Origin of the sequence: Maribacter polysiphoniae (genome assembly GCF_003148665.1) — a bacterium.
Lineage (GTDB): Bacteria > Bacteroidota > Bacteroidia > Flavobacteriales > Flavobacteriaceae > Maribacter_A > Maribacter_A polysiphoniae.
The window spans coordinates 115,343-230,685 of sequence record NZ_QGGQ01000007.1; the positions used below are offsets into that span (position 1 = coordinate 115,343).

At 38.6% G+C, this 115,343-nt stretch carries 79 protein-coding genes (1 of these 79 cut by a window edge); 68 read left to right on the forward strand and 11 right to left on the reverse strand.

Annotated elements, in window-relative coordinates; genetic code table 11:
• Nucleotides 1–73 precede the first annotated feature (73 nt).
• From LX92_RS14810 to LX92_RS14835, 5 genes are all read left to right on the forward strand, one after another.
• On the forward strand, nt 74–658 hold the full coding sequence (locus LX92_RS14810; protein ID WP_109652176.1) for a collagen-like protein: 585 nt from the start codon (nt 74–76) through the stop codon (nt 656–658).
• A 46-nt stretch (nt 659–704) separates the two neighbouring features.
• Nucleotides 705–1,337: a hypothetical protein gene (locus LX92_RS14815; RefSeq protein WP_109652179.1), complete on the forward strand. Its 633-nt coding sequence runs from the start codon at nt 705–707 to the stop codon at nt 1,335–1,337.
• 11 nt (nt 1,338–1,348) lie between these two features.
• Complete coding sequence (locus LX92_RS14820; protein ID WP_109652183.1) at nt 1,349–2,152, forward strand: hypothetical protein; 804 nt, start codon at nt 1,349–1,351, stop codon at nt 2,150–2,152.
• A gap of 57 nt (nt 2,153–2,209) precedes the next feature.
• Nucleotides 2,210–2,899: a hypothetical protein gene (locus LX92_RS14825; RefSeq protein WP_146197844.1), complete on the forward strand. Its 690-nt coding sequence runs from the start codon at nt 2,210–2,212 to the stop codon at nt 2,897–2,899.
• A 195-nt stretch (nt 2,900–3,094) separates the two neighbouring features.
• A complete protein-coding gene (locus LX92_RS14835; protein ID WP_109652192.1) occupies nt 3,095–4,717 on the forward strand; it encodes a fibronectin type III domain-containing protein in 1,623 nt (540 codons plus the stop codon).
• Nucleotides 4,718–4,824: 107 nt separating this feature from the next.
• Here LX92_RS14835 and LX92_RS14840 read toward each other — a convergent pair whose 3' ends face one another.
• Both LX92_RS14840 and LX92_RS14845 read right to left on the reverse strand, forming a co-directional pair.
• Complete coding sequence (locus LX92_RS14840) at nt 4,825–6,393, reverse strand: sulfatase family protein (RefSeq protein WP_109652194.1); 1,569 nt, start codon at nt 6,391–6,393, stop codon at nt 4,825–4,827.
• 312 nt (nt 6,394–6,705) lie between these two features.
• Nucleotides 6,706–7,263, reverse strand: coding sequence for an RNA polymerase sigma factor (locus LX92_RS14845; protein ID WP_109652196.1), 558 nt, complete (start codon nt 7,261–7,263; stop codon nt 6,706–6,708).
• 161 nt (nt 7,264–7,424) lie between these two features.
• Between LX92_RS14845 and LX92_RS14850 the strand changes: the two genes are divergently transcribed.
• The 36 genes from LX92_RS14850 to LX92_RS15025 all read left to right on the forward strand — a co-directional run bounded on the left by LX92_RS14850 (nt 7,425) and on the right by LX92_RS15025 (nt 64,528).
• Entirely contained in the window at nt 7,425–8,552 is a 1,128-nt protein-coding gene (locus tag LX92_RS14850; protein ID WP_109652199.1) for a FecR family protein, read from the forward strand.
• 163 nt (nt 8,553–8,715) lie between these two features.
• Nucleotides 8,716–12,051: a TonB-dependent receptor gene (locus LX92_RS14855; RefSeq protein WP_211315881.1), complete on the forward strand. Its 3,336-nt coding sequence runs from the start codon at nt 8,716–8,718 to the stop codon at nt 12,049–12,051.
• A gap of 27 nt (nt 12,052–12,078) precedes the next feature.
• A complete protein-coding gene (locus LX92_RS14860) occupies nt 12,079–13,632 on the forward strand; it encodes a RagB/SusD family nutrient uptake outer membrane protein (protein WP_109652202.1) in 1,554 nt (517 codons plus the stop codon).
• A 561-nt stretch (nt 13,633–14,193) separates the two neighbouring features.
• Complete coding sequence (locus LX92_RS14865) at nt 14,194–15,414, forward strand: Nramp family divalent metal transporter (RefSeq protein WP_109652205.1); 1,221 nt, start codon at nt 14,194–14,196, stop codon at nt 15,412–15,414.
• Between the two features lie 41 nt (nt 15,415–15,455).
• Nucleotides 15,456–16,496, forward strand: a complete 1,041-nt coding sequence (locus LX92_RS14870) for an NAD-dependent epimerase/dehydratase family protein (protein WP_109652208.1) — start codon at nt 15,456–15,458, stop codon at nt 16,494–16,496.
• A 91-nt stretch (nt 16,497–16,587) separates the two neighbouring features.
• Complete coding sequence (locus tag LX92_RS14875; protein WP_109652211.1) at nt 16,588–17,655, forward strand: dihydrodipicolinate synthase family protein; 1,068 nt, start codon at nt 16,588–16,590, stop codon at nt 17,653–17,655.
• A 9-nt stretch (nt 17,656–17,664) separates the two neighbouring features.
• Nucleotides 17,665–18,528 carry a GNAT family N-acetyltransferase gene (locus LX92_RS14880; protein ID WP_170117858.1) on the forward strand — a complete coding sequence of 288 codons (864 nt, stop codon included), beginning with the start codon at nt 17,665–17,667 and terminating at the stop codon, nt 18,526–18,528.
• A gap of 350 nt (nt 18,529–18,878) precedes the next feature.
• Nucleotides 18,879–20,510, forward strand: a complete 1,632-nt coding sequence (locus tag LX92_RS14885; protein WP_170117859.1) for a PQQ-dependent sugar dehydrogenase — start codon at nt 18,879–18,881, stop codon at nt 20,508–20,510.
• 42 nt (nt 20,511–20,552) lie between these two features.
• Nucleotides 20,553–21,965, forward strand: a complete 1,413-nt coding sequence (locus LX92_RS14890) for a Gfo/Idh/MocA family protein (RefSeq protein WP_109652220.1) — start codon at nt 20,553–20,555, stop codon at nt 21,963–21,965.
• Nucleotides 21,966–22,074: 109 nt separating this feature from the next.
• A complete protein-coding gene (locus LX92_RS14895; protein WP_109652434.1) occupies nt 22,075–23,817 on the forward strand; it encodes an FAD-dependent oxidoreductase in 1,743 nt (580 codons plus the stop codon).
• A 214-nt stretch (nt 23,818–24,031) separates the two neighbouring features.
• Nucleotides 24,032–25,159 (forward strand): M20 family metallopeptidase, encoded by a 1,128-nt coding sequence (locus LX92_RS14900; protein ID WP_109652223.1) that lies wholly within the window; start codon nt 24,032–24,034, stop codon nt 25,157–25,159.
• 113 nt (nt 25,160–25,272) lie between these two features.
• Nucleotides 25,273–26,940, forward strand: coding sequence for a right-handed parallel beta-helix repeat-containing protein (locus LX92_RS14905; RefSeq protein ID WP_109652227.1), 1,668 nt, complete (start codon nt 25,273–25,275; stop codon nt 26,938–26,940).
• A gap of 59 nt (nt 26,941–26,999) precedes the next feature.
• Nucleotides 27,000–28,034: a carbon-nitrogen hydrolase family protein gene (locus tag LX92_RS14910; RefSeq protein WP_109652230.1), complete on the forward strand. Its 1,035-nt coding sequence runs from the start codon at nt 27,000–27,002 to the stop codon at nt 28,032–28,034.
• 69 nt (nt 28,035–28,103) lie between these two features.
• Nucleotides 28,104–29,171, forward strand: a complete 1,068-nt coding sequence (locus LX92_RS14915; protein ID WP_170117860.1) for an amidohydrolase family protein — start codon at nt 28,104–28,106, stop codon at nt 29,169–29,171.
• A gap of 18 nt (nt 29,172–29,189) precedes the next feature.
• Nucleotides 29,190–30,464, forward strand: a complete 1,275-nt coding sequence (locus tag LX92_RS14920; RefSeq protein ID WP_109652235.1) for a M14 family zinc carboxypeptidase — start codon at nt 29,190–29,192, stop codon at nt 30,462–30,464.
• Nucleotides 30,465–30,547: 83 nt separating this feature from the next.
• Entirely contained in the window at nt 30,548–31,501 is a 954-nt protein-coding gene (locus tag LX92_RS14925; RefSeq protein WP_170117861.1) for a sugar phosphate isomerase/epimerase family protein, read from the forward strand.
• 187 nt (nt 31,502–31,688) lie between these two features.
• Nucleotides 31,689–33,167 (forward strand): DUF4832 domain-containing protein, encoded by a 1,479-nt coding sequence (locus LX92_RS14930; RefSeq protein ID WP_109652241.1) that lies wholly within the window; start codon nt 31,689–31,691, stop codon nt 33,165–33,167.
• Between the two features lie 69 nt (nt 33,168–33,236).
• On the forward strand, nt 33,237–34,688 hold the full coding sequence (locus LX92_RS14935; RefSeq protein WP_109652244.1) for a DUF4832 domain-containing protein: 1,452 nt from the start codon (nt 33,237–33,239) through the stop codon (nt 34,686–34,688).
• A gap of 67 nt (nt 34,689–34,755) precedes the next feature.
• The gene (locus LX92_RS14940) at nt 34,756–36,186 is read left to right on the forward strand and encodes a glycoside hydrolase family 27 protein (RefSeq protein ID WP_109652247.1); all 1,431 of its coding nucleotides are present in this window, start codon (nt 34,756–34,758) and stop codon (nt 36,184–36,186) included.
• Nucleotides 36,187–36,335: 149 nt separating this feature from the next.
• The gene (locus LX92_RS14945) at nt 36,336–37,895 is read left to right on the forward strand and encodes a Gfo/Idh/MocA family protein (RefSeq protein WP_109652250.1); all 1,560 of its coding nucleotides are present in this window, start codon (nt 36,336–36,338) and stop codon (nt 37,893–37,895) included.
• Nucleotides 37,896–37,918: 23 nt separating this feature from the next.
• Nucleotides 37,919–38,407 (forward strand): DoxX family protein, encoded by a 489-nt coding sequence (locus LX92_RS14950; protein ID WP_109652254.1) that lies wholly within the window; start codon nt 37,919–37,921, stop codon nt 38,405–38,407.
• A 126-nt stretch (nt 38,408–38,533) separates the two neighbouring features.
• Complete coding sequence (locus LX92_RS14955) at nt 38,534–39,370, forward strand: tetratricopeptide repeat protein (protein ID WP_170117862.1); 837 nt, start codon at nt 38,534–38,536, stop codon at nt 39,368–39,370.
• Between the two features lie 8 nt (nt 39,371–39,378).
• Nucleotides 39,379–41,022, forward strand: coding sequence for a metallophosphoesterase (locus LX92_RS14960; RefSeq protein WP_109652262.1), 1,644 nt, complete (start codon nt 39,379–39,381; stop codon nt 41,020–41,022).
• A gap of 181 nt (nt 41,023–41,203) precedes the next feature.
• Complete coding sequence (locus LX92_RS14965; RefSeq protein WP_109652265.1) at nt 41,204–42,778, forward strand: hypothetical protein; 1,575 nt, start codon at nt 41,204–41,206, stop codon at nt 42,776–42,778.
• Between the two features lie 130 nt (nt 42,779–42,908).
• Nucleotides 42,909–44,831, forward strand: coding sequence for a sulfatase-like hydrolase/transferase (locus LX92_RS14970; protein WP_109652268.1), 1,923 nt, complete (start codon nt 42,909–42,911; stop codon nt 44,829–44,831).
• Nucleotides 44,832–44,966: 135 nt separating this feature from the next.
• The gene (locus LX92_RS14975; RefSeq protein ID WP_109652271.1) at nt 44,967–46,067 is read left to right on the forward strand and encodes an acyltransferase family protein; all 1,101 of its coding nucleotides are present in this window, start codon (nt 44,967–44,969) and stop codon (nt 46,065–46,067) included.
• Between the two features lie 131 nt (nt 46,068–46,198).
• Nucleotides 46,199–47,614 (forward strand): Gfo/Idh/MocA family oxidoreductase, encoded by a 1,416-nt coding sequence (locus tag LX92_RS14980; protein ID WP_109652274.1) that lies wholly within the window; start codon nt 46,199–46,201, stop codon nt 47,612–47,614.
• A gap of 272 nt (nt 47,615–47,886) precedes the next feature.
• Nucleotides 47,887–49,479, forward strand: a complete 1,593-nt coding sequence (locus LX92_RS14985; RefSeq protein ID WP_109652277.1) for a glycoside hydrolase family 31 protein — start codon at nt 47,887–47,889, stop codon at nt 49,477–49,479.
• A gap of 745 nt (nt 49,480–50,224) precedes the next feature.
• Nucleotides 50,225–50,800 (forward strand): RNA polymerase sigma-70 factor, encoded by a 576-nt coding sequence (locus LX92_RS14990; RefSeq protein ID WP_109652280.1) that lies wholly within the window; start codon nt 50,225–50,227, stop codon nt 50,798–50,800.
• Between the two features lie 237 nt (nt 50,801–51,037).
• Entirely contained in the window at nt 51,038–52,174 is a 1,137-nt protein-coding gene (locus tag LX92_RS14995; RefSeq protein WP_109652283.1) for a FecR family protein, read from the forward strand.
• A 154-nt stretch (nt 52,175–52,328) separates the two neighbouring features.
• Nucleotides 52,329–55,649 carry a SusC/RagA family TonB-linked outer membrane protein gene (locus LX92_RS15000; protein ID WP_170117863.1) on the forward strand — a complete coding sequence of 1,107 codons (3,321 nt, stop codon included), beginning with the start codon at nt 52,329–52,331 and terminating at the stop codon, nt 55,647–55,649.
• A 17-nt stretch (nt 55,650–55,666) separates the two neighbouring features.
• A complete protein-coding gene (locus tag LX92_RS15005) occupies nt 55,667–57,199 on the forward strand; it encodes a RagB/SusD family nutrient uptake outer membrane protein (RefSeq protein ID WP_211315882.1) in 1,533 nt (510 codons plus the stop codon).
• 236 nt (nt 57,200–57,435) lie between these two features.
• Complete coding sequence (locus tag LX92_RS15010) at nt 57,436–59,106, forward strand: metallophosphoesterase (protein WP_109652292.1); 1,671 nt, start codon at nt 57,436–57,438, stop codon at nt 59,104–59,106.
• A 126-nt stretch (nt 59,107–59,232) separates the two neighbouring features.
• The gene (locus LX92_RS15015) at nt 59,233–61,119 is read left to right on the forward strand and encodes a cytochrome-c peroxidase (RefSeq protein WP_109652295.1); all 1,887 of its coding nucleotides are present in this window, start codon (nt 59,233–59,235) and stop codon (nt 61,117–61,119) included.
• A gap of 166 nt (nt 61,120–61,285) precedes the next feature.
• The gene (locus LX92_RS15020) at nt 61,286–63,049 is read left to right on the forward strand and encodes an SGNH/GDSL hydrolase family protein (protein WP_109652298.1); all 1,764 of its coding nucleotides are present in this window, start codon (nt 61,286–61,288) and stop codon (nt 63,047–63,049) included.
• A gap of 108 nt (nt 63,050–63,157) precedes the next feature.
• A complete protein-coding gene (locus tag LX92_RS15025; RefSeq protein WP_109652300.1) occupies nt 63,158–64,528 on the forward strand; it encodes a glycoside hydrolase family 28 protein in 1,371 nt (456 codons plus the stop codon).
• A gap of 248 nt (nt 64,529–64,776) precedes the next feature.
• Here the strand turns inward: LX92_RS15025 and LX92_RS15030 are convergent, their stop codons facing one another.
• Genes LX92_RS15030 through LX92_RS22465 form a run of 3 tightly spaced genes read right to left on the reverse strand, consistent with a single transcriptional unit; the run spans nt 64,777 to nt 68,327 of the window.
• A complete protein-coding gene (locus tag LX92_RS15030) occupies nt 64,777–66,393 on the reverse strand; it encodes a glycoside hydrolase family 31 protein (protein WP_109652302.1) in 1,617 nt (538 codons plus the stop codon).
• A 56-nt stretch (nt 66,394–66,449) separates the two neighbouring features.
• On the reverse strand, nt 66,450–68,048 hold the full coding sequence (locus tag LX92_RS15035) for a sulfatase family protein (protein ID WP_109652305.1): 1,599 nt from the start codon (nt 68,046–68,048) through the stop codon (nt 66,450–66,452).
• Nucleotides 68,049–68,051: 3 nt separating this feature from the next.
• Nucleotides 68,052–68,327 (reverse strand): hypothetical protein, encoded by a 276-nt coding sequence (locus LX92_RS22465; protein WP_109652307.1) that lies wholly within the window; start codon nt 68,325–68,327, stop codon nt 68,052–68,054.
• 623 nt (nt 68,328–68,950) lie between these two features.
• Here LX92_RS22465 and LX92_RS15045 point away from each other — a divergent pair.
• The 6 genes from LX92_RS15045 to LX92_RS15070 all read left to right on the forward strand — a co-directional run bounded on the left by LX92_RS15045 (nt 68,951) and on the right by LX92_RS15070 (nt 75,563).
• Nucleotides 68,951–69,958: a Gfo/Idh/MocA family protein gene (locus LX92_RS15045; RefSeq protein ID WP_109652309.1), complete on the forward strand. Its 1,008-nt coding sequence runs from the start codon at nt 68,951–68,953 to the stop codon at nt 69,956–69,958.
• Between the two features lie 9 nt (nt 69,959–69,967).
• Nucleotides 69,968–70,753: a 3-keto-disaccharide hydrolase gene (locus LX92_RS15050; protein ID WP_109652311.1), complete on the forward strand. Its 786-nt coding sequence runs from the start codon at nt 69,968–69,970 to the stop codon at nt 70,751–70,753.
• Between the two features lie 22 nt (nt 70,754–70,775).
• A complete protein-coding gene (nagA, locus tag LX92_RS15055) occupies nt 70,776–71,993 on the forward strand; it encodes an N-acetylglucosamine-6-phosphate deacetylase (RefSeq protein ID WP_109652314.1) in 1,218 nt (405 codons plus the stop codon).
• Nucleotides 71,994–72,033: 40 nt separating this feature from the next.
• The gene (locus LX92_RS15060; protein WP_109652317.1) at nt 72,034–73,278 is read left to right on the forward strand and encodes an Nramp family divalent metal transporter; all 1,245 of its coding nucleotides are present in this window, start codon (nt 72,034–72,036) and stop codon (nt 73,276–73,278) included.
• A 9-nt stretch (nt 73,279–73,287) separates the two neighbouring features.
• On the forward strand, nt 73,288–74,061 hold the full coding sequence (locus LX92_RS15065; RefSeq protein ID WP_109652320.1) for a glucosamine-6-phosphate deaminase: 774 nt from the start codon (nt 73,288–73,290) through the stop codon (nt 74,059–74,061).
• Nucleotides 74,062–74,216: 155 nt separating this feature from the next.
• Nucleotides 74,217–75,563: a Gfo/Idh/MocA family protein gene (locus tag LX92_RS15070; RefSeq protein WP_109652322.1), complete on the forward strand. Its 1,347-nt coding sequence runs from the start codon at nt 74,217–74,219 to the stop codon at nt 75,561–75,563.
• A 318-nt stretch (nt 75,564–75,881) separates the two neighbouring features.
• On the opposite strand, the gene LX92_RS15075 is transcribed toward LX92_RS15070, so the two are convergent.
• Nucleotides 75,882–76,487 (reverse strand): outer membrane beta-barrel protein, encoded by a 606-nt coding sequence (locus tag LX92_RS15075; RefSeq protein ID WP_109652324.1) that lies wholly within the window; start codon nt 76,485–76,487, stop codon nt 75,882–75,884.
• A gap of 970 nt (nt 76,488–77,457) precedes the next feature.
• Between LX92_RS15075 and LX92_RS15080 the strand changes: the two genes are divergently transcribed.
• The 16 genes from LX92_RS15080 (at nt 77,458) to LX92_RS15155 (ending at nt 104,909) form a co-directional block, all read left to right on the forward strand.
• The gene (locus LX92_RS15080) at nt 77,458–78,348 is read left to right on the forward strand and encodes an AraC family transcriptional regulator (protein ID WP_109652327.1); all 891 of its coding nucleotides are present in this window, start codon (nt 77,458–77,460) and stop codon (nt 78,346–78,348) included.
• Nucleotides 78,349–78,778: 430 nt separating this feature from the next.
• Complete coding sequence (locus LX92_RS15085) at nt 78,779–80,200, forward strand: sulfatase-like hydrolase/transferase (protein WP_109652329.1); 1,422 nt, start codon at nt 78,779–78,781, stop codon at nt 80,198–80,200.
• Nucleotides 80,201–80,740: 540 nt separating this feature from the next.
• Nucleotides 80,741–81,934: a mandelate racemase/muconate lactonizing enzyme family protein gene (locus tag LX92_RS15090; protein ID WP_244915935.1), complete on the forward strand. Its 1,194-nt coding sequence runs from the start codon at nt 80,741–80,743 to the stop codon at nt 81,932–81,934.
• Between the two features lie 3 nt (nt 81,935–81,937).
• The gene (locus tag LX92_RS15095) at nt 81,938–83,383 is read left to right on the forward strand and encodes an NAD-dependent succinate-semialdehyde dehydrogenase (protein WP_109652331.1); all 1,446 of its coding nucleotides are present in this window, start codon (nt 81,938–81,940) and stop codon (nt 83,381–83,383) included.
• Between the two features lie 38 nt (nt 83,384–83,421).
• Nucleotides 83,422–84,102 (forward strand): bifunctional 4-hydroxy-2-oxoglutarate aldolase/2-dehydro-3-deoxy-phosphogluconate aldolase, encoded by a 681-nt coding sequence (locus LX92_RS15100; protein ID WP_211315883.1) that lies wholly within the window; start codon nt 83,422–83,424, stop codon nt 84,100–84,102.
• Nucleotides 84,103–84,149: 47 nt separating this feature from the next.
• A complete protein-coding gene (locus LX92_RS15105) occupies nt 84,150–85,238 on the forward strand; it encodes a sugar kinase (protein WP_109652334.1) in 1,089 nt (362 codons plus the stop codon).
• Nucleotides 85,239–85,757: 519 nt separating this feature from the next.
• Nucleotides 85,758–88,997, forward strand: coding sequence for a SusC/RagA family TonB-linked outer membrane protein (locus LX92_RS15115; protein WP_223308379.1), 3,240 nt, complete (start codon nt 85,758–85,760; stop codon nt 88,995–88,997).
• A 7-nt stretch (nt 88,998–89,004) separates the two neighbouring features.
• On the forward strand, nt 89,005–90,756 hold the full coding sequence (locus LX92_RS15120) for a RagB/SusD family nutrient uptake outer membrane protein (RefSeq protein WP_223308378.1): 1,752 nt from the start codon (nt 89,005–89,007) through the stop codon (nt 90,754–90,756).
• A gap of 291 nt (nt 90,757–91,047) precedes the next feature.
• Complete coding sequence (locus LX92_RS15125) at nt 91,048–92,091, forward strand: SMP-30/gluconolactonase/LRE family protein (RefSeq protein ID WP_223308377.1); 1,044 nt, start codon at nt 91,048–91,050, stop codon at nt 92,089–92,091.
• A 72-nt stretch (nt 92,092–92,163) separates the two neighbouring features.
• Entirely contained in the window at nt 92,164–94,155 is a 1,992-nt protein-coding gene (locus LX92_RS15130) for a glycoside hydrolase family 127 protein (RefSeq protein ID WP_109652339.1), read from the forward strand.
• 653 nt (nt 94,156–94,808) lie between these two features.
• Nucleotides 94,809–94,970: a hypothetical protein gene (locus tag LX92_RS22470; RefSeq protein WP_170117864.1), complete on the forward strand. Its 162-nt coding sequence runs from the start codon at nt 94,809–94,811 to the stop codon at nt 94,968–94,970.
• A gap of 164 nt (nt 94,971–95,134) precedes the next feature.
• Nucleotides 95,135–96,712, forward strand: coding sequence for an MFS transporter (locus tag LX92_RS15135; protein ID WP_109652342.1), 1,578 nt, complete (start codon nt 95,135–95,137; stop codon nt 96,710–96,712).
• Between the two features lie 368 nt (nt 96,713–97,080).
• A complete protein-coding gene (locus tag LX92_RS15140; protein WP_170117865.1) occupies nt 97,081–98,964 on the forward strand; it encodes a CRTAC1 family protein in 1,884 nt (627 codons plus the stop codon).
• A 41-nt stretch (nt 98,965–99,005) separates the two neighbouring features.
• Complete coding sequence (locus tag LX92_RS15145) at nt 99,006–100,700, forward strand: sulfatase (protein ID WP_223308376.1); 1,695 nt, start codon at nt 99,006–99,008, stop codon at nt 100,698–100,700.
• Between the two features lie 12 nt (nt 100,701–100,712).
• Complete coding sequence (locus LX92_RS15150) at nt 100,713–102,197, forward strand: sulfatase-like hydrolase/transferase (RefSeq protein WP_109652349.1); 1,485 nt, start codon at nt 100,713–100,715, stop codon at nt 102,195–102,197.
• Nucleotides 102,198–102,542: 345 nt separating this feature from the next.
• The gene (locus LX92_RS15155; protein WP_190263547.1) at nt 102,543–104,909 is read left to right on the forward strand and encodes an alpha-amylase family protein; all 2,367 of its coding nucleotides are present in this window, start codon (nt 102,543–102,545) and stop codon (nt 104,907–104,909) included.
• A gap of 698 nt (nt 104,910–105,607) precedes the next feature.
• On the opposite strand, the gene LX92_RS15160 is transcribed toward LX92_RS15155, so the two are convergent.
• Genes LX92_RS15160 through LX92_RS15175 form a run of 4 tightly spaced genes read right to left on the reverse strand, consistent with a single transcriptional unit; the run spans nt 105,608 to nt 110,914 of the window.
• Nucleotides 105,608–106,120: a hypothetical protein gene (locus LX92_RS15160; RefSeq protein ID WP_109652352.1), complete on the reverse strand. Its 513-nt coding sequence runs from the start codon at nt 106,118–106,120 to the stop codon at nt 105,608–105,610.
• Entirely contained in the window at nt 106,110–107,312 is a 1,203-nt protein-coding gene (locus LX92_RS15165; protein WP_109652355.1) for a PilN domain-containing protein, read from the reverse strand. The genes LX92_RS15160 and LX92_RS15165 overlap by 11 nt, the downstream gene beginning before the upstream one ends.
• Complete coding sequence (locus LX92_RS15170) at nt 107,312–109,495, reverse strand: type II secretion system protein GspD (protein ID WP_109652357.1); 2,184 nt, start codon at nt 109,493–109,495, stop codon at nt 107,312–107,314. Before LX92_RS15170 ends, LX92_RS15165 begins: the two co-directional genes overlap by 1 nt.
• 6 nt (nt 109,496–109,501) lie before the next feature.
• Nucleotides 109,502–110,914, reverse strand: coding sequence for a GspE/PulE family protein (locus LX92_RS15175; protein WP_109652361.1), 1,413 nt, complete (start codon nt 110,912–110,914; stop codon nt 109,502–109,504).
• 71 nt (nt 110,915–110,985) lie between these two features.
• Between LX92_RS15175 and LX92_RS22920 the strand changes: the two genes are divergently transcribed.
• Nucleotides 110,986–111,120: a hypothetical protein gene (locus LX92_RS22920; protein WP_262509851.1), complete on the forward strand. Its 135-nt coding sequence runs from the start codon at nt 110,986–110,988 to the stop codon at nt 111,118–111,120.
• Between the two features lie 277 nt (nt 111,121–111,397).
• On the opposite strand, the gene LX92_RS15185 is transcribed toward LX92_RS22920, so the two are convergent.
• Nucleotides 111,398–111,811, reverse strand: a complete 414-nt coding sequence (locus tag LX92_RS15185; protein ID WP_109652368.1) for a type IV pilin-like G/H family protein — start codon at nt 111,809–111,811, stop codon at nt 111,398–111,400.
• Between the two features lie 361 nt (nt 111,812–112,172).
• On the opposite strand from LX92_RS15185, the gene LX92_RS15190 reads away from it, so the two are divergent.
• The 4 genes in view from LX92_RS15190 to LX92_RS15205 are tightly spaced (at most 2 nt apart) and all read left to right on the forward strand, a layout consistent with a single transcriptional unit that may run on beyond the window.
• Nucleotides 112,173–113,120: a hypothetical protein gene (locus tag LX92_RS15190; RefSeq protein WP_109652371.1), complete on the forward strand. Its 948-nt coding sequence runs from the start codon at nt 112,173–112,175 to the stop codon at nt 113,118–113,120.
• Nucleotides 113,120–114,052: a hypothetical protein gene (locus LX92_RS15195; RefSeq protein ID WP_146197845.1), complete on the forward strand. Its 933-nt coding sequence runs from the start codon at nt 113,120–113,122 to the stop codon at nt 114,050–114,052. Before LX92_RS15190 ends, LX92_RS15195 begins: the two co-directional genes overlap by 1 nt.
• A gap of 2 nt (nt 114,053–114,054) precedes the next feature.
• Nucleotides 114,055–115,038, forward strand: coding sequence for a tail fiber protein (locus tag LX92_RS15200; RefSeq protein WP_109652377.1), 984 nt, complete (start codon nt 114,055–114,057; stop codon nt 115,036–115,038).
• On the forward strand, nt 115,035–115,343 hold the beginning of the coding sequence (locus tag LX92_RS15205; RefSeq protein ID WP_109652380.1) for a tail fiber protein. Its footprint extends 654 nt past the window's final position; only the first 309 of its 963 coding nucleotides appear in the window; the start codon lies at nt 115,035–115,037; its stop codon lies beyond the right edge, outside the window. Before LX92_RS15200 ends, LX92_RS15205 begins: the two co-directional genes overlap by 4 nt.

Here is a 115,343-nt window from a genome sequence, read left to right on the forward strand (position 1 = left end):
TTAGGACTTTTTAGACGACCTCTTTTGATTTCCTTACTTCCATTGACTCGTATCAATTCTTTTACTATCAGGTATGAAAACAATAAAATACATCATTGGTCTGATTATATGTGGCTTACTGGTATTGGCATGCTCCAAAGACGGGGAAATGGGAATGCCTGGTGAAGACGGGGTAGACGGTCAAAATGGAGAACAGGGTCCCCAAGGTGAACAAGGCGAAACCGGTACCGCCAATGTGATTTATTCTGATTGGTTTTCTTCTCTATTTCCTGATGATATCGCTTCTACTAATTATTCTTTTAGTGTAATTGCTCCTGATTTAACTGATGAAATTGTTGAAAATGGTTTGGTTATCGGGTATGGTCGTTTCACCTCGCCCACATCAGCTGAAATTCGTGTAGTTGAACAATTACCCTTTAGTTTCTTTGAAAGAAATCAATTTTACAGTCTTAGCTTTTCAACTCCTCCGGCTACAAATTCTGAAAGAGCTTTTATTAATCTACGGTCTATGGACGGCAGCCCAATTGGAGAACCTTTTTTTGAAGAGTATAGATATGTCATTATCCCAGGTGGTATTCCAGCCAGTGGAAAACCTTCTATTAATTATAAGATAATGAGTTATAAAGAACTCTGTACCCATTTTGATATACCACAATAACACGATCAATGTTTCCTAATTGTCACTATTAAATCAAAACACCGCTATGAAGACACCAACTATCACAGTACTCCTTTTATGTACCTGTTTATTCGCCTGCTCTCCATTATTTGCCCAGCAACTGCCAAACACGATTAATGTAAGAGCAAGGGTAACCTATATAGATCCCGACCCTACATACAATGCAATCATTTCTTTAAGCAATACCTCAAACTATGATTATGACTCCGTGAGTCTTGCCGAATTAAAGGAACGTTTTAAAAAAAGTGTAACGGAAAGCGGTCTTTTATGGGACAGTATAAAAGAACATCCGGGCACCTTTGGCTTTGAAACCATGAGGTATAACAAAGAAGGTATCCTTTATCTATACGAGACAAAATCAGTGGAAGGGATGAAACGGTTCTTGAACATTAAATTACCCATTCTCCAAAATCTGGAGATGAGTTCAACGGTAGAAATTGATAGTCAAGAAGCAGAAAAAATCACCCAAATGGCATTGGACAAAGCTTTTAAGCAGGCTACGTTACTTGCCAACAAAGCTAAAAAAAAATTGGGGGACATTGTCGCATTGAAAGAGCATGGTGGACTTTTTGACAAGCCCTATCAGGTTAGCCTGTACTACAATAGGCCACCAGGCGAATTTTTCTATGAAATTGAAGTGACCTATGAAATCCACTAAAGGGAAGTCCTATGAAAAAGAAAGCAAAGCATATCCTAATAACGGTACTGGCCGCCATATTCCTCGTCGCATGTTCCAAGGATGAAGATAGTCCGGCCCCTGAGGTGCCGGTCAAAACCCTTACACCCATGCCCAAGATTGTTTCTTTGGTCTACAGTACGGGACGTACCATTAGATACACCATGGATTATAATGATTCCCTTCAATTAACAACAATCGATATGTCATATAAGACGGACGATGGGGAAAATACATTAAAAACGGAAATACGCTATAATGAAACAGGCTCAATCACAACAATAAATGTGGTGGATGTAAAAAACAGTTTAAACTATGTTACCACTTTTGACTACGATCCAAATAATGATATTTCCGATATAACACTCATGATAAATGGAGATGTACAACCTACCATGTACGAATTTGACCCCGACAACCATATTTATAAGCTTGATGGGGATTTAGGAAACTTTCCAATGGGTTGGGGGTTTGACCAAGACAACCAACTAACGGAAATGGTTATCAATGACAATTATTTTAAGTTGACCGCTTCAGGAAACGAAAAAGGCGTTTTCCATAATCTAGACCCACAACCGGCATTGACGATATGGTATGGATTGCTTTTCTATCTGTCTCCCTATGAGCTTTATTTTTTCCACCAAAAAGACCTGGACCGTTTTGAGGCCATCGACTTCTATTACGATTATGGGGAGAAGGTACGTGATGGCGACGGAAACCTGATCGCATTCAAAATGATTCCCGACGACCCTCTTGCCGGTACCATTAGCTACACCATTAGCTACAAGGAATATTGAGCAAGTACCCCTTTTAGAGGGTGAATGGCCAATTACAAACGTTATTACATAATTCAAATGAAAACGATAAAAACCCACCACATACTAAAGGCTTATTTTGTTTTTTTTATCCTCATAGCTTCGCTACAATCTTGTAACAAGGATGATGCCCCTGTTGTTGAAGCGCCCGTACTTAGTATCACACCAAATCTCTCTGCCAGTTATTTCCAACAAGGCGAAAGCCCTTTGCCAGAAGTACAATGGAATGGTGATCGAGGCAAGTTTGGATTGGAAAATACGATCCAAGGACTTTCAATTGATTCAGAAACCGGAGAATTATCGTGGGACCCTTCATTGCCCATTGGTGTACATACCGTTATACTATTTGCATATAACGAGGCTGGTAAAGATTTGGCATCGCTGACCATCAACAACCCATTTCAAGGAACCTTTAAGGGGACCTATCTACCAAGTACTTCTTTTAGCAATATACTTAATAGAACTATGGAAATAAATTTTATTATTGATGGCACCTTAAGTGGCTATACACAAACGGAATTGGACGATGGCACCATATTGGAACCTAATTATTTTAGTGGCAATTATGTGCTTTTGGATACTAAAATGGAGGGCACGTTCGAATACGAGGATGGTGAATCTACCTACCCCTTTGACGCGGACCTAGACCAACAAGGAAAACTCACAGGACAATATTCTGCCGAATTCCTAACTGTTACATTTGAACTTAATGTTCTCATACAACAATAGTTTATTCCTCAGCATCGACCATTTTTCACTATGAAAAATTTTTGACACCTTCCATACCGGAAATCAAGCTCTAAACAACCCCCACCAAGCAAGTCCAGATTCTTTGAAACCCAAACTTTCGGGACACTAAAACGATTCCCCATTTCTATTTTTATAACACCCCGAACAAATACCTGCGGGTAAAAAATATCGACTATGAAAAAGACACTTTTTTTATCCGCTTTAACCCTTATTGGCATTTTCGTTATTGGGTGTAACAATGATGACGACAATAGAACTACAGAACCAAAAAATGACAAGCCCGGGAATTTCACGGTGCAAGTCACTCAAATTACCGCTAATAGCGCAGTACTGACCTGGAATGTAGCCGTAGACCCCGACAAAGACGAAGTAACCTATACCGTATTTCTGGGAGACAACGAAGTGCAGGCAAATCTGGAGACCACCGAATTTCTTTTAGAAAACCTTACCGGCCAAACCGATTACAACGGTACGGTAACAGCTTCCGACGGTAATGGGAATACCACTGAGAATACATTTGATTTTACCACGGAAGAGGATGAGGAAGAGCCTATCGATGGCGTCTCCATAGCCTGGGAAAAATCCTTCGGGGGTTCTAAAATTGACATGGCCAATTCCTTGCAACTAACGGTCGATGGCGGGTATATCATAGCGGGTACTTCCGAATCGGATGATGGTGACGTAGGAGGCAACAACGATGCGGAAAACTATTTGGGAGGGGATTTTTGGATCACCAAACTGAGTAATTCAGGGGATTTGATGTGGGAAACCAACTTAGGGGGGTCTAGTGATGAGGCAGGGAATGACATACAACAAACCGCAGATGGTGGATATATCGTAGTAGGAATGACCGATTCCAATGATCAGGATATTAGTGGAGACACCTCCGCTGCCGATGTTTGGATCGTTAAACTGGATGGATCTGGAAATTTGATTTGGGAAACGAATTACGGTGGAAGTTCCAATGAGGAAGCCACCTCTGTAGCCCAAACCTTGGATGGCGGATATATTGTCGCTGGTTTTTCAGCCTCCTCGGATGGCGATGTAGGCGGTAATAACGGAGGATTGGACTATTGGATACTAAAGCTTGATAACGACGGACTATTGGTGTGGGAAAGCCATCTTGGCGGAGCTGCCTTCGATATTGCAAAATCAGTTGGTCAAACTACCGATGGAGGATATATTGTGGCAGGATATTCCGAATCCATCGATGGAGATGTTGGCGGTAATTATGGGGAGAAAGATTATTGGGTCGTAAAGTTGGATGCCCTAGGCAATTTGGTTTGGGAAAAACATCTAGGAGGTTCACTTGAGGATTACGCTTATGACATTCATCAAACCACGGATCAGGGGTATATCGTAGCGGGGTATTCCGAATCGTCGGATTTTGACGTAAGTGCCAATCACGGAAACAAGGATTACTGGATCGTAAAATTAGATACTTCGGGAGAAATAACATGGGAAGCCAATCTTGGGAGCTCCTCTGTTGATGAAGCCCGTTCTATTCAACAAACGGCCGATCAAGGATACATTATTGCCGGTAGCGCCGGAACAACCGACTTTGATGTGAGCGGCCCCACGAATGGAGGGTTTCTCGATTATTGGATCGTAAAGCTAAATTCGTCCGGTGCATTGTCGTGGGAAATGAGTTTTGGAAGTCCAGAAAACGATTACGCAAATGCCGTTCAACAAACTACCGACGGTTATATAGTAGCAGGTTATGTTTCGGGTCTCGGAGGGGATGTCAGTGGCACAGGCAAAGGCCAGTGGGATTATTGGGTAGTAAAACTAGAGTGATTATGGCCCATCAGGATTGACTACCGTAAGTAAGACCAGACACAAATAAACCAAACGCCTAACAAAGAACAATCCGAACACTTTGGTTCACATATGTAGTGGCGATATTATTCAAATTTCATCGCTTCAACGTTGAGGTTATAATCTTTTCCCTTTAATGTTTCGAACTCATGGATCATTTCAGCAAGTTTCTTTGGATTGGAGGTGGCCAAATTATTTTGTTGCGCCACATCATCTTTTAAATTATACAGGTAGAACTCAGGAAAGCTCCCTACTTCAATACCTACTTCCTCCTCATAATTAACGCCTTTATACGGGGGGATCATTAACCAATCCCCACTTCGCAATGCGGTTCTTGATGTCGCTTCAATGATAAGGTTGTCCCTTCCTGTTTTGCTTTTCCCTAAAAATACATCCATTAAGTCTTGACTGTCAGTGGTATTGTCCTTGGTACCGACCAAGTCCGCCAAAGAGGCCAACAGATCCATTTGACATACGATCGCATTGGATTCTGCCGGTTGTATCTTTCCTTTCCAATACGTGATGAGGGGTATTCTTGTGCCAGCTTCAAACAAGCTGTATTTTCCTCCCCTTAGGCCTCCATTGGGATCATGGTTTCCTAGTTTCTCTACGGCATCATCATAATAACCATCATTGAGTACCGGCCCATTATCACTGGAGAAGATTACCAGTGTATTATCCAGGATCCCTTCTTCCTCCAGTGTTTTCATGAATTCACCTATACACCAATCCGCTTCCAAAATAACATCCCCTCTGGGGCCCATTCCCGATTTTCCGACAAATCTTGGGTTTGGGGTTCGAGGTACATGTGGCTGATTCATGGCATAGTACAGAAAGAAAGGCTTGTCTTTGTGCTCTTTGACATATGTTTGGGCTTTATCCAGGAAGGTATCGGCAATATCGATATCACTCCATTTGGCCGAATCACCACCTTTCATAAAACCAATTCGTGGAATCCCGTTGACAATACTATTGTTATGTCCATGATGCCATTTCATTTTTACCATCTCGGGATTTGTAATTGCCGTGGGTTCACCTTTGAAATTATTCTTATAATCGACCGAAATGGGATCTTTGGGATCCAAACCGACAACATTCCCATTTTCAATATAGACGGTAGGAACCCTATCTTGGGTAGCCGCCAAAATATAGGATTCTTCAAATCCAACTTCATTGGGCCCCGGTGAGACCCTTTCGTTCCAGTTTATAATTCCTGAACCAAGGCCAAGATGCCATTTTCCGACAATGGCGGTTTGATAGCCTTGTTTTTTAAGCATTTTCGGCAAGGTTTGTTGTTCTGTGCTTATTAATAAGGGTGCTGTGCCAGGTAATATCTTGGCATCCTTATTTCGCCATGGATACATACCCGTAAGTAAGGCATATCTACTTGGCGTACATGTTGCTGAAGAGGCATAACCATTGGTGAATTTAATCCCTTCTGTAGCCAAGGCATCAATATTTGGCGTTTGTAACCCAGTTCCTCCATAGGAACTGATATCCCCATAACCTAAATCATCCAAATAAATGACTACGATGTTCGGGTTTTTTGATGGGGCATCAACTTCATTTGTTTTTTCAGTCGGCTTATCCTTGCAACTTAAACCAAGAAGTAAAATAGATGCTAGTAACAATAAGGAATGTTTTGAATTTTTCATATGTTGGATTTGATATGATAAATTATAATGTATAATACAATGTAGAACTTCTGGTTTAACGCTAATCGGATGAATATTTTCCCATCTCAAGAAAGAATGGGGATATATTATTTTAGAAGAAAACCCTCGTTTGATTACTAATGCTATCTGAGATCCAGAATACTTTATTGTTTTAAAAGCAACAAATGTATTTAAAGTTAAAGATCTATTCGTCTTTATTTCTCAAAACTTCCAATTGTTCGGTGTGATTCTGGGAGGCCTTCTGTAAAATTGTTTTTGTAGTAGGGAAGAACAAATAAACAATAACCAATGTTAATTCAACAATAGAAATAAAAGTAGACTATCGTCTTTAAAGGCTTCCCGTATTTTGGTAAATGCAATCCTCATCTGGGATTCAACGGTTTTAATCGATATTTTCAATTCCAAAGCAATCTCTTTGTACTTTATGCCCTGTATCTTATTCATGTGAATGATCTTTCTGCATTCGGGGGGTAGATTTTCAATTACGTACTTTATTTTCTGAATGCGTTTTTCTTGAGCTTCCGAATCTTCCTCAATTCTATCCCGTAAAGCACGTTCCCAAATTTCGGTCATTATTGTATCCTTCTTTTTTGAAGCATTGATAGTGTCGATAAATATATTGTGGGCAATGGCAAAGAGGTAACCTTTGGGTGATTGTGTGTCATCCAATTTTTCTCGATTGATCCAGAGATTTATAAAAGTTTGCTGAACGATATCCTCCGATTGGGTTCTATTATGGCTATATGTTGTTATATACGCTACAAGGCGGTTGTAGTACGCATGGAAAAGATATTTATAGGCAAGTCTATCCCCTTTTTTCAAAGCCTTGACTGCATTTATTTCATCCATTTAGTGGGCTTCGTTAATAGCGATTATAGTGTAATGATGGTAATGATAAAAAATATTTCAATTTTTTTTAAGGGTTTTTTAATGTTTTGTAGTATAGCTTATGTATGTGTTATAAAGAGGTCTCTAAATTATAACATATATCGAAAAATTTAATCAAATTAATGAAAAAATATATTAGTAAGCTACTAATGGATACCATTTCCCAAGATGAGCTTGTCATCTTGAAGAAATGGTTGGAGAATCCCAAAAATCAATCGATTCTTGAGTCATATGTGAAAAATTATCACGATTTGAATATGGCGATGCTAAAGGACAATGTGGATGAAGCCTATGAGAAAGTGATTGGACAAATTGAGCAGAGGGAAAGGCCGGTAAAAAAATTGATTCCAAATTGGATCAGGTATTCAGCCGCGGTAGTTATCGGTATAGGACTTATGGTTCAATATTATTATTATTCTGAAAAATCCGATACGACTTTAGTACCCAAAGAGGATGAGATAACATTGGAGTTGGATAATGGGACGATACAGACAATACATACCGGACAGTCAAAAGTAGTTAAGAATGCCGAAGGGAATGTTGTAGGTAAACAAGAACAGGACCAGATCGATTATTCCGAAGCAAATAATATCAAGGAATTGGTTTATAATACCTTGAGCCTGCCCAAAGGAAAAACGTTTCGGATAATGTTGTCAGATGGTACTGCGGTAAATATGAACGCTGGTAGTTCTTTACGGTACCCCGTAAATTTCCGATCAAATGAATCGCGACGGGTTTTTCTTACCGGTGAGGCTTATTTTGATGTGGCCAAGGATAAGGAAAGGCCTTTCATTGTGAGTTCAGGTAATCTGGAAGTTGAGGTATTGGGTACTGAATTCAACGTTTCTTCCTATAGTGAGGATGCCCATATTGAGGTAGTACTTGTCGAGGGTGCGGTAAACCTTAATACAAAGGGGGAATTAGAGGAAAATCCCATTGAGCTTTCACCTGGGCAACGGGGTTCTTATTCCCGTGATTCCAAAAACATACATATAGATACTGTAAATACGAATATGTACACTTCGTGGATGCAAGGTCATTTAGTGTTCCGTGAATTGACTTTTGACCAAATCCTGACAAAATTGGAACGTCATTATAACATTGAGATTTTGAATACCAATACGGAATTGGGTAAAGTAGTATTCAATGCAAGTTTCAATGAAGTAAAAATTGAGGAGGTGTTAAGCTTTTTCAATGATACCCATGAAATTGAATATGAAATAAAAAATAATACAGTAATTATCAAATAAAGGAAGTAGAACCCTAAAAAACAGAAAACAAATATGAAATAGTGAAATGAATACAACTGTCGACACTTTGTTTTTAATAAAAAAAACCGGAAAATGTTCGAGCATTTCCCGGTCGTAAAAAGTGATCGCATTTTTTGCAAACCACAATAAAACAATCAAAAATATGAAAAAACCACAGAACCTATGGAGGTTGAACAAGCCTTTGTTGAAATTTGACTTAAAAATGAAACTAACTACCTTGTTATTGATTACGGCCTTGTTTGGGTTACATGCCAATAACGGTTATGCTCAAAAGACCAAGGTCACATTGAGCGTTGAGAATTCGAGTGTTCGAAATATTATTGATAATATTGAATCCACTACCGACTTTCGATTTATTTATAAAATCAAGCAAGTTGATTTAAGTCGTAGGGTATCACTGGATTTGCATGAGGTAAATATTGAAAAAGTACTCAAAAGTTTGTTCAGCACTACGAATACGGTATATAAAATCAGGGGTACCCAAATCATTTTAAAACAAGGGGTAAGGACACTCAAGAAGGAGACTGAAAAAGAAGAAGGGGAGGTTCTTAACACACCAGAGCAAGACAACATTGTAACTGGTAATATTGTTGATGAGGAAGGCACCCCTTTACCTGGTGCAAGTATTTTGGAAAAAGGAACCACCAATGGGACACAGTCCGATTTTGATGGTAATTATTCAATTTCCCTAAGTAATCTGAACACAACATTGGTTGTTTCTTATATTGGTTTTGCAACCCAACAGGTGGCGATCAATGGTCGTACCATGATCAATATCAAAATGGAAGTGGATGCTGCCGGTTTGGATGAAGTTGTCGTTGTAGGTTACGGAAGTGTGAAAAAGAGTGATTTGACAGGTTCTGTTTCTTCCGTTAATTCAGAGGATTTAGTTGCTTTTCCTGTTGTTGATGCCACCCAGGCCTTACAGGGTAGGGCAGCCGGGGTTACGGTGCAGTCTACCAATGGTGCACCTGGATCAGAGTACAGTATCCAAATCCGTGGTAATACTTCTATTAATGCCGGAAATGATCCTTTAATTGTTGTTGATGGATTTATTGGAGGAACAATGCCTCCTTCTGAGGATATTAAGTCCATGGAGATTCTTAAGGATGCTTCTTCCACAGCGATTTATGGAGCTAGAGGGGCTAATGGGGTTGTACTCATAACCACAAAGAGGGGTACTGAAGGAAAACCACAATTTAGTTTTTCATCATCATATTCTTCCCAGAAGGAGATAAATACGCTTGACCTACTTGATGCGGATCAATTTACAGGCTATATTCAAGAGCTTTATCCTGATTTTGTTCCGGAATTGACGGGAGCAGGAACAGACTGGCAAGATAAAATATTTAGACCTGGTGGGACACAGAATTACCAGCTTTCAGTTGCTGGTGGGACAGATAAATTGAATTATTATCTATCTGGGGCAATCTATGATCAGAAAGGTGTTATCAAGGATTCGGATTATAAAAGATATTCCCTTACTTCCAATTTGGATTTAAAGGTGTCAGAGTCTGTGAATATTGGAACAAGTTTATTTGCCCGTAGAACCAATCGTAATGGGGTAAGAACCCAAGAAGGCGGAGATGCTTCCCAAACTGGGGTTGTATCAGGAGCTTATAAATTTTCACCTACCCAAGGGGTTAAAGATGAAAATGGCGATAATTCATTAAGTGTTGTTGGTTATCCTATCGATAACCCTTATGCTATGGCAACCGAATACCAAAATGAAGTTGAACAAGATTTATTTCAAGGCAATGTTTATGCGGAAATCGCTCTTGCCGAAGGTTTGAAGTTTAAGTCTACATTAGGTGTTAAGGTAAGTGGTTCCAGAACGGGTCAGTACTACCCAACAACCTTAGAGCGTGGTAGTAGTACAGGGGGAGAGGCTACGCTTACTAAAGTTAAGTATACGAGTTTGATCAATGAGAATTACTTGAATTATTCCAAAATATTTGGTGATATTCATGATGTATCATTGATGGCCGGGTATTCTTACCAAAAAGATAGGACAGAGTATTCAACAACGATTGCTTCCGGCTTTATTTCCGATTCTTTTTCATATTGGAACTTAGGAGCGGGTACAAACACACCTTCTGTTGATTCGGAATTGACAAAATCAGCTTTTGAAGCTTTCTTCGGAAGGGTTAATTATACCTTGAACGACAAGTATTTATTTACGTTTACAGGGCGTTATGAAGGCGCTTCGGTATTTGCGGCAAACAACAAGTACGGATTTTTCCCTTCTGCCGCTTTTGGTTGGAAAATTTCTGATGAGGAGTTTCTGTCCGATTCAAGTACCATCAGTCTACTTAAACTACGTACCAGTTATGGTGAAGTAGGTAATCAGGCGATAAGCCCTTATCAATCATTGGCTTCGTTTACTGATGTTTTTACGACAGTTCAAGGTAGTACGGTTACCGCTTTAAGGCCTTCAACCATTTCCAATAACGATTTATCATGGGAAACGACTACACAGACAAATATCGGTGTGGATTTTGGAATCCTAGGGAACAGATTTGGATTTACGGCTGATTACTATATCATGAGAACTGAGGATCTTTTATTCGATGTTCCTACGCCGACTTTTACAGGGTTTGAGACACAGTTGCAAAATATTGGAACTGTAGAGAATAGAGGGTTTGAATTAGCGTTGAACGCAACTATTATCCAAAATGATGATTTTAAATGGAAATCATTTGCAAATATTTCATTTAATAAAAATGAGATTATCAAACTTGTTGAAAACGATACCGAAGGAAATGATATTTATTATTCTTCAGCACCATTGGCTGGGGCTGGTAATACACAAATATTGAGAGAAGGGTTGTCTGTAGGTCAATTCTGGGGCTTTGTTTATGACGGAGTTGTACAGTCTGCCGATGAGGTACTTGTAGGTGGTGAAGACGTTGGTGGTGAAAAATTCAAGGACTTGAATGGTGATGGTGAACTAACGGATGACGATCGTAGTGTTATGGGGAACCCCCATCCTGATTTTACTTGGGGTTGGAACAATGATTTTAGCTACAAGAACCTAAGTCTTAATATTTTCATTCAAGGATCTCAAGGTGGTGAAATGTTGAATTACTCCCTTATGGAGTTGGGAGCCTTAAACGGAAGAACCAATGTAACTACCGAAGCCCTTGATCGATGGACCCCTACAAATACCGATACCGATATTCCTGAAGCAAGGATCAGTAGAAGTTTCGTGACTTCCGATCGTTGGGTAGATGATGCCAGTTATATTAGGTTGAAGAATATTTCTTTGGGTTATAATTTCCCTGAAACTTTATTGTCTAAAATCAAATTATCATCAGCCCGAATTTATATCAGTGGTCAAAACTTATTGACATTGACGGATTATAAAGGTGTAGATCCTGAGGTAGCATATGGTAGTTCCAGTAGTAACCTTGGACTTGACTATGGTAGTTATCCAAATGTGAAATCTTATACTTTAGGACTTAACATCGGATTTTAGTAATCAACAATAAATAAAAATATAATTATGAAGAATATAATAAAATTTTCTGCACTAGCTATTTTGACTTTTGTTGTTGGCTGCGCAGACTTAGATGAAGAACCGGTAGGGACATTAAGTCCAGAAGGCTTCTTTAATACTATAGATGATGTAAACGCCATGACAGATGGCACATACGGTTTAATGGCATCGTCGAATTTTTATGGAAGTGGGCTTACCACACCTTTACTACTGTCAAGTGATATGGTTGCTAATGGATTGGAATTTAGTGACTATACCGAGTTTAGCCCTTTTTTGGTTACCCCTACAAATTCTTTTGTAAGTGGTTTTTGGGCTACAGCATATCAAGCTATAGCTACCGCGAATACGGCTATACAAGGTGTAGGTCTTTTAGGTGATGACATTGATGAGGAAGATAAAAACATAGCAGAAGCTGAAGCAAGATTTGTTAGAGGTTTCTTGTATTACCATTTAATTAGACTGTATGGTAATATTCCTTATATCGATAGTCCTGATATCGTTGATGCCTTAAGTATTGAATTATCATCAACGGATGAAGTTTATGTGAAAATCATTGAAGATATGACATTCGCCTTTGAGAATCTAGAGATGGATTCACGTGGTAGTGTTAGATCTAGGCCTTCAAAGGGAACAGCGGCTTCTTATTTAGCCTCTATTTATATGACTAGGGAAGATTGGCAAAATTCCTATGATATGGCTAAATGGGTGATAGATCATTCAGGTGAATTAAACTATGCATTGGTAGATGATTTTCAGGATGTGTTTAGGGAAAGTGAACAATGGTCTTCCCCTGAGTATATTTTCACAATTGATTTTACCGGTAATCAAACCGGGGAAAACCCAAATCCAGCCACTTATGAAAATGATAATAAGATTGGTCCGTTTACTGGTGTTGAAGGTGGTGTAAAACCAATCAGGGGTTGGAGTATGCTTGTGCCCCATATTAACGTGTACAATGAATGGGATTCCAATGATTATCGACTAAAAGTAAGTATGGCGGATTCGTTGATATTGGCTGATGATACCGATATCGTTAGGCCTTTTACTGATTTTGAGGTGGCCAGACCCCATATTGCAAAACACAATAGATTTGTTGGTGAAGGAAGGACCACTGCAGGATGGAGATCTGATTTTGACCACGCAGCTTTTAGGTATGCCGAGGTATTGCTTATAGCTGCGGAAGCTGGCAATGAATTAGGTCTTACCCCAGAAGCTATAGGTTATGTCGATCAAATAAGAGGTCGCGCTAGAAAAGGTGGAACCATTGATTTTTATGGAAGTGGATATGATAGCTATGCTCCCTCTGATTATCCTGAGGATGTTGCATCGGGAACCAGTAAAGATGATCTAAGAGACATTATATTGGAAGAAAGACGTATAGAATTGGCATTCGAATTTAAAAGATGGTATGATATTGTCCGTAGGGATTTAGGAAGTGAAGTATTTGGTCCCAGTGGATTGGAACCACAACCAAATTTCAGTGAGTTTAGATACTTGTGGCCATTACCACAAGCGGAAGTGGACAAGAATCAGAATTTTGTACAGAATCCAGGATATTAAGAATTAGTTGTTTGAGTTAGTTGTTCAAAGGCATTCTTTTTCCTAAGAGGAATGCCTTTATTTTAACAGATCAAGAAGTACTTATACTTTTTGGTTATGGGTAAATAATGGACAAATATTTTGACTATTTTATTTGTGGATTTATCCCTTATAAAATATTTCATAACAACTACATTCTAAACCAATAGTTGGGTTTTTACACTTACAGAAGAACAAAGAGGGAATTTTCCAGGAAACCAACGTAGTTGTATTTCCTCAGGTATCACTTTTTGATGGATTAGGGAAGTCTACGGTTTATGACAATGTAAATATCTGTTAATGAGCGATTTAAATAGTAAACCAAAAAAGATTTCATCAACCGGTGGGTTGGCATATATCCGATTTTTCAGCTAGGGTTTATTCCTAGGAATATGGATTATGGGTCTTTTATGCGATGTCGATTATTTTTTTCAATTCATTATATCGAAATATCAAGAATCACTTTTACCCTGTAAATACAGGGGGTAACCTGTCATTAATGAAATACGGGGGTGCTCCTGGATTTTCTTATAAATTAATTAAATGAATCTTAAAATAAAGAATTTCTTCAAGGCTTTAGGCCCTGGTTTTATTATAGCGGCAGTGGTTTTAGGACCTGGCAGCATTACAGTTTCCTCCAAGATAGGTGCGACACATGGTTATTCTTTGTTATGGGTAATACTTATAGGTGCTATCTCTATGAGTGTCTATACGACAATGAGTGTTCGTTATGGTGTTTTGCACGAGAAATCATTATTAAAGATGATTTCCGAAAAATATGGAAAGTGGTTCTCCATCGCTATAGGTGTATGTTCATTTATGGCAGCCCTAAGTTTTCAATTTGGCAACAACCTTGGCGTCGGTATGGGCATGAAAACATTAACAGGGATTGACGAAACTATTTGGCCATTAATATTTACACCCTTGGCGATTGTATTGGTTTTTTTTACAAAGAACCTCTACAAGGCACTAGAACGATTAATGATGATCATGGTCGTCGTTTTGATTCTTGCATTTATAATAAACCTTGTTTTTATAAGACCAGATCTAGAAGCTGCTGCGTTGGGTTTTATACCAAAGGCGGTTTCAGGAAAGGATTTTAATGAAATAGCGGCCCTAGTGGGTACGACCTTTGTGTTACACAATGCATTTTTCCAATCCTATCTTGTACAGGGCAAAGGATGGAAGTTGGCCGATATGTCGAGAAGTATAAGGGATACCAAAATTGGGATATTCTTACTTGCCTTAATTTCTACATTGGTAGTAATTACGGCCGCCGCGACCCTTAAACCAAAAGGAATATCGGTAAACTCCGCAGCTGATATGGCAATTCAATTGGAAAGGTTGCTGGGAAGTTTTGCCAAATACATCTTTGGGTTTGGGTTTATAGCAGCTGCATTTTCATCCCTACTCGTCAATTCGGTTACTGGCGGTGGTTTGTTGGCCGATAGTATGGGCATGGGCAGTTCAATGAACGAGAAAATGCCCAAGGTCTTTACGGCTGTGATATTGCTCGCCGGAATGGTGATTGCCGTATTTTTCAGGGGGAATGTAATATACGCCTTGATAATGGCCCAGGCATCGTCGATCTTGGGTGTGCCACTTATTGCCATTGGCTTGTTCCTGGTTCTCAATAACAAGTCCATAATGGGCAAGTATAAGAATAGTATCCTACAGAATATTATGGCCTTGGTCGGGTTTATCCTTATTAGCGTTTTGGTCTATTTTATGTATGGAAAACTAATTGGGTATTTAACGGTTTAGATGGTATTGCAACGTAAGCGTATAATTAATAATTAAGAACAATGAAAAAGACATATCCTGAAATATTTAATAATGAAGAGGAGCTGGAAGAGGCCATATCAAGACCAACTCCGGAAGTTGTGAAGCTGATGGAAGGACTCAAAGGAGATATAATCTTTTTAGGTGTTTCCGGGAAAATGGGTATTTCAATGGCCCATATGGCTAAAAGAGCCTGCGATTTGGCAGGGGTAAAGAAAAGGATAATCGGGGTTTCCAGATTTAGCCAAGAGATAAATAAGGACTATTTGGAATCACTGGGTATAGAAACGATAGCTGGCGACCTTGTCGATCAGGATTTTATAAAAAGCCTACCAGACGTTGAAAATGTAATTTACTTAGCGGGTACAAAATTTGGTACGCAAGGCAATGAATCCTACACATGGGTTATGAATTCCTTTATACCAGGCTTGGTTGTTGAGCAGTATAAAAAATCACGTATCGTAGCCCTTTCCACAGGTTGTGTTTATCCGTTGGTCGATATTGATTCAGGAGGTTCCGTAGAAACAGACCCAGCACTTCCTGTTGGTGAATATGCCCAATCATGTTTGGGTAGGGAGCGCTTATTTCAATATGGAAGTTTAGAAAACAAAACACCAATATCATTGATCAGACTTAATTATGCCGTTGAAATGCGGTATGGTGTTTTAGTGGATATAGCCCTAAAAGTTAAAAATAATGAGCCGGTTGATGTTACGATGGGTTATGCCAACGTCATTTGGCAAGGGGATGCCAATGCCTTCATATTACAATCACTATTGATGTGTGAAAGCCCTGCCAAAATATTGAATATTACAGGGTTGGAAACAATTTCAGTAAAAAATGTAGCTATCAAATTCGGAAAACTCATGGGTAAGGAAGTGGTGATAACAGGAAAAGAGGATAGAGAAGCCCTCCTTTCTAATGCCACGCAAATGGAGAAAGAAATGGGTGACCCAGAGGTTTCCGTTGATAGCATGATCAAGTGGGTAGCCGATTGGGTGGATTCAGAACATCGGGTTCATGGGAAACCAACCCATTTTGAAGTAAAAGATGGGAAGTATTGATTCCATAAAGAAGAAGCTTCGCATAACAAAAAATAGTAAGGGTTACTTCGAGTAAGTCCGAAATAGCGGTAATTAACTAGAGCTAATACAAATGAATAATAATATATTAACCACAAAAGAAAAGCAACTACTTCATGAGGGTACGGTGATCCCGGCTCATCCTTTGGCCTTAAATGAACACAGAAAGTTGGATGAGAAAAGGCAAAGGGCTTTATCTAGATATTATCTGGATGCTGGAGTGGGTGGTTTAGCCGTTGGGGTGCACACAACCCAATTCGAGATTAGAAAGCCCGATGTAAATCTTTTTAAGCCTGTATTGGAGCTGGCGAAGGAGGAAATGGATTCTTATACTTCAAAATCGGATAGGACCATTCTTCGAATTGCAGGTGTCATCGGTAATACGAACCAAGCCCTAAAAGAAGCACAAATGGCGGCCGACCTTGGATATCAGGCTGTTTTACTAAGTCTAGCCGCATTGCCGGAAGCCTCTAATAAAGAATTATTGGACCACTGTAGGGAGGTGTCCAAGGTAATGCCAATAATAGGCTTTTATATGCAGACCGCTGTAGGTGGTCGATATTTGGATTTTGATTTCTGGTTGGAGTTTGCCCAGATCGAGAATGTGGTAGCCATAAAAATGGCACCTTTTAACAGGTATCAAACCTTCGATGTAGTCCGGGCCGTTGTTGAATCTGGCCGTGCCGATCAAATAGCCCTTTATACGGGTAATGATGATAATATATTGGTTGATTTGATGACTGAATTCCAGATTCAGTCAAATGGTCAACTCATAAAAAAGAGAATCGTGGGAGGGTTATTAGGTCATTGGTCTGTATGGGCAAAGGCGGCAGTAACGCTCTTAGAGGATATTAAAAGTGGGACATATGCCAATGATTCAGCGAAACTTCTGACCATGGCCGCTAAGATTACCGATAGTAATGCTGCTTTCTTCGATGCCGCCAATAATTTTTCAGGTTGTATCGTGGGGCTTCATGAAGTTTTAAGAAGACAAGGTCTTTTAAAGGGGACATGGACCTTGAATGAAAAGGATTGTTTAACCCCAGGACAAAAGGCAGAAATCGATAGGGTTTATAAAGCATACCCTGAATTGAATGATGATCATTTTATAGCGGAAAATGTAGAGGGCTGGCTCAAATAGTGGATGAATATGAATAGTAAGCTGAAAAATATTGTTTTCAGACCGATGGTTGAGGCTGATATCTCCGGAGCAATGCAATTAGTGCTTGCGGAAAATTGGAATCAAACAGAGGAAGATTGGCGAATGCTTCTAGACCTTAATCCTGAATTATGTCTTGTGGCCACTTACAAAGACACTATTATAGGTACGGTAACCGCCATGAATTATAAGGATCAAGTGGCTTGGATAGGAATGATGTTGGTTTCCAAGGACTTTCGGGGCTTGGGGATCAGTAAGAATCTATTGCATACCATTATTGAAAAATTAGAAGGTTGTACATCCATAAAATTGGATGCTACAGCAGCGGGAATTCCGGTCTATCGCAAATTGGGTTTCCTAGAGGAATTGAAAATCGATCGAATGGTGGTACCTGCGTTCAATGGAAAGTTGGACAATACAAACAAAGATACTGTCAAGCCCTTATCGCAGGCGGATAAGGAAGAGTTGTCAAGGCTTGACCTGAAGATTTTTGGAGCTAATAGAATGGAATTGATCAATGCCCTTAAGAAAAGAAATAAGGCTTGGTATATTGTAAGGGATGAGCATATGGTAGGGTACGTTCTTGGACGCCCTGGACTTAATTTCTTTCAGATAGGTCCGCTTATGGCCGAAACGACTGATGATGCCATAAACCTTATTGAAATTGTTCTTAAAGAACAGGTAGGTAAGTCCGTGGTAATCGATGTTCTTAACGATCAGATACCATTCAAACAGCGATTAACCGCTCTTGGTTTTACCTGTCAACGGTCATTTGTAAGGATGTATTTAAAAGATAATTCATTCGCGGGATCGGTAAGTAAGCAATTTTTAATTGCAGGTCCGGAATTGGGGTAGTTTGTTTAAAATGAGAAATAGGATGAATTTAAATCATAAAATAATAAGGAGGTTTCCATGAATGAAATTAAAGGTGGACAAACTATCGATGAAGCGTCAATAGGTTTTTGTTTAGAGTAGATTATCAGGATAAGTCCAAATATTAATAATCAGCAACGTATATGCGATTTATCTAAAGAATCTTCTGTCAATTTGGGAATAAATTCGAATTATAATTGATGCTGTTCATGTAACATTATGAATAATTTAAAAAAAGACTATCTAAACGTGTACCATTTTGTGTTTTTAGGTACTTACGTATAAGGGTTTTCCCGGATGATGGTAGAAGTAGGTCATTTATGAAAATAAGTATGAATTTAAAACATAATATAATTAAAGTAGGACTAGGTACTTATGTCTTATTCCTGATGTTATTGAATGTTTCTTGTTCGGAACGCATAAAAATAGTAGGGGAGGATACATCCTATCAGGAGTATTTATTCAAAAAAACGTTGGAAACCTCGCAATTGGCAGTTTCTGTTGTCGCTTCAAATTTGGATTATCCATGGGACCTTTGTTGGGACAATTTTGAGGAAAATATTTTGTGGTTTACCGAAATAAAAGGAACGGTCAATCAATTGAATACGGATACGGGAAAGATAAAAACACTTTTACGATTGGAGGATGTCTTGGTGAAAAAATCCTATGGTCTACTGGGGTTTGCCATTCATCCGAATATGAAACTCCATCCTTATGTTTTTTTACACTACACCTATTCAAAGAACGATGGGATACGTTCTAAGTTGGTTAAATATAATTATGACAATGGGGGGTTGGTAAGCCCAAAAACAATATTGGAAGACATTCCAGGAACTACCTATCACAACGGGAGTAGGATCGTAATTTCTAAAGAAAACAAGATTTTCATAAGCCTTGGTGATGCGGGAAGGAAAGAATTGGCACAGAATAGTAGTGAAATGACAGGGAAGGTTTTAAGGCTGAATCTTGATGGGACCATTCCAAATGATAATCCAATTAAAGATAGTCCTGTTTGGTCTTGGGGACATAGAAACCCCCAAGGTTTGGTATTGGCCAATGGTATATTGTATAGTTCGGAGCATGGTGAAGCCAATGATGATGAAATGAATGTCATTGAAGCAGGCGGAAACTATGGATGGCCCGATGTAACAGGGTACTGCAACGAGCCTTATGAAAATTCATTTTGTAAAGATTCTATAATTGTTGAGCCTATAAAGGCATGGACGCCAACCATTGCCCCATCGGGTATAGCATATTATGGTTCAAAAACAATTCCTGAATGGACCAATAGTATTTTGGTAGGTTCACTAAAGGGAACAAGTCTAAGGGTTTTAAAACTTTCTGTTGACGGAACGAGTGTAGAAGGTGAGACTATTGCTTTTAATAGACAGTTTGGAAGGATACGGGATGTGATTTCAGCACCTAATGGTGATGTTTATCTGTGTACAAGTAATAAAGACTGGCATCCACGTGCCAATCCAGGATTTTATAGTGATACAAAATTACCAATGAGGAATGATGATAAGATTATTAGGATTCATCAGGCAGGGAAAGATTTGGGAAATAGGCTGGAAGAGATGAAGGAAAAGCAAACACCTCTCGATAAAGATACCATGGTCTATAAGAATGGAACTGTGCATAACGATGGTATGTTCATTTATGAGAATTATTGCGCTTCCTGCCATAAGGCAGATGGTTCTGGTGCAGAAGGTTTTTTTCCACCATTAACCAAAACGGAAGGTGTGGCCGATAAGGATAGATTGATAAGGTCGGTTATTAATGGAGTGTCGGGTCCTTTAGAGGTTAAAGGCATATCATATAATATGGACATGCCCAGCTTTAAATTCTTGACAGATAAAGAATTGGCCGATGTGCTTACGTATGTAAGGGCTTCTTTCGGGAATAATAGTTCAGGTGTTACTGAAGAAGAGGTAGCCAACTATAAGTCGATGCTTCAAAACTAATGATTGCCCGTATAGCGGGGAATAATAAAATAAATACGGATTATGAAGTCGAATAGGAGAAATTTTATCAAAAAAACATCAATTGCAGGAATGGGGTTGGCGATGGCACCTGTATGGTCAAATTCCATAACGGACAATGGTCTAAATAATATTCCGGCATCCAAGCCCGGGGCTATTTATATGGGCGGTTTTTCCGCTCCGAAATTGGATACGGTGAAATGTGCGTTTATAGGGGTTGGTTCACGTGGTTCGGGACATGTGGAACAAATTTCGACTATTGAAGATACAGAGGTGGTGGCGATTAGTGACTTATATGAAGACTTGGCCGAAAAATCCGGGAAAGTATGTAAAGAGAACGGAGGAGGAACCCGCCATAAGGATATCACGCTATACACCAATGGGGAAAACGATTGGAAAAAAATGTTGAAAAAGGAGAAACCGGATGCGGTTTTCATTTGTACCCCTTGGGAATTACATGCACCCATGGCCATCGAAGCTATGAAAAGTGGGGCCCATGTTTTTGTGGAAGTGCCTCTTGCCCTAACCCTTGAGGAAATGTGGGAGATAGTCGATACTTCCGAGAAGACCCAGAAGCATTGTATGATGATGGAAAACTGTAATTATAATAGGGAAGAACTACTCTATTTAAATATGTGTAGACAGGGTGTCATTGGGGAGTTGTTGCATGGTGAAGCAGCCTATATCCATGAGTTAAGGGGACAAATGGATGACATAGAACGTGGTACAGGTTCGTGGCGTACCTACCAATATGCCAAACGTGATGGCAATCTGTATCCAACCCATGGTTTGGGACCCGTCGCTCAATATATGAATTTGGCAAGGGGAGAGGATAACTTTAAATTCATAAACTCCTTTTCTTCCCCGGCAAAAGGCCGAAATCTATATGCCGCTAAGAATTATCCGCCTGATCATAAATGGAATAAGTTGGATTTTAAGGGAGGGGATATAAATACCTCAATCGTTAAAACATATTTGGGTAGAACCATTATGGTGCAATGGGATGAAACGAGTCCTAGACCTTATACCAGACATAATCTGATTCAAGGAACTAAGGGAACCTTGACAGGATTCCCAACCAGGATTGCCTTGGAAGGTGGTGTTGAAGGAGGACCCGATAGCCATCATGAATACGCAGAAGGGGAACAACTACAAAGGATTTTTGAAAAATATGAACATCCGTTATACCTACGCTTAGGCGAATTGGCCAATAAAATGGGAGGTCATGGTGGAATGGACTTTATAATGAGATACCGAATTATTGAGTGTTTAAGAAAAGGCGAGCCCTTAGATCAAAACGTATATGAAGGTTGCTATTGGAGTGCGGTTGGAGCCTTAAGTCAAGTTTCTGTGGCCCAAAACGGTGCTCCACAAGAATTTCCTGATTTTACAAGAGGAAACTGGAAAACAACCAAGCCTTTGGAAATCATAAGCTAATAGAGTATTAATCCGGTTTGATTACCTGAAGGACTCCTTCTGATCAAATATTATGGATAGTTGAATGGGGTGGCAATAAGCTGAAAAATGAATGATAAAACGTAAAAGTATGGGTGATAAAAAATTGAACATAAGGAAATTTTCAAGAGCAAAGAACCTTCCCTACCTGTTTCTTGTATTTCTATTTTGTTTTTCATTACAAGGACAAACAAATAAAACAACGGATGCCGCTGAATTTGATGTTGTTATATACGGTGGGACTTCCGCTGGGGTTGCTGCAGCCCTGCAAAGCAGTAGATTGGGCAAGTCCGTTGTACTCATAGAGCCCACTAACCGAATCGGGGGACTGACCACTGGAGGCTTGGGTCAGACCGATATAGGGAACAAGCAGGCCATTGGTGGTATTTCCAGGGAATTCTATGAAAACATCAAAAAATACTATGATGACCCAAAGAATTGGAAATGGGAGAAGAAGTCCGATTATATGGATAGTGGACAAACCCAAACAAAGGAAGGGGAAGCCTCTATGTGGACATTTGAGCCTTCCGCGGCCCTTTCGGTGTATAAGGCCTTGATGGATAAGGAGAAGATTGAAATGGTCTATAACGAAAGATTGAACAGGGATTCCGGAGTTAAAAAGGTAAATGGCAGAATTGAGTCGATTACCATGGAAAGTGGTAAAACTTTTATAGGGAAGGTTTATCTGGACGCTACTTATGAGGGAGACCTAATGGCTTCAGCCGGAGTTTCATATGCCATTGGTCGTGAGGGTAACGACGAATATGGGGAAACCTTGAATGGGGTACAGGCCAATAGTATAAACAGGACTTTGACCGGAATGGTTTCAATAAATGCATATAACCATAATCTTATTCCTGGGGTTGACCCCTACGTGGAAAAGGGAAATCCGACGAGTGGTTTTTTACCGAATGTAAATGGAAAACCGGGACTAGAAGGGGAAGGGGATAAAAAAATACAGGCCTATTGTTTTAGAATGTGCCTTACAGATCACCCAGAAAATCGTATTCCATTTAAGAAACCTGCTAATTATGATGAACTGGATTATGAACTTTTATTTAGAAATTATGAAGCCCGCAAAGGGTCGGTACGTGACATGTATAATTATGGTGGTTATATACTACCAATAATATATTCCAGTATGCCTAATCGCAAAACGGATTCAAATAATAAATATGGCTTTTCTACAGATTATATTGGCAAGAATTACGACTATCCTGAGGCTACATATGCCGAACGTGAAAAGATCATTGAGGACCACAGGAATTACCAAATGGGTTTGATGTGGACCCTAGCCAATCATCCAAGGATACCTAAGGAGGTTCGCGAGGAAGCTTCAAAATGGGGAACTTCCAAAGATGAATTTGAAAGACAGGACGGTTGGCAGCAACAACTCTATATTCGGGAAGCCAGAAGAATGGTCAGTACTTATGTAATGACCCAGAAAAATTGTGAGGCATTGGTAGTGGCCGAGGATCCTATTGGTTTGGCCGCTTATGGTATGGATTCACATAATGTACAGCGTTATGTGGACGCCAATGGATATGTACAGAACGAGGGCAATGTGGAGGCCCATGGCTTTAAACCCTACCCCATAAGCTATAGGTCTTTGGTTCCTAAAAAAGAGGAATGTACCAATCTTATTGTCCCTGTCTGTGTTAGTGCCACGCACATTGCCTTTGGGTCTATACGCATGGAACCGGTATTTATGGTCTTGGGGCAGTCAGCAGCTACGGCAGCGGCGCTTGCCATAGATGCCAATACGGATGTTCAAGAGGTACCTTACCCTGAATTAAGGGAGGCATTATTGAAAGATGGTCAAAGGTTACGTTAAATAAACATGTTATAGTACAACAATGACAATCACGAAATAAAGGGAAGCAAAAAAGAAAACCAATGATTGAAACCTTTCCTGGTTTTGGCAGGATGGATGAGTGTAACGGAACCTTCTGCAGTAGTCGATGGTTAGCGTTATTTTGAATGTGGAAGATGTAAAATGTTTGATTACGACCTATGTTGAATAGTAATAAGTTAAAAGAAACCCATTTATGATTGATGTAATGAATCTTACAAAAAGACTTATTGCCATGGATACCATAAATCCTCCTGGGAACGAGTATGCTGCCGCCAAATTTATTGGAAATTTACTGGAGGAAAACGGGTTTGATGTTGAATACGTTCCTTTTGAAAGTAATCGGATTCATGTTATTGCGGGCAAAGGGTATTCAGAAAATAACCCCCCAATTGTTTTTACCGGTCATTTTGATACGGTTCCCCTAGGTGTGGGGGAATGGTCAGTTGATCCCTTCGGGGGGGAGGTAAAGAACGGAAAAATCTACGGTCGGGGGTCCACTGATATGAAAGGGGGCGTTGCTGCTATGGTTGTAGCGGCCATAAACGCTTTTTCCCTGGGTTCCATAGACGGAGGGGTGCGGTTGGTACTTACAGCAGGGGAGGAATTGGGATGCCAAGGTGCCAAGGATTTAATAAAAACGTATCCAAGGCTGGGAGAAGCCTGTGGTATTGTGGTTGGTGAACCAACTGCCAATATTCCAGCAATTGGTCATAAAGGAGGACTCTATCTCAATCTGTCATTTTCTGGGGTCACCGCCCATTCCTCCATGCCACATTTAGGGGATAATGCCATCTATAAAGCAGCTCGTGCAATTTCAAAGGTTGAAAAATTTGATTTTGGAGTTGAAGAGGATCCCCTGCTCGGCTTCCCTACAGTGAATGTGGGAAAGGTTTCAGGGGGGCAAAACCTCAATTCGGTGCCCGATCATGCTGAATTTACCATTGACGCCCGCACAACAACGAAAGTGGACCACGATAAGTTATTGGCCAAACTTCAAAAGGAGTTGGGAGAGGAAGTGTCTATTGAAACCTTAACGAATCTGATTGCCGTTTCCACGGAAGAAAAAGACCCGTTTGTACAAAGGGTATATGACGCTTGTGGTATTCCAAAGAACGCTCCCGATTATCCAAGGGCATTGCCCTATCTCACGGACGGATCTGTGCTGCAAGGCGCTTATGGGGGTATTCCAACGGTTATTTTGGGTCCTGGACAACCAGAAATGGCACATCAAACGGATGAGTTTTGTTATGTGGACAAGCTGGAAAAGTCAGTGGAAATTTACACCAATATACTTTTAAAAAAGAAAGACTTTGTTCAATGAAAAACCTGATTGCCTTTTTCGGTTTAACATTTACGAGGTATGTCCTATCAATACTAGGACAAGAGTTTATATAAAATAAGTACTAATTATTTAAATCAATTATCATTCAACCTATGAAGAAGCCATATGTTCTACTACTGTTTTTTTTACTTTTAAATAGCTTTCACTCCAATGCACAGGTGATTTATGTCGACCAACAACTAAAGACTGATTGTACGGGTAATTATTCCATTTCGAACCGCGATTGCAGTGGTTTTGATGGCGATGCCTATAAAACATTGGAATCGGCAGCAAAAGTTGCCACTGCAGGAACCCAAGTATTGATTAGGGGAGGTGTATTCAACAAACAGTTTAGTCCCCAAAACTCAGGCGAGGAAAACAAGTACATTACATTTGAAAATTTCGGTGACGAAGTGGTTCAATTTACAGGAGATTCACTCGCCCCTGCCTTATGGATCGATCAGAAGGACTATATTATTATAAAAGGGTTGAAATTCCTTGATTGTCCACAATTCATGTCCATTAAATCTTCTTCACATATTACCGTTGAAAATTGTTATTTTGAAAATAGTACATTGTTTGAATCCTGTCAGTTGAAAACGATGGGGGACTATTTTGTTTTCAGGAATAATATAGTGAAAAACGGGACCGACCTTCTTTCTATTCAAGGAGGTAGCTTTCATTTGGTTGAAGGTAATACCTTTCATACGGCTTCCCATACCTGTCTGGTTTTTATGGGGGTCCATAACTCGGCCATTCGAAACAATATATTGATCAATCCTATCCAAAAGCTGTTGGAGATATTCGCAACCCGTGATAGGGAATGGTCCGATCCCTACCGAAAGAGTGAACACATCCTTATTGAAAACAACTTATTTGGACCGAATTCTCAAAGGGATGGGCTTTATAAAGGTAAAACAGCCCCAGCAAGCTGGGGTACACAATTTGCTGGTGTAAAGTGTATTATGCGAAATAATATATTTGCCGGATGTGACGGGGGCATGGATTTTTGTGGATATGGCAGAGTTGGAGGTGATGGCGACTCTCCAGAGGCCGTATTCAATTTTTCGAACCGAACGTATAATAATACGGTGTATTCCAACGGGGAAAGAGGCCGCTATGGTAGTGGTCCGGGAGTAGTAATGTCGCACAACCCCTATTCTGAGCAATATGACAATATCTTTATGAACAACATATTCTATGCCAATAGGATATTCAAGGATGCCCATACCCAAAGGGATGTACCAAGTGTTCAAATTGCTTATAGCTCATCTGCAAATCCTTCGGAAACCCGGTTCTACAACAATAATGTCACCCCACAGAGTGATAAGAATGAAGTTGTAGTTTGGATGAAGAAAAAAAATATGGGCTATACCCTGGATGCCTTTGAACAGGCTTATCCAGACTATAACAGGAACAATATTCAGGGAAATCCGCAATTCATAGCCAAGCAACCTAACGTAAAAAAACTTGAACGAAGTGAATATGGGTTAACAAAAGATAGTCCCTGTGTAGATGCGGGAGCATTTCTGACGTATGCAATTGGTGCAGATCAGAATAATGTTTTAAAAGTAGGGGATCCTTATTTCTTTTCAGATGGATTCAATATTGTTGAAGGGGATATGATCCGGGTCGGAACCGAGGAAGCTCAAGTACTAAGTATTGATTATGATACTGGGTATTTGATTCTCAATAAAAAGATACAATGGAAGGATAAAGCTCCCGTAAGTTTGATCTATAAAGGAAATGCACCGGATATAGGGGCCGTAGAAAGTTATTAACCCTCCTGGCATTGGGCAAACGTGCTTTTCTAATTTAAACAACTTCTAAAATAAACAATATGGAACGACGTAATTTTATCAGGAACTCTACACTTGGTTTAGGGGCAGGGATTGCATTAACTCCTTCATCAGTATTTTCAGCCTCCAATGTGAGCGGGGAACCGTTGGCTTCAAAGTTGCCAAGGGAAGTCTGGATCGCTACACTGACATTGACAAAGATTGACGCAGCCAATTATCAGGATATGGTTGAGGAGGTCTTGGGTCATATGGCGGATATTGTAAATTATAAACCCGATGTAATTTGTCTTCCTGAAATTTTCCCATTTTTCCATATTTCGGAAAAGATATCCATAGCGGAAGTTGCTGAGCAACCATTGGGAAAAATCACAAGTAGGTTTGCCGAGTTTGCCAGAAAGCATAAAACGTATATCATATGTCCGCTTTATACAGTTGAAAATGGCAGGTATTACAATGCTGCCGTGGTTATCGATAGGGAAGGGAAGGTATTGGGCGAATACCGGAAAACACATACCACCGAAGGAGAGATGGGAAAAGGGATTACCCCCGGTCCACTTGAACCCCCAGTATTTAAAACAGATTTTGGGATAATTGGAGTTCAAATATGTTTCGACCTGGAGTGGAATGATGGGTGGGAGCAATTGAAGGAAAAGGGTGCTGAGATTGTATTTTTCCCATCCGCATATTCAGGAGGAAAGGCTATTAATACCAGGGCTTGGCAGAACAAATATTGTGTGGTTTCAAGCACACTCAACGGTACGGCTAAAATATGTGATGTAACCGGGGAAGAAATCGCGAAAACCGGATTTTGGGATAAGTATTGGGCAATAGCCCCCTTGAATCTTGAGAAAGCGTTTCTGCATACTTGGCCTTATGTCAGGAAATTCAAGGACATTCATGCAAAATATGGAAGAAAGGTGAAAATCACCAACTTCAGCGAAGAAGAGTGGTCCATTATCGAAAGCCTTTCTCCCGAAGTGAAAATCGCCGACATTCTTGAGGAGTTCGATCTTAAAACACATAAAGACCATATTCAGAGCGCTACCGATATGCAAAGGAAATTAAGAAAGGGATAACAATCATAAAAAGCCTAATAAATAATGTTTTTAGACCAAATAGGTAAATCAAAAATGAATAACATTATTATGATACGAAATTTGAAAATCACACAATTCCTATTGCTTACATGGATGGTTTGTTCTTACTCATGTGGTAAAAAAGCACCTCGTTTTGAGGATTTTCCAAAGATTGATGCACACGTTCATATTGAAACAGCCGATCCAGCAGTAATTGAATTCGCTAAAAAGGAGAATTTTAAATTCATTACCCTATGCACCGGAGCCGATAACCAGGAATTTATTGATGGGCAATTGCACCCTGCCCAAGCCCAAAAAACACATTTTCCCAAGGATTTTGCCTATACCACTACTTTCTCAATGGAAGGATTTGACCAACCAGGTTGGTTGGAAGGGGTAATTAAAAGATTGGGGGAAGATTTTGATCAAGGCGCTATAGGGATAAAAGTATACAAGGACATAGGAATGACTTTTCGCGATAGTCTCGGTAATTTCATCATGATCGATGATCAGCGTTTCGACCCCATATTTGAGTATATCGAAAAGCAAGGTAAAATTGTTGTTGGGCATCTTGGTGAACCTAAGAATTGCTGGCTTCCCATCGATTCGATGACGGTGAAAGGAGATAGAGCATACTATTCAACTAACCCCCAATACCATATGTACAAACACCCTGAATATCCATCGTACGATGAACAAATTGCCGCTAGGGATAGGAGACTTGCGAAAAACCCGAACTTAAAATTTATTGGTGCCCATCTCGGAAGTTTGGAATGGAGTGTGGATGAGTTGGCTAAACGACTTGATAAATACCCCAATTTTGCGGTTGATATGGCAGCACGTGTTTGCCATTTGCAAATTCAGGATTCGAAAAAAGTACGCGATTTTATACTGAAATATCAGGATAGATTAATGTATGCGACCGATTTCACCATTACCAACGACGATAATTATCAGGATGTTATTACAGAAATTAAAGAAGAATGGCATTCAGATTGGGACTATTTCTCTACAGACAATGTAATGGGTAACTCACGTAATGATGACAAATTCAAAGGTTTGGCACTCGATGAAACAGTGCTTGGGAAGATTTATTATAAAAACGTATTCCATTGGTTTCCAGGAATATTTGAATAAAACACAATACTTATAAAGATGATTAAAAAAATTAAAAAGTTCTATTTATCGATTCCAAAGTCAAGAATCCTGACTCTTATTCCTATGGTGATTCTGTTTTTCGCCTTTTCTTGTAAACATTCAAGCAGTGTTGAAAAAGGGATAAAAAAAGAAAAAGAAAAATCAGGGTTAACCTATATCAAAACCACGATCGAGAACGGGTCAAGCCTGAACTGGGAATTGGCCAATGACAGTACCGTAAATATCCATTTGAACTACGACTATGAGCGGAACTCGTTGAACCGGGCCTATGATCATTGGCATTTTTTGCTTGAAGCGAAGAAGGGAACCGATTTAACCCTGGTCTTTCACAATTTCAGTGAAATCTATAATGGGGAGAAAATGCCTTTCAATACTTGGATAATGGATTGCATCACTTCTCCCGATGACAGGAAATGGGAACACGTACCTGTGGAATGGATAGAAGGTGAGCGAATGAAAGTCAAAATACACATGGAATCCGATTCCCTTTATATAGCAAGGGTAGACCCTTACCGGGTGAGCGATCTTCAAAATCTGGTTTCGAACATTGAGGAAAATGAGTTGGTGAAAATCACCCCTATCGGCAATACTGTAGAAGGAAGAAAGCTTCAGATCATCCAGGTCGGTGGGGATAAGGCACCACATCGGATTTTTATAAGGGCCAGGGTTCATGCCTGGGAACCAGGCGGCAACTGGGTCGTTGAAGGAATCATTAAGAAATTGCTTGACAATTCAAGGGAATCGAAAAAGTATTTAGAAAATTATACGGTCTACATATTACCTATGGCAAATATGGATGGTGTGGCCAGGGGGATTTCGCGGTTTAATCTGAACGGTATGGATCTGAACCGGAACCTGACAGCACCCGCCGATTCCATTTTGGCTCCCGAAAATGCCGCAATGGAAAAATGGTTGGAGGCAATGATAGAAAAAGGGATGAAACCTGATCTTGCCATCGATTTCCATAATGACTCCAACGGACCGCTTTTCTTTTCGACTGCAGGGAAAGAAAAGAAAGGGTATGTGGAAAACATGGATGTTTTGGAAGGTTTACTTCGTGAGCATACGTGGTTCAGTGAACATACTTCCTTTTTTGGGACAACATCATTTGAAGAAGGGTTAATGGCAAGGTATGATATAGATGCATTGGTATATGAATTGAATGCCCATTGGATCAAAGGCTTGAATAAAAAACCTTTATCGGATGATTGGATTCTCCTAGGTGGTGAATTATGTAATGTCTTTGATCTTTATTTTAAAGAAACAAAATAAGATCAGGCTTTATTATTTAACAATAGTTGATATAGGGTAGCCTGGATTTAGCCGGACAATCTTGTCAGCCTAAAATGATTAAAATGAGTTTTACGAGAAGAAAATTTATAAAAGTAACTTCAGCTACGGCGGCTGGGGTAGGGATTGTCCCAACATTGGCAGCACAACTTATTCCATCACCCATTGGTAACAATGTAAATGTAAATGTGTTTTCGAAATGCCTTCAATTCCTCAATTACGAAGAGTTAGGGGAAACATTGGCGAAATTGGGATTCAGTGGGGCTGACTTAACAGTGAGAAATAATGGGCATGTATTGCCCGAAAATGTAAAAAGGGATTTACCTAAGGCCGTAAAAGCTTTACAAAAGGCAGGTGTTGATGCCCCCATGATCGTTACGGGAATAAATGATGCGAACGATCGATTAACGGAAGATATTCTTGGAACGGCAGCTGATTCCGGTATCACTTACTATCGTATGGGGTACTATAAATTCGATGATAAGTTATCGGTTTTCCAGAACCTTGACAACTGTAAACGGAGGCTTGAAAAGCTCGAGAAATTAAACCGGAAATATAATATTAAGGTAGGGTATCAAAACCATTCAGGCCCCTGGGGTATGGTAGGTGGTGCTGTTTGGGACCTACATTATATCTTAAAGGATTTTGATCCGGAATATGTTGGAGTGCAATATGATATTGCACATTCAATGGTAGAAGGTGGCTACTCATGGGAAATTGCCTTGAAAATAATAGAACCTTGGATAAATAGTCTGGCCATAAAAGATTTTTTATGGAAGAAAGGGGAAAAAAGATGGGAGCCGGAATGGGTTCCATTAGGGGAAGGAATGGTTGATTTTAAAAAGTATGCCGATGATGCCCAGCGTCTATTGACAACCAAGCCTATTACCATACATTGTGAATATGATTTAGGGGGTGCGGAGTTTGGGCGAACCAACCCAACCATGTCACCAAAAGATATCTATAGAAAATTGACAGATGACCTTCATTATTTCAATAATAAGCTATTAAAAAGCTGATGGGAAGGATATTATCGAAGAAATGAAATAGCACGGAGGGAACCGTTACGTTCGCTTAAATGGGAACTATAATAAAAGGATATCCAAGGCATATTTGATATTTAAAATGGTGTTAACTGAATGATCAATAATTGCATAAACCTTGTTTTAGGGCTGGATGTAAATCCAGTTTTAAAGTATTAAATCTATGAAGAGATTAGTTTCTTTAATATTTATTGCACTCATTTTCTCTTGTTCGCCGAAGGAGGATTTTAGTCCACAAAAAACAGATCTTGGAAGTAAATGGGACACCCTACGCCCACTTGTTACTCCGGATAAAGGGTGGTATCATCACATGCTCGATAATGGAATTGAAAGATACCTTATCCAGGATGAAAAAGATCTAACCAGTTTTGTGGGAATGGATCATCTATATCTTCGCCTGGCATGGGCTTTTCTTGAGCCCGAGGAAGGAAAATACAACTGGTCGTATATTGATGGGATAGTGGAGAAATATGTGCCCATGGGGTATAAAATTTCATTCCGTATCACCTGTAAGGAAACAGGAGGGGCTCCCGGAAGTGTTCCTGCCGAAGTAGATGGTATAAGGTATGCGACACCATACTGGGTGAAACAAGCAGGGGCATCCGGTATTGATCGTCCTGAGTATGGATCAGCCTCCTGGACACCCGACTGGGACGATCCTGTATTTATTGAGAAACTTAATAATTTTCATGAGGCCTTTGCCCAAAAATATGATGGAAAACCCTGGGTCCGATACATCGATGTAGGAAGTATTGGTGAGTGGGGTGAAGGTCATACCTATTTTTCCACGCGGATTCCCGCTACCAACGAAGAGATTAAAACACACTTGAATTTATATTTGAAACATTACAAAAACGCTTTATTGGTTGTTTCAGACGATTTGCTCAGATCTGGCAAGTCGGAAGAGGAGATGGAAGAATTGCTGAATTTTGCCGAAGAAAAAGGTTTTACTTTTCGTGATGATAGTCCAATGGTGGATGTAGAGGATAACCTGGACACATGGACGGTAAGTCAACCCCATTTTTTCGAAGCGGTTTATAAAACCCGACCAACTATTTTTGAGTTGCAACATTATGCCCAGGTAAAAAAGGATGGACACTGGATGGGTCAAAATGGTTCAACAATTATTCCAGGAGTACAGGTAAGTGGTGCTGAGATATTCAGAAATGCAATGGAATTAATACACCCTACCTACATTGGGTTTCATGGTTATTTGGGTGAATGGTTGGCTGATAATCCGGAATTGACAGTGGAATTACTCAATCGTAGTGGGTATTGGTATTTCCCCCAATCGATGCATACCACAGATTATGTCGATGGTGAATTATCATTTGAAATCACTTGGTTGAACAAAGGTGTTGCTCCTGCATATTCCGGATATCAACTAAAGGGAAAATTAATTCCTGAGGATAATTCAGATGAAACGATCGAATTTGTAATTCAGGATTCAGGAAATAAAGACTGGATGCCGAATCAGCGAACAACCGAAAAATATAAGGTTACCCTACCCAAAGAACCTAAGGGAAATTACCAGGTAGCCATTCAGCTTTTTGATGAAGATTCAGGGAATCCGGTTGAAATTGGATTAACAACCAATATAAAACACAACGATTGTTTTGTGATTCAAAATCTTTCTTTTTGAACCATGCATACAATTGTAAAGAACAAATAACGAAAAGGACGACAAGGTTAAAACTGAAAATAGTATTAAATGACAAAATTTAAAAATCACGCATTTGCATTTTGTGCCGTCTTATTGTTTGTTGCCGAATTGTCCGCGCAACAATTAATTAGGACCCGGCCAATAGAGGTTGATGATGTTTTGACCAATCCTGGCAAGGGATTTATGACCTTTCAACGTTTTAATGGCGACAGTCTAAATGCAGGTAATGGTTGGACCGAAGGACTTCCCATAGAGTATCAGGAATTTGATGGGGATTTAACCAATGAAGGCTACCCCGACACTACAATTGCCTATTTCCGTATTTATTGGAAGTATCTCGAAAGTGCAGATGGTACGTATAATTGGGATTTGCTTGACCGGGCGTTGTATACCGCAAAGAGCAGAGGACAGACCTTAATGATAAGAGTTGCCCCATACGGTAACGATGGCGAACAGGACGTTCCCAAATGGTACCGGAAAATGGTAGACCCCAACCAGGAGTGGAAAAGTCCGGTTCCGAAATGGGCTGTAGACCCTGAAGACCCAAGGTATGCCCAATATTTTGGAAGAATGGTACGGGCGCTGGGGGCAAGGTATGATGGTCATCCCGATGTTGAGGGAATCGATCTCGCTATTGTAGGTGCGTGGGGAGAAGGAGAAGGTTCCCATTTACTTTCAAAAAGTACGATGCAACTGTTGGTGGAAGCTTATACCGAATCGTTTAGAAAAACACCCTTAATAGCCTTGTTAATGGATGAAAAAACGAATAAATATGCCAATTCCCTTGCGGATATTGGCTGGAGGGTCGATTGTATTGGTGATCTCGATTTTTGGGCAGCAGAAGAAAATGGCTTTGCACATATGTACGACCTGTATCCACAGCGGATACACAATTGTGGGGTTAGGGAGGCATGGAAAAGTGCACCATTAAGCTTCGAAATATGTGGAACATTCCTTAGGTGGAAAGAGAATCAGGGGTATGACCGGGAAGACGTTGCGTATATCTTGAATGAATCCTTAAAATGGCATATCTCCTCGTTTAATGCGAAATCATCGCCAGTACCGGCAGAATGGAAAGATCTGGTAGATGAGTGGCTTAAGAAGATGGGATACCGGTTTGTATTACGTACTATTTCTTATCCCGAATATACTACTCCCGGGGAATTGGTCCCATATAAATCATGGTGGGAAAATAAAGGTGTGGCTCCCATCTATAAAGATTTTAATCTGGCCATTAGGCTTACCAACGAAAAACGAACGGAAGTCTTTATTACGGATGCCGATATTAAATCATGGTTACCCGGTGATATCATTTATGACAATGCCTTTGCAATTCCTTGGGATATGCCAAACGGAACGTATCAAATGCAGGTGGGTATAGTAGATCCGCAATCCCATGAGCCTAAAGTTAATTTGGCCATTGAGGGAAGGGATAATGAAGGTTGGTATTCGTTTGGGGAAATCAAAGTCAAAAAATCCAAATATGGTGGTAAGAAATAAATAGTTTCAATCCTTTTAAAATTGCTTAAAAATCTAATCGTATAATATATTCAAATCTATTAATTCCATGAAGAAATCGAGATTCACATTCAATGTATTCCTATTAATCTTATTTGTAATGATCTATCCCCCTTTGAGGTCCCAAGAGCTTAATGGAAAAAAAGGGGGGGCAATCTCGGGTTTAGCGCCAACACCTCCTCTTGGATACAACAGTTTTGATAGTTATCTGGTTTTCCTGAACGAAGAGAAGGCAAACGCCATGATTGATATAATGGCAGAAAAGTACAAGCCTTTTGGGTATGAATATTTTGTAATTGATGCCGGATGGTATAATAATGTAGAACTTTATAAGGGAACAAATTACCCTAAGAAAAAATTAGGTCTTGCCATTGATGCTTATGGCTTACCCGAACCTTCCAAGGTGTATTTCCCAAGTGGTATAAAAGCAGTGGCTGACCATGCCCATGAAAAGGGCTTAAAGTTCGGCGTTTGGATTATCCGGGGAATCCCAAAATCGGCTGTTGAACAAAATCTTCCGATAAAGGGTACACCATACAGGGCAAGGGACATTGCAGATACCACAAGTATATGTGTGTGGTCCGATAAGAACTATGGGGTTGATATGGGCAAACCCGGAGCGCAGGAGTATTACAACTCATTGATAGATAAATTGGCATCGTGGGGCGTTGACTATATCAAGGTCGACGATATGGTTCCAAATCCTAAAGAAATTGTGGCTATCGCAAAAGCCATAGAAAATGGTGGACATAGGATGATGTACAGTCTTTCTCCTGGAGGTGTAAATACAAGGGTTGATTTACCTTACTATAAAAAAGCAAACATGTTGCGTATTACATCGGATATATGGGACAATCAATTGAGTATTGATAAAGGGTTCACTGCCTGGGAAAAATTCTCCGGCTTGGAAGGGAATGATTTTTGGCCCGATCTGGATATGATTCCATTCGGAAGGTTATGTATGGAAATCCCTGATTTTGTAGAGGACGTGCCTGAAGAAGGAAGAAATAGACAGAGCCTTTTCACACAGGATCAAATGAAAACATTCCTAACACAAAGGGCACTCGCGGCATCACCTTTATTCATTGGCGGCGACTTGCTTACGATGGATGATTTTTCGTATTCCTTGCTTACAAATAAAGAAATGTTGGCTTGTAACCAAAATGGCGTAATGGGGGTAAATGTTTATCGAGCGGGTAATCTTGAAGTGTGGTTAACATCTGATAAGGATGAGCCGGGAAAAGGTTGGATCGGAATTTTCAATAGAACCACCACAGACCGGAATGTTAAATTATCCAAGTATGATCTTGGATTTACTGAAATCGTGGATAGTTACAACGTGGTTGAGAATAAGAATGCATTTAAAATGAAAGACATCTGGGGTGATTCTGAATTTATAATTGATGGTTATCATCAGTTCTTAGTTCCAGCTAACGGTGTGGTTTTTTTGGAGTTCACGGAAATAACCGCTAATAGATAGCAATTAGTTGTTTCTTTTACGCAAGGGTAAAATGTAGTTTAAAAAATGGGATAAAAAGGATGGGTGTTGTCAATAAAACCAGACCTACCTGAAATAGGGCTTTCAATATCCCGAAAATATAATTTTCAGAAACGAATAAAAGTTAAAAAATGGAAGAAAAAAAATCAAATGGAATGTCCCGTCGGGATACCATTAAAGCGTTGGCAACCTTACCGGTACTCGGATATTTCGGATATGCTTATAATGCCAATCTTCTAAAGATTGAAGAAGCCAAGGCTCAAAATTACCTTGAAAGGTTAAAAATCGATAAGATTGAGGTCTCCGAAGAAAAATTGTCGCCTCCAACCGGAAATAGCGGTAATCGCATAAGGTTTGGTGTGGTAGGAAATGGTTGGCGCGGAGAGCAGTTACTAAAATCCCTTGGCTATGTTCATCCGGATTATGTTGAAGATAGCAGTGAGAACGGGATACCCGATAAGGGGATGCAGAAATTCTTGGATCAGGAAGACCTGAATGTTGAGTTTGCCGCTGTGTGCGATACTTTCGAGGTTCATACCAGACGTGGGGTGGAAATATCGGCAAATGATTTGAGACCCTTTGGTAAAAAACGTGATCCGAAACCGGCGAAGGTGTTTTCAAGTTATAAGGAAATGATTGCATCTGATGATATTGATGCGATCATAATTGCAACGGCCGATCACACACATGCACAGATAGCGATTGAAGCAGCAAAGGCAGGGAAACATATTTATCTGGAAAAGCCTATGACGCATAGCATTGAGGAAGCTGTTGAACTACGGAAAGTTATAAAGGATACGGGTGTGGTTTTTCAATTAGGACATCAAAACCGCCAGCAAATGAGCTTTAAAATCGCCAATGAGTTATATGAGAAGGGTGTTTTTGGTGATGTAAGTATGGTTCAGGTATATACCAACAGGAATACCGTTTTCGGGGCATGGATACGTGATGATGCCTTTGACCACAAGTTGGGGAACAAAGACAATATCAACTGGGAAGAATTCCTAGGGAATGTACCTTTATGTGAGTTTGATCGTAAAAAATATTTTAGCTGGCAGCGTTATAGCGAATTCGGTACAAGTATTACTGGGAATGATTTGTCACATCAATTCGAGTGTATGAACCAAGTATTGAAACTTGGAATTCCTGAAACCGTGGTTGCACTAGGAGGTCAATATTACTACAAGCATCATGGCGATATGCCCGATGTATTCAATGCAGTTTTCAACTACCCGGAAAGGGGTCTGACAATGACCTACGATGGAAATTTAAAAAATGATGCTTATAGACCTTCCCGTATTTTAGGTTCTGCCGGTACGGTTGATGTCGACAGGGCAATTCTAATGTATAAGGACAATCATACTGATCGGTACAAGGATATTATCCTAGATCCTTCCGACCCATTCTATTATTATGCTCCGGATGATGATGTGGATGCGATTTCTTCTGCTACTTCACAAGTTTATATGAAAGGTGGCTATGGACCAACAACCATTGATGGTAAAACCGTTGAGGCAACATTGTTGCACTTGAAAGAATGGGTTGATGCAATTCGTGGACAAGGTAAACCGAGTTGTGATGTTGATGCAGGTTTTGAGGAGGCAGTGACATTCAATCTGGCAAATTTGGCTTATGAACACAAGAAGGTGGTTACCTGGGATAAGGTAAATGAAAAAGCAATAATCGGTTAGTTATTTAAAAAATCAAGATAGAAATGAGAAAGCATAATCAGTATAGCGAATATTCAAATTGGCAGGTATCTGCACTAGTAATCCTTAGGGTGCTTATTGGGTGGCATTTTCTTTATGAGGGAGTCGTAAAAGTTTTAAACCCACATTGGTCGGCAGCAGGTTTTTTGAATGCCTCACAAGGGCCTTTTGCCAATCTGTTTAAAGGCATGGCATCAAATTCTGGGGTCCTAGAGGTAATTAATTTCTGTAACCAATGGGGACTTGTTCTGATCGGGCTAAGCCTAATCGTAGGATTATTGAGTCGATGGGCCAGTATTGGTGGAATGGTATTATTGTTCTTGTATTATGTTAGTAATCCCCCATTTATAGGGATAGAAGCAAGTGCAGTGGCGGAAGGAAGTTACCTCATTGTAAATAAGAACTTGATCGAGCTGTTTTCCCTTTTAGTATTATACCTGTTTCCAACCGGTAGTATTATAGGATTGAATAGATTGTTTGCTTCTAGGAAATAATACAATCATATCAACCGTCAACGAATAGGAAGTTACCGTGTTTGTTTTATGAATTTAGCCATATAGATTGATTTTTTGAATAAAGTATGGTAACCAATAGAATTGATGTTTTATAAAAACGGAAATATGCAGAACGGAATTAAGAAAACACTATTTATAGTAACGTTTTCCTTGTTATCAGCGCAAGTGTTCGGGCATGGGGATTTAACAAAGCGCATAAATGAGAAAACGAGGGAGATATCCGAAAGTCCAAAGGACTTTCGGCTTTACTATGAACGGGGGTTGTTGTATCAACAGCATATTGAATACACAAAGGCCCATGAGGACTACCTTAAATCGAAGTCTTTAGGAAATACGGATAAGGCGCTACAGTATAGGATTGCCGAGGTCAATTATCTGGCGGGGGATTATAACGCTGCTCTAAAAAGTATAACCGCTTATTTGGAAGTGAATGGAAGTAGTGACGTTAAAGCGAAAAAGCTTGAGGCCCAAATATTGTTCGAATTAGGGGCATATAAAAAGTCCTTGTACGCTTACCGTTATGTCATCGATACGATGAAGGACCTTCGCCCTGAGGACATATTGGAATACTGCGACATCATACTTGCCGAGAACGATAAAAACCAGGAAGTGGCCTTGGAAGCGATCGAGTCCGGTCTAAAGCTACTCGGGCCGAACACCTTATCGCTACAGCTCAGGAAATTGGACTACCTGAAAAACTCCGGTCAGATTGAAAAAGCATTGGAACAATACAATTATTTCATTCTTGAATACGATAGGCGGGAGTTCTGGTATTATAAAAAGGCAATGTATCTAGCGGAAATGAAAAGACCAAAAGAAGCGATCATATCCTTGAAACTGGCCACGGCTACCATTGACCGATTGGACATGAAGTTTAAGAATATGAATGCAATATTAAAATTAAAGGAACAAATCAAAAGCTTGGAAGCTCAATTAAAATAATAGAAATCATGATTAAAAAAATCACACTTATTCTGATAATGTTGTTCACGGTGAACTCATTTTCCCAAACCGCCACGGTCGATACCCAAGTCGTCACTTCCGAAAAGAATTCCCCTTCCATAGTTGTTGAACGGGGTCCTTATCTACAGACCGGGACACCGACGAGCGTTATCGTAAAATGGAGAACCGATATTGCTACGGAATCCGTGGTCAATTATGGTCGGGTGTTGGGTGCTTTGACCAAGAAGGAAACCAACAGGGCCTTAACGACCGAACACGAAGTTGCTTTATCCGGTTTGACCCCGAACACGAAATATTATTTCAACATAGGGAACCTAACGGAGGTTCTATCGGAGAGTGTTTCTGGTGATATGTACGTAATAACGGCACCCAACCCCGGAACGGACCAATTTGTCCGCGCATGGATCATAGGGGATCCCGGCACGGCAAATGCGTTCCAAAGGCAGGTACGGGATGCGTATTACAATTATGTGGACACTACGGCAACGAACACCGGTAAAACGGATATGATGTTGTTTTTAGGGGATAATGCCTATAGTACGGGTACCGATGAAGAATACCAAAGTGCCTTTTTTGATATTTATGACGAGATGTTCAAAAAATCCGTAGCATGGTCCTGCTTGGGGAACCATGATGCCTATTCTGCCGATTCGGCCACACAGTCCGGTCCGTATTATGATATATTCACCTTCCCAAAGGAAGCGGAAGCAGGAGGAACGCCATCAGGGACAGAGGCCTATTTTTCCTTTGATTATGCCAATATCCATGTGATCAGTCTAGATTCCCATCATACAAGTCGGGCCATAGGAGATCCGATGTACAATTGGGCGTTAAGCGATATCCAAAACACCAAGCAGGATTGGATCGTGGTTTTGTTCCACCACCCTGCCTACTCCAAAGGGTCACATGATTCTGATATCGAAGATCGATTGATTGAAATGCGGGAAAATTTCATGCCCATGTTGGAGGCCAACGGGGTTGATCTGGTTTTGAACGGTCATAGTCACTCCTACGAACGCTCATATTTTATAAATGGGCACCATGGTTTGGCCAATACATTTAGCCTTGAAGAAATCACCAAGGGAGGAAATACTGTTGGTGCAAATGGAAAAGGAGATGGAAAAGAGGATGGCGATGGTGCATACCAAAAAGCCGATACGGACCCAGAAGGTGCCGTGTATATAACCACCGGATCCGCCGGTCACGTATCGGGCGGGGAATTGAACCACCAGGCCATGTACATCTCCCTCAACAAGTTGGGGTCCTGTGTCATGGAAATAGAGGATGATGGTAAAGGCGGACAAAACATGGTCATAAAGTTCATAAGGGAAACCGGGGAGATCGATGATTATTTTACCATTAATAAAACAGGGGTAACGTCCATAGCAAATACAAATGAACCAAAATCGGAAAGCGGGAAGGTCCATTATGTTGCGGGCAGTGATCTGCTTACCATTACGGTGGATCGTAATGAGCGCCTAAAGAAAGTCAAGATCTATAACAACATTGGAAAATTGGTAAAAAAGAGCCGAAAAAAAACCATCAATGTGGGCAAGATGCCAAAAGGTATGTATGCTATTGAGATCACCACAAAAAACGGGACGTATATCGAATCCGTTACGATAGAATGAATTTACCCATTGATTGTCAATTGGTTTTTTTGGCGTCAGAAAATGAATTTATGAATAGTACTAGAAACAACCCTAATATGTTTTTCCTTTTCTCTTCGTGTTGTGAAAAAGAATAGAATTATGTAGTCTACAAAATTCCAAAAAGGATAAAAACGTATAATTAAATTAAAAGTATTTCCGCATGAAGACCAATAGAAGAACTTTTATTAAAACCAGCGGTTTGAGCGCCGCTTTTCTTGGGGTGACCGGATTTCAAGGGATTAAGGACAAGAAGATCCGTCCGGAGGACTGGAGCGATTATTTTCCCAATCCCCCTAAGGTTTATAACCGGCTTGATCAAGGTATGTTCGAAACCATTGTGCCCGAGAATCGGTTTGGTGAAACTATCATGGTTACTTCCCCAAGCGATGAATATGTATCCAATCCCGGTATGGGGTATCAGGTATATGCATACGAGGAAAAAGGAACACCCGATGTTCCCGGACAGACGGAAGCTGAAGCTATTGAAAAACTGGTTAAGCTGCCTTTTAGTGATGTGGTTTACATGCGAACCGACTGGCGGGTTATTCAACAACGTCCAGGCCGTCTTGACCTGCCTGAAATGTGGGAATACGCTATAAAACTAGCAAAGGAAAATGGCAAACGTATCAGTTTTCGGATACAGTTGGGTAATCCTGGCCCTGTTTGCGCGGTACCACAGTTTGTACTCGATAAAAGTAATGGAGTGGTAAATATAAGCCATGCCCAGTTGTTACTACCCCATTACGAACATCCTGAGTTTAAAAAATATTTCAAGGAATTAAACCGTATGTTGGCTGATCTGTATGATGATGATCCCGCCGTGGAATGCATTGATTTTGCAGGTTACGGGGCCTGGGGTGAGTGGCACGCACAAGGAGCTTCTTCCTTTCCAGACTTACTGACTGCGAGTGAAACCCTTAGCTGGATGATAGAAGAACAATTGGATGCCTGGAATTATACCCCATTGGTAATGGCAGCCCATGGTGGTTCTTCCGTACGGTTAAAAGATGTTATGGCCACAGCGATGAAGGGTGGTTGTTGGTGGAGGAGGGATAACGTTGGTTTATATATTAAGCCAAGTGAAGTTTTCATGCTCAACAATCACCCAGCCTGGCAGGCCAATATTATAGAGGATGGCCGTTTTCGGGATTATAGGTTGGGCGATCCATCCAAGGTGGAGGATATACCCGGTCAGCATATCCGGGATCACCTCATGATGAAAGCCGCTGATTTAAAAGCCAATTACTGGGCTCTTTGGCAAAATGCCGATAATATTTTGAAATACCGCGAGAAATATAAACGGGGATTCGAGGTGCTCGACCGACAGCTTGGGTACCGTGTCAGGCCTTCATGGGTTTGGCTCGATACCAGTAGGGAGACCTATTCCATTTTATTGGGTATCAAAAATGATGGTTGCGCCAATCCCCCTGGCATATTAAGGATTTACCTTAGCGATAAAAAACTCAGTTTTAAGGTGGGGGGAGGCCTAGATCCCGGGATGCCTGGGGCTGGAGAAGTAAGGGTATGCCGCATTCAATTGCCTTATCACTTGAAATGGAAAGCGGGTGAAAACGAGCAAAAAGCGGCTCGGAATTTGGCAAAACTTGATTTACGACTTTCGGCCGAGCTCGAGTTTTACGGGAAGCATTATCCAGTGAAATGGGCCTGTGCAGAACCACTGAACAGCGATGGTTCGTTAAATATTCATCCAACGCTTGGGTTGGAATTAAGATAAATGGCATGTTTTGAAGGGTAACATAAATTGTTCGACAGGCTCTAGGTACAATTAACAGAATATACAGCTTCCATGAACATACATTTTGCAGCATGCCTTTGGACTCGATTTAAAATGAAATAGTAGTTAAATGGATACAATAAGAAAACTATTGCTTTTACCATTATTGATTGGTGCAAATGTATTCGCGCAACAAAAATCTGACGGGCTGGGTAATTCGAGACCCAATATTCTTTGGGTCACCATTGAAGACACTTCCCCCCAGTTTTTAGGGTGCTACGGGAATAAAGATGCAAGTACCCCGGTTATTGATAAATTGGCCGAGGAAGGCGTGCGTTTTACCAATGCCTTTTCAACCGGCACCGTTTGTTCGCCCAGTCGATCGTGTATTATTACCGGTGTAAAAACATATAAATTGGGAACGGGAAACCACCGTAGTAATTATCCGATTCCTGAATTCATTAAAGGATTTCCGTATTACCTTCAAAAGGAAGGTTATTACGTCACAAACAATGCAAAAACCGATTACAATGTTGGAAATGTAGAGCAGTTCACGAAAGAGGCTTGGAATGAATGTTCAGGAAAAGCGGATTGGGAAAACCGAAAACCAGGACAGCCATTTTTTGCGGTTTACAACTTTATGGATTCCCACCAATCACGGACCATGACAGAATCGTATAGTTGGTACCGGAAAAATGTATTGGATGAACTTCAGGAGGAGGAACGTATTGGGGACAATGATTTTGAAATGCCCCCTTTTTACAACAATAGTCCAGAAATGCGAAAGCAGTTTGCCCGCGTTTACAATTCGATTAAACTGACAGACAATAAAATTGGGGCTTTGCTCACTAGGTTGGAAAAAGATCATCTTAAAGACAATACTATCATTTTCTTTTATGCTGATCATGGTGAAGGCGTACCACGAGGTAAAACCAACGGAATAAATCTAGGGTACCGTGTCCCATTTGTAATCTGGTTTCCTGAAAAGTACAAGAATCTCTCGCCTTGGGGAACCAGTGGAATTGTATCCGATGAATTGATTGATTTTGAAGATCTGGCCCCAACCCTCATCAGCCTAGCAGGCGGAACTATTCCCCATCATTTAGAAGGAAGGATTTTGATGGGCAATAAACGGTCAAATACCACCGATCACTTGATTTTGTCTGAAGACCGGTCAGATAACGGAATCGACATGGTGCGGAGTGTGACGGACGGGAAATATATGTATTCGCGCAATTTCATGCCATTCATGCCTCAGGTTCGTTACATCCGATACATGGAAATTGGCGAGATAAAACAGCAAATGCGTATGGATTTGGCTGAAAAAAAACTCGATCCGTTACAGCAAAGTCTGTTTGAAGAGCGACCTGCTGAATTTCTTTACGACATTGAAAATGATATTTGGGAAACCAAGAATCTGGTCTCAGACCCCGCATATAAGACAGTCCTTGATAAAATGAGGGATCAGCTGAAAACAGAAATACTTCAGGCCCGTGATGTGTTGATGCTTCCTGAATATGAAATAGGATTGATTTCTAAGACAACCACTCCTTATGAATTCCGTTTGACTGACAAAAATTATCCCATCACCGAAATTTATGATGCAGCTTCCTTGTCTGGTTTCCGAGGAAAGGACATCGCAGCAAGGCAGGTCAAATTGCTTTCAAATAGCAATAAAATTGTAAGATACTGGGCCATTCTTGGTTTGCGGTCCCAAAATCATGAAATTTTAAAATCTTATTCCAAACAGATTCTTCAGGCCATGAGCGATTCTTATCCGCCAGTTGCAGTTACCGCAGCGGCAATAGCCTACCAGCAATTTGGTAATAAATCTGCAGTAGAAAAACTGAAAAAAATGTGTGCCAGTGATAATATGGACATGGCCCTGATGACCATAAATTATTTGCTTTATGTGGAAAATAAACAACCGTTTATTGAAACCATCGAAAACGTATACAATATGGAAGATAGAATATACAATGTGAAAGCTGCCTGTAGGGATTTTCAGGGTAGCTTGGGACTAGTTGAAAATAATATGAAGTATCAAGATTAATCGGAAAAGTCTTGATTTGATAAAGAAAAATGACATCAATAAACCTAAATATATGAAGGATACAAATAACACCTTATGTTCTGTACCTTATTATAACATTTAAATCCAAACCTATTTTTATTTAATGATTACAATATGGCCGTACAAATAGACACAAAACAATCCAGATTACTATCCCTTGATTTTTTTAGGGGATTTACCATGTTTTTATTGATCGTAGAGTTTACTTTTCTGTTCAATCACCTTACCGCACCACAACTTGAAGGCACACTTATTTATGATATCGGCCATCAGTTTCATCACCACCCTTGGCATGGGCTTAGGTTCTGGGATTTAATACAACCATTTTTTATGTTTATCGTTGGGGTTGCCATGCCGTTATCATTCTCTAAAAGAATAAGTAAAGGAGATAGTTATAAATCCATATTGAAACATATACTAAAACGCTCCTTAATCCTTCTAATATTAGGCTGGGCATTGAATTGTATTCCTGATGGAGTGGTTTTTCGTTTTCAAAATGTATTGGCACAACTTTCTGTTACGATTATCGTTGCCTTTCTTTTAATGCGAAAACCTGTCGTAACCCAGATTGCTGTTTCCATTGGACTGTTGGTCCTGACAGAGATCTTATATCGGACCTTTTCGGTTGAGGGATTTGACCAACCCTTTGGTGTTGACCATAATTTTGGATCGTGGTTTGATATGTTGATATCGGGACGGTTGTCACCCGGACATTGGGTATCCTTTAATGCAATTCCAACTTCAGCCCATACCATTTGGGGGGTATTGGCTGGTAAGCTGCTGATGGGTAAAAAGTCGAACAAACAAAAACTAGGCTATTTGGTCATTGCGGGTGTAATCGGATTGATTATTGGTTATGGCCTCGATCCAATAACACCCATCATAAAACGAATTGCAACAACATCCTTTGTATTTGCCAGTGGGGGATGGGCATTGCTTGCTCTTGCAGCCTCTTTCTGGTTGATTGATATGATGAAAATGCAAAGAGGGGTACGGTTTTTTGCCGTGGTCGGCATGAACCCTTTGTTTATTTATATTTTCGCACATGTGGGTGGTGCCGATCTCCTGAATCGAGTTATAAAACCATTCTCAACCGCATTGTTTGGATGGACAGGGGAAATCAGTACAGATATCATTACCTCACTATTGGTGGCTTTTGGCCTATGGTACATTTGCTACTGGATGTATAAACGGAAACTTTTCATCAAAATATAATATTTAAAATCTGCGAAATAGAATATCCATAGAAGGTATTCCAATCGCCATGTTATAAAAGGGGCAAACGGGTTCTTCCCTTTTTGAAATTATATTGAACCAATTTTGAACCCATCTAAAATAAATCAACCATGCAAAACAGGAGAGATTTTTTATCTGCCCTTGGGGTTATAGCTGCGGGAACTATTCTTAGCAGCCCATTAAAAGCGGCTATTGCTTCCAGTGGCAAAAAATTACAGGTAGTATTGGTAGGCACAGGAGATCGGGGCAACGATTTTTGGGGAAAACGTTTAGTAGCTAATTATAGTGATATTTTGGAATTCACCGCACTTGTTGACATAAATCCTGGAAGGGTAAAATATGCAGCGGGATATATTGGTGTAGGAAAGAAATGTGGACTATACACCTCTTTTGAAGTGATGCTCGAACACCACCAGCCCGATTTGGTCATTGTGGCCACTACCGATGCCACGCACCATGAATACATTATTAAAGCATTGAAAAATGGAATTGATGTAATCACTGAAAAGCCGATTACTACCGATGAAGATAAAATGCAAGCTATCCTGGATGCGGAACAAAGGTACAAAAGAAAGGTAATCGTAGGTTTTAACCTGCGTTGGAGCCCTTATGCTTTAAAAGTAAAAGAGCTATTAAGTCAGAATATCATTGGGGATATTGTTTCAGTGGATTTTTCCTGGATGCTGAATACCTCACATGGGGCCTCCTATTTTCGCCGTTGGCATGGTCAACGAGAACATAGTGGTACTTTACTGGTTCATAAATCAACGCACCATTTTGACCTGTTAAATTGGTGGCTAGAATCGGAACCGGAAGAGGTCTATGCCCGTGGTGACTTGGAGTTCTATGGTCGCAACCCAAAGAAAAAAGGGGTAAACTGCCGCTCCTGTAATGAAAAAGACAGTTGTAAGTTTTACTGGGACATTACCGATGGAGGACGTGATGCGTTTCACCAGAAATTGTATGTCGATAATGAAAAGTATGATGGTTACATAAGGGATAATTGTTTGTTTCGACCAGAGATCAACATTTATGACAAAATGAACTTGAGCATCAAGTATGCGAATAATGTCTATGCCAACTATATGCTAACAACATACTCTCCGTGGGAAGGGTGGCGTATTGCTTTTAATGGCAAAAAAGGGCGGCTGGAAGCATTTGTGAATGTCCCTTACCTGGGTTCCGAAAAACTGTCGCAGGAAGAATTACACGATATTGAGATGAGTCAAGATGGAAAAGGGAAAGAGAAGGTAGAGCCTATTATTATCCATAAGCTCTGGGACAAGGAACAGGAAATAATAAATGTCCATTATGATATTTCCGGACACGGAGGAGGTGATGCAAGATTACAGGACAGGATATTTATACATCCTGAGCGAACAGACCCTTTAAAACAATCGGCAGGGATCCGAGAAGGGGCAATGTCTGCACTGATAGGGATTGCAGCCCGAAATAGTATAGAATCGGGGAGGGCTGTGAGGATCGGTTCCTTGACCGACCTGCAGCCTAGGGCAAAAAGTTTGTAAGCAGGCGATTGAAAAGACATAATTGTATAAAGTAGTTATACCTAATCACAATTAAATGCAGGCTGGGAAGGAAATTAAGGTTATTCGTGAAATGAATAATGGTAAAAAAAGTATTGAACAGGGATACAGCTTAACCGTAATCCGCAAATTGGAAAATTCGGTAAGGGAATTCTAATCGCTATTTTGTAAAAGGGGCAAACGGAGTCTTCCTTTTTTTGCAAATTCAAAAAAAACTAATCATCAGAACCCATTTAAATCTAATTAATAAAAACATGAAGAAATTATTTTATATAACATGCTTGCAGGTATTTCTATTGTCAATTACCTGGAATGGGGTGGCCCAACAAAACAAGCAGCATCAAATTTCGGTACCGGTCGAAAAAAATATGTCATGGTGGACCGGAGTTATTAAACATGGGGAAATGATGCCAATACAGAATGGATATAAGGCAAATTTGAATCAGAATTATGGTAATCAGATACAGCCTATGCTTCTCTCAAACCAAGGGCATGTTATTTGGTCTGAAAAACCATTCGAAATAACATTGGAGAATGGAATGTTGAATGTAATATCCCCAGATTCTTCATTGACGTATATTAAAGCTGGGAAAACGTTGAAAGATGGGTTTAAATTTGCTTCAGAAAATCATTTTCCACCATCGGGGAAATTACCGGACCGGTTGCTGTTTTCAAAACCTCAGTACAATACCTGGATTGAATTGATGTACGATCAAAACCAGGAGGATATTTTGGAATATGCACGTCAGATCATAGCGAACGGTTTTCCACCGGGAGTTTTAATGATAGATGATAACTGGCAAGAGGATTATGGAAAATGGAACTTTCATGAAGGTCGTTTTCCTAATCCGAAAATGATGGTTGATTCCCTTCATACTATGGGGTTTAAGGTTATGTTATGGGTGTGCCCCTTTGTTAGTCCTGATTGTGATGTATTCCGTAAACTCAGGGAAGAGGATTTACTATTGGAGGATAAATCTGGAAATCCAGCACTTATAGAATGGTGGAATGGATATAGTAGCCTTATAGATCTTTCCAAAAAAGAAGGTAACCAATGGTTTGAAAATCAACTCAATACTCTTAAGGAAACCTATGGCATTGATGGATTTAAGCTTGATGCAGGTGATTTTGGGACCTATGAGGGTTGTTATTCCGGGGGAGTAAAGGTAAGTCCTCAGGAACACAGTGAATTATATGCAAAAATAGGACTTGGGAATCCATTGAATGAATACAGGGCAATGTGGAAAATGGCAGGACAACCCATTGTTAACCGATTGTCCGATAAACGTCATAATTGGGAGGATTTGCAAAAATTGGTTCCAGGTATTTTAGTGCAGGGAATTATGGGATATTCTTTTTCCTGTCCAGATATGATCGGAGGAGGTGAATTTGTTTCCTTTTTGAGCGCTGAAACGATAGACCAAGAATTGATTGTTCGATCAGCACAATGTCATGCGTTAATGCCCATGATGCAATTTTCGGTTGCCCCTTGGCGGATTTTGGATAAGGAGCATTTTGAAGCTGTTAAAAAAGCTGTTGAAATAAGAAGCAAGTTCATACCATTAATAATGGAATTTGCCGAACAATCAGCCATTTCGGGGGAACCAATCGTTCGCTCTATGGAATATGTTTTTCCGCATCAAGGCTATGAATTGGTGAAAAATCAGTTCATGCTTGGTGACGATATTCTTGTAGCTCCCATACTCGAAAAAGGGGCCCAACATCGAAATGTGATACTCCCAAAGGGCAAATGGAAGGATGAATTGGGTGTTGTTTATAGAGGGGGTAGATCCGTGGACATCAAAGTTTCGTTGGAGCGTCTGCCTTATTTTAAAAGATTGAAATAGCGGACTTTGGAGTGGTTGGCAGATAGATAATTATTTATGAGGTACTCCTTCCAGAAAACGGAAAGCATGATGTTCCAAAATCTTTCCCTTTTCTGGAAGGAAGACTGCATTTTTTTAAAATTCCCGTCAATTCTTTAGCAACAAATTTTTCACTAAATGTTGAATTGATAATAGATGGCATAATGACCGTACGATCGTGTTTTACATTTCGAGTGATATGGTCAGGTTGGTAATTAACCCCTCTAATAAGTTTTTATAATTCTTTTGATGGGGCTTTATCGGGTTTATGGCTGGCCCTATCAAAAGTTTCTACTAAGGATCCTGCCATTTCCGCAATATCACGAATGGTAAATTATACAAATAGAAATAAATGGCACAAGAATTTTTCAATTTTGTGTACGTACACATTTTTTTGGTTTTTCTTTTTTATTGTTCAATTAAAATGTAGGTTTGTTACAAGCGTGTATTTTATTTTCTGCGTTGTGCTCTTAAGTTTTAAGTGCTTTGATTTTGTTATTTAGGTCTTTTCTTTACCATATTCTCGCGATGGTTCAGTAAAAAAACGTTTCGATTGGGAACGCTTGAAGTAGGGAGAGAGGGCGTCAAGATATTTTTAACCGGTTGACTAAGGTCTCCAAATAATATGTATGGTCTAGGCCCCAATTATTCAGGGCTAATGGAATATTGTAATAATTTGATGGATATGTATATAATAGAAAGTTAAATCAATTAATCAGGAATACTCATGGCAGCTAAGCTTAATGACAGTGATTTATTGGAACTTATGGTGCTCGATGATGTTTCAGCATTTGAAGAGATATATGAGCGCTATTCCAAAAGTATGTTTCTCTTTGCTATGAATATTTTCAAAAAGAAAGAGGTCTGTGAGGATATTGTACAAAATGTATTTATAGATTTTTGGGCAAAACGGAAAAAGGCAAACGTAAAGCAGCTAAAACCATATCTTTTTCAGGCCGTTAAATATCAGGTTTTCAATCATATTAGAAATCGGAAAATTTCAGATGAAGATTTGACAAGACTTATTATTGTAGATATTTCGATGAGTATTTCGCAGAAACTGGAGTTTGACGAATTACAAGCGATAATAAAGATCCAGGTGGATAAACTCCCTACGAAGTGTCAGCAGATTTTTGTTTTGAGTAGATTTCAGGATAAGTCCAATAAGGAGATAGCCCTAGAGTTAGGAATTTCTGTTCAAGCCGTTAAAAATCAAATTTCCAAGGCCCTTGCTTTTTTGAGAAAAAACATGGTTTTGGAAGAAGGGGTTCTTTATCTTTTGTTTTTAACCAGTACCTTATAAATCCATATAGTACGTATTTAGATTCTTACTTAAAATGTTTATTCTAGAATCATCAACCTATACGCGATATATCTAAATAATGTTCTAGTAATTTGGGAATAATTTCGCATTATAATTGATTCCCTTCCCGTAACATTATCAATAATTAAAAAAAAAGACATATTGGACGTGTACCATTTCGTGTTTTTCGGTACTTACTTATAATACCACCTTTTTCTATTACTATAAATTGAATTGATGAACAAAAGACAAGCTAAAGAACTTTTTGATAAATATGTTAAAGATCAATGTTCGGCAAAGGAAATTGAAATGCTTAATAAGTATTTGCAATCATTTCAAGATAAAGACAAATTGTGGTCGGAATTAAGGTATGATGAGGAGATTAAAGGCAAAATATGGATGAATATTAAGTCCAATATCAATACCAAAAGTCAAGAAAGTAAATTTGCCCTCAAACACTATTTTAAATATGCTGCAATCATCGTAGGGCTCATTGGAAGTTTTTTTTGGTATCAAAATAGTTCAAAGGAATTTCTTCCTGAATCAAAACAAGTAGTGGAGTCGGAAATAATACTAAAAACTTCAGATAATACTTTAAAAAAGATAGATTCAAATTCAGAACAGGATTTGTTTGATAGCAGAGGAAAGGTTATTGGTAAACAGAATGGAAATCAAATAAGCTATGTGGGCAATGATGGGATTCAAGAACTTGTTTATAATGAAATCATTGTGCCGAATGGCAAAAAAATTGAAATCAAATTGTCGGACGGATCTTTGGTTCATATGAATTCGGGATCCACACTTAAATATCCTGTCAATTTCATTTCAGGAAAGGATAGACAGGTTTTTTTGAATGGAGAAGCCTACTTTGAGGTTACCAAGGACCCGCTCTCCCATTTTCTTGTATCTACCGATAGCTTGGACGTTGAAGTACTAGGTACCCATTTTAATGTCAGTTCCTATTCTGGAACAGAAACATTTGCACTACTAGCAGAGGGAAGTGTGGCTGTTTATAACAAGAAAGATAAAGACCTGCCAGGGAGTCCCACCATTATTCGTCCAGGAGAGAAGGCAACTTTGTCCCAAAACAGTATAGAGGTCAATGAAGTAAATGTAAATGATTATCTAAGTTGGAGGGAGGGACGTTTGACTTTTAATAATGAGTCATTTATAAACATAGTTCAGAAAATAGAACGGCATTTTGCAGTAGAGATAGAAAACAATTACAAAGATTTAAACCTTGTCAAGTTCAATGGTGAATTTAGGGAAGGGGAAACCATTATTGATATCCTGAATACGATTCAAGAGAGTGCTGGATTCGAATATGAAATTAACAATAAGAAAATTAAAATAAACCGTATGAAAGAAAAATAGCTAGACAAAAAAAGTCGGGAAACGCGGCAACGTTATCCCGACAAATCAAGATTTTAACCGTAAACCAATTTACTAATTAAAACCATTCAAAATTATGCAAAAAAAGCATTGGTTTCCCATATTTCTGGGAAGCGTACTAAACAAAAACCGATCAATGAAGCTTTCATTCCTGTTGTTTGCTTTGGCGTTGTTCAATCTACAGGCCAACTCTTATGGGCAAAGCAAAAAAATCTCTTTGGATATTACGGACAAATCCATTGAAAGCGTTTTAGAGAAAATCGAATCAGAAAGTGAATTCAGTTTTTTTTATAAAACCAATGAAATAGATGTCGAAAGAAAAGTTAGTATTAAGGTATTGGATACACCTATTGAAAAAATATTGAATATACTTTTTCAAGGTCAAAATGTTGCCTATAAGGTTTTGAATAAACAGATAGTACTAAAGAAAAAGACTAAAAAAATTCAGTCATCACGTAATGACCGGGTAGACTTAGGGGATCATGCAATCATCCAATTTTCAGTTTCCGGTACGGTCAACGATGCTAGTGGCTTGCCCCTTCCGGGAGCAAATATCGTTGAAAAAGGTACATTGAATGGGGTCATTGCCGATTTTGATGGTAATTTTTTAATGAATGTTGCCGATGGGAATAGTATACTAGTAGTATCCTATATAGGATATGCTACCCAGGAAGTTCCTCTTAATGGACAGACTAATATTTCTGTCAGTTTAAAGGTCAACGCTGAAAGCTTGGATGAGATGGTAGTTGTCGGATATGCGACAAAAAAGAAATCCGAGCTATCATCTTCGGTGTCTATTGTTTCAGAAGAGGAAATCAGGCAATCAGTAAGTTCAACGAGTTTAGGGGATATATTTCAGGGAAGGATTCCTGGAATGCAAGTATCTGGTAGTAGTGGTGAGCCTGGTCAAAGTGCATCCATGGTCATACAAGGTGCTGGATCAATGGAGGCAGGTAGCTCTCCCTTAATTGTTGTTGATGGGATAATTGGAGGACAATATGATCCGAAAGATATTAAAACGATTACTGTCCTAAGGGATGCAGCAGCCACCGGACTTTATGGATCGCGTGCAGCCAATGGGGTAATTGTAGTTACCACAAAAGAAGGAAAAGCTGGTGAATTTAAGGTTTCTGTAAATAGTACATTTGGTCCAACTTCCAATTGGAATGACAGGATAAAAGTATATGATGCCGAAGGTTTATATGGACAGTGGTCTACAGCGATGGAAAATCTTTATAATTTAAGGGTAGCGGAAGGTAATCCTGATTTTGTCAATACAACTTTCGAGCAATACCGGGATGGTGTTGTACCTCCTAGTGCTTTGGATTACACCACTAATTGGAACGATTTACTTTTAAGATCTGGATTTTTAAATCAAACCCAGGTTGCTATGTCCGGTGGATCGGAAAGGACTACATTTTATGTTAGTGCTTCTTTAAACAGGGAGAAAGGAACAGCCCTTGATTACTATAATAATGAATATAATTTTAGGGGAAACCTAAGCCATAAAATTTCCGATAAACTGAAAACCAATATTAGAATGACTGCCCAATATGGGGAAAAGTCAGAGTTTAATTGGCCAAGCCCCTATACCCAAGCATATCAGAATGTTCCGCTTGATGCTGCTTTTATGCCGGATGGTGTAACACCAACTCCAGCCATGGATCTTGAGCAGGTACCTGTGTGGTACCGTGGTACCGGGGTCAATTATATGATGGAAAGGGAAGAATCAGAAAATAGTAAAAAATTCTGGGGAAGTACTGTAATGATGGAATTGGATTGGAAAATTACAGACTGGGCAAGATTCAATACCTCTAACAGGGTAGCATTGAACGGGTCCGATCATTCGAAGTCGTATTCAAACATGACCTGGGTTGGTTATAACTACGATGGTTATATGGAATGGGATTATAGTTATGGTCTTGGGGTTATATCTTCCAATACCTTACATCTCAATAAAAGTTTCGGTGATCACAACCTGTCCGGTATATTGGGTCAGGAATATAATTATGATCAAACCCGTTTTGTAAATGCTGTAGGAACTGGCATCGTCGGGGATATGACCGCACTTAGTTCTGTGGGTAGTGCGCGTGATGTGAGTGGTGATATGTATGAGTCCGGTTTTTTGTCGTATTTCGGACAATTGGATTATGATTACAAGAATAAGTACTATTTAGTGGGTTCCTTACGACGTGATGCCTCCTCTGTATTTGGAGCGGAAAAACGTTGGGGTACTTTTTATTCCATTGGTGGTAGCTGGATGGTGAGTAAGGAAAATTTCTTGGAAGATTCAAGCTCTTGGCTTGATCTTTTAAAACTTAGATTAAGTTATGGTACAACGGGAAATGCAAATATTGAACCTTATTTGTCGATGGGAACGTATTCATTTACAACAAAATCCAGTTATAATGCCAATGCAGGTGCATGGCCTTCTCGTTTGCCCAATCCCGACTTAACTTGGGAGACTGCACATAAATTTAATTTAGGCCTCGATATTAATGTATTTGGACGGGCTTCATTGGAGGTCAACCTATATCACCGTGTAAATGATGACCTATTGCAATCCGTTCCATTAGAGGCTACTACAGGTTTTACCAGTCAGGTCCGTAATATCGGTTCTATCCGAAACCAGGGCATTGATTTATCATTGACGACAAAGAATATCGAAGGTGAGTTCTCTTGGTCAACGAATTTCAATTTCAATATCAATAAAAATGAGGTATTGGAACTGGACGGCGGAGAGGATATCATTAATGATAGAATGATTATTCGAGAAGGGTATTCACTAAGGAGTTTTTACCTTCCGGAATATCAAGGTATAGATGCACAAACGGGTGCCCCTATTTATACGAGATGGGAAGATGCGGATGGCAATAAGATCAATGGAAACGAAACGGATAATCCGGCATTGATTACAACCACAAATTATCAGTCAGAGGCCAGTTATATGCCAACGTCTTCTTCTTACCCTAAAATGACTGGTGGTTTTTCCAATTATTTCAAGTATAAGGATTTTCATTTAAATATTCTTTCAAATTTTGCTTTTGGACAAACGGTATATAATTATGTTGATTGGAATGCGAGCGATTTTAGCACAAACAGGATTGAAATCACCAAATGGCAAGATCTAAAGCGTTGGGAAACCCCAGGAACGACCGATGCTGATATACCACAATTGGTTTATGGGGATCCATATAATTTTAGCGGGACTTCATCTTTTTATTTGGAGGATGCAAGTTATTTCAAAATTCAGAAAGTAAGTTTAGGGTATACTTTTCCTAAGGATTTCTTGGGTGTATTTAAGCAGTTTACCATAAATGCTTCTGTAGAGAATTTGGCAATAATCACAAATTACTCTTTTGGGGATTCGGATGTTAGTTACGAGAACCCTTTTGCTGAAACAAGTAGATTTAGACCTACAAGAAAATTTTTACTTAACCTGAATTTTAGCTTCTAATCCAAAGAATAAAAATTATGAAATACATTAAAATATTTATAATCAGCATATCGCCGTTGTTTTTGGGTGGATGTACTGAAAATAACATAGATTTTGAACCAATTAGTCAAATCACGACCGATCAAGTAACCAGTTCGTTGGAACTGCTTGAAAATACTATTGTTGGGAACTATGCGTTTTTAAGTTCTGCAGAGGGTAAATATGGTTATGATAGAACGCGTTATGATGTAACCGAATATATGAGTGACGATGTTATTCTTAATCAATGGAGCGGCAACGATTTCTCATATTCCTTAACGTATCAGCCAACTTCGGCATCGGATAGGTCCCTGGATTTTTGGCAGTACTCCTATCGTGCCATCTATTCTATAAATGTAGCGAACGAGGGGCTTGATAATCTCGAAGGGTTGTCATCGGAAGATGAAATAAAAAGAGATCAGTTAAAGGGAGAGAATATATTCCTTAGGTCAATGTTTTATTTCGATCTGGTACGCGTTTATGGGAGACCCTATTCCCACGACGATCCAGCAACAAATTTAGGGGTTCCATTGAGTGACACTTCTACGGACAATGAGGGACTTTCAAGAGCGACCGTTAAGGAAACATACGAGTTTATAGAAAAGGACTTATTAGAGGCAGCAACCCTATTGAATGAAGAAAAGAGTAATATTTATGTTTCCAAGGAAGTAGCTTTGGCAGGTCTCTCCAGATTATATCTTTTTAAGGAAGAGAATGATAAAGCAATAGTATATGCGGATAGTGTAATTAATTCAGGCCGATATCAGTTACTCAGTTCTGAAGCTTTCCCTCGATACAATCGAAATGCACCTGTAGGAAACTCAGAAACCATTTTTGCGGTCCAGAGGTTGGCAACAGATAATGTAGGGAGATATATGATGGGTGGAATGATGCATGGAGATGGTGGTTATGGTCAAATCATGGTATCCTCTTCATTCATGGATTTATTATTCAAGAACCCCAATGATTTGAGAGTTAACTTTATTGATGTTCAATATGAACTGGATGCTGAAGGTAATAAAATCCCTGATCCAGATAATGAATATTATGGGTACAAGGTGATAGAGAAATCTAGTATACCTGAATATTGGACCCAAAAACTAACCTACCAAGATGACGAGCCGATGTTGCATTCCCCCATTTATTTTAGATTGGCGGAAATGTACCTAATAAAAGCAGAGGCTTATGCGAAAAATGGTGAGGAAGAGAAAGCTTTGGAGATGGTGAATATAATAAGGGAACGAGCCGGGTTGTCGGGTGATCAGTTGTTTCGGTTAGACAATCTTCAGGGATACGGATCTGTTTTGGATATAGTTTTGGATGAAGCTCGTTTGGAGTTTGCCCATGAGGGACATCGCACACATGATGTATTTAGAAATAAGAAAACGATGGATAGAAGTTATATGACATGGCAGGGATGGTCAGGTCCAGGTTCCATTCCATATACTTCCAATCGTATTCTTCATCAGATTCCTGAAGCGGAAATGCTCAAAAATGATAATTTGGTACAAAACCCATCATATACCAATTGATAGTATTGAAAAAGGCTTGCTTATAAAACAGGCCTACTTTAACTAAATATAAATTGTCGGAGTTGGAAGCTTTTTAAGGTTTTCAGCTCCGGCAATTACTATAATAAGGGATATCTTTGTTTGTATAAAATCTCATCATATTAATGCTTACAATGCTATAGGGCCATAAGCTAAATGGCAGTATAATTAAAAGAACAAATCAAAGGCTTGGAAAGCTCCATCAATAACCAAAGATCATGATTAAAAAAAGTACCTTTTTGCTAGCCGTCCTATGGTCGGTGTATTCATTTGCCCAAACCTCCGTTGTGGATATTCCCAATATCAGTGCAGCTGTAGTTACCAACAATGTTGACCTGCCCAAGAATTTACCGTCGGTAGTTGTAGAAAGAGGTCCTTATCTACAGACCGGGACACCGACGAGCGTTATCGTAAAATGGAGGACTGATATCGCAACGGAATCCGTGGTCAATTATGGTCGGGTGTTGGGTTCTTTGACCAAAAACGAAACGAGCAAGGCCTTAACGACCGAACATGAAGTTGCCATATCCGGTTTAACACCCAACACGAAATATTATTTCAATATAGGGAACCTAACAGAAGTCCTTTCCGAAAGCGTTACTGGTGATATGTATGTAATAACGGCACCCACAGTGGGGACGGACCAATTTGTCCGCGCCTGGATCATAGGGGATCCCGGTACGGGAAATACCTTCCAAAGATGGGTACGTGATGCGTATTACAATTATGTGGACGCTACGGCAACCAACACTGGTAAAACGGATATGATGTTGTTTTTAGGGGATAACGCCTATAACACGGGAAAGGATAGTGAATATCAAAATGCCTTTTTTGATGTTTATGACGATATGTTCAAAAAGTCCGTAGCATGGTCCTGTCTGGGGAACCATGATGGCGATTCTGCCGATTCGGCCACACAGTCCGGTCCGTATTACGATATATTCACGTTTCCTACCGCTGGGGAAGCAGGAGGAACCCCATCGGGAACAGAGGCCTATTATTCCTTCGATTATGCCAATATTCACTTTATAATACTGGACTCCCATCATACAAGTCGTGAAGTTGGAGGCCCTATGTACACTTGGGCGTTGACCGATATCCAAAACACAGCGCAGGATTGGGTCGTAACCCTGTTTCATCATCCGGCCTACTCCAAAGGGTCACATGACTCCGATGTTGATCATCGACCTGTTGAAATGCGGGAAAATTTCATGCCCATGTTGGAGGCCAACGGGGTTGATCTGGTTTTAAACGGTCATAGCCACTCCTATGAACGCTCATATTTTTTAAATGGGCACCAAGGATTGGCCCACACATTTAACGAGGAAGAAATCACGAAAGGGGGAAATACCGTTGGGGCAAATGGAAAAGGTGATGGAAAAGAGGACGGTGATGGTGCATACCAAAAAGCTGGTACGGACCCAGAAGGTGCTGTTTATATAACTACCGGGTCTGCGGGTCAAATATCGGGAGGGGACCTGAACCACCAGGCCATGTACATCTCCTTGAACAAGTTGGGGTCCTGTGTCATGGAAATTGAGGATGATGGTAATGGGGGACAAAGCATGGACATAAAGTTCATAAGGGAAACCGGTGAGATCGATGATTATTTTACCATCCATAAAACAGGGGTAACGTCCATAGCAAATACAAATGAACCAAAACCGAAAAGCGGGAAGGTCCATTATGTTGTGGGCACTGATCAACTTACCATTACGATGGATCGTAATGAGCGCCTAAAGAAAGTCAAGATCTATAACAACATTGGAAAATTGGTAAAAAAGAGCCGGAAAAAAACCATCAATGTGGGCAAGATGCCAAAAGGTATGTATGCTATTGAGATCACCACAAAAAACGGGACGTATATCGAATCCGTTACGATAGAATGATTTAGCCGATTGATCAACAATGGGTCAATAGGGGTTTGTTCTTTTTTTGGAAGGGATCCCTCAAAGGGGAATAGTGGTTTTAGAGGCTTTAACCAGCCCCTAAGATAGAAAGGTACTAAGTTGTAAATGAAAAATAAAGGCATTTTAATTGGATCTATTTTTATTTGTTTTTTGCTGTTGTCCGGCAAGAAGACAACTATACCCTATCAAACAGATAGCATCCCGGAAAAAGTAGCTGCAGTATATGAGGCCAATTTTAATAAGTTTCAGGGTGAGGTGGATGTATTGGTAAATCAAGTTGATAAAACGACTTCCTTAAACGAATTTGGGAACCTGAAAGAGCAAGTTAAGAAAACCAGATTGGCATATAAGGGCATTGAATTTATTTTTGATTATTACCAAACGTTCTATGCTGGTACTTATATAAATGGAGCACCTTTGCCTAAGGTAAATGAGCATTTTAAGGCCGGAAGTGTTATTGAACCTTGTGGCTTGCAAGCATTGGATGAAGCTGTTTATGATGAAGCGTCCAAAGAAAATTTACAGCATATAAAAGTATTGGCAAATGGACTTAAGGAGCGCGTTGATTTTATTTCAAAAACGCATTTGCCGATTCATTTAAAGTCTAGTCAGATTATTGAGTGTATTCGGTCTGGTATGGTCAGGGTCTTTACATTGGGACTAACGGGTTATGATACGCCAGGTTCTGTTAATGCCTTGCAAGAAAGTTATGTCAGTTGGCAAAGTATGGAAACTGCATTTTCGCATTTTGAAACAGCTATGTACCCAGGCGCCAAATCCGAATTCAAAACCATCAAGCAACTGTTTGAAAAGGGGAGAAGAATATTGAACACCAATACTGATTTTAATGATTTTGACCGATTGGGTTTTTTAAAGGAAGTAGTCAATCCTTTGTATGCGGGATTATTGGAATTCCAACACGTAAACAACATCAAGTTAGAGCCTTTTAAAAAGCATGCCCAAAATTATGAGGCAAAAAACCTGTTTGATGACAATTTTCTCGATACTGATTTTTATTCAGAATTGGTCTATTTGCCTTTGGACAACCCTAAAACAATTCAATTGGGTAAGTTGTTGTTTCAGGATCCCCAGCTTTCCGATGGTAATAAAATGTCCTGCTTAAGTTGTCACAATCCTAACAAAGGTTTTACGGATGGCTTACCCAAAAGTATATCAAATCAAAAAGGTGTTTTTACGGCGCGAAATTCGCCAACCTTAATTAACGCGAACTATTCCACACGTTATTTTTGGGATATGCGTGCGTTTGATATTGAAAAACAAGTCACACATGTTATTGATAACGATTTGGAGTTTAATACTGATTTTGATGCTATTATCGATAAACTGAATAGAAATTCCAATTACTTAAAATTGTTTAAGGAAGCTTATGGTGGTATTGGTAAACAGGATATAAACCAGCGATCGATAAGCAATGCCATTGCAGCTTATGTAAACACTTTGAAATCGTTTAATAGTCCCTTTGATGAATATGTGCGGGACGAAACAAATGAATATCCTGAAAATGCTAAACGGGGTTTTAATTTGTTCATGGGAAAAGGTGCTTGTGGCAGTTGTCATTTTGCACCCATTTTCAATGGTACCATTCCACCATTTTATCTGGAATCTGAATCTGAAGTCTTAGGTATTACCCAGGGTTTTGATTCTATCAATCCAAAGTTGGATACGGATCTGGGTCGCATAGCCAATGGCCTTAATGGGGAGAAACAACCTTATTTTAAAAATTCATTCAAAACGGTTTCTGTAAGAAATATAGCTTTAACAGCACCTTATATGCATAACGGTTTGTTTGATACACTGGAAGAGGTTTTGGAGTTTTATAATCGAGGTGGAGGGGCAGGTATGGGCTTGGAGGTTGAAAACCAAACGTTGTCCGATGCACCATTGAATTTATCGAAGCACGAAATTAAGGATATTATTGCCTTTATGGAATCGCTAACGGATACTTCAGGATTTACGGCTAATAGGAATTAGTTGAAATTCAAGGCTGTGATTGTTATCCAAATATGAAATGAGGTCAAAACGTAATGCCAGTGTATGTGAAAAATCATGAATTCAAGCGTTGTCCTATTTCATGTATTAAGTGGGATTACAAGCTAAGGGAAAAGATTAAATACTTCAAAACATTAGATATACAACTATGAAAAGATCCATACTATTATTGCTTTTTACACTCGTTATAAATATTTCCTTTTCTCAAGAGGAAACCGAAATAAAATGGTGGAATCCGGCGGATAGTGAATTTCCTGTAATTGCAGGTCAAGCTTGGCCAAATGAAGTGAAATCTGTTTATCATCGATTTCCAGAAAGAGCGGAAGCGTCGGTTAGAGAAGCCGTCTGGAATTTATCGAAACAATCAGCAGGTTTGTCTATTCGATTTTGGTCCAATGCTGATAGTATTCTTGTCAACTACCAACTAGAAGGTGCTGTTGCGATGTCGCACATGCCTGCAACAGGTGTTAGCGGTTTGGACCTATACAGTAAAACCAAAGATGGTGAATGGCTTCGCTGTTGGGGTTCTTATTCAATTGAAGCGGAAAGTAAGTATTCCTTTCGAATTGATCGGGGTTCCGAATCGTATAAAAAATATGGAAGGGAGTACCAGCTTTTTTTACCGTTATATAATGAAATTGATTCGGTAAGGATAGGAGTTGACGAAGAATCATTTTTTAAGGTGTTGCCAATTCGAAAAGAGAAGCCCATCGTAGCTTATGGAACTTCTATTTGTCAAGGAGCTTGTGCTTCACGTCCAGGTATGGCTTGGACAAATATATTAGAGCGAAAACTGGAAAGACCTGTTATTAATCTTGGTTTTTCGGGTAATGGCGAATTAGAGCCTGAACTGATCGATTTAATGACAGAAATTGATGCGAAATTGTACATCTTGGACTGCTTGCCAAATTTAGATCCAGCTGAGGATGACACCTATACACTCACGGTGAATGCCGTCAAAAAATTAAGGGAAAAGAAGGCTGGTATTCCCATCGTTTTGTCCGCCCATATTGGTTATGCGGATGAATTGACCAACAAAAAAAACAATGATGAGGTTATTGCCCTCAATAAGGCATTGGAAAAAGCCTTTAATGCCTTGAAGTCGGAAGGATTCGAAAGTATTTTTCTATTGAAAAAATCCGATCTAGCCTTGAATTTTGATATGTACGTTGATAGAATTCATCCAAACGACTATGGAATGATCCAATATGCGACGGTTTATGAGGATTTGATTAGAGATATATTGGAGGAGCCGATTGGAAATTTGACCACCACCATCCCCAAGACCCAAAGTAGGGATATTGCGGTTTATAAGTGGGAAGAAAGGCATCAGGAAATACTTGAATTAAACAAGGTTGAAACACCAAAAATTTGTCTGTTCGGAAACTCTATAGTCAATTTTTGGGGAGGGGAACCAAAATCATCAATTGCTAGTGGACAGGATTCGTGGGAGCGTATAATGAAACCAATGGGAGTACGGAATTTCGGGTTTGGTTGGGACCGAATCGAGAATGTACTTTGGAGGGTATATCATGATGAACTTGATGGTTTCGAAGCCGAACGGATTGTTTTAATGATCGGGACAAATAACCTAGAACATAATAGTGGGACGGAAATAATCAAAGGTTTGGAAACGTTGATACATGCCATTAAAATCCGCCAACCACAAAGCGAAATTCTGATGATAGGAATATTACCTAGAACCGGTAAGGAAGAGGAAATTAGAAGCCTAAATTTAAAGTTGGGGCAATTGGCGGATTCAGAAGCAATCGATTTCAGTACTATAGACGATCAATTAGTGCTAAAGGACGGAAAAATCAATGAATCCTTATTTACGGATGGGTTGCATCCGAATCGTAAAGGCTATAGGATTTTAGCTAAAAAATTACAACGGATAATTGTAGGTGAATAATTGGATCAAAAAGATTTGGACGGGCAGTGCGCTTATCCTCTGTCCTAATGGGCAATACGAATAGAATAGTTGAATAATCGGTTATTATAATCAAAAATTAAAACGATAATGAAAAAAACAGGCATACTTTTAATTCTAATCTGTTTTACAGTTTTTTACTCTTGTAAAACAGAAACACCCTCAGTAAATATCCAAGAAATAAGTATTGAGGCACCTTTTGACATGCCAACTATTAAAATTCCGGATTTCAGTAATTCTAAAAGAATGTCTATAGTCGATTTTGGTGCGACACAGGGTGATAAGGATAAAACATCCAAAGCAATTGCATTGGCAATCAATGAGGCCAATGAAATTGGTGGTGGGGTAGTGGTGATACCGGAAGGGAAGTGGATAACAGGAAAAGTTCATCTGAAGAGTAATGTTAACCTCCATTTAAACAAAGGGGCTATACTCCTTTTCTCGGAGGATCCTGAGGATTATTTACCGGCTGTCAATACAACTTGGGAAGGTATGGAGTGCCTCAATTATTCCCCATTGATATATGCGTACAAATGCAAGAATATCGCCATAACAGGCGCAGGGGAAATAAAGGCCAAAATGGATGTTTGGGAGAAATGGTTTTTACGTCCTCCCGGTCACATGGACAATCTAAAGCGTTTATATAATTTGGCTTCCAAGGATGTCCCTGTGGAAGAAAGACAAATGGTCAATGGGAGTTCACATATGCGACCCCAATTTATCCAATTCAATAGGAGTGAAAATATTCTATTGGAGGGAATTACCATAACCAATAGCCCATTTTGGGTTATTCATCCCTTTTTATCCAAGGATATTGTTATCAGGAATGTGAAGGTTTGGGCACATGGACACAATAATGATGGTGTAGATCCCGAAATGAGCCAGAATATATTGATTGAAGACTGTGTTTTTGACCAAGGTGATGATGCCATTGCTATAAAATCTGGACGTAATCAGGATGCGTGGCGTTTGAATACCCCTACTAAAAACCTAGTGATCCAAAACTGTATTGTAAAAAATGGGCACCAGTTATTGGCCATAGGGAGTGAACTATCCGGTGGTGTAGAGAATGTCTTTATGAATAATTGTAAAGTAGTGGATGGCGCAAAACTAAACCATCTGGTTTATATTAAGACCAATGAACGAAGAGGGGGGTATGTTAAAAATATTTACGTGAACAATATTGTAGCAGGTAAAATCGATGAAGGCATTCTTGGCATTGAGACCGATGTATTATACCAATGGCGTGATTTGGTACCAACATATGAAAAAAGATTGACCCCGATAACGAACATTTATCTGGAAAATATACAATCAAAGGATGTTAAGTTCATTTCAAGGGTTCTAGGTCAGGAAGAATTACCTGTGGAAAATGTCTTTTTGAAGAACGTTTTGGCAGATACTATTAGGAATGAAAAATACATACATGAAAACATTCTGAATTTTAAGGACAATAAGTGAAGGCAATGATTACTGGACATGGAATAAAAAGTGGGATACTGTGCCACTAAACTGTGTAATTTAAAATAACGAGGGTTTGACTTTTTTTAAAAGTCGGACCCTTTTTTATTGTCTGGAAATCCATCGTTGGATAATTGTCTATTCCCCAGAATGTGTAAATATTTAAAACCGAACAAAAAAAAGCGGGGACATGCCCCCGCTTTTTTGTTTACACTTTATAAACTTACCCTGGTCCACTTTTGAAGTTGTTATTTCTTGGTAAAATAAGGTAAACGACTTAAAGGAACTTCAATTTCTATGGTGCGGCCTCCTCTATATGTTTTACCGTTCTCTGCCAACCATTTTCCTTTTGGTAGTATTACTTTTCGTTTTCGTTCTCCTTTTTTGACTACAGGGGCAACCAATATACGGTTTCCAAGCATGAATTGGTCCTTTATGGTTTCATATCCACTATTAGGATACGCTAAGGCCATAGGTTTAACTATAGGTTCCCCGGTTCGTGAGGCTTCTTCCGCCAATTCTAAAAATAGATTTCCCATTTTAGCATGTAATAAGGCAGCTTCTAAACAGAACTGATTATTTTCTTCGGATAGTACCCGCCATGGGGCCACAGAGAATTGCATCATTGGCATCAAGGCATGAACCTGGGCTGAACGTACCACCAACTCCTCATCAATCGTAGTGGTATTCTCAAAAGACTGGTGCTCTCCACCACCAATCATATCAGGACATGTATAGGCATAGCCCATTAAACTTTGGGACATTAAATCGGGGATGAGTTTTTCGAGATCGGTCCAAACATGTAGTTTGTCCCTTAGTCGCTGTGCTAGAGGTAATCCTGCCATTTTCCATGACGCTCTATATTCGTTCAATGGAAATTGCAATCCTAATTTGGCAAAGTAGGTAGTATGGTCATTTGGATTCATTCCAGGAACATAAGAAACAATATCCTCTGTATAAAACCCTGCGTCCCCAGCGTCAAATTTAAAACCATCCACACCGTATTCATCCATTAAGTATTTTAGCCTTCCTTCAAACCATTCTTGGGTATCCGGATTACTTAAATCCAGACAGGCACTGGCACCGTTCCACCATCGAAAGATTGCAGCCTTGTTTTTTGTATCCGCCCACAGTATATCCTGTGTTTTATCGGCATCCAATAATAGCATTTTTTCTTTGGCCAAATGTCTGAAAGTTTCAGTATCAGCACTCACAAAAGGACAAACCCATAGCATAACCTTGAAACCCATGCCATGTAATTTCTTCATCATTCCTTTGGGATCCTTAAATCTGCGAGGTGAGAACTCCCAAGTGCCATAACTTTCCTGCCAGTTGTCGTCTATCATGAGTACTCCTGGTGGATAGCCTTTATCAATTATGGCTTGTGCATATTTTAATATATCATCCTCATTTTGGTTATAGATAAGTTCTATCCATGTATTGTATTGAGGTTTTGTAAATAACAGTTTCTCTGGGATTTTACCGTTAGGTGGGAAAAAATTCGCAACGGCATATTCATAGGAATCACGTAAATTTTGACCTGCGGTACCAAATTCAATTTTACCATCCCTTGAGGTGACCGTTATCTTTCCTTTATCAAAGGAATACTTTATGGGGGATTCGCTCCAAACGTATCTGCCTTTACTAGATAACAACAAGGGTTGCGCTTGATTTCCTTTGTTATCGCCCCAAAGGTCATGACTCTCGATAGTTTCTGAATCATAAGGGGTATTGTGCCCAATAGAACTAAGTCCCCCCCACCAGTATTCACCTTGTTGTATTGCGATCTCAACTTTTTCCTTATTCTGGGAATATGTGTTATAAGTGGTTATCAGTAATAATGAAATCAACAGTATTCTTTTCATAGTTTTTTTTTATTATTTCAATTTTAAATTATGGTTTTCAAGTAAAAACAGGTCAATCAATCAGCTATATCTTCAAAGTCAGAAGGATTGACCCAACTAGTGCCAAGTTCTTCACCGGCTAGATATCTTTCGTAAAAATTGACACCTGTGGAATCGGCATAAATATAGTTGTCGAATATTTGACCATTTCCCAATATCCTGGGGTCTTTTTGTTTTTTCAGCTCCTCTGTCATAAGGGTTTTCAAGGCATCTGATTTTATGGAATATGCAGGATCGTCATAAATATTCACCATACATTCAGGGTCTTGTTTTATGTTGTACAGTTCAAACTCCGGTCTTTTCCCAAAACTTGAATCCCAATAATGGAATGTGTCAGGGTTTTTTCTTAAGGCCAGCAATTCGGTTTTAGTAGGGGAGCCGTCGCAATTTAAATACCCGGTAATGGGATCTCCTGCTGGCCAACGGCTCGTTTCGAAATTCCGTACCAGGAGGTAGTCTCCCTTGACAATTCCACGGATAGGGTAACCCCAATCATGGGGTCGACCTACGTCGTGTCTTTCCTTTCCTATTAATATAAAATCATCTCTTGAACTGTCTATGTTTTCTGATTTGGTAGCATTAAAGATGGGCAGTAGACTTTTGCCTGTAATTGGCTTCATTCCTTGTTTGGAAGGTTCCAAATTAGCCAATTCCAGAAAGGTCGGTGCGAAATCGGCAAAAGAAACCATGTCATTTATAGTACGGCCTGGTGCTTTTATTCCATTTTTCCAGATAATAGCCAATGGCAGGTGATTGGAAAGTTCATATTCTTGGCCTTTCACCCTTGGAAAAGGCATTCCATTATCCGAAGTTACAACGATGACCGTATTGTCCAATTCCCCTCTTTCTTCCAAGGTGTTGAGCATTTTACCCAATTGTTTGTCAAAATATTCAATTTCATAGGCATAATCCAAAAGGTCTGACCTTACGGTCTCGTTATCGGGCCAAAACGAATAGACCTTGTCAATTTCCTCAAGTTTTTTGCCTCCTTGTTTTATACCAATCCCTTTATCATAAGCCCTGTGGGGTTCCCTTGATCCAAACCAGAAGCAGAAGGGGGAACTTTCGGTATTATCCGATAAAAAATCCAAAAAATTGGCAGCATAGTCATTTGTTGAAATAAAATCACCAGGGGGATCTGTTTGTTTTTCATCGTATGGTTTCCCTGTTAAAAAACGTTCACTACCATCGTCAAGCTTTGCGATACCCGGAGCCCAACCTTTATCCGTATAACCAACGTGATACCCATTCTCTCCCAATACTTCGGCATAGGTCTTGAATTTTGTTGGAAAATAGGCCCAATGATTCGCTGCTTCCTCCAATTGCCATGAATTTCTGCCGGTTAATATAATCGACCTCGAGGGAGCACACTTTGCATTTGGTGTATATGCCCTTGAAAACAGAAGACCTTCTTTGGCTATCCTATCGAAATTTGGTGTTTTTATCCAGTCGCATCCGTAAATTCCCATATGTTCATAGGTCGCGTCATCCATAATGGCTATCAGGATATTTGGTCTATTGGTTTCAATTGCTTTATTTTCTTTTTTGCATGAAATCAATAATGTGATTGTCAATATGAAAATTATGGTTCGAGAGGTTTTTTGAGTCTTCTTCATAATCTATCTATTTGGGTCAATTGGGGATTTGAAAGAATACAATCCAAACATCTTTTTATGATTACTTGATTTAGTTGAACCTTCGGTCAAATCAGTACGATTTGAATAGTATCCATTAAAACCCGATGAGACACTATTTGTAGTGCTTTTTTCCGCCACGTTGGTATTAGGTTTTGGTTCTCGGTTTGAAGTCACTAAATTGATAAAGGTTTGTTGGCCATGGCTCACCAGTGTGGAAAATGCAATAAAAAGCATTGTCATAAAATACTGGTTTTTCATGTTAAGCCAAAGATTTATGGTATTTAAGTCAAGTCAAATGGATTGTCGATCATTACTTATCAAATCTAAAAAATATATTTTCTTTCACAAGCTTATTTTTGTGTTTTTATTGTAGAAATGTTGTTTTTTGTTACGAAGTATTTCAATGACAAGTTGTACCCTGTTTTTGGGAAGGAAATTACATTTAGGTTATAGTATGTATATACTCGTTATATAGGCTTTTTATATCCGATTCAATTCGTTTAAATGAAAGAGGGTATTTATAAATATTTCATTTAGGATACATATCTTTAGTAATCTGTAATTTGAATTATAAGCCCATTTTTTAAGGGTTAATGGCGTTTTTGTCATCAAATAAGACTTAAGGGTGTTATTTTATAAAAATAACCTTAAAAAAATTACAAGAAAGGTTATGAAAGTTTTGATGATATACTTATTTTTGATTTCTTCTCATGAAATAACGGGATTTCAAATTTGATGTACTGTTAAAGCGGTTTTTGTGGTTTTGGTTAACGTTCAATAGAAAATAATGATTAGGAAGTTTTTTGATGGTTTGATGATGGGGGAATTGAACGCATGCTATTAATATATCACGACAAAACCCTTAAATAATAATTAATATAATGGGTACGTATTCAAATACGAGGAGATCTTTTATTGGAAAATTGGGCAAAGGTGTTGCATTGTCTACAATAACACTATCGGGGCCGTCTAGTTTCGCAACCAATTTAATTGCCAAAAGAACAGGTACAACAAAACCAATAAGAATTGGGGTCATTGGGGCGGAAAATTCACATACCAAGGGTTTTGGTAAACTCTTTAATATTGATAAAAAATTTCCTGGTGTTGAAATAAAATATGTTTGGGGGGAAACCGAGGAATTTGCAAAGGAAGCTATGAAACATGGGGGGATTCCCAATATGGTAAGAGACCCAAAAGAAATGATGGGTAAAATTGACGGGCTTATTGTAGACCACCGCGACGGAAAATATCATTTGGCAGCAGCTATTTCCTTTGTGAAAGCCGGTGTCCCGACTTTTGTGGACAAACCATTTTCCACTAATCTTCAAGAAGCCAAACAATTTTTGGCCATGGCTCGTGAAGTGGGTACACCTGTTACTTCGTATAGTTCTATTGCACAAAGTTATGAGACCGATAATATCAAAAGTAAAGTGGATAAAATTGGTGAAATAAATCAAATAGTCCGTATTGGGCCCTATGATATCAATTCAATATATGGAGGGGCTTTTTTTTATGGAGCACATATGATACAACCGTTAACGAATATTTTTGGAGAAGATGTAGCAAAGGTAAGGGTGACTAAAAATGGTAAAGGTAAAAACGGAGCTCATTTGGTTTTCGGGAATGGCATGTTGGCTTCTTTGATTTTTTCTACAAAAAAATATGAGTGGCGAACCTTTGTTGAAACGGATCAAGGGCTAACGGAAATGATTCCTGATGTTTTAACCAAGGATGTGTCCAAAGCGGATAAGGATATGGTAGACATGTTCAAAACAGGTAAGGAACCAAGATCACATCAAAGTATTTTGAACGGTATTGCAATACTTGCAGCCCTTCAGAAATCTACCGATAGTAACCAATGGGAAGAGGTTGAAAAAATAACAATTTAGAAAGATAATATGAGAAAGTTTATTGGTTCCATTATGCTGGCCAGCTTATTTATAGTAAGCTGCAAACAAGAAAAAAAACAAAGTACTCCCGAGAAGGAGGAAATAGGTGATCAAAACAACAAGGATAAAGAATCTGATTGGCAACTATTGTTTGATGGAAAGACATTTGATGGTTGGCGTGGATTGGGCATGGATAAGGTGCCTGACAAACATTGGACTATTGAGGATGGTACCATTAGGAAATTGAACAATGGCTTGGTTCCTTCCTTACCGGATGGACAGCCCATAGAAGGTGGGGATTTGATGACCATTGCAACCTTCGATAATTACGAACTTTATTTTGAATGGAAAATATCCAAGGCCGGTAATAGCGGAATAAAGTATAATGTGTCCGAAGCCATGTCCCAAAAGTATGATTCCCCCCATGGTGCCATTGGTTTTGAATATCAATTATTGGATGATAAGGACGAATCATATGAAGGATTGAAGGCTTCACAATTTACGGGTTCACTTTATGATATGATTGTAGCAGAGAATGTCGTATTGAAGCCAGTAGGGCAATTTAATTCAAGCAGGATAATCGTAAATGGCAACCATGTTGAGCATTGGTTGAATGGAAAAAGGGTAGTCGAATATGATTTTGAATCCGCCCAATTGGATTCATTGTACCAAATTAGTAAGTATAAGGACTTTCCGGATTTCATTAAAAAGCGAAAAGGACATATTGTCTTGCAAAACCATGATGACGATGCGTGGTTCAGGAATATAAGGATTAGGGTACTGGAGAGTAATTAAGAATAAAACTAAAATTACCACGATGAAGATTACTTCAATTATATTATTTATCATTTTTGTTTTTACAGGCATTGGTAAAATAGAAACTACCAAATCAATGAAGGTAGAAGGTATTTCATATGTCGACAACAAGCCCGTTACCCTTACGATAGAAGGGGATAGGATTTCAACGATTACGCAATCCTCGAAAAAGAACACTAAAACCAAAATATATATAGCACCTGGTTTGATAGATGTTCAGATCAATGGTTATATGGGTGTTGATTTTTCTGGACCGGGGTTGACCGTAGAGGCTATCAGGAAGGCTACAAAAGCCTTATGGAAAGTCGGGGTCACCAGTTACTTCCCTACGATCATCACAAGTGATATCAATAGGATCAAGGAAAATTTTGCGGTATTGGCAGCAGCAAGAAAAGATCCAGAGATCGGCCCATCCATTCCTGGCTTTCACTTGGAGGGACCCTATATCTCACCTGTAGCGGGATTTAGGGGTGCCCATCTGGAAAAGTATATAAAAAATCCAGATTGGGAAGAATTCCAGGAAATACAAAAAGCAGCTGAAAATGGGATAGTGTTACTTACAATGGCCCCAGAACTGGAAGGGGCTATTCCATTTATAAAAAAATGTACCGAAAGTGGGGTAGTGGTCTCTTTGGGCCATCATAATGGGTCTGCCATTCAAGTTAAGAATGCTGTTGATGCGGGAGCAAAAATGGCGACACACTTAGGGAATGGATGTGCGAACGAGATAAATCGTCACCATAATCCGCTTTGGCCTCAATTGTCGGATGATCGTATTACAACAAGTATTATTACAGATGGTTTTCATTTGACAAGGGAGGAAGTACGAAGTTTTTATAAGGTAAAGGGGCCCAATAAGACAATTTTGGTGTCCGACGCTTTGGATTTGGCAGGATTGCCACCTGGGGAATACATTCGGGGGGAACGTAAATTATTGCTTACACCGAACGTAGTAAAGCTTCCAAAGGAAAATGTGCTCGCCGGAGCGGCATCTCCTATAAGTAAGTGTTTGGGGGTTATGATGGAATATACACAATGTAGTCTTCCGGAAGCCATCCAAATGGCAAGTACGAATCCGGCCGAAATGTTTTCAATGGAAACGTTAGGTAAATTGGAAAAGGGTAAAAGGGCTGATTTGATATTATTTACCATGGATAAAAATGAAATGGTTATTCAAAAAACATACGTATCCGGCAAATTGGTCTATTCCAAGAATTAATTTTTAGGGTCAAAAAGTATTTAATAATAACATAGAGTTCATGGCAAGCAATAAGATAATCAAGAAAATATTTTTGGCGTTAAGTGTTGTTGGCCCGGGTCTATTCCTAATTGGTTACAATATTGGAACTGGGAGTGTTACAACTATGGCCAAAACAGGGGCTGAACATGGTATGGGTTTATTTTGGGCACTCGTACTTTCTTGTATTTTCACCTATATACTCATGGTTGCTTATGGAAAAGTGACCTTAGTCTCGGGTAATACCGCCCTTTTTAATTTTAAAAAAGAATTTCGTTGGGGCTGGTTACTTTCCCTCTATATAATTATCGCCCTTATAATTGGGGAATTACTTGCCCTTATTGGGGTAATGGGAATCGTTGCCGATCTCGTTCAAGAAGGGATTAAGTTAGCCTTTAATGGGTTCGAGTTACAGACTTTTTGGATCATCCTCTTTTTTACCTCGATACTCTATTTATTTCTGTGGTTCGGTAGGTATCAGATGTTTGAAAAAATACTGACGGTTCTTGTGATCCTGATGGGGCTGTCATTTCTCCTTGTATTTATAATGGTCAAACCGAGCATGGGGGCTTTATTGGAAGGTATGATTCCTTCCGTACCCAATACCCCGGGTGCTTATATGTTGATAGCCGCTATAGCGGGGACAACGTGTTCAGCAGCTGTTTTTATTATGAGGAGTACTGTGGTAGCAGAGAAAGGTTGGGGGGTAAAGGATATAAAAAAAGAAAAAAGGGATGCCTTTGTTTCCGCTTCCATGATGCTTTTTCTCAGTGGGGTGATTATGGCTGTTGGAGCAGGAACCCTTCATGTTATGGGCCTGAAACTTGACAATACGGTAGATATGATACAGTTGTTCGAGCCCATTGGAGGAAAATTTTCGGCTTTTCTTTTAATAATAGGGATTACGGGTGCTGGATTATCCACAGTATTCCCCATAGTTCTGATAGCTCCATGGCTGATTGCCGATTACACCGGAAAACCTCGGAATATACATTCCAAGCAATCAAGGGTACTTATCGTAGTAGCATTGCTGTTTACTTTTGGAACTGTTTTTATGGAAGAAAAGCCACCGATTTTAATGGTTTTTTCACAAGCTTTTCAGGCTTTCATTCTTCCAGCCGTAGCGATTCCGATTTATATTTTGATGAATAGGGAATCCGTGATGCATGAGTATAAGGCAGGAGTGAAAATGAATATCGGGATTCTCGCGGTAATACTGTTTTCTTTAATAACATCATGGTTCGCAATGATGGAATTTATTTACTAAAATAGAAATATGAATACATCTTTTAAAGTTCAACAATTGAACATAGACATTTACCAACGACCCGAGGAAATGGGTCAGGCTGCAGCTGATTTTGTTGAAAATAAAATCAATGAAGCTATCATCAAAAAAGGTGTTGCCAGGGTTATTCTGGCAACGGGATCTTCACAGTTCACTTTTCTAAAGGCATTGAGGCAGGCAAAGATTGACTGGAAGAAAGTAGTAGTATTCCATTTGGATGAATATTACGGTATATCCGATACACATCCAGCAAGTTTTCGCAAATACCTAAAGGAGAGGATTTTGGATTTGGTTAAACCCTTAGAGACTTATCTTATAAATGGGGATGCCGAGGATATAGAGGACGAAATGGCCAAGTATGCCGCTAGATTAAGTGAGCATGAAATTGATGTAGCGTGTATTGGAATAGGGGAGAACGGCCATATAGCATTCAATGACCCTCCCGTTGCGGATTTCAACGATACAAAATTAGTGAAGTTGGTTGAATTGGACGCGCAATGTAGAAATCAACAATTAGGGGAAGGATGGTTCCCGACTATCGATGATGTTCCGAAAAAGGCTTTAACATTGACTATACCGGCTATTATGAATAGTAAGGCAATTAGCTGTGTGGTACCCGACGAAAGAAAGGCGGAAGCGGTCTATAACGCCTTAAATGGAGACATAACGACTGATTGCCCCGCTAGTGTGTTACGAAGACATAACGATATAAGAATGTTTTTGGATGTGGAATCGGCCTCTCGATTACAAAAATCAATGGGCTAACCCATTATAGCGAGGCACTGATTGGTTTGTAAGCCTGACATAGGAAATATAATTGTGGAAGCCTTTTGTTACTCACAGGGTATTGATTTGTAAAGGAAACAGGAGGACGAACGACGTGGTAAAATGATATAAAACAAGTATAATACAAACAAAATATGGAAAACAAAAGAAGGGATTTTATAAAAAAGGCGGCTTTAGGAGCATCATCCCTATCTATTGGGGGGGTGTTGCCAGGGTTCAGTGCTAAAAGTTATGGTAATATAATAGGATCTAATGAACGCCTTAAAGTAGCCTGTATGGGTGTGAATAGCAGGGGGTATTCCGTGGGGTCCAATTTTGCCTTACAGTCAAACTGCGACGTTGTCTATTCTTGTGATGTAGATAAGAGGGCCTCTGCAAAGTTCATCACTGGCATCGATAAAATACAAAACAGGAAACCCAAACATGTAATGGATTTTAGGGAGGCCTTGGATGATAAGAATGTTGATATCTTGGTGGTAACTGCTCCAGACCATTGGCATGCACCTGCGGCTATAATGGCATGTAAGGCCGGTAAACATGTTTATTTAGAGAAACCGGCAAGTCATAACCCAAAAGAAGGGGAACTAGCGGTAGCTGCATCCATTAAATATGATCGAGTGGTACAAATGGGTAACCAGCGACGCTCCTGGCCAAATGTTGTAAAGGGTATTAAAGATTTGAAAGAAGGTATTATCGGCCGACCTTATTTTGCCAAAACATGGTATACGAATAATCGTCCTACTATTGGGAAGGGAAAAGTAACAGAGGTACCGGACTGGTTGGATTATGAATTATGGCAAGGCCCTGCACCGCGCGAGGCGTTCAGGGATAATTTAATTCATTACAATTGGCATTGGTTCTGGAATTGGGGAACGGGTGAGGCACTGAATAATGGAACCCACTTTGTGGATTTGGCCAGATGGGGTCTCGGGGTGGAGTTTCCTACTAAGGTAAGTTCCAATGGAGGTCGGTATCGTTATGATGACGATTGGGAAACTCCTGATACACAGATTATAAACCTTGAGTTTGATAACAATAGCCTGATGACATGGGAGGGACGAAGTTGTAACGGTCGTTCGGTCGAAGGAAGTAGTGTGGGTGTTATGTTCTATGGGGAAAATGGTTCTTTGGTTATAGAATCGGGAAATTCTTACAAGGTTTATGATTTAAACAATAAATTAATCAAGGCGGAAGACGGCATTGAAGAAATTAATGCCAATAACCTTTCGGATCCCTCTCAGTTTCTGGATATTTTACATATTCAAAACTTTTTTGATGCCATCCGGAAAGGAACGCCGTTAAATTCCGATATTGATGGAGGGCATAAAAGTACTTTGCTCGTTCAATTGGGTAATATAGCATTGCGCTCTGGACAAAATTTGAAGATTGATTCTAAGAATGGTCATATACTGGACAATAAGGAAGCAATGAAATATTGGAGCAGGGAATATGCGCCAGGATGGGAACAGTTATTATATTAAAATCATTAAGTTTATGTGGGTTGGTGACTTTACTTCATTGATTGTAGCAAAGTTTGGCAATTAAACTTTTGACTGGGGGTATTTAATTTAAGGATGCTTTCATAGTAAGCCATTATGCTAAAGGGTAGCAGTAAATCTTAGTATTTTAATTCCCAGGCCTTACTGATTGTGGATAGTATTTGCTGCGTTGGTTTTTTTGCGAAGTTGTTGACCTTGGATGGCAACTTTGTTTTATTCCGATCAGCCAAAGGAAAGATTAAATCGAATTTAAAATCAGTTCTATAAAACGGCCGTTTTATAGAACTGATTTTTATGATTTTAGAACCTAAAGCCGAAACCAAACTTTAAAAGACCTAAATTTTGATCTTTATTTAATTGGGAATTATCTCGACGAACATTCAATCGGATATAATCATACTGGGCTTGAATGTAAAACCTTTTACCAATATCATAAGAAAGTCCTAAATTCAAATTAATCCCCCCATCTGATTCCGTTACGGACAAGATTGCTTCTTCAGGTGTCTCTGTAAAATTGCCAAGGGTACCATCAAACTTGGATCGCACTATGGTATATCCTAAACCAATACTAGGTCGAAGCTTGTCCATGCCAGGTATATTGAATTCCGCGAATACCTTCGGCTGTATAAAAGTATTTGTTTCATCAAAGTCTGACCCATTTCCGTCATAAGACTGAATGTTGTCATGAAAAATCCCAGCATTAATTCCTGCTCCGAAAGTCACAAAATCGAGATTTACAAATCGATACTTTAACCCTAAATCGATAATACCAGGGGTATCGTTGCCAAGTTCATCACCAATAGAAATAGGGTAATTGGCCTCAGCGCTCCATTTGTAATTCAAGTCTTGTGCTATTGAATTGATTGAAAAGAATAATACGGGGAATAGGAGTAATTTGTACTTCATTTTGACTTTTTTTATGGTTAATTAAAGTTTAAATGTAGGATAAATCCTTATTTTCAACTCATAAGAACTAGTTAAGAATGGTACAAAGTTCCGTTAAAAACCATCAAAAAAAACAAGCAAAACCATTTGCCTTATGAAACGGGAAAGATACAGTGCACTATCCTTTTCAGTAGTCCAATTCATTTCCATTGAAGGGTTTTGCATGATTTCGGTCTTCAAGAAACTGACAACCATGTCCCTTGGAACTAGTGAAAACATTTTAAACACTAATCCCTGTAACACATTGATGGGAAATAATATTTAGATAGATAGACGTCGGTTGGGTGAAGATTTTTGGCAGACACCGAAATGTGACTATTGGCATTGATATCAAATGGATTCATTTGAGCATAAAAAATAAAAAACCTGTAAATCAAAGACTTACAGGTTTCTTTGTAGTGATTATACATCACCTAGCGGAGAAAGAGGAACTATCCAAAAGTTTGTAACTATCAGGAATACAAACACTTATGTTGTTCGGTGAAGGGTTTACGCACCGATTTACGCACCGAATTGATAATTGTTTGATATACAATGTTTTAATAGGTTTGTTTTTTTAATTGGAGAAGGGTTAATCAAACACATTTTAAAAAAAGAGTTTCTCAATTTGCCCTTTGACCTAATAATTTATTCCCAAGCAGTTTTAAGAGGGATGTATTCATTAATCTTATTGTTGTGCACAATATTCAGTCCCTTGTTAAGGGAAATTACTTTAAGTAATTTTTTTCGAAATACATTTTCATTTGTGTTTTATTAAAAACAGCTTAAAGATTGTACCTATAACATTAAGCTAATATTGCGATTAGCAATATATTACCTTTAAAACTAGCGTAATAATCATATATTGTAAATATATTACTATATTAGAGTTATTAATTGTATTATTTGTTAATCCCAAAGTTTTAAAATTGTTGATAATACTTATAATAAAATGAAGTTAACATACAAAAAGACCAATGTAAAGCCTGAAAATTCCTTTTTGGCAAGACAGGACACTATGCCCTGCATTGAGCAAGATTGGCATTTTCACCCTGAACTGGAGTTGATTTACTTTCTCAAAAGTACTGGCACGCGTTATGTTGGAAATTCCATTGGTAATTTTGAGGAAGGGGAACTGTATTTGATTGGTAGCAATGTCCCCCATCTTTTTAGGAACCATAGGGAGTATTATAATGATAATGATGAAGAAGGAGCGGTTGATCTTATCGTGGTTAAATTCAAAAGCGATTTTTTAGGGGAAGCCTTTAAAGAGCTGCCAGAAACGAAAAGAATTCAAATGCTTTTTGAAAATGCCAATAGAGGTCTACAGTTTTCGAAAGCGGCAGCCTATTTGGTACATACCCAAATGATGGGTCTTGTTCGAGCAGAAGGACTCTCAAGAATTGTAGGTCTTTTAAAGATATTGGACATATTATCGGTAAGCGAAAATTATGAATTTTTATGTTCTAACGGTTTCGATAATTCCTATAAAAAGACAGAGAAGGAACGTATGGCACGGATAATCTCCTATCTCAACGAAAATTTTGAAAATAAGATAGAACTCGAATCGGTGGCCTCAATTGCCCACATGGCCCCAAATGCCTTTTGCCGTTATTTTAAAAAAAGAACCCAAAAGTCGTTTGTGCAATATTTGAATGAAATTCGAATAGGACACGCCTGTAAACTGCTAATCGAAGGAAAATTACAGATTACGACCATATGCTACCATTCAGGTTTCAATACATTGACGAACTTCAATAGACAGTTCAAGGCATTAATGAAAATGACCCCTACAGAGTATATGGAGCAGTATAAGGCTAAAATACAACTCGAAGCTGTTTAGTTAAAGCTCAGTGAATGTCATTAGAGTTTTATTTTTCCCAATCTTGCATTTTGTATACCATAGGAATATACCTTGCGATAATTTCAAAAGGTTTGGTAATACGATGACCATAAGGTCTTTTCAGCTTCTTATCTACAGAACCTTATCTCCATATATAATACTCAATTACTTCCAATAAAATGGATAATATAGTGTTTGTGCTAGTTAAATATGGCCTAGTTCCTTAATGAAAATAGCGATTATTTTATGGTGTTGTTAGATAATCCTCGTGGCCTAGTTATTGAACTTGTGCGTTATAGATATAATTTGGTCGCTTGTATAATTTCTTCATGTTGTTTTTTTGTAACAAGACAATTTTTTAATAGTAAAATATGAAGAACATATGACAGGGATTGAGAAACACCAATATTCCAATTAATTCTGATTAAAAATGAAAAAATTATTATTAGTAGTTTTTGTGGTATTCCATATGGCTATTGAAGCGCAAAACAAACCCAATATTGTATTCCTTTTTTCCGATGATGCGGGGTATGCCGATTTTGGTTTTCAAGGAAGTACTATTATGAAGACGCCAAATTTGGATAAACTGGCAAAAAATGGAGTAACATTCACCCAGGGTTATGTGTCAGCCTCCGTTTGTGGTCCTTCAAGAGCAGGTTTAATGACTGGTAAATACCAGCAACGTTTTGGGTATGAAGAAATCAACGTGCCGGGTTATATGAGTGGTAATTCCAAATATTTGGGAGATGATATGGGGTTGCCGTTAGATCAGGTTACAATGGCTGATTATTTAAAGAAATTAGGATACACTAATGCCATGTACGGAAAATGGCATTTAGGGGATGCAGATCGTTTTCATCCTTTAAAAAGAGGTTTTGATGAATTTTACGGGTTTAGAGGTGGTGATAGAAGCTACTTTGCTTATAAAGAGGTGCCAAAAGGACATTTAGATAAAAGGATGGAAAATGGTTTTGGAAATTTTGAAGAGCCAAAAGCATATGCAACTGATGTTTTTGCAGACAAAGCTATATCCTTCATGGAAAGAAATAAAGACAAACCATTTTTTATTTATTTAGCATTTAATGCAGTGCATACACCCATGGAAGCTACTGAAGACGATTTAAAAAAATTCCCCAATTTAACAGGTAAACGTAAGGAGGTTGCGGCAATGACATTGGCTTTGGACCGTGCATGTGGTAAAGTGTTAGATAAGTTAAAAGAACTAGGTTTAGAGAATAACACTATAATTGTGTTTTCTAACGATAATGGTGGTCCAACAGATAAAAATGCATCAATAAACTTGCCATTAAGTGGAACAAAATCAAATCAATTGGAAGGAGGGCTAAGAGTGCCTTTTTTAATGAGTTGGCCAAATCACATAAAAGGTAATATAAAATATACTTATCCAGTAAGTACGTTAGATTTATTACCCACATTTTATGCTGCTGGTGGTGGAAATGTTGCCGATTTGAAAGAAGTGGATGGAGTTGATCTTTTACCTTACATTACAGGTAAAAACGACACTCGACCTCATGAAACATTATATTGGAAAAAAGAAAATCGAGGTGTTTACAGGGAAGGAGATTGGAAGTTTATTCGTTTTCCTGATAGACCTGCTGAACTTTATGACATGAGTAAAGATACTCCAGAATTAGAAGATTTGGCTAATAAGTATCCTGAACGCGTAAAAGAAATGTATAAAAAACTCTTTAAATGGGAGTTAACACTCGAACGTCCAATGTGGATGTTAAAACGGAAATTTGAAAAAAATGATATAGATAGGATGGATAGATATCGAACTCCAGAATTGGTGAAGAAAGAAATGGAAAAAATGAAGAAAACGGCCAATTAATACATGAATTTAGTATTGGTGTATTAAATAAAGACACTATCACGGCTGTAGCCCGGCCTTTAGCGGAATAATTTTTATTGGTTGAAAAGACATCAAAGGAAGGTTTATATTACCAAAAATAGGATTATCATTTGAGTTAGTTTGTTACGTTTAGTTATGGTGGTGGGTAATTTTCCCATCACCTTTTTTTTGCTATCAAAGAATCATAACCAACACGACATACTGTTACTCTTATATGCCTTAAACAAATGCTATTACAGAAAATAAACGAAAATTTCATGTTCATTTTTCTATTTTATGTTCAGAGAAAGCAAAACCTGTTAATATAATGTAAGTGCTGGTTAAAATGCGTTTGTGCACATGCCTCATATTGCTGTTCTTTTGTGATGTAAAATGTATGTGGTACAAAGAATCATTACTCTTTGGCTAGGGTATGGTGGGTAATTGCCTTTAAATCTATTGTTGATCAAATAAAAACAATAACAAACGCTCTAGAAAATAAACCACATAATTGATTGTTTTGAAAAAAAATCACTTAAGGTGCAGAAAAGACAAAACCTTGAGGAAAAGACCAATATCATGAAGATAGCGAAAATTGAACCTTTCATAATTGTCCACAAATTGGACACCCCCTTCTATTTTTCACAATGGCAGTACGATACCAGAAAAATATGTATTGTTAAAATTACCTTGGAGGATGGTACTTATGGCTGGGGGGAAGGTTACGGTCCTGCCGATGTCATTAAGGCCGGAATAGATTTCTTTAGCTCCTTTATATTGGGAAAAGATGCTTTACAACATGAAGTTATTTGGGAAGAAATGTACCGTCGTTCCATGGATTATGCCCGAAGTGGTACGTTACAGGCTGCAATAAGTGCTTTGGATGTTGCGCTTTGGGATATAAAAGGGAAATTGCTTAATCTACCAGTGGCTATATTGTTGGGAGGTATTAAAAACCCTGTCATACAACCATATGCTACTGGACTCTATTTTACGCAGGTGGATAATCTTGAACAAAATCTGATAGAGGAGGCCCTCTTGTACAAATCCCAGGGATTCCATGCCCTAAAAATGAAAGTGGGTTTGGGCATCAAAAAAGATGAGCAATTTGTTCGGGCCATACGAAAGGCCATTGGTCCAGATATGAAATTAATGATCGATGCCAACCATGCCTACAATTATAGTGAAGCCATAGAACTATCAAGAAAAGTAGAACAGTATGATATCTCTTGGTTCGAAGAACCTGTGTCTCCTGAAGATTATGAGGGGTATCGGAGATTACGGGAGAATACCTCGATTCCTATTGCAGGAGGCGAATGTGAATATCTAAAATTCGGTTTTAGACGTTTGTTGGAAAATGAATGTATCGACATTGCACAGCCCGACATCTGTGCAGCAGGTGGACTTACTGAAGTAAAGCGAATCGCATCCTTGACCCAGGCCTTCAACAAGGATCTTGTACCACACACATGGGGTACATGGATAGCTATAAGTGCTGCCATACATTTTGTGGCCAATCTAGATAAGAATCCCGGTAGGCTTTATAATGACTTACCCACAATGGAACTGGATCGTACCGAAAATGCCTTACGTGATGAGGTTACCCACAGTTGTGTCCAAGTAGAAAATGGTCTCATACAAGTGCCTAAAGGTCCAGGTTTGGGCGTTGATGTGAATATGGATGCCTTGAGGAAATATCAGGATACCAAATTAAGTACCTTTATTAAGTTTTAAATTATGAATACAATGGATTTTGGATATCACAAATTATATATAGGAGGAAAATTAGTCGATGCCGCAGACGGTCAACGTAGTGCTGTCATATGTCCCGCTAATGAGGAAAAAGTGGCGGAAATTGCCTGGGCGGGCAAAAAGGATGCCTTAAAGGCCTTGGATGCTGCCCAAAAAGGATTTGAATATTGGTCTAGATTGTCCCTTGCCGAAAGAACGGTATGGATGGATAAATTACGAACTGCGGTATTGGAAAAAGAATCAGACCTGCGTTCTGCCATGGTCTATGAAATGGGTAAAACCTATGCGGGTGCCTGGGAAGATATCGAAGGGGTGATCAATGGACTTGAATGGTATCCCGCGGCAATGAAAAATCTTAGGGACGAACAAATCCCAGATTATGAAAACACCCATACCCATAAAATGGTGCACCAACCAGCTGGGGTTGCGGTAGCCTATTTGGCATGGAATTTCCCCCTGTTGAATGTTGGATTTAAATTAGGCCCTGCACTGGCTTCAGGTTGTTCGATTATTATTAAACCATCAGCCCTTTCACCACTATCAGCGTACATGATAGGTGAAATATTGCATAATATTGATTTCCCTGCTGGGGTGGTGAATATATTGACCGGACCCAGTAGTGAGGTGGCTACCACTATGACAACGAGTAAAATACCCGCAGTACTAACTATGATAGGGTCTACGGCAACTGGTCAAAAAGTAATTGCCGATAGTACTACTTCGATAAAAAAATTGGGTATGGAATTGGGAGGTAACGCTCCTTTCATGGTCTTTAACGATGCAGACTTCGACCAAGCCTTGGATTTGGCCATTGCCCTAAAATTTGGAAATACAGGTCAAGTCTGTGTGGCGGCCAATAGAATATTCGTTCAAGATGGTATCTATGATAAATTTCTTGCTGCATATATCGACAGGGTATCGAAACTTAAATTAGGTTTCGGTATTGATGAGGAGCCCGATATGGGACCTTTGGTCACCCGAAAAGACCGCGATCGTATGTTCGAATTGATCAATGATGCGGTGGACAAAGGGGCGAAACTTGAATATGGGGGCAATATTCCCAAAGGCATGGAAAAAGGCTATTGGTTAGAACCTACAGTCCTAAGTGGTATGACAACGGAAATGCGGGTTTTTAGACAGGAAACCTTTGGGCCTATTGCATCGATTATGCGTTTTACTACTGATGACGAGGTTCTGAAGTTGGCCAATGATACTGAGTTTGGACTCGCGTCATATATTTTCACCAATAACCATAAACGAATAGAACGCTTTAGCAGGGATCTTCAATTTGGAGAGATCCAAGTGAATGGGGTAAAATATTCCATATACCTTCCTCATGGAGGCATAAAGAATAGTGGTATCGGACATGACTGTTCGCATTTGGCCTTGGATGACTACTTGATTAAAAAAAGAATCACGGTAGCCCTCTGACCCCTGAATACGTAAATCGAAAATTATACTAAACACATATGCAACCTATTGAACAACAGGCCATGTCGCCTGGACTAATACAGAAAATAGACAACGCCGGCATTATTGCGGTGTTGATTATTGATGAAGTAAAACATGCCGTACCCGTGGCAAGAGCACTTCTTGCAGGTGGGGTCGATGCAATTGAACTCACATTGAGAACACCGGCTGCAATCGACGCGGCTAAAGCAATCAAAAAAGAGGTTCCGGAGATGACACTGGGTTTTGGTACGGTCTTAACTGTAGATCAGGTAAAGGCTGTAGTTGATGTGGATGCTGATTTTGCAGTTTCCCCCGGATGTAATCCAAGAGTTCTTAAGGAAGCGAAAAAGTTAGGGCTTTCCTTCGCACCCGGAATCATGACCCCAACAGATATTGAAATGGCCTTGGAAGAAGGTTGCCGTATTCTGAAATATTTTCCTGCGGAAACTTCGGGTGGCATGAACCACTTGAAGAATATGGTAGCTCCATATCAATATTTAGGGCTAAAATTCATTCCTCTAGGAGGATGCAACCTAGCCAATGCAAGTACTTACCTACAATCCGATCTAATTACCGCAATTGGAGGTTCATGGGTAGCGAAAAGACCTTTGATCCAAGCGGAGAATTGGGAGGCCATTACAAAAAATGCAAGTGAAATCAGAACATTGATCGATCAAATAAGAACGAATAAAAAATAACTCAATTAACATAATCCTAGGTATTGGGATTTTAGATTTAAGCAAACATGAAAAAAGTTGTAACCTTTGGGGAGATAATGGGGCGTATGGCTTCACCAGCGAATTTAAGATTACGCCAAACACGTGAATTTGAGGTAACCTATGCAGGAGCCGAGGCTAGCGTAGCTGCCTCTGTTTGTAATTTTGGGGGGGTAGCCCGCTATGTTACCGCATTGCCTAAACATGCCTTGGCAGAAGCTACAATGGATGCCGTTCGTGCTGTGGGTATCGATACCCAATACGTACTACGTACCGACAAAGGACGATTGGGGCTCTATTTTTTAGAAACGGGAGCCAATCAACGCCCTAGCAATGTCATTTATGACCGGGCGGACTCAGCTGTTGCCATAACTCCGGCCAGCGCATATAATTGGGATGCTATTTTTAATGGGGCCGGATGGCTGCATTTAAGTGGAATTACCCCCGCGCTTTCAAGAAATGCTGCAGAGGCTACCTTAGTGGCTGCACAAAAGGCAAAAGCTGCCGGTGCATCCGTATCGATCGATCTTAATTTCAGAGGTAAATTATGGAATTGGGATAAGACCAAAACTGCGCGTGAATTAGCGCAAGAAACCATGCGCACCATTTTACCGTTTATAGATGTTGTCATTGGAAATGAAGAGGATTGTCACGACGTTTTGGGTATAAGGGCTGGGGATACCGATGTACATTCAGGTAAATTGGATACTTCCAGATATCCTGATGTAGCCAGACAAGTGGTGAAACAATTTCCAAATGTAAGCAAGGTCGCCATTACTTTGCGAGAGAGTCTTTCTGCTTCCCACAACAATTGGGGCGCTATGCTATATGATGTTAAATTGGATAAACCTTTTTTCGCACCTTTGGATGCCGAGGGGAATTATCAATCCTATCAAATCAAGAACATTGTGGATAGGGTAGGTGGAGGTGACTCCTTTGCGGGTGGATTGATTTTTGCCTTGAACACCCCTGATTTGGCAGATTCCAAAACAGCGGTGAAATATGCCGTTGCCGCCTCATGCCTTAAACATTCGATCAAAGGGGACTTCAATTTTTCAACCCGTGACGAGGTAGAAGCCCTTATGGGTGGCTCTGGATCAGGAAGGGTTGTACGTTAAATGTAAAATAAAACAAGGAATCTGTCTTTTATTCTTAACAGCACTGTCCGATAGTATTATATATACTATTCGGACAGTTTTTTGTTTTATAATCAACGGATCTTAAATTACATTCTCAGGTTTAAAACCGATAGAGAATGTTCAAATACCTTTAATTTTAAATTGTTGATTCTTTTCATTGATGTGTTTGTTATAATAATTTAAGGTTGTTTCCTTTAGTTCGCTCAAGCTTATTTTTGCCAATGCTCGTTTTTGCCAGAAGGGGTGGGTTTCTGCGAAATAGCTAAAACGCAATGTTTCAATGTGTCGAATCCACAAAAAAGTGTCTTTAAAAAACATATATTGATAAAAAGGTTAATATAATGCTAATAGTAGGTAATTTATTGAACTCCGCTACCCTCATCTTACTGTTCTTTTGTATAGAAATTAGTCACTCCGGTGTAATAGATAGGATTAATTCAAAAGGAGTGATTGCGAATTTCAAATAAAACTAAAATCAACTCAATACATGAAAACTTTATGAAAACAAAAAGAAAACCACGAACAAGGATTAACTGTCTTGGGAAAGATGGTTTGGGTTTCAAAAAAGGGATTAGAAACGTATTAGTAGTTTCATTTTGCCTTATTGTTTCCTTAACGGGGATATATGCCTCTGAAAATTATGGCTCAAGAACATCCTTGCATAACGATGTTCTAGTCACCAAGGTTGAACGTTCGATCCTTATGGATAATGAGTATTCAGAACAAACTGTTATCACTGGATCCGTTTTTGACTCCCAAGGCCCTCTTCCCGGCGCGAGTGTTGTCGTAAAAGGAACCACCAATGGTACACAAACCGATTTTGATGGTAATTTCACCTTGTCCATAGATAGTAACGATCCAGTATTGGTCGTTTCTTATGTGGGCTATGCTACTCAGGAAATTGCCGTTGGCAATCAAACTGCTATTGATGTCATTTTGGTAGAAGATACCTCGCAATTGGAAGAGGTTGTTGTTTTAGGGTATACCACTAAGAAAAAAGGAGAGGTTACAGGGTCTGTTAGTACTGTAAGTGCAGATGATATTGCAAAATCTGGTAGTAAAGATTTAGTGAAATCATTGGCAGGGAAAGTTTCAGGTTTAATTATTTCCGATAGAGGTGGTACACCTGGGGCTAATGATGCAACATTATTGATTCGAGGGAAATCTACTTTAGGAAACAATTCACCTCTAATATTAATTGATGGAATTGTAGCGTCAACTTTCGCAAATTTAGCACCTCAAGACATTGAAAGTTTAACAGTTTTAAAAGATGGTGCAGCTGCAATTTATGGGGCAAGGGCTGCCAACGGGGTTATTTTAGTAACAACAAAAAGAGGGAAAAACGGAAAAGCTAAGATAAGTTTATCTACTTCATATACAGTTTCTTCCTTTTCCGCTACACCAAGCTTAATGTCTTCTGAGCAATATGCAATTTATAATAATGAAATAGCAGAAAGATATGGGAATGACCCCATCTATTCTCAAGCGGATATTGCTAAGTATGCGGATGGTTCAGATCCCATTAATTTTCCTAATACAGACTGGGCTGATGAGACTTTCGCTAAGAGCTCTCCGGAGTCAAGGACTTCTTTATCGATTTCAGGAGGAAATGATAATGTAAATTATTTTGTTAGTGGGGATATGATTCGCCAAACAGGAATGTATAAATCAGGGGATTTAAAATTTGATCAAGATCAAATACGATCCAATCTTGATATTAGAATTACCGAAGATGTTAAATTAGGTATTGATCTATCTGGAAGATTTGGAGAAACTTTAGAGCCTGGTATTGGCACTGGTCCCATATACAAACAGATTTATAATAACGCACCAACAGAAGTTGCCGTATATCCAAATGGTTTAATTGCCTGGGGGGGGGAGAATGGTTTAAACCCTGCTATTATGTCTAGTAAAGAATCAGGTTTTGATAAGAAGATTGATAATGATTTAAGAGCGAAATTCACAATTGATTATGACTTACATAAACTTACTGAAGGCCTAAAGTTTAAAGGTTATGCAGGGATGAGACGAATGAGTTATGATCAAAAATCATGGTACACTCCTTGGACGGTTTACACATATCTTGAAAGTACTGATGACTATGTTTCACAAACTGGTTTTTCACAGGATGGTAGTGAGAATATCTTAACTGAAAGTTTTTGGAAATACAATGAGTTAATGTTGAATGCTACATTGTATTATTCGAAATCGATTAATGATAAGCACAATTTTAGTGGATTTGTCGGGTATGAACAAACTACATCAGATCAACGAAATTTTTGGGTAGAAAAGATAGGTTTTCCAGATTCTGAACATTCTGAGTTATTTGCAGGAGATACAGATGGTCAAACCTCCGATGGTACCTCTTATGAATGGGCCCGTGTAAATTATTTTGGATCCCTTTCCTATGATTATATGAAGAAGTACTACTTAGATTTAACATTACGCCATGATGGGTCCAGTAATTTTGGTCCTGGAAATAGGTTTGGTACTTTCCCTGGAATTGCTTTTTCATGGGCTATAAATAGGGAGTCTTTTTTGGAAAATGTTTCCTGGATAAATTCATTGAAACTTAGAACTTCTTGGGCAAAAATGGGGAATGACCGTATTACCGGCTTCCAGTATTTAACACAATATGATTATGCGGGAAATGTTGGGGCAAAGCCTAATTACTACAATTTTGGTGGCGAATATTATAATGGGTATTCCAGCATAGGGGTTGAAGCCGCAAATGAAGCTATTACTTGGGAGTCTGCAGACATGAAAAATATAGGTTTGAATTTCACATTATTTGATAATAAATTAACAGGTGATCTAAATTATTTTTATCAAAAAAGGGAAGACATCTTAGTAACAAGAAACGCATCTGTTCCAGATTATACAGGGCTAACCTTACCTCAGGAAAATATAGGGAAAGTTGATAATTATGGCTGGGAATTGGAATTAGGTTGGAATGATAAAGTTGGTGATTTAGGGTATAATTTTGGTTTTAACTTTACACAAGCTAAAAATGAAATTGTTTATATGGACGAGGCTGAGAATGTCGCAGATGCCATTAAACAAGAAGGACACCCAATGGATTCGTATTTAGTATATCCGACTAATGGAATTTTCCAAAACCAAGCCCAAGTCGATGCTGAACCTGTAAAATTGGCAGGTACAGTAGCTGGTGAACCATACTATATTGATACTGATGGTAATGGGAAAATTGATGCAGGGGATAGAATTCGTTCTTATTCGTCCAATGTGCCTGAAATTCAATATGGCTTTTATGGTGGTTTAAATGTGAAAAATTGGAATTTTAATTTCTTGTTTCAAGGGCAGGCAGAAGCAAAAATGCAGGTATATTTTGAAGGAAATGGGGCATTACCGGATTTCTTATACAATCAAAGATGGACCCCTGAAAATACAGGGGCAAAATTCCCAAGGGCATTTGCAACAGGAGATTCATATAGTTCAAGTTTGAATGGGCCAGATAATTTCCAAGGTGCAGACATATATTTACAGGATGCCTCATACCTTAGGTTGAAAGAAATCGAATTGGGCTATACCATATCCAAGGATGTGTTAAAATTTGGAGAAGCTAAATTATATGTTAGAGGTTATAATATGTTAACCCTGTTTTCTGACATATATGATTTAGGATTAGATCCTGAAGCAGAAGGGTATAATAGTTTCAGAAGTAGTACCTATCCTTCTTTAAAATCATTTACGTTAGGTTTAAATTTTAATTTTTAATTAAAAAATGAATCAGACCTTAATCAATAAGAAATTCAAAAAGATGAAACATATAGAAATAAAATTGGCGGTTGTTCTTCTGACTATTTTTACAATAGTGGGTTGCAATAATGATATTTTAGATACGGAATCGAGCGATTCTTTTACAGAAGATGCAATTTATGGTGATGTAAACCAAGCAGCACTTGTTGTAGTGACGGCATATAATACTACGGATAGTTGGGCCATAAACCGTTCTCAATGGTGGACACAAAGAATCGGTATTGAAGGTGCATCTTGGGAAGCTAAATTTAACTTTAAGGATTTAGATAATCCTTATAAAATGAGAGGTGGATGGTCTCCTAGTAATGCGGGTTTGGCATTTAATAATAGATGGGAAACTTCTTGGGATTATGTGAAGTTGATTAATGAGTTTTTAGAAAAGATCGAAGGTAGCGAAGCAATGGAAGAAAACCCAGAGGAAGTGGCTCAATTAAAAGCGGAAATGCAGTTTTTAAGAGCTTTTACTTATTTTAATCTAATAAAGTATTATGGGGGTGTTCCAATCATGGAAACAACATTTGGATTGGATGATGACTTTAGTTTGTCCAGGGATAGTTTTGAGGATTGTGTAGAGTTTATAGTAAATGATTTAGATGAAGCTGCCGCAGTTTTGCCAATAGAAGCTTCAGAATTCGGTAGAGCAACCAAATTAGCTGCTCTAGCAGTTAAATCACGTACTTTATTGTATGCAGCAAGTCCATTGCATGATCCAAATACTGTACCAAATGGACTGCTTTATGATTATTCTAAAACAACAAAATGGCAAGATGCAGCTGATGCGGCAAAAGCAGTAATAGATCTAGTTGGTGCCCGTGATTTAATTTCCGTTGCAAATGCAACGGAATATCAAAATTTATTTTTACATCCAAATCAGGATATTTTATTTGCTAGGTCATATGGAAGCTTGTATGCAGAAATGGCAAATGACATAAATACGTTGCCCGATCAGGCGCAATCACCAAATGGTTATGGTGGTTGGGGATTAAGTTCCCCTACGTTGAACTTCGCTTTGGAATTCAATATGGCAGATGGTACTTCAACCTCTGTAGGAAGCTATGATGCAAATCAACCAAATGAAAACAGGGAAATGAGATATTATGCTGATTTGAATTTTCAAGGAGCAATGTTTAGAGATCGCCAGGTAGATTATGCTTTAGCAGATAATCCAAGTGATGAAACCCCTGATGGTTTGGATTCTCCAAATGGATTGGGAAACCAATTACATTCATCTAAAACAGGATATAATATAAGGAAATTCCAAGACGAAAGCTTATCCACTTTAACAAGTTTTTCTGCGGACCGTCCATATATCATGTATAGACTGGCTGAAGTTTATTTGAACTATGCAGAGGCTATGTATGAATTGGGAGATGAAACAACCGCACGGGAGTATTTAAATAAAGTCTCTATGAGAGCCCTTCAACCAGAAATTACAGCAGCAGGAAATGAACTTTTGGAAGCAATAAAAAGAGAAAGGCGAGTAGAGCTTTGTTTTGAGGGGCATAACTTTTTTGATGAAAGAAGATGGATGAATCAAGACCATATCGGAGGATATGATATTAAAGGATTAAAATGGACAAAGGCTGTGGATGGAACTTTAAATCATGAAGAGTATACTGTTGTAACAAGACCTTGGTTTGATTATAGGTATTACTTGCCAATTCCACAAACGGAAATTGATAAGGATGCTTCTTTGGAGCAAAATTATGGTTATTGATATTTCCTCGTAGCATATAAAAATACCGAGGCCAAAAACCTCGGTATTTTATCTTAATTTAGAATTTTCAAGTACTTTGAAAAAATTATTCCTACTCTTGGTTCTATCTATTGGGACATTTTCAAATTCCAAAGAAAAGCCCAAAACCAAGCACTTATTTACTCACTTCAATAAATTTGAGGAACGATCAAATTGGGGAACCTGATTCTATATGTGAAATAGCTCATGTTGTAGAACTAATGTTCATTGTTCGTATAACTGGCGATTTAATAAAATATTGAATATTACTACATGACCTATCTAATACACACTAAATCGCTTACCCTTGCCATTTTAATGGTAATAGGGATATACCATGTTGATGCACAACAGAAAAATTTAAAACCGGCAAAACTTTTTGTTGAGTTACCCAGCTTTTGTCCGACACCAGATGCTTTTGATATTGCTCCAGATGGGAGTTTGGTACTCTCATGTCCTAACTTTGCAGATAGAACATTGCCTGGTATTTTAGTAAAAATCGATAAGGATAAAAAAATCACCAAACTTTTGGAAATACCAGGGGTTATAAAGGATAGAAACTCCAACCCCATGGGTATAGCCTATGCACCAGATGGTAGTTTGTTTGTTTGTAACAACCAAGGAAAGAACCAAGGGCAGGTATTATGCATCACTTTTGATGGAAAAGGGAATCATACTATTGAAATTGTTGCCGAAGGTATGGGGCAACCTAATGGTATTCGCTATCATGATGGTGCTGTTTATGTAACGCAACCCGCCATGCCAAAAATAAGAACCGAAAATCATGTGAGCGGTTTATACAGGTTTAAAACTTCAGATAGGAACATTTTTATTAAGAATGATAAATCTGATTCCAATTTAATTTACATTACAGAAACCATCAACCCGGATAGAAAAGTTGGTTTGGACGGTTTGGTATTTAATAAAGCAGGTGAATTATTTGTTGGTGATTTTGGAGATGGGGAGCTTATAAAATTAATTTTGGATGAGGAAGGCAAGGTTACAAAAGAGGAACTGTTTGCAAACGTTCCAAAAGTAACGGGGATAGATGGTATCAATACCGATTCGAATGATAATATTTATGTTGCAGGTTTTTGTCAGAACCAAATTCTAAAGGTTGACCTCAAAGGTAACGTAACTTTAATTGCGGATTATGATGATAATGATGGAGCAAATGGCCAAATAGACCAACCTGCAGATATAATCGTGTATATGAACAATATCATTATTTCTAATTTTGATTTAATGTCTGGAGAAGGAATTATAAATTCTAAGCATAGTAAACCTTATACTTTGTCATATATAAAAATATACTAAAGAACAATATAAAATTAATTTCACCAACATAACGCAATTCACATTGATTCAACCATATAAAGAGAGAAAATTATGAAAAAAGATGCAAACTTTCATAACAAGGCTATAACGAATACGTCGCAGAGCCCGTATGTTAAACTAAAGAGCATCAACTTTGGGGATTGTAATTGGAATTCAGGGTTTTGGGCCGAAAAAGTAAAAACCGCAGAAGAGCAAATGCTACCTTATATGGGGGGTCTTCTTTGTGGTGATGTGGGCCATGCTTTGAACAACTTTAAAATTGCAGCAGGGGAAAAAGAAGGAGAACACAAGGGATTCTATTGGCATGATGGGGATTTCTACAAATTCATGGAAGCCAAAACATACATTTACGGACTTACCAAGGATAAGACTATTTTAAAAGAATTGGATGACTATATCGCTCTTATAGGTAGGGCACAAGAAGAAGATGGGTACATTCATACGTACATTCAAATTACAGAAGGTGCAGACCGATTCGAAAACCGGAAGTATCATGAGATGTACAATTTTGGACATTTGTTTATTGCAGCTTCTATTCATTATCGCATGACGGGTCAACATAATTTTCTGGATATAGCTATAAAACAAGCCAATTTGTTGTTCACCTATTTTATGCCAGATACAAAACACTATCAAAGATTTGGTTTTAATCAAACTCAAATTATGGGATTGGTTGAGCTTTACAGAACGGTTAAGGATAAAAAATATTTGAAATTGGCGGAGAAGTTCATTAACAGACGTGGAACTTTTGAAATCAAACATGATTCTACCACAGAAGGCTATCCTATTGGCGATATGGTTCAGGAGCGCACACCCTTACGCGAGTCTGAAGAAGCTGTTGGCCATGCAGTATTGGCACTGTATTATTATGCCGGGGCTGCCGATGTTTATGCAGAAACAGGCGAAAAAGCACTAATAGATGCCTTGGATAAGTTGTGGGAAAATGTCACAGGAAAAAAAATGTATGTAACAGGGGCTGTTGGACAAGCACATTATGGGGCGTCTACCAATCTGGATATGATAGAAGAAGGCTTTATAGATGCTTACATGATGCCAAACATGACTGCCTATAATGAAACCTGCGCCAACTTATGTAATGCAATGTTCAGTAGTCGGATGATGGGTATTAAGGATGAATCAAGATATGCGGACATAATTGAATTGGTTTTGTATAACAGTGGCTTGTCAGGAATTAGCCTTGAAGGAACAGAATATTTCTATTCCAATCCATTACGTATGGTAAATAATTCCAGAAATTATGATTCTCATGCAGATGTAACGGAAAGTCCAGTAAGACAACCCTATTTAGAGTGTTTCTGTTGTCCACCGAACTTGGTGAGAACAATTTGTAAATCATCCGGTTGGGCTTATAATCTATCGAAAAATGGAGTGGCTGTTGTGTTATTCGGAAGTAATGATCTAGATACGACTATGTTAGATGGTTCTTCATTAAAACTATCACAAGACACAGAGTATCCCTGGAATGGATTGGTCAAAATAACTGTTAATGAATGTAAGGAATCAACTTTCGAGATTAAAATCAGGATTCCAAATTGGGCTGTAGGAAGCACGCTTAAGATTAATGGAGAAGGTGCTCATGTTGATGTGGTTCCTGGAAGATTCGCTGTTGTAAACAGAAAATGGAAAGCAGGAGATACCATTACTTTAGACATGCCAATGAACGTAATGCGTTTAGAAGGCCATAACAGAATTGAAGAAACCAGAAATCAAATCGCCGTAAAAAGAGGGCCGATTGTATATTGTTTAGAGACACCGGATTTACCAGAAAACACGTCTATTTTAAATGCATACATAAAAGGAAATGCAGAATTAAAAGCAGTTCATAAACCAGATTTTCTAAATGGTGTTACCGTTGTTGAAACAGAATTGTTATTGAGGGAAGATAGGAATGATGAAATGTATCAGGCCATTTCAAAACCAGAATTTAAGTCATATAAAACACAACTTGTTCCTTATTTTGCTTGGAGCAATAGGGGGCAAGCTGAAATGACGGTGTTTATACCTGTCGTATGGAATTCCTAATAATATAGGAATCAATTTATTTTAGGAACAATCATGCTCTATTCATATTCCAAAACAATTGGTTATGGGGTTTTAATATTGTTGTTCTTCCAATGATCCCCTATATTTTCAATGCAGCCCTTTTCGCTCAAGATAGACCGGATATTGTGCTTATGATGACAGAAGATTAAGGCTATGGCGATATTGGTGGTCGTGGTAATCATCTATAAGTTTACTATGCACATCTCCATTGCTTAGGCTGTCAGCAGCGGTTACACCGATTATCATAGGATACTTGGCAAAGGCCGGAGATTTTAACCTGAACTTTTCTATATAGCTTTTCTGGCATGGATTGGCTTTTTTTTACTACTTGTTTTTAGGAGGCAAAGTACGAGGTATAGGGGTGTAAAAACAAAAAAGGAATTTACTTAAGGTAAAATATGGTATGCATCAGTTAAGATATACTTATTGAGGGTTAATATTTACCCCTTCCTTTGTAAGGACCAGGTTTATGGTGTTTTTTTAAATAGGGAAAGGATGTTGGCATAATTTAACGTATTAAATCCATATAAATGATAACGAACATACATAGTACAAGGTTAGTTTGAATCGTTTGATTACAGTCAAGATGGATAGGAGTATGTTGTACTGGGTAACCCACTTGAAAATGGCATTTGTTCAAAAATGAAATGACCAAGGCCAAGAACAACAACTATTTAAGTGCCGAGATTGGGGATGCCAAAAAAGGGAAAACCTGGGCCATAGGCGTATCGTTGAAAATTGAAGTTTATGAAACCTATCATATACAGCGGATAGGTCCCTCAGACACATTGTAATCAGTAAGTCATAGAACTTTAGTTTCTTTTTGCCTAAGTAGTTTTAAAGCAGCTGAGGAAAAAGTAAATTGGACCAATGGTGTAACCAAAACTGAATTAGTATAAATTGTAAATATAAATTTTAAGACCGTTAATTGGTCTAAAGTCAAAAATCAATAAGCATTATGAGCTCTTTTAAAAGAAATGCCTTTACTTATTCTACCATAGTGGCTTTGGGAGGTTTTGTTTTTGGTCTGGATGCCGCTTTAATTTCCGGAGCATTTAAGTTCATTACGGCAGAATTCAATCTAAATGAGTGGCAGGTAGGCGCATTAGGATTTGGACCGGGAATTGGAGTGTTGGTCGCTTTACCAATGGCCGCTTGGTCCAGTAATAAATATGGTCGAAGAACAACCTTGAAAACAATAGCAGCATTGTATTTGATATCAGCATTGGGTTCGGCTTTTGCCCCTTCATTTGCAACCTTGTTCGCTGCTCGTTTTTTAGGGGGATTGGCTTTTAGTTCAATTACATTGGCAGCTATGTATATCGGTGAGGTTTCACCGGCCCAATGGAGAGGTAAATTAGTTTCGATGACGCAAATCAATATTGTACTTGGTTTAACGGCCGCTTATTTCATTAATTATTGGTTACTGCAGAGCACCAATTCAAATGCGGAATGGGTATCTGCCTTAGGAATACGTGAATATACTTGGAGGTGGATGTTAGGAATCGAAATAATACCGGCATTGATATGGTTCGGATTACTTTATATTGTTCCACAAAGTCCAGCTTGGTTAATATATAAAGGTGAGTTTGATAAAGCTAGGGAAACCTTGGCCAAAGTATTTCCGAGTGAAGAAATTGAGAATCATGTTCAGGTTATGAAAGCAAGTATTGAAGAAAGTAACCAAGACAGGTCTATTGGAACTCAACTGAAAGAAATTTTTAGCAAGAAAATGAGCGTTGTGGTAATTGTTGCATTGACTATGGCCATTGTGCAACAATCAACCGGGATAAATGCGGTGTTAACGTATGCGCCAACGGTTATGGAACAGTTAGGTTTAGGTCAAAACGCAGCATTTGAACAAGCTATTTGGATTGGATTAACCAGCGTATTGTTTACGATATTATCCTTGGTTCTTATTGACAAAGTAGGAAGACGACCGATGATGATTACGGGATTGGTTTGGGTAATTTTAAGTTTAGGTGTATGTGCTTATGGTTTTGGTACGGCCAAATATGAAATGACGACTGATGCTATTGCCGAAATGAAAGACATTCCTGATGTTGATAAACTATCGGTATTGGTAGGCAAACAATTTTCTACCGATATTGAATTCAAGGAAGCTGTAAAGGAGGTTATGGGTGATATTTCTGCAAGGGATAATTCCAGTGTATTTCTACAAAAGTCGGCAGTACTGAATGCAATGTTGATCCTGATAGGTATTTTAAGTTTCATAGCAGCTTTTCACTTTTCAGTAGGCCCAATTATGTGGGTTTTATTATCTGAGATTTTCCCTATTTCCTTGAGAGGTATTGCTATACCGTTTTTCGCCTTGATTTCTAGTACTATAAGTGCTTTAACACAATTCTTTTTTCCATGGCAACTTGCAAATATGGGAGCGAGCACTATATTTATGTTCTACGGAGGTTTGGTTTTTATTGGTCTCGCCATATTGATCAAATTCTTACCCGAGACCAAGAATTTGACCATTGAGGAAATTCAATCAAAACTTCGGCTTAAAATCAATAAACATTGACTATTGGCAGGTAAGGTTAGAATAGTGCTCTAAAGAGGTATAATTATGAAAAAAAATTGGTCAGATTTCATCTAATTTTAGGTTTGTAAAGCATCGGAATATGAGGGCTGTTCTGTTGGATACCATTTGGGCATTGATTTTTAATAGCTGCATAACCCAGTATATCACTATAGCAATTGAGAGTGATTTTAAAAATTGGAGATGGGTGACTGTAGAAGGAAATTAACAAAAAATGAATTTTCCGGTATTATAGACAAATTTAAGATTGAATTGCGAAAAAATGACCTTCCCAGAACGAAGGCTGTTGAATTCTTTATCGAAGATATTGTCATAAAAAAATTAACTGAAAATAGTAGACCATGAGGGTGATGCAAAAAAATAGTATCAAAACATTTAGCATTACATCACTGTTCCTTATCCTGATTTCAAACCATTGTCAAGGACAGTATGCAGTGACGGATGCAAGTGTTCATTTTAAAGAAACATTTGAAGATTTTGTACAAAAGGATAAAAACCTAAGAAAATGGGATGCACCTTCCGTAGCCGATCTTGACCAAGATGGGTATCCAGACCTTTTATTGAATGATCACGGTTTAGGCATAAGTGTCTGTTGGAATAATCAGGGTCATTTTGCAAAATCGATAGATATCATCATGGGTGATCTTCATGGCGTAGCCGTTGGTGATATTGATTTCGATGGTAAGCTGGAGGTCATCATGTCCCGTGGCGGTGGTTCTGGGAGTAATGCCCGTAACTCCAAAATGTTCCGGGTAAACAAAAAAAGGGAATTCATTCCGTTGGAGGATTTCGATATTCCTTTGGAAATGATGCGTGGTCGTACGGTTAAATTCTTTGATGGAGATAATGATGGTGATCTTGATCTTATCAATTTTGCCTTTCCTACAAAAGAAAAAAAGGGTAAAAGCGAAAACTATGTTTATGAAAATGATGGCAATGGCCAACTCATCCTAAAATCAACATTACCACCATCCATTGCAGATGGGCAAAAAACCCTTTTAACCGATATCAACAGCGATAATATCATTGATCTTATCCTATATGGTCATGAAACGATAAAAGTTTTCCAAGGATTGGGCGATTTAACTTTTAAGGAAGTTACTGGTAAGGTACTACCCAATTCAATATCCGATGTTACTTCAGTGGTAGAAATGGACTATGACAATGATGGTGATTTTGATCTTTACCTAACCCGTGGTAAAGATTTTGAGATTGGGGAAACCTTCTACAATAAACAAACAAAAAATTGGGCGTTTTACACCAAACGTGGCAATTTCAAGTTTGAAGATCTACAAACAGGCGATGTATTGCAAATGCGCAATTTCCAATCACAATGGCCATATAATGATGCATATTATATTGGTGAAACCGGATACTTGTATGATTTTCCTGGGGAAACCCATTCCGGTAAAAATATCCGTTTGGTCAACAGCAATGCCTTGGGATTTCCTGATAAACTCAATGAAAAAGGAGGAATCCATGTAGGTTATGTCGGTAATGACAGATGGCGTATTGCTGGCAATACATGGTCACCAACAACAGGAGTGGTGCATGGTGTTTTGGATTATCCGGAATACAACCACCCTAAAGGGCTTCCGGACATTTTTCTTGAGAACAAAAACGGAAAATTCGTCGATTCAACCGAAAAGGCAAAACTCATTTTGGAGGAGCACACCGTGGCGGCTTCTGTTGCCGATTTCGATAACAATGGTTTTCAAGACCTTTTAGTTATCCGAAGGGGAAATATGGTTTTTCAAAATGAACCGATCGTTTACCTTAATCAAGGTAATTCACAATTCCAGCAAGAAATGGTAAGTGGTATATCCACTTCCGACTGGGGTTCTATGGGCATGGCCGTTGAAGTCTTGGATTATGACCTCGACGGAAAGGTTGATATCGTCATTGGTAATGAGCGTGGTAAATGGCACTTATTCAAGAACCTTAGTAAAGAAGCAAACACGAATTCCTTTATCTCCATAGAGGTCGGTAAATCTTCCTCTGGACAGGCAACTGCCTTGGGTGCCATGGTGAACATCAAAAGCTGTACAGGTGAACAAACACAACATATAGGGAGTACAGGCGCTTCCTATTCCCAAAGTTTTAACAAGCTAGTTCATTTTGGTTTAGGCGAATGTAACAAACCGATAAAGGTGACCGTAACTTGGAGCAATGGGGAAGCAATAACACGTACCATTAATAATACACAACAGAAAATAACAATAGGTAAAAACTGATTTTCAAACATATTAAATCAAAATACAACATGAGTCCTCTAATGAAATTTGGTAAAATTGAATTTAGAAAAGAGGTTATCCTTTTTCTCCTTACGGCCTTATTAATGGTCAGTTGCAAATCACAAAATGATAAACCCGTTGAAGAAACGAGTAAAAAACCGAACATTCTCTTTATCGCTATTGATGACCTACGCCCAGAGTTGGGTGCCTATGGTTCGGAAATGGCAATAACCCCTAATTTGGATGCTATTTCAAACGATGGTTTATTGTTTGAAAACGCCTATTGCCAACAAGCAATCTGTAGTCCTTCAAGGGCTAGTTTAATGACAGGTGCCCGTCCGGAAACAATACATGTCATTGAAAATTACACCTATTTTAGAGACGCTAATCCAGATATTATCACCTTGCCACAGCATTTTAAAAACAATGGTTATGAGGCAACGAATACAGGTAAAATTTATCATAAACCTGGTTTTGCCGATGCTGAGTTGTCATGGAGTAGAAAACCTGCATATGATAAGATGACCATTGAAAAATCGAAAACCCCAGGTGGATTCGCACTTCCTGAAAATCAGGAAATGTTTAGAAAGAACCAAGCCGATATGATAGCCAAATATGGACCTGAAGCTCCAAGAAATGGATTGGGTAAAGGGCCTGCCTATGAATATGCGGATGTGCCGGACACGTTCTATGAAGATGGTTACAATACGGAATTGGCTATCGTGACCATGAAAGATATGATTGAAAAAAATCCTGATAAGCCATTCTTTTTAGGTCTTGGAATGAAAAAGCCCCATTTAGATTGGTTGGCTCCCAAAAAATATTGGGACCTCTATAATCGTGATAGTATTAAATTGACAACTCAAACCCATGCCCCAAAAAATGGAGCCGCGATGGGGTTGCATCCTTCATTCGAGTTGCGTGCCAGATATGGCATTCCCAAAAAAGGAGCAATCGATGATGAACTGGCCAAAACATTAAAGCATGCGTATTTAGCTTCCGTGAGTTATATAGATGCGCAAATAGGAAAAATGATCAATGCTTTGGAAGAAGCAGGTCTAAGGGAAAATACCATAATCATGGTCTGGAGCGATCATGGTTGGCATCTCGGTGAAATGGGAATATGGGGTAAAGCAACCAACTATGAGATTTCAGCTCGCGTTCCTTTAATGATTTGGACACCAGACATGCCCAAGGAAACTAGAGGAAAAAAGACTAAAGCTTTGGTTGAGTTGGTAGATATGTATCCCACGCTTTGTGAATTGGCCGGGTTGGATAAACCGGAACATCTTGAAGGACAAAGTTTTGCGCCATTAGTGGAAGACCCTAATAAAAGTTGGAAGAAAGCCGCATTTACGCAATTTCCAACACCCGCCTTAAGAGAATGGGCGGCAAACCCCTTGTCGAAAGGAATGCGTGAAACCTACTTTGGGCCTTTAATCGAAGAGGTAGAAGGAAAAATCAAAGATCAGCAAAAAGACAATTGGGATAGGGAGTTATTTGAAAACTATCTCATGGGATATGCCATGCGAACAGATCGTTATCGTTTCATCCTATGGAGAGATTACAGAGATCCGAAGGCAGAACCATTATTCTTCGAATTATATGACCATAAAACCGACCCCAATGAAACAGTTAATATTGCCGATGACAACCCTGAATTGGTAGCAGAACTCTTAGCGCAGTTTAATAAAGGTTGGCAAGGTAATCTTGCTGATATGGCAAACACTAAATAAAATTAAAAAACAATGCTTCGAACAATTAAATATCTACCGTTAATAATATGTTTTTTATCCCTTTGTAATTGCAAGGAAAAAACAAAACCGGAAATCGCCAATGCTAAAGTAGCGGTTGAAAGGCCCAACATACTTGTGGTCATGTGTGATGACTTAGGGTACTCAGATGTTGGGTTCAATGGTGCCAAGGATATTACGACTCCCGAAATTGACAAATTGGCTTCCAATGGTACGATCATGACCTCGGGCTATGTATCCCATCCATTCTGTGGTCCAAGTAGGGCAGGATTGATGACCGGTAAATATCCCCATACTTTAGGAGCACAATTCAATCTACCCGCCAATAGCGAGGTTACCGTAGGTAAAGGTGTTTCTTTGAAAGAAACCTTCATTAGTACGGTATTACATGACGCGGGGTATTATACGGGAGCCATTGGTAAATGGCATTTAGGACCAGAGCCTGCCTACCATCCGAATAGAAGGGGTTTTGATTACTATCATGGATTTCTTGGAGGGGGGCACAACTATTTCCCTGAACAATATACAGCTGCTTACAATAGACAAAGGGAACAGGGTAAAAAGGTTATTTTCGATTATTTGAAACCATTGGATCATAATGGGGAAGAAGTGAAAAACCCAACCGAATATTTAACCGATGAACTATCGCATAAAGCGGTCGAATTCGTTGATAATGCTAGCAAGAGAGAGAATCCGTTTTTTCTTTTCTTAGCGTACAATGCACCCCATGTTCCCTTGGAGGCCAAGGCCGAGGATCTGGAAAAATTCAAGGACATTAAAGATGAAAATCGCCGCACCTATGCTGCAATGGTATATGCCGTGGATAGGGGGGTCGGTGAACTTGTTACCGCCCTAAAGGAAAACGGTCAATTTGATAATACCCTTATCGTTTTCTTAAGCGATAACGGAGGTAAGGTCACCAAAGGTGCCACGAACTTTCCTCTAAGGGAAGGAAAAGGAAGTACTTGCGAAGGAGGGTATCGCGTACCTATGTTCTTTCATTGGCCCGGTAAGGTTGCTAGTGGACAGAAGTTTTCCTATCCGGTTTCCGCATTGGACTTTTACCCAACCTTCGCCAATTTGGCACAAGCTGAAATACCCGAAGGTAAAGAATTGAACGGCAAGGATATTTGGCCTGCATTCAGCACAGGTAAAAACCCTCGTAAAGGGGAAATGGTCTTTGTGCTCAGACATCGTGAAGGGTATAGCGATGTCGGGGTAAGACAAGACCAATGGAAAGCGTTAAAGACCAATCAAAATACTTGGAAGCTCTTCAATATCGACGAGGACATGGGCGAAGAGAATGATTTAAGCCACCAATATCCCGAACAACTTGCCCAAATGGTGGCTGGTGCCAAAGAATGGAGTAAGTTCCATGCTGAACCCCAATGGTTCGATCCTGAGGAATTACGGGAAATCTGGAAGGAAAAGGATATGGCCAAGTTCAACGGAACATTTGACCTAGATGAAGGCAAATGATTAGTGAAATCGAATCCATAATAAAGTTTTGCTCAAAATAAGCGGTTCAGGAATGTGGTTATCAATTTGCCGGGTTGGTTGAATTTGCTGAAAAACTAAGGGTGAAACTGTAGGTTATGTATATGGTAAAATGGTTTATTTTTTATTAGACCAATTTGTTTTATGCATGTTTAGTTGCGAAAAAATCAAAACACGGGCATAGTTTATTCTAGAAAGTGATTTTAAATTGTTAGGAGTAAATGCGAATGGGGGTAATATTATCTTATATACGGTTAAATTCAAGTATGTACCCAAAATAGTTTATGTATTTCTTTACAATTGAAATATTCTTAAAAGTTAACACTTATGAAAAGACATAGTTTATTTTTCTGTTTTTTGGTTCTCGTACTTTTAAATGCTTGTGGGGTTAAATCACAATATGAAAAAGAAGCACTTCAAAAAATTGAAACCCTTGAAGGCTTAATGAAAGAAGCCCGTTCAAGATCATTGGATGTTACGAGAGAGGAAACTACACTTTGGTTTGCCAATGAATTCTTGAAATTTGCCAATTGGGACGAAACCAATAAAGATGCTACAGCTAAACTATTTGGTTATGAACGCTATTATGCTCAAAACAAAGATTCTTTAGCAGAAGTACTACCAGATTTTGAACGCACGAAAGTGATCCAAATATTGGAAAAAAGTATAGATGACTTAAATCAAGAGCTTAGTGGTGAGATAAAGCGTAGACCGGTTTCTAAAGTTGATTGGCATAATACAAAGGCAGGGGATAATATGTTTGTAAGCAATGGTAAACCCTCTTTTCCATATGATTATTTTTCAAAAACTGTTGGGCAACCACTCACTAATGAAGCTGTTTACAATGACCATTTGGGTGCGATTTACCATGGTGGTGAAAACTTGTATCCAGTAGATCACGATCGTGCTATAAATTCATTTTTATTAAAGGAAGACGGTACATTTGATGAAGAACTCATGAAGGAGCTTACGGGCATTCCTGATACCAATATCGGTTTCCTGATATATTGGTCAATGGGAATTCCAGAATGGGTAGAAGCAAAAGAACCTGAGATTAGGAAAGGGCGTTCCTTATTTACGGGATTTGATATTGATAATCCAACTGCTCGGGATTTGTGGGGTAAGATTATTCGTCATACCGGAGAGCTCACGAAAGGTAAAAAAGTCACTGAGTTAGGGTATATATTCGCTAACGAACCACACTGGTATTCGGAGAAAGATCATTGGACATTTAATTATAAAGAGATGAACGGTATTTCGTCTTACACGCTAAATAAGTTCAGATCTTGGTTGAAAGATAAGTACAATGGAAATATTAAAAGCCTGAATTCAAACTGGGACACCAAATTTAAAAGTTTTGATTCGGTTGAAATAGAAATACCAATTGATAAGGCATTAACAGGTAAACCAATATGGTATGATTGGAATCGTTATAATATGCATCGAAGTACAGAATGGTTCAAATTTATGCAAGATGAATTGCACGCAGTTAACCCGGAAGCGGATACACATATTAAACTATTCCCACGCACATTTTATGAAGATTCACGTTCTCATGGGATTGATTTTGAAGCCCTCACGGAGCTGACAACAATGATTGGTCATGATGCAAAGGCGTTAGGTAGTCCAAGCATTAGATCCCACATCAATTCAGACTGGAATAAGCAATATGCTTACAAATGGGATGGGATGGCTATTTTACATGACTTCTTAGAGTCCGTTGGTCCAGATAAAATTAATGTAAACTCGGAATCACATTTTCTTTCTTCAGGAATGTGGAGAGATTTGGAAGCGCGAACTAGTTACGTTCGTAATGTATATTGGCTTGCGACATTAATGGGTATGGACGCAAATATGGGATGGTTTTGGGCACGAGATCCAGATGGTTCGCCAGAGGATAGGTTAGAAGGGGAACTTAACTTCTTTGACCCTGGTCTAGGTGGTGCCTATGCAGGTTCTAACAACATGCAACCTCACATTGCCAACGAAGTGACACAGGTGATGTATGATTTAAATAGTTTTTCCGAAGAAATAATTGCCCTTCGTAAACAACCTAGGCCTTTACGTTTCTTTTATTCGGAGACATCCGCTATCAACACCCCCGATTATATGACCCAAACCGGTAAATTATATAAAGCTCTATTTTTTGAAGGATTACCCTTAGGCTTTGTTACCAAAAACATAATCGAAAAACAAGATAATGGTATATGGAATACCGTTGTGGTTTATAAAACCAAATATGTAACCGATGCTGAATTTTCCAGCTTACAGTCTTATTTGGATAATGGTGGAAGCGTAATTATTGATTCTCCAGAGAGCTTATCAATGAATGAGTACGGAAAAAAACGCAGCAAGAAGCTAACCGAAAGTAACGGAAAACTTATTTTTTTAAATGATGCGGATATTTCGGAAATAAAAAAAACTGCATTAGCTCAAGTTGCTAAGCAAATGCCTGATGTAATTATAGAATCAGATAACGGGAAAGATTTTAAAACTGTCATTTCAAGGGTTGTTAAGCAAGTAGACGGTTCTTACTTGGTAAATTTGCTTAATTTAGGTCATGATACAGCTAAGATTAAATTGTTATTGAAATCCGGTGTACCATTAACAATCAAAAATTTGATGACATCAAACCCTGTTGATGTTGAGTTCAACTTAGCATCAGAAGAAGTTTTATTGTTGGAAGTTAAGTAGTTTGTTATTCTTAATAATGTTCACAGGTTAGGAGGGGATTTTGGGATAAACATCAAAGGTGGGTGTTGTTTGATATTGTGTTGTTTAGTATCCCCCATTTTTTAGGATAGTCCATATTCTTTGAATATACAAAACATTCAAAACACAAATAAAATGTAAAGTGTTGAATAACAGTATTTAACATAGAATTCGGTGCGTGTTTTTATTCAAAAATTTACGCACCGAATACCGCACCTTATATTTGATATTATATGGTTCCAAATGGTGTCATATTATATTAAAAAAGCCCGAAAACATAGTGTTTACGGGCTTTTGGCGGAGAAAGAGGAACTATCCAAAAGTTTGTAACTATCAGGAATACAAACACTTATGTTGTTCGGTGAAGGGTTTACGCACCGATTTACGCACCGAATACGTAACTGTAGGATAAACAGTGTTTTAAGGGGGTGTTTCTTTGAAAACAGAATTCTAGTTTCAAATTCTTGATAAAGAAAAATAATGGCTTGTCAACCAATCTGGAAAAATAAAATTTTTCAAACTTTAACATTTAAAAAGTAAAACCTATTAAGGTTCGAATGTCTTTCAAAGGTTTCAAAACTAATTAGCAAAGATTCAGTATTAATTATTCCCTAATAGAAATAATTGCAATTATGAGATTTACCCATGGCGGAATTAAAATAGATTGTTATGATATAGATTTACCGTAACTGTTGCACAAATATAGTAGCTTCCAAGGTGAGCTTTTTTGTTCTATAATCTTTCTTCTTTTGAAAGTCCGCATGAATGATTTCTCCGAAATTTCCTTTCTGTTCTATAGGATGTATCACTTTTAAAATATCTGTATAATTACCATTAAGGCTAAAACTGTAGGTATAGTATTGATTTTGTCCTTGAATGTCCACATGTGGCTTATTAAAGGCCATTACTTTGACGTTTTTATCTTCAGCTTCCCGATTGATTATTCGTAACAAGTTGTTTTGAACAGAGGTGTTCCCCATGTCCATTTGACTCAATATGGAATCATAATGTTTTTCTTTCTGAATCAGTACTGATAATCTTTTCGGCAAATCATTCACTTTTTGGTATTCTGATTTTAATTGTAAATATTCCCGACGTGTGTCAATGGTTTTTTTAATCGAGAATTGATAGCTTATGAACATCATTATCATAATACCAGCCAATAGCATCTTATTCTTTGTACTAATTCCCATTGATTTTAATTTTGATTAAAAAGCTGGATGTTTTACTGTCTACATATTCATAATCCATGGTCTCCACATTTGATATCCAATTCATTTTTTCAAGATTTTCCAACCAGTTTGAATAGAGCGTATCATCAATGGAAATACCTGATACCATGACTGTTTTCTCATCCAATTCAATAGGTTTGGAATCTTGTACCGGTTTAGCCAAAGGTTGGTATATTGTAGAACTCAACAATATCCCATTAGGTATGCTTTGGGCCAATTCATCTAAATACAAAGTGGATTGGGAATTAACTGAATTATATACGGTTTCCACACGTTCCTTCTTCACTTTTAATGAATTTTCTTTGGATAGTAATCTATCTTTTTGAGAACTATTAGCGGCGAGGGATTCCCTTAAAGAATTGACTTTTTCATGATAACTATTGAACAAGAAAAAATTAATGGATAAGATTCCAATAAAAAAAATTAGTGCAGATTTCAATAGTGTACTGAAAATTCTTTGATCGGAATAATTTAAGCGGAACTGCTGAATCTTTTCCGAAAAATTCGAAATGGTTTTATTTTTTGAAATATGATTAAGGATTACGGAAAAGCTTAGTATATAAGTGTTCGGTAATGAAATACCATTGATATCATATGTAATATTTAGGTTGTCTGTACGTGTTATATTCCCAACGATGAGGCCATCATCAATTACTAATTTTTGCGAAGTAGTTGTAATTGAATCATAACTAGAGTAAGGTAAGATAGCTTGTATAGGACTAATTCCTAATGAATAACCAACAACCGAAATTTTAAAGGAACTTAATTTGTCGAGAATATCCTCTAAGTAAATTCGCTTACATATGGTGATTATGGCTTTACTGTCTATTTGTAAAATTTCATAATAGAAATTCTTCAAGTCCAGATTGGGAAATGAATTGTTGACCAGCACCTCTGGTTTTTTAGTGTCATGATCTTTAGAAAATTTTAGAAGAACGTTAGATGTATTTAAAGAAATAAACAAAGGAGTATCTTTATTTATTTTTTTATTTAAGTTTTCTAAATCGGAAAGTTCGGATTTAGATTCCAATAAGAGTTCACCACGAACTTTTTTGACGACCACCAAGTAATATTGTAAATCGGCTTCCGATCCGCAAATTTCCAACCCTGCGAATGTGTTGCCCTCTTTGATATATGTCCACCAGTTTAGCATTAATAAATGACTGTTGGTTTAATTAGAATTGTAAGTTTTTGTTTACTGTCTTCCCTCTTACGCTGGCTGAATAGCCATTTAATAACAGGTATCCGCGCAAGGAAAGGCACACCATTGCCAGAATCATTCTTGATTTTTTCCTCAAGTCCGCCCAAAATAGCCAAATCTTGATTTTGCATTCGAATGATCGAGCTGAATTCCCTTGAGGTCAATCCTGGAGGGGCATCGTTTTCTATACGTTCCCCACTAAAGTCGGATTGTACCACATTAATGTCCAGAGTTACCTGTCCGTTCCCTGATACCAAAGGTTTTATACTTATAGCTAATTCAGCATCAATGGGTTGATAATTACGAACTTCAGAAGTAGTAGGTATCTGTGAGCCGAAATAATTTTGGTTGGTAACAACATAATAGGTGGTCTCACCAATGGAAAGTTTTGCTCTATGCCCGTTTAAGGTCGATAGTTTCGGGGTTGAACGTATTTTTAAATTACCATTTTCTTCCATAGCTTTAATACTGGCAAAAAAATCAGGAACTACCTGGCCAATATTAAAGGAGCCAAATCCATCAAAACCACCGATAATCTTATTTATAGTTTTAGCTCCAAGTGTAATGTCTGTTTCAGGGAATATTTTACCTTGAGTGGTTACAGTGGCGTCACCAATTCCCCAACTTATTCCGGTTTCCACTGTAGCTGATTTTTTTACCTCAATAATCATTACCTCGATAAGAACAACTGGTACGGGTTTGTCTATTTCATTTATGAATTTTTTAAATCCATTTATTTTAGTAGATGGACCACTTACAAAAAAACTGTTGAGCTCATAATCAACCTTTATTTCTAATCCAGATTTTATTTCATCTGGTATGATACTCACTATCGCCTCTGCATTATCTTGATAAATGTCAAATTCTTGGGATTGGGTGTTCAGTGATCTTAGGTTAGAATTGGATTGATTGCTTGAGAATCCATTATTTGTATTATTTCCATAATAAGTAGAATTGAAATTATTGAACCTATTGGACATCGAAGATCCATTTGATTGTTGCTTGGGGTCACTCAGAAGTTCAACGGATCTATGCATCATTTGAACAATTTCAACGTTTCTAAGACTTAGTTGATCAGTTGTCCCAAAAAAATAAATTTCATTCTCTTTCTTAAATGTAAAGTTTGGGATAGGGATTTCAGGAGAAATCTGGTTTTGGTTATTTTGTCGAATATTCTGGTTTCCACTGGGATTACTAGAGATTTGGTTTCCACTTTTCTCTTGACTTTCAAAAATGTGATTCAACATATCATCAAATAAAATATTCTTTGCATTAAAAGTTACAAAACCAGCATGTTCAAGAGAAGTTGCTGTATAGACATCTAATTTCAAATCATAACTAAGCTCTTTTATTATCGAAGCTATTGGGGCATTTATAAAATCAACATTGAGAATCTTATTAATAGTGTCCAAGACTTCATAATTTAAATTAGGTCTACCGAAATTTCCGTCCAGTTGATTTTTATGATAATCTTCATTTTTTAAATTAATCAATGAACTAAAGAGATAAAAACCATCTCTCGATTTCGAATAAGACAGATTGTTCATGTCAGCCAAATTCTCCATTGCCTTTTCAAAGGGTACATTGATCATGTACAAATTCAAAGGGATAGATTCCATGTTATTTGAGAATAATAGGTTTTCTCCAGTACTATCCATAATTTGCCTAAACACCTTTTCGAGAGGATCATTTTTTAAATCCAAAGAAATTAATTTGCTATTATGATCATAGTCTATATGTATTTCTTTGTCCTTAATTTCTATAATCGGTGGGGTATATTTTTTAATCGAAAGAATATTGCCCGTAAACTCTATATCCAATTCATACTCTTTACATAAAAACACGAATAGATCAGCTACAGTAACATCTGAAAAATTATTTACAATAGAAATATTGCCTATATCCGGGGCAACGGTTAAATTAAGGTTGTGAACTTTGGAAACCGCAACCAAAAAACTAGGTAGGGTTACATTGTTGACATTGATCTCAAGTTTTAACCTTTCGTTCAATTCAGAATTTTCCATTGCCAAAAGCTCCAAATTATTTTTAATTGTCTGGATTCTATTGGATTCTTGCGCGATGGTATTAAAAAATACTAGCAAGAAAATAATATATAAGAGTCTTTGGTTTTTCATTATAATTTAATCAGTTAGCAAGGCATAAACTTCTTCAATAGATGTCGTTCCGTTTTTGATCAATTGTATGGCATTCGATTTTAGGGTGTCAATTTTTTTCTCCTTCAAATAATCATTTATTTCAAGTTGATTATTTTTTATAGGTAGTTGTAAAGCTGTGGAAATTGGTAAAATTTCATAGATAGCTTTTCTGCCGTAATATCCTGTGTGGTGACAATAATTACAGCCAACTGCCCTATAATGGGAAGTTAGGTTATTGGGTGGTAAAAAACTTTCAGGAAATAAAGAAAGGTCAATAGGAACTTCTTCTTTGCATTTATCACATAATTTTCGAACTAATCGCTGGGCAACACTTATGTTCAATGTACTGGCTATTAGAAACGAAGGGACCCCCATATCAATAAGTCTGGATATTGTCGCCCAAGCTGAATTTGTATGGATTGTAGACAAAACTAAATGACCGGTTAATGCAGCACGTATGGCCATGTTGGCCGTTTTTACATCCCTGATTTCCCCAACCATGATTATATCGGGGTCTTGTCTTAAAAAGGTTCGAAGCGTACTGGCGAAATCTAAACCGATACCTTCCTTTAATTGCACTTGGTTAATTCCTTCTAAGGTATATTCTATAGGGTCTTCTACTGTTAGGATATTTGTATTGTCATTGTTCAAATGCTTTAATGTTGCATAAAGCGTGGTAGTTTTTCCGGACCCTGTAGGTCCTGAAATTAAAACAATTCCATTCGGTTTCCGAATAGATTCCTTATATCTAAAGAGTTCCTTATTTGTAAACCCTAGGGAATCTAAATCTATTGAACCGGTGTCTTTGCTTAGAATACGTAAAACCAATTTTTCGCCATGTAGGGTTGGAAGTGAAGATACACGAATATCAAATTCGCCAGAGCCCAGTTTCATTGTTATACGTCCGTCTTGGGGTAAACGTTTTTCCGCGATATCCAGATCCGATTTTATTTTAATTTTATTTACTATGGTAGGGTATTCTTCTAGAGGGATATTGAATTGCTCTATTAACTTGCCATCTAGTCGAAAGCGAACACGGCATCTCTTTTCATAAGGTTCAAAATGAATATCACTGCTTCCAATGTTTTTGGCGCTAACCAATATTTTTTCTAAAAAATCAGATGTATAGTGTAATCTGTTACCAGCCGTTTGTTTTTGTATACGATAATTTGTGGCCAAAAGCCTTTGTAATTCTTGAGGTTCGCATTTTTCCAATATAATCGGGATATCCAATACGATCTGTAATTCGGACAAAAGCACTTCCAGTGATTCATTATCAGTTTTACAAACAAGTCCGTTGTCGGTACTTTTTGTAGGCACAATTCGGTAATGAAAGGCTTGGTCAGCGGTTATTCGCTGTTTTACATTCGCTGGTATGTCATAACTGCTTAATTCCATTTTAGTATAAATAAAGAGAAGGTGTATAGCTCGAAAAACTAAAAAGAACCAATCCAATTAAAAATAAACCCATGAGACCAGCCAAAGGGACGGTAGACATTTCCTTATATCTTTTCAATAAAAGAAAAGCAATAAGTGAAAAAAATATAGAACCAACAAGAACTATGATAAATGTAATTGTAGGAAACCCTAAAGCCAATGCATAAAGGAATAATATATCTCCCAAACCAAAACTCACATTCAGGAATTTCTGTTTTAAAATGTGTTTGGTATATAGATAGAGTAGTAATAGAACACCACTGATAATTAAAATGTTTGTGAGGATATATATTAGGCCTACTTCCCAATGAGAGTTAATTAGATGCAGCACAAACAATAATAAGCCAATTACAGGGAATATTATCCACATAACCATTCGATCCTTTAAATCCTGAAACGCCATAAATGAACATCCTAGGATTACCAATATTTTTAAAGAGACTATCAATCTTTGGTAATTTGTTTTGGGTTACCTTGTTCATCTATTTCCCAAACATTCAATATTCCATCACCATCAAAATCGGTTACAGCTTCAGCTCTTGCTTTGAAAGTCGCATTGTCAGCACTTATGATTTCATAACGATAATTGGCTGTTCCGTTTTCTTTAACGGTCTTTGGGGCTTCAAAATCCAATTCGTTAAAATCAGCACTAAATTTACTATGCATATACCTATGTGTGGTCTGTGCGTTGTAGAGAGCTTTTAATTGGGTTTGGGCCTCTATACTCTTCGCTTTTGAAATCAAAGGCATCAAATTAGGTAGGGCAAGCAATAACAATATTCCGATAATCGCCAAAACGATTAAAGTTTCTTGCAAATTAAGAGCGGGTACTTTTTTACGTGAAATTACATTGTACATAAGTCTATTCAGTTGATTTCTAGGTATTGTTATAACATAAAAAAGCCATTATTATTATATGTAGATCTTCGTTTTTATTTTAAAATGACAAAATGCATTTCATCGAAAACTGTTAAAAAAATTTTGTTAAATAATATTTATTTACCTACTTAGCTATGTAATATAATTATAATTGATGTAAGATATTATTCGTTAAATATATCCCAAATAGATTTCACCTACTTCGAATCTGGTCTTACACCCATATGCAAATGGCATTCTGCAGATTGTCTTAATTAGAGATTGTAGTAAATCATCCTAAGGTATCATATCCCTAAATTGATGCCCAAGTGAGGTATGCTTAAATTAAAAAAATAACAACATGCTAAAATCAATTGTCAATGCCCTCATACTCTTATTATTATTCTTAGTAACTGCTACTTCAATAGCACAGACACAGGGAAATTATGACCTAATTGCAGGTGATGGAAATGGATTTCGGTTTTGGAACGGGAATAATAGTTATAAAATACACATGGGTAATACCGCAGAATATCATTATGGCCCTGTAACAAGCTATAGTATTAAGAATAATATGAGTAATAATGCCGATAGAGGATGGGTTTGGGGTGTTTCGGGACAAGCACCTATTGCTGGTCTAAATACTTTGGGTGATTTTAAATTACATGGAACGTTCACTAGCAGTAAACTATTACTTAATGATCCAAATAAGGTAACAGATTGGAACAATATATGGCAAAGTGGTTTTTATGAAGGCTATAATGTCACCAATGCTCCAGAGCCCTATCATTGGTTTTGGGGAATTAATATGAACCATGGATCAAACAATTCAGGCTATAGGTATAATGGTCAAATAGCTGTGAAAAACTCGCCCTCATCTCCCAAAATGTATTTCAGAAGTACCAATTCTTCTGGATTAGGCGTATGGGCCCAAGTAGTCCATAGTGAAGGGAATCAAGTAATAAATGGAAATTTGGGTATTGGTACAACAAATCCCGGATCATACAAACTGGCCGTAAAAGGTAAAATACGGGCAGAGGAAATCAAAGTGGAATCTGGTTGGGCCGATTACGTGTTCAAGGATGACTACTATCTCCCTACTTTGGAAGAAGTTGAAAAACACATCAATGAAAAAGGGCATTTGATCAATATTCCTTCAGCTGAAGAAGTGGAGGCAAATGGTATTGAGTTAGGTGAAATGAACAAGCTGCTTTTAGAAAAAATAGAGGAGTTGACTTTGTACGTCCTTGAACTCAAAAATGAAAATAAACAACAACAACGGGAAATAGAAGAACTTAAAATCAAATAATGATGAAGATATCAATCTGCCAAATCATAATTTGTTTTACTTTTTGTATTGGCGTAAGCAATAAAGCTAATGCACAATTTACATACGCCAATAATGAAGCAACGACCAATAATCAAATAGTAGCTCCAGTGCTAAGAATAAGCAATGAACTGAGGGTGGCAAATACTTTTATTCCTACAGATCCTTCTATTGGTACATTGGATAATACTGGATATGGTATTAATATTCACAAAACCAGTGGTATTGGTTTTGCGTTTAACGGAGTGCATCAAATGGTTTTTAAACCCAATGGGAATACAGGTATTGGGACGGAAGCGCCTCAAGGTAAACTACATGTTAGCACTGGTACCTTTGGAGATGCCATAGTAAGACTTGAAGCCGATACGGATAATAATAATGAATCTGACAACCCTCTGATACAACTTAGACAGGATGGTGGTCAAGTTGGTATTAACATTGGGTTTTCGGAGGAGAATTTTGGGGGTAATATTTTTGGAATTGGCACAAGATATACGAACCAAGAAAGCTGGCATACATTTACCATAAATACTTCAAACGGTAATGTGGGCATTGGAACTAAGAATGCCGGAACTTGGAAACTAGCCGTTAAAGGTAAAATACGGGCGGAGGAAATCAAAGTGGAGACAGGTTGGGCCGATTACGTGTTCAAGGATGACTACGATCTCCCTACTTTGGAAGAAGTTGAAAAATACATCAATGAAAAAGGGCATTTGATCAATATTCCTTCAGCCGAAGAAGTGGAGGCAAATGGTATTGAGTTAGGTGAAATGAACAAGCTGCTTTTAGAAAAGATAGAGGAGTTGGTGCTATATACACTGGAGCAGGAAAAAAACTTAATAGAACTAAAAGCAATCAATAAAAAACAAGAGGAGCGTCTTAATAACATCGAAGCATTGCTAAAACAAAAATAATTATGAAAAAAAACATATCCCTTCTTTTTTATCTGTTTTTAGGAGTATTTGTTTCCGCGCAGACACAAACCAACTATGACCTCACTGCTGGTGAAGGCCACGGTTTTCGTTTTTGGAATGGGAGCGACAACTATAAAATAGATATGGGGAGCTCATCGGAATACAATTACGGGCCAGTAACAAATTATAGTATTAAAAATAATATGCACAGTACTACTGGCCAAGGATGGACCTGGGGTGTTTCAGGGTCAGAACCCATAGCTGCCTTAAATAATGATGGAGATTTTCAAATTGCACGAAATTTTTATTCCTTAGGTAGTGTAGGTGTAGGCCTTATAGATCCAGAATATAGATTACATGTTACAGGTGGGGTTAAATTAAGAAAAACGACCATAGGTGTTACTTCGGCTTCGAATGAAAATAGTTGGATTAGGGACGAATGGTTAACAGGAAATTATGGCCCAGCAAAATGGAACCAAAGTACGCAACGATGGGTGCGCCCTGAAGGCAATTATAATGATATAGGTGGAATAGTGTACCAAGATGAAGGAACCTATTTTATAAGAGATAAAGCAGGATCGCAATTGGAATACACGAACAGAGAATTTTTACAAAAGGCCTTTTTATTTTCAAGCATTACCAATGGAAATGTAGGCATTGGTACCACCATCCCCGACTCCAAACTTACGGTAAAAGGTAAAATACATGCAGAAGAGGTAAAGATAGACCTTTCCGTTCCTGCACCTGATTATGTCTTTAATGAGGATTATGACTTAAGGACATTGGAGGAAACTCAAGACTATATAGAAGAACATGCCCATTTGCCGAATATTCCATCTGCTAAAGAAATGGAAAATGATGGTGTGGAGTTGGGAGTAATGAACATGAAACTTTTGGAGAAAATAGAGGAGTTAATGCTTTATACCATTCAGCAAGAAATAAGAATAAAGGAATTAGAAAAAACAGTAGTTAATCTTATAAAATGAAAATATTAATTTTTGCCTTCTTAATTTTTTTATCGATTCATTTAAATGCGCAGACGAATTCATTTCCATCATCAGGGAATGTTGGAATAGGAACTACCACTCCTTCTGGAAAGTTAGAAATTCAAGGTGGAAGTGGAGAACAAGCACAAGGACAGATACTTCTGGTAGGCAACGGACAAAGTGGCCCTGGAGACGCCTATATCAGTTTTTATGAAGGTGACGAGGCCAATTCCAAATGGTCTGTTGGGGTAAAGGATAATGACAATGTGTTTTCCATTTCCAATGGACTGACCATGGATGCTTCT

Excerpts from the sequence above, each read along its gene's own strand:
- LX92_RS14865 (WP_109652205.1), top strand. The coding sequence starts at position 14,194 with ATGAATCTTAAAATAAAGAATTTCTTCAAGGCTTTAGGCCCTGGTTTT.
- LX92_RS14980 (WP_109652274.1), top strand. The coding sequence starts at position 46,199 with ATGCAAAACAGGAGAGATTTTTTATCTGCCCTTGGGGTTATAGCTGCG.
- LX92_RS15015 (WP_109652295.1), top strand. The coding sequence starts at position 59,233 with ATGAAAAATAAAGGCATTTTAATTGGATCTATTTTTATTTGTTTTTTG.
- LX92_RS14835 (WP_109652192.1), top strand. The coding sequence starts at position 3,095 with ATGAAAAAGACACTTTTTTTATCCGCTTTAACCCTTATTGGCATTTTC.
- LX92_RS15170 (WP_109652357.1), bottom strand. The coding sequence starts at position 109,495 with ATGAAAAACCAAAGACTCTTATATATTATTTTCTTGCTAGTATTTTTT.
- LX92_RS15095 (WP_109652331.1), top strand. The coding sequence starts at position 81,938 with ATGAATACAATGGATTTTGGATATCACAAATTATATATAGGAGGAAAA.
- LX92_RS15010 (WP_109652292.1), top strand. The coding sequence starts at position 57,436 with ATGATTAAAAAAAGTACCTTTTTGCTAGCCGTCCTATGGTCGGTGTAT.
- LX92_RS15100 (WP_211315883.1), top strand. The coding sequence starts at position 83,422 with ATGCAACCTATTGAACAACAGGCCATGTCGCCTGGACTAATACAGAAA.
- LX92_RS15105 (WP_109652334.1), top strand. The coding sequence starts at position 84,150 with ATGAAAAAAGTTGTAACCTTTGGGGAGATAATGGGGCGTATGGCTTCA.
- LX92_RS15060 (WP_109652317.1), top strand. The coding sequence starts at position 72,034 with ATGGCAAGCAATAAGATAATCAAGAAAATATTTTTGGCGTTAAGTGTT.
- LX92_RS15190 (WP_109652371.1), top strand. The coding sequence starts at position 112,173 with ATGCTAAAATCAATTGTCAATGCCCTCATACTCTTATTATTATTCTTA.
- LX92_RS14950 (WP_109652254.1), top strand. The coding sequence starts at position 37,919 with ATGAGAAAGCATAATCAGTATAGCGAATATTCAAATTGGCAGGTATCT.
- LX92_RS14840 (WP_109652194.1), bottom strand. The coding sequence starts at position 6,393 with ATGAAAAATTCAAAACATTCCTTATTGTTACTAGCATCTATTTTACTT.
- LX92_RS15165 (WP_109652355.1), bottom strand. The coding sequence starts at position 107,312 with ATGCTAAACTGGTGGACATATATCAAAGAGGGCAACACATTCGCAGGG.
- LX92_RS15200 (WP_109652377.1), top strand. The coding sequence starts at position 114,055 with ATGAAAAAAAACATATCCCTTCTTTTTTATCTGTTTTTAGGAGTATTT.
- LX92_RS15175 (WP_109652361.1), bottom strand. The coding sequence starts at position 110,914 with ATGGAATTAAGCAGTTATGACATACCAGCGAATGTAAAACAGCGAATA.
- LX92_RS15120 (WP_223308378.1), top strand. The coding sequence starts at position 89,005 with ATGAATCAGACCTTAATCAATAAGAAATTCAAAAAGATGAAACATATA.
- LX92_RS22920 (WP_262509851.1), top strand. The coding sequence starts at position 110,986 with ATGAGACCAGCCAAAGGGACGGTAGACATTTCCTTATATCTTTTCAAT.
- LX92_RS14900 (WP_109652223.1), top strand. The coding sequence starts at position 24,032 with ATGATTGATGTAATGAATCTTACAAAAAGACTTATTGCCATGGATACC.
- LX92_RS14890 (WP_109652220.1), top strand. The coding sequence starts at position 20,553 with ATGAAGTCGAATAGGAGAAATTTTATCAAAAAAACATCAATTGCAGGA.
- LX92_RS15070 (WP_109652322.1), top strand. The coding sequence starts at position 74,217 with ATGGAAAACAAAAGAAGGGATTTTATAAAAAAGGCGGCTTTAGGAGCA.
- LX92_RS14930 (WP_109652241.1), top strand. The coding sequence starts at position 31,689 with ATGAAGAGATTAGTTTCTTTAATATTTATTGCACTCATTTTCTCTTGT.
- LX92_RS14875 (WP_109652211.1), top strand. The coding sequence starts at position 16,588 with ATGAATAATAATATATTAACCACAAAAGAAAAGCAACTACTTCATGAG.
- LX92_RS14945 (WP_109652250.1), top strand. The coding sequence starts at position 36,336 with ATGGAAGAAAAAAAATCAAATGGAATGTCCCGTCGGGATACCATTAAA.
- LX92_RS14920 (WP_109652235.1), top strand. The coding sequence starts at position 29,190 with ATGATTAAAAAAATTAAAAAGTTCTATTTATCGATTCCAAAGTCAAGA.
- LX92_RS14925 (WP_170117861.1), top strand. The coding sequence starts at position 30,548 with ATGAGTTTTACGAGAAGAAAATTTATAAAAGTAACTTCAGCTACGGCG.
- LX92_RS15005 (WP_211315882.1), top strand. The coding sequence starts at position 55,667 with ATGAAATACATTAAAATATTTATAATCAGCATATCGCCGTTGTTTTTG.
- LX92_RS15000 (WP_170117863.1), top strand. The coding sequence starts at position 52,329 with ATGAAGCTTTCATTCCTGTTGTTTGCTTTGGCGTTGTTCAATCTACAG.
- LX92_RS14815 (WP_109652179.1), top strand. The coding sequence starts at position 705 with ATGAAGACACCAACTATCACAGTACTCCTTTTATGTACCTGTTTATTC.
- LX92_RS14905 (WP_109652227.1), top strand. The coding sequence starts at position 25,273 with ATGAAGAAGCCATATGTTCTACTACTGTTTTTTTTACTTTTAAATAGC.
- LX92_RS15075 (WP_109652324.1), bottom strand. The coding sequence starts at position 76,487 with ATGAAGTACAAATTACTCCTATTCCCCGTATTATTCTTTTCAATCAAT.
- LX92_RS15155 (WP_190263547.1), top strand. The coding sequence starts at position 102,543 with ATGAAAAGACATAGTTTATTTTTCTGTTTTTTGGTTCTCGTACTTTTA.
- LX92_RS14985 (WP_109652277.1), top strand. The coding sequence starts at position 47,887 with ATGAAGAAATTATTTTATATAACATGCTTGCAGGTATTTCTATTGTCA.
- nagA (WP_109652314.1), top strand. The coding sequence starts at position 70,776 with ATGAAGATTACTTCAATTATATTATTTATCATTTTTGTTTTTACAGGC.
- LX92_RS14870 (WP_109652208.1), top strand. The coding sequence starts at position 15,456 with ATGAAAAAGACATATCCTGAAATATTTAATAATGAAGAGGAGCTGGAA.
- LX92_RS14810 (WP_109652176.1), top strand. The coding sequence starts at position 74 with ATGAAAACAATAAAATACATCATTGGTCTGATTATATGTGGCTTACTG.
- LX92_RS15050 (WP_109652311.1), top strand. The coding sequence starts at position 69,968 with ATGAGAAAGTTTATTGGTTCCATTATGCTGGCCAGCTTATTTATAGTA.
- LX92_RS14975 (WP_109652271.1), top strand. The coding sequence starts at position 44,967 with ATGGCCGTACAAATAGACACAAAACAATCCAGATTACTATCCCTTGAT.
- LX92_RS14995 (WP_109652283.1), top strand. The coding sequence starts at position 51,038 with ATGAACAAAAGACAAGCTAAAGAACTTTTTGATAAATATGTTAAAGAT.
- LX92_RS15130 (WP_109652339.1), top strand. The coding sequence starts at position 92,164 with ATGAAAAAAGATGCAAACTTTCATAACAAGGCTATAACGAATACGTCG.
- LX92_RS15115 (WP_223308379.1), top strand. The coding sequence starts at position 85,758 with ATGAAAACAAAAAGAAAACCACGAACAAGGATTAACTGTCTTGGGAAA.
- LX92_RS14915 (WP_170117860.1), top strand. The coding sequence starts at position 28,104 with ATGATACGAAATTTGAAAATCACACAATTCCTATTGCTTACATGGATG.
- LX92_RS15145 (WP_223308376.1), top strand. The coding sequence starts at position 99,006 with ATGAAATTTGGTAAAATTGAATTTAGAAAAGAGGTTATCCTTTTTCTC.
- LX92_RS14860 (WP_109652202.1), top strand. The coding sequence starts at position 12,079 with ATGAAGAATATAATAAAATTTTCTGCACTAGCTATTTTGACTTTTGTT.
- LX92_RS15065 (WP_109652320.1), top strand. The coding sequence starts at position 73,288 with ATGAATACATCTTTTAAAGTTCAACAATTGAACATAGACATTTACCAA.
- LX92_RS14895 (WP_109652434.1), top strand. The coding sequence starts at position 22,075 with ATGGGTGATAAAAAATTGAACATAAGGAAATTTTCAAGAGCAAAGAAC.
- LX92_RS22465 (WP_109652307.1), bottom strand. The coding sequence starts at position 68,327 with ATGAAAAACCAGTATTTTATGACAATGCTTTTTATTGCATTTTCCACA.
- LX92_RS14955 (WP_170117862.1), top strand. The coding sequence starts at position 38,534 with ATGCAGAACGGAATTAAGAAAACACTATTTATAGTAACGTTTTCCTTG.
- LX92_RS15135 (WP_109652342.1), top strand. The coding sequence starts at position 95,135 with ATGAGCTCTTTTAAAAGAAATGCCTTTACTTATTCTACCATAGTGGCT.
- LX92_RS14940 (WP_109652247.1), top strand. The coding sequence starts at position 34,756 with ATGAAGAAATCGAGATTCACATTCAATGTATTCCTATTAATCTTATTT.
- LX92_RS14820 (WP_109652183.1), top strand. The coding sequence starts at position 1,349 with ATGAAAAAGAAAGCAAAGCATATCCTAATAACGGTACTGGCCGCCATA.
- LX92_RS14880 (WP_170117858.1), top strand. The coding sequence starts at position 17,665 with ATGAATAGTAAGCTGAAAAATATTGTTTTCAGACCGATGGTTGAGGCT.
- LX92_RS14965 (WP_109652265.1), top strand. The coding sequence starts at position 41,204 with ATGAAGACCAATAGAAGAACTTTTATTAAAACCAGCGGTTTGAGCGCC.
- LX92_RS15150 (WP_109652349.1), top strand. The coding sequence starts at position 100,713 with ATGCTTCGAACAATTAAATATCTACCGTTAATAATATGTTTTTTATCC.
- LX92_RS14825 (WP_146197844.1), top strand. The coding sequence starts at position 2,210 with ATGAAAACGATAAAAACCCACCACATACTAAAGGCTTATTTTGTTTTT.
- LX92_RS14990 (WP_109652280.1), top strand. The coding sequence starts at position 50,225 with ATGGCAGCTAAGCTTAATGACAGTGATTTATTGGAACTTATGGTGCTC.
- LX92_RS15125 (WP_223308377.1), top strand. The coding sequence starts at position 91,048 with ATGACCTATCTAATACACACTAAATCGCTTACCCTTGCCATTTTAATG.
- LX92_RS14910 (WP_109652230.1), top strand. The coding sequence starts at position 27,000 with ATGGAACGACGTAATTTTATCAGGAACTCTACACTTGGTTTAGGGGCA.
- LX92_RS14855 (WP_211315881.1), top strand. The coding sequence starts at position 8,716 with ATGAAAAAACCACAGAACCTATGGAGGTTGAACAAGCCTTTGTTGAAA.
- LX92_RS14960 (WP_109652262.1), top strand. The coding sequence starts at position 39,379 with ATGATTAAAAAAATCACACTTATTCTGATAATGTTGTTCACGGTGAAC.
- LX92_RS14850 (WP_109652199.1), top strand. The coding sequence starts at position 7,425 with ATGAAAAAATATATTAGTAAGCTACTAATGGATACCATTTCCCAAGAT.
- LX92_RS15030 (WP_109652302.1), bottom strand. The coding sequence starts at position 66,393 with ATGAAAAGAATACTGTTGATTTCATTATTACTGATAACCACTTATAAC.
- LX92_RS15195 (WP_146197845.1), top strand. The coding sequence starts at position 113,120 with ATGATGAAGATATCAATCTGCCAAATCATAATTTGTTTTACTTTTTGT.
- LX92_RS15160 (WP_109652352.1), bottom strand. The coding sequence starts at position 106,120 with ATGGGAATTAGTACAAAGAATAAGATGCTATTGGCTGGTATTATGATA.
- LX92_RS14970 (WP_109652268.1), top strand. The coding sequence starts at position 42,909 with ATGGATACAATAAGAAAACTATTGCTTTTACCATTATTGATTGGTGCA.
- LX92_RS14845 (WP_109652196.1), bottom strand. The coding sequence starts at position 7,263 with ATGGATGAAATAAATGCAGTCAAGGCTTTGAAAAAAGGGGATAGACTT.
- LX92_RS14885 (WP_170117859.1), top strand. The coding sequence starts at position 18,879 with ATGAATTTAAAACATAATATAATTAAAGTAGGACTAGGTACTTATGTC.
- LX92_RS15045 (WP_109652309.1), top strand. The coding sequence starts at position 68,951 with ATGGGTACGTATTCAAATACGAGGAGATCTTTTATTGGAAAATTGGGC.
- LX92_RS15035 (WP_109652305.1), bottom strand. The coding sequence starts at position 68,048 with ATGAAGAAGACTCAAAAAACCTCTCGAACCATAATTTTCATATTGACA.
- LX92_RS15185 (WP_109652368.1), bottom strand. The coding sequence starts at position 111,811 with ATGTACAATGTAATTTCACGTAAAAAAGTACCCGCTCTTAATTTGCAA.
- LX92_RS15085 (WP_109652329.1), top strand. The coding sequence starts at position 78,779 with ATGAAAAAATTATTATTAGTAGTTTTTGTGGTATTCCATATGGCTATT.
- LX92_RS14935 (WP_109652244.1), top strand. The coding sequence starts at position 33,237 with ATGACAAAATTTAAAAATCACGCATTTGCATTTTGTGCCGTCTTATTG.
- LX92_RS15020 (WP_109652298.1), top strand. The coding sequence starts at position 61,286 with ATGAAAAGATCCATACTATTATTGCTTTTTACACTCGTTATAAATATT.
- LX92_RS15140 (WP_170117865.1), top strand. The coding sequence starts at position 97,081 with ATGCAAAAAAATAGTATCAAAACATTTAGCATTACATCACTGTTCCTT.
- LX92_RS15025 (WP_109652300.1), top strand. The coding sequence starts at position 63,158 with ATGAAAAAAACAGGCATACTTTTAATTCTAATCTGTTTTACAGTTTTT.
- LX92_RS15080 (WP_109652327.1), top strand. The coding sequence starts at position 77,458 with ATGAAGTTAACATACAAAAAGACCAATGTAAAGCCTGAAAATTCCTTT.